At 63.3% G+C, this 115,343-nt stretch carries 103 protein-coding genes and 2 tRNA genes (1 of these 105 running past the window's edge); 68 read left to right on the top strand and 37 right to left on the bottom strand.

Going from position 1 to position 115,343, the window contains the following annotated elements; genetic code table 11:
• Positions 1-50 precede the first annotated feature (50 nt).
• Both pepN and ACFWAD_RS19255 read right to left on the bottom strand, forming a co-directional pair.
• Positions 51-2,630, bottom strand: coding sequence for an aminopeptidase N (gene pepN / locus ACFWAD_RS19250; protein ID WP_378537984.1), 2,580 nt, complete (start codon positions 2,628-2,630; stop codon positions 51-53).
• 65 nt (positions 2,631-2,695) lie between these two features.
• Positions 2,696-3,931 carry an NAD(P)/FAD-dependent oxidoreductase gene (locus ACFWAD_RS19255; protein ID WP_378537988.1) on the bottom strand — a complete coding sequence of 412 codons (1,236 nt, stop codon included), beginning with the start codon at positions 3,929-3,931 and terminating at the stop codon, positions 2,696-2,698.
• 166 nt (positions 3,932-4,097) lie between these two features.
• Here ACFWAD_RS19255 and ACFWAD_RS19260 point away from each other — a divergent pair, with 166 nt between their 5' ends.
• The gene (locus tag ACFWAD_RS19260; RefSeq protein WP_378537991.1) at positions 4,098-4,721 is read left to right on the top strand and encodes a DsbA family protein; all 624 of its coding nucleotides are present in this window, start codon (positions 4,098-4,100) and stop codon (positions 4,719-4,721) included.
• Here ACFWAD_RS19260 and ACFWAD_RS19265 read toward each other — a convergent pair.
• Positions 4,709-5,587: a M48 family metallopeptidase gene (locus tag ACFWAD_RS19265; RefSeq protein ID WP_283304110.1), complete on the bottom strand. Its 879-nt coding sequence runs from the start codon at positions 5,585-5,587 to the stop codon at positions 4,709-4,711. The genes ACFWAD_RS19260 and ACFWAD_RS19265 overlap by 13 nt on opposite strands.
• Before the next feature lie 100 nt (positions 5,588-5,687).
• Between ACFWAD_RS19265 and ACFWAD_RS19270 the strand changes: the two genes are divergently transcribed.
• Together ACFWAD_RS19270 and ACFWAD_RS19275 are read left to right on the top strand one after the other, a co-directional pair.
• Positions 5,688-6,161, top strand: a complete 474-nt coding sequence (locus tag ACFWAD_RS19270; RefSeq protein ID WP_003944571.1) for a ribose-5-phosphate isomerase — start codon at positions 5,688-5,690, stop codon at positions 6,159-6,161.
• Between the two features lie 15 nt (positions 6,162-6,176).
• Positions 6,177-6,974 (top strand): Fpg/Nei family DNA glycosylase, encoded by a 798-nt coding sequence (locus tag ACFWAD_RS19275; protein ID WP_378537996.1) that lies wholly within the window; start codon positions 6,177-6,179, stop codon positions 6,972-6,974.
• Here ACFWAD_RS19275 and ACFWAD_RS19280 read toward each other — a convergent pair.
• Together ACFWAD_RS19280 and ACFWAD_RS19285 are read right to left on the bottom strand one after the other, a co-directional pair.
• Positions 6,971-7,741, bottom strand: coding sequence for a DUF1542 domain-containing protein (locus tag ACFWAD_RS19280; protein WP_378448038.1), 771 nt, complete (start codon positions 7,739-7,741; stop codon positions 6,971-6,973). The genes ACFWAD_RS19275 and ACFWAD_RS19280 overlap by 4 nt on opposite strands.
• Before the next feature lie 195 nt (positions 7,742-7,936).
• Positions 7,937-8,010 (bottom strand) — tRNA-Gly (locus ACFWAD_RS19285).
• A 426-nt stretch (positions 8,011-8,436) separates the two neighbouring features.
• Here ACFWAD_RS19285 and ACFWAD_RS19290 point away from each other — a divergent pair.
• From ACFWAD_RS19290 to clpX, 5 genes are all read left to right on the top strand, one after another.
• Positions 8,437-8,510, top strand: a tRNA-Pro gene (locus ACFWAD_RS19290).
• Between the two features lie 132 nt (positions 8,511-8,642).
• Positions 8,643-10,016 carry a trigger factor gene (gene tig, locus ACFWAD_RS19295; protein ID WP_378546718.1) on the top strand — a complete coding sequence of 458 codons (1,374 nt, stop codon included), beginning with the start codon at positions 8,643-8,645 and terminating at the stop codon, positions 10,014-10,016.
• 216 nt (positions 10,017-10,232) lie between these two features.
• Complete coding sequence (locus ACFWAD_RS19300; RefSeq protein WP_007730960.1) at positions 10,233-10,820, top strand: ATP-dependent Clp protease proteolytic subunit; 588 nt, start codon at positions 10,233-10,235, stop codon at positions 10,818-10,820.
• 48 nt (positions 10,821-10,868) lie between these two features.
• Positions 10,869-11,531: an ATP-dependent Clp protease proteolytic subunit gene (locus tag ACFWAD_RS19305; protein ID WP_003944539.1), complete on the top strand. Its 663-nt coding sequence runs from the start codon at positions 10,869-10,871 to the stop codon at positions 11,529-11,531.
• A gap of 357 nt (positions 11,532-11,888) precedes the next feature.
• A complete protein-coding gene (clpX, locus tag ACFWAD_RS19310; protein WP_003944582.1) occupies positions 11,889-13,169 on the top strand; it encodes an ATP-dependent Clp protease ATP-binding subunit ClpX in 1,281 nt (426 codons plus the stop codon).
• Positions 13,170-13,253: 84 nt separating this feature from the next.
• Here clpX and ACFWAD_RS19315 read toward each other — a convergent pair whose 3' ends face one another.
• The 3 genes from ACFWAD_RS19315 to ACFWAD_RS19325 all read right to left on the bottom strand — a co-directional run bounded on the left by ACFWAD_RS19315 (position 13,254) and on the right by ACFWAD_RS19325 (position 17,762).
• A complete protein-coding gene (locus ACFWAD_RS19315) occupies positions 13,254-14,591 on the bottom strand; it encodes an MFS transporter (protein ID WP_230814005.1) in 1,338 nt (445 codons plus the stop codon).
• Positions 14,592-14,793: 202 nt separating this feature from the next.
• Positions 14,794-17,016 (bottom strand): glycoside hydrolase family 3 C-terminal domain-containing protein, encoded by a 2,223-nt coding sequence (locus tag ACFWAD_RS19320; protein WP_378538013.1) that lies wholly within the window; start codon positions 17,014-17,016, stop codon positions 14,794-14,796.
• A 71-nt stretch (positions 17,017-17,087) separates the two neighbouring features.
• The gene (locus tag ACFWAD_RS19325) at positions 17,088-17,762 is read right to left on the bottom strand and encodes a TetR/AcrR family transcriptional regulator (RefSeq protein ID WP_378447846.1); all 675 of its coding nucleotides are present in this window, start codon (positions 17,760-17,762) and stop codon (positions 17,088-17,090) included.
• 126 nt (positions 17,763-17,888) lie between these two features.
• On the opposite strand from ACFWAD_RS19325, the gene aroQ reads away from it, so the two are divergent.
• From aroQ to ACFWAD_RS19340, 3 genes are read left to right on the top strand one after another with little or no spacing between them, the layout of a single operon-like run.
• Positions 17,889-18,338: a type II 3-dehydroquinate dehydratase gene (gene aroQ, locus ACFWAD_RS19330; protein WP_378538019.1), complete on the top strand. Its 450-nt coding sequence runs from the start codon at positions 17,889-17,891 to the stop codon at positions 18,336-18,338.
• A complete protein-coding gene (locus tag ACFWAD_RS19335; protein ID WP_378538022.1) occupies positions 18,338-19,216 on the top strand; it encodes a shikimate dehydrogenase in 879 nt (292 codons plus the stop codon). Before aroQ ends, ACFWAD_RS19335 begins: the two co-directional genes overlap by 1 nt.
• Positions 19,213-21,126: a TIM barrel protein gene (locus tag ACFWAD_RS19340; protein ID WP_378538025.1), complete on the top strand. Its 1,914-nt coding sequence runs from the start codon at positions 19,213-19,215 to the stop codon at positions 21,124-21,126. The genes ACFWAD_RS19335 and ACFWAD_RS19340 overlap by 4 nt, the downstream gene beginning before the upstream one ends.
• On the opposite strand, the gene fdhD is transcribed toward ACFWAD_RS19340, so the two are convergent.
• On the bottom strand, positions 21,077-21,946 hold the full coding sequence (gene fdhD, locus ACFWAD_RS19345; protein WP_378538028.1) for a formate dehydrogenase accessory sulfurtransferase FdhD: 870 nt from the start codon (positions 21,944-21,946) through the stop codon (positions 21,077-21,079). The two genes, ACFWAD_RS19340 and fdhD, sit on opposite strands and share 50 nt — an antisense overlap.
• 1 nt (position 21,947) lies before the next feature.
• Positions 21,948-24,257, bottom strand: a complete 2,310-nt coding sequence (locus tag ACFWAD_RS19350) for an FdhF/YdeP family oxidoreductase (RefSeq protein WP_378546723.1) — start codon at positions 24,255-24,257, stop codon at positions 21,948-21,950.
• Positions 24,258-24,377: 120 nt separating this feature from the next.
• Between ACFWAD_RS19350 and ACFWAD_RS19355 the strand changes: the two genes are divergently transcribed.
• The 3 genes from ACFWAD_RS19355 (at position 24,378) to ACFWAD_RS19365 (ending at position 28,109) form a co-directional block, all read left to right on the top strand.
• Entirely contained in the window at positions 24,378-25,385 is a 1,008-nt protein-coding gene (locus ACFWAD_RS19355; RefSeq protein WP_378538036.1) for an iron-siderophore ABC transporter substrate-binding protein, read from the top strand.
• A 63-nt stretch (positions 25,386-25,448) separates the two neighbouring features.
• Positions 25,449-26,063, top strand: coding sequence for a GNAT family N-acetyltransferase (locus ACFWAD_RS19360; RefSeq protein WP_378447853.1), 615 nt, complete (start codon positions 25,449-25,451; stop codon positions 26,061-26,063).
• Between the two features lie 12 nt (positions 26,064-26,075).
• Entirely contained in the window at positions 26,076-28,109 is a 2,034-nt protein-coding gene (locus tag ACFWAD_RS19365) for a prolyl oligopeptidase family serine peptidase (RefSeq protein ID WP_378538041.1), read from the top strand.
• A 73-nt stretch (positions 28,110-28,182) separates the two neighbouring features.
• On the opposite strand, the gene ACFWAD_RS19370 is transcribed toward ACFWAD_RS19365, so the two are convergent.
• On the bottom strand, positions 28,183-28,884 hold the full coding sequence (locus ACFWAD_RS19370; protein ID WP_378538044.1) for a hypothetical protein: 702 nt from the start codon (positions 28,882-28,884) through the stop codon (positions 28,183-28,185).
• Positions 28,885-29,058: 174 nt separating this feature from the next.
• On the opposite strand from ACFWAD_RS19370, the gene ACFWAD_RS19375 reads away from it, so the two are divergent.
• The 9 genes from ACFWAD_RS19375 to proB all read left to right on the top strand — a co-directional run bounded on the left by ACFWAD_RS19375 (position 29,059) and on the right by proB (position 41,512).
• On the top strand, positions 29,059-31,740 hold the full coding sequence (locus ACFWAD_RS19375; RefSeq protein ID WP_378538051.1) for a valine--tRNA ligase: 2,682 nt from the start codon (positions 29,059-29,061) through the stop codon (positions 31,738-31,740).
• On the top strand, positions 31,737-33,176 hold the full coding sequence (locus ACFWAD_RS19380) for a bifunctional folylpolyglutamate synthase/dihydrofolate synthase (RefSeq protein WP_378538054.1): 1,440 nt from the start codon (positions 31,737-31,739) through the stop codon (positions 33,174-33,176). Before ACFWAD_RS19375 ends, ACFWAD_RS19380 begins: the two co-directional genes overlap by 4 nt.
• On the top strand, positions 33,173-33,598 hold the full coding sequence (locus tag ACFWAD_RS19385) for a DUF4233 domain-containing protein (protein WP_378538057.1): 426 nt from the start codon (positions 33,173-33,175) through the stop codon (positions 33,596-33,598). The genes ACFWAD_RS19380 and ACFWAD_RS19385 overlap by 4 nt, the downstream gene beginning before the upstream one ends.
• Before the next feature lie 18 nt (positions 33,599-33,616).
• Positions 33,617-34,036, top strand: a complete 420-nt coding sequence (gene ndk / locus ACFWAD_RS19390) for a nucleoside-diphosphate kinase (RefSeq protein WP_019749070.1) — start codon at positions 33,617-33,619, stop codon at positions 34,034-34,036.
• 428 nt (positions 34,037-34,464) lie between these two features.
• Positions 34,465-37,737 (top strand): translation initiation factor IF-2 N-terminal domain-containing protein, encoded by a 3,273-nt coding sequence (locus tag ACFWAD_RS19395; protein ID WP_378546726.1) that lies wholly within the window; start codon positions 34,465-34,467, stop codon positions 37,735-37,737.
• Positions 37,738-38,056: 319 nt separating this feature from the next.
• Positions 38,057-38,368, top strand: coding sequence for a 50S ribosomal protein L21 (gene rplU, locus ACFWAD_RS19400; RefSeq protein ID WP_003944533.1), 312 nt, complete (start codon positions 38,057-38,059; stop codon positions 38,366-38,368).
• Positions 38,369-38,410: 42 nt separating this feature from the next.
• Positions 38,411-38,680: a 50S ribosomal protein L27 gene (rpmA, locus tag ACFWAD_RS19405; RefSeq protein WP_003944532.1), complete on the top strand. Its 270-nt coding sequence runs from the start codon at positions 38,411-38,413 to the stop codon at positions 38,678-38,680.
• A 231-nt stretch (positions 38,681-38,911) separates the two neighbouring features.
• Positions 38,912-40,363 (top strand): GTPase ObgE, encoded by a 1,452-nt coding sequence (gene obgE, locus ACFWAD_RS19410; protein ID WP_003944579.1) that lies wholly within the window; start codon positions 38,912-38,914, stop codon positions 40,361-40,363.
• A 45-nt stretch (positions 40,364-40,408) separates the two neighbouring features.
• Positions 40,409-41,512 carry a glutamate 5-kinase gene (gene proB / locus ACFWAD_RS19415; RefSeq protein ID WP_378538064.1) on the top strand — a complete coding sequence of 368 codons (1,104 nt, stop codon included), beginning with the start codon at positions 40,409-40,411 and terminating at the stop codon, positions 41,510-41,512.
• On the opposite strand, the gene ACFWAD_RS19420 is transcribed toward proB, so the two are convergent.
• Entirely contained in the window at positions 41,485-42,342 is an 858-nt protein-coding gene (locus tag ACFWAD_RS19420; protein ID WP_378546729.1) for an NAD-dependent protein deacetylase, read from the bottom strand. The two genes, proB and ACFWAD_RS19420, sit on opposite strands and share 28 nt — an antisense overlap.
• A 50-nt stretch (positions 42,343-42,392) precedes the next feature.
• On the opposite strand from ACFWAD_RS19420, the gene ACFWAD_RS19425 reads away from it, so the two are divergent.
• Positions 42,393-42,914: a VOC family protein gene (locus tag ACFWAD_RS19425; RefSeq protein WP_378538070.1), complete on the top strand. Its 522-nt coding sequence runs from the start codon at positions 42,393-42,395 to the stop codon at positions 42,912-42,914.
• A gap of 44 nt (positions 42,915-42,958) precedes the next feature.
• Here ACFWAD_RS19425 and ACFWAD_RS19430 read toward each other — a convergent pair whose 3' ends face one another.
• From ACFWAD_RS19430 to ACFWAD_RS19470, 9 genes are all read right to left on the bottom strand, one after another.
• The gene (locus ACFWAD_RS19430) at positions 42,959-43,891 is read right to left on the bottom strand and encodes a D-isomer specific 2-hydroxyacid dehydrogenase family protein (RefSeq protein ID WP_214881327.1); all 933 of its coding nucleotides are present in this window, start codon (positions 43,889-43,891) and stop codon (positions 42,959-42,961) included.
• A 9-nt stretch (positions 43,892-43,900) separates the two neighbouring features.
• Entirely contained in the window at positions 43,901-44,299 is a 399-nt protein-coding gene (locus ACFWAD_RS19435; RefSeq protein WP_378538074.1) for an ectoine synthase, read from the bottom strand.
• A 15-nt stretch (positions 44,300-44,314) separates the two neighbouring features.
• On the bottom strand, positions 44,315-45,577 hold the full coding sequence (gene ectB / locus ACFWAD_RS19440; RefSeq protein WP_230813966.1) for a diaminobutyrate--2-oxoglutarate transaminase: 1,263 nt from the start codon (positions 45,575-45,577) through the stop codon (positions 44,315-44,317).
• A 48-nt stretch (positions 45,578-45,625) separates the two neighbouring features.
• On the bottom strand, positions 45,626-46,141 hold the full coding sequence (gene ectA / locus ACFWAD_RS19445; RefSeq protein ID WP_003944572.1) for a diaminobutyrate acetyltransferase: 516 nt from the start codon (positions 46,139-46,141) through the stop codon (positions 45,626-45,628).
• Between the two features lie 160 nt (positions 46,142-46,301).
• Complete coding sequence (locus tag ACFWAD_RS19450; protein WP_378546732.1) at positions 46,302-48,401, bottom strand: RecQ family ATP-dependent DNA helicase; 2,100 nt, start codon at positions 48,399-48,401, stop codon at positions 46,302-46,304.
• Between the two features lie 39 nt (positions 48,402-48,440).
• Positions 48,441-49,262, bottom strand: coding sequence for a MerR family transcriptional regulator (locus tag ACFWAD_RS19455; RefSeq protein ID WP_378546735.1), 822 nt, complete (start codon positions 49,260-49,262; stop codon positions 48,441-48,443).
• Positions 49,263-49,331: 69 nt separating this feature from the next.
• Positions 49,332-50,198 carry a ribokinase gene (locus tag ACFWAD_RS19460; RefSeq protein WP_378546738.1) on the bottom strand — a complete coding sequence of 289 codons (867 nt, stop codon included), beginning with the start codon at positions 50,196-50,198 and terminating at the stop codon, positions 49,332-49,334.
• Positions 50,195-51,637, bottom strand: coding sequence for an MFS transporter (locus ACFWAD_RS19465; RefSeq protein WP_378538087.1), 1,443 nt, complete (start codon positions 51,635-51,637; stop codon positions 50,195-50,197). The genes ACFWAD_RS19460 and ACFWAD_RS19465 overlap by 4 nt, the downstream gene beginning before the upstream one ends.
• A 243-nt stretch (positions 51,638-51,880) precedes the next feature.
• Positions 51,881-52,984: an NADH:flavin oxidoreductase/NADH oxidase gene (locus tag ACFWAD_RS19470; protein WP_378546741.1), complete on the bottom strand. Its 1,104-nt coding sequence runs from the start codon at positions 52,982-52,984 to the stop codon at positions 51,881-51,883.
• A 172-nt stretch (positions 52,985-53,156) separates the two neighbouring features.
• On the opposite strand from ACFWAD_RS19470, the gene ACFWAD_RS19475 reads away from it, so the two are divergent.
• From ACFWAD_RS19475 to holA, 12 genes are all read left to right on the top strand, one after another.
• Positions 53,157-54,443: a glutamate-5-semialdehyde dehydrogenase gene (locus ACFWAD_RS19475; RefSeq protein ID WP_378546744.1), complete on the top strand. Its 1,287-nt coding sequence runs from the start codon at positions 53,157-53,159 to the stop codon at positions 54,441-54,443.
• A 40-nt stretch (positions 54,444-54,483) separates the two neighbouring features.
• Positions 54,484-55,395: a MoxR family ATPase gene (locus ACFWAD_RS19480; protein ID WP_019749056.1), complete on the top strand. Its 912-nt coding sequence runs from the start codon at positions 54,484-54,486 to the stop codon at positions 55,393-55,395.
• An 8-nt stretch (positions 55,396-55,403) separates the two neighbouring features.
• Positions 55,404-56,867, top strand: a complete 1,464-nt coding sequence (locus ACFWAD_RS19485) for a VWA domain-containing protein (RefSeq protein WP_378447870.1) — start codon at positions 55,404-55,406, stop codon at positions 56,865-56,867.
• 18 nt (positions 56,868-56,885) lie between these two features.
• Positions 56,886-57,602 carry a nicotinate-nucleotide adenylyltransferase gene (gene nadD, locus ACFWAD_RS19490; protein ID WP_080657183.1) on the top strand — a complete coding sequence of 239 codons (717 nt, stop codon included), beginning with the start codon at positions 56,886-56,888 and terminating at the stop codon, positions 57,600-57,602.
• Between the two features lie 46 nt (positions 57,603-57,648).
• Complete coding sequence (rsfS, locus tag ACFWAD_RS19495) at positions 57,649-58,095, top strand: ribosome silencing factor (protein WP_003944502.1); 447 nt, start codon at positions 57,649-57,651, stop codon at positions 58,093-58,095.
• Positions 58,092-58,766 carry a histidine phosphatase family protein gene (locus ACFWAD_RS19500; protein WP_378504694.1) on the top strand — a complete coding sequence of 225 codons (675 nt, stop codon included), beginning with the start codon at positions 58,092-58,094 and terminating at the stop codon, positions 58,764-58,766. Before rsfS ends, ACFWAD_RS19500 begins: the two co-directional genes overlap by 4 nt.
• Positions 58,753-59,550, top strand: a complete 798-nt coding sequence (gene octT / locus ACFWAD_RS19505) for a diglucosylglycerate octanoyltransferase (RefSeq protein ID WP_378546749.1) — start codon at positions 58,753-58,755, stop codon at positions 59,548-59,550. Before ACFWAD_RS19500 ends, octT begins: the two co-directional genes overlap by 14 nt.
• Before the next feature lie 4 nt (positions 59,551-59,554).
• Positions 59,555-60,397, top strand: coding sequence for a DegV family protein (locus tag ACFWAD_RS19510; protein ID WP_378546752.1), 843 nt, complete (start codon positions 59,555-59,557; stop codon positions 60,395-60,397).
• Between the two features lie 199 nt (positions 60,398-60,596).
• Positions 60,597-61,220, top strand: a complete 624-nt coding sequence (locus tag ACFWAD_RS19515; RefSeq protein ID WP_378546755.1) for a LysE family translocator — start codon at positions 60,597-60,599, stop codon at positions 61,218-61,220.
• Between the two features lie 126 nt (positions 61,221-61,346).
• Complete coding sequence (locus ACFWAD_RS19520; protein WP_378546758.1) at positions 61,347-62,255, top strand: helix-hairpin-helix domain-containing protein; 909 nt, start codon at positions 61,347-61,349, stop codon at positions 62,253-62,255.
• Positions 62,252-64,612, top strand: a complete 2,361-nt coding sequence (locus tag ACFWAD_RS19525) for a ComEC/Rec2 family competence protein (RefSeq protein WP_378546761.1) — start codon at positions 62,252-62,254, stop codon at positions 64,610-64,612. The genes ACFWAD_RS19520 and ACFWAD_RS19525 overlap by 4 nt, the downstream gene beginning before the upstream one ends.
• On the top strand, positions 64,609-65,586 hold the full coding sequence (gene holA, locus ACFWAD_RS19530; RefSeq protein ID WP_378546764.1) for a DNA polymerase III subunit delta: 978 nt from the start codon (positions 64,609-64,611) through the stop codon (positions 65,584-65,586). Before ACFWAD_RS19525 ends, holA begins: the two co-directional genes overlap by 4 nt.
• Before the next feature lie 169 nt (positions 65,587-65,755).
• Here the strand turns inward: holA and rpsT are convergent, their stop codons facing one another.
• The gene (rpsT, locus tag ACFWAD_RS19535; protein ID WP_003944567.1) at positions 65,756-66,016 is read right to left on the bottom strand and encodes a 30S ribosomal protein S20; all 261 of its coding nucleotides are present in this window, start codon (positions 66,014-66,016) and stop codon (positions 65,756-65,758) included.
• A 197-nt stretch (positions 66,017-66,213) separates the two neighbouring features.
• On the opposite strand from rpsT, the gene ACFWAD_RS19540 reads away from it, so the two are divergent.
• Genes ACFWAD_RS19540 through ACFWAD_RS19555 form a run of 4 tightly spaced genes read left to right on the top strand, consistent with a single transcriptional unit; the run spans position 66,214 to position 70,542 of the window.
• Positions 66,214-67,842 (top strand): circularly permuted type 2 ATP-grasp protein, encoded by a 1,629-nt coding sequence (locus ACFWAD_RS19540; protein WP_378546767.1) that lies wholly within the window; start codon positions 66,214-66,216, stop codon positions 67,840-67,842.
• Between the two features lie 56 nt (positions 67,843-67,898).
• Positions 67,899-68,870 (top strand): alpha-E domain-containing protein, encoded by a 972-nt coding sequence (locus tag ACFWAD_RS19545; RefSeq protein ID WP_095969748.1) that lies wholly within the window; start codon positions 67,899-67,901, stop codon positions 68,868-68,870.
• Between the two features lie 8 nt (positions 68,871-68,878).
• Entirely contained in the window at positions 68,879-69,709 is an 831-nt protein-coding gene (locus tag ACFWAD_RS19550; protein WP_378538543.1) for a transglutaminase domain-containing protein, read from the top strand.
• 59 nt (positions 69,710-69,768) lie between these two features.
• A complete protein-coding gene (locus ACFWAD_RS19555) occupies positions 69,769-70,542 on the top strand; it encodes an aquaporin (RefSeq protein WP_378546770.1) in 774 nt (257 codons plus the stop codon).
• A 31-nt stretch (positions 70,543-70,573) separates the two neighbouring features.
• Here ACFWAD_RS19555 and ACFWAD_RS19560 read toward each other — a convergent pair whose 3' ends face one another.
• Positions 70,574-71,107, bottom strand: a complete 534-nt coding sequence (locus ACFWAD_RS19560; protein WP_378546773.1) for a type II toxin-antitoxin system PemK/MazF family toxin — start codon at positions 71,105-71,107, stop codon at positions 70,574-70,576.
• 72 nt (positions 71,108-71,179) lie between these two features.
• On the opposite strand from ACFWAD_RS19560, the gene lepA reads away from it, so the two are divergent.
• The 3 genes from lepA (at position 71,180) to ACFWAD_RS19575 (ending at position 75,068) form a co-directional block, all read left to right on the top strand.
• Positions 71,180-73,072 (top strand): translation elongation factor 4, encoded by a 1,893-nt coding sequence (gene lepA / locus ACFWAD_RS19565; protein WP_378546776.1) that lies wholly within the window; start codon positions 71,180-71,182, stop codon positions 73,070-73,072.
• Between the two features lie 6 nt (positions 73,073-73,078).
• On the top strand, positions 73,079-74,008 hold the full coding sequence (locus tag ACFWAD_RS19570) for an NAD(P)H-dependent flavin oxidoreductase (protein WP_378546779.1): 930 nt from the start codon (positions 73,079-73,081) through the stop codon (positions 74,006-74,008).
• 79 nt (positions 74,009-74,087) lie between these two features.
• Entirely contained in the window at positions 74,088-75,068 is a 981-nt protein-coding gene (locus tag ACFWAD_RS19575) for an ABC transporter substrate-binding protein (protein ID WP_378547268.1), read from the top strand.
• A gap of 57 nt (positions 75,069-75,125) precedes the next feature.
• On the opposite strand, the gene ACFWAD_RS19580 is transcribed toward ACFWAD_RS19575, so the two are convergent.
• Complete coding sequence (locus ACFWAD_RS19580) at positions 75,126-77,084, bottom strand: glycoside hydrolase family 15 protein (RefSeq protein ID WP_063316226.1); 1,959 nt, start codon at positions 77,082-77,084, stop codon at positions 75,126-75,128.
• Between the two features lie 82 nt (positions 77,085-77,166).
• Here ACFWAD_RS19580 and ACFWAD_RS19585 point away from each other — a divergent pair, with 82 nt between their 5' ends.
• The 6 genes from ACFWAD_RS19585 to ACFWAD_RS19610 all read left to right on the top strand — a co-directional run bounded on the left by ACFWAD_RS19585 (position 77,167) and on the right by ACFWAD_RS19610 (position 81,522).
• A complete protein-coding gene (locus tag ACFWAD_RS19585; RefSeq protein WP_019749040.1) occupies positions 77,167-77,373 on the top strand; it encodes a hypothetical protein in 207 nt (68 codons plus the stop codon).
• 123 nt (positions 77,374-77,496) lie between these two features.
• Positions 77,497-77,586, top strand: coding sequence for an Ms4533A family Cys-rich leader peptide (locus tag ACFWAD_RS19590; protein WP_309599318.1), 90 nt, complete (start codon positions 77,497-77,499; stop codon positions 77,584-77,586).
• Between the two features lie 199 nt (positions 77,587-77,785).
• Entirely contained in the window at positions 77,786-78,817 is a 1,032-nt protein-coding gene (locus ACFWAD_RS19595; RefSeq protein WP_214514250.1) for a sulfate ABC transporter substrate-binding protein, read from the top strand.
• Positions 78,818-78,824: 7 nt separating this feature from the next.
• Complete coding sequence (cysT, locus tag ACFWAD_RS19600; protein ID WP_378546783.1) at positions 78,825-79,673, top strand: sulfate ABC transporter permease subunit CysT; 849 nt, start codon at positions 78,825-78,827, stop codon at positions 79,671-79,673.
• Positions 79,670-80,476 carry a sulfate ABC transporter permease subunit CysW gene (gene cysW, locus ACFWAD_RS19605; RefSeq protein ID WP_378538134.1) on the top strand — a complete coding sequence of 269 codons (807 nt, stop codon included), beginning with the start codon at positions 79,670-79,672 and terminating at the stop codon, positions 80,474-80,476. Before cysT ends, cysW begins: the two co-directional genes overlap by 4 nt.
• Complete coding sequence (locus ACFWAD_RS19610) at positions 80,473-81,522, top strand: sulfate/molybdate ABC transporter ATP-binding protein (protein WP_378546786.1); 1,050 nt, start codon at positions 80,473-80,475, stop codon at positions 81,520-81,522. Before cysW ends, ACFWAD_RS19610 begins: the two co-directional genes overlap by 4 nt.
• A 119-nt stretch (positions 81,523-81,641) precedes the next feature.
• On the opposite strand, the gene ACFWAD_RS19615 is transcribed toward ACFWAD_RS19610, so the two are convergent.
• From ACFWAD_RS19615 to ACFWAD_RS19645, 7 genes are all read right to left on the bottom strand, one after another.
• Positions 81,642-82,538 carry a universal stress protein gene (locus ACFWAD_RS19615; RefSeq protein WP_378538139.1) on the bottom strand — a complete coding sequence of 299 codons (897 nt, stop codon included), beginning with the start codon at positions 82,536-82,538 and terminating at the stop codon, positions 81,642-81,644.
• A gap of 55 nt (positions 82,539-82,593) precedes the next feature.
• Complete coding sequence (locus ACFWAD_RS19620) at positions 82,594-83,370, bottom strand: DUF998 domain-containing protein (protein ID WP_378538141.1); 777 nt, start codon at positions 83,368-83,370, stop codon at positions 82,594-82,596.
• A 94-nt stretch (positions 83,371-83,464) separates the two neighbouring features.
• Positions 83,465-84,220 carry a sirohydrochlorin chelatase gene (locus tag ACFWAD_RS19625; RefSeq protein WP_378546789.1) on the bottom strand — a complete coding sequence of 252 codons (756 nt, stop codon included), beginning with the start codon at positions 84,218-84,220 and terminating at the stop codon, positions 83,465-83,467.
• Between the two features lie 4 nt (positions 84,221-84,224).
• Positions 84,225-85,511 (bottom strand): sulfate adenylyltransferase subunit 1, encoded by a 1,287-nt coding sequence (locus tag ACFWAD_RS19630; RefSeq protein WP_020969973.1) that lies wholly within the window; start codon positions 85,509-85,511, stop codon positions 84,225-84,227.
• On the bottom strand, positions 85,511-86,446 hold the full coding sequence (cysD, locus tag ACFWAD_RS19635) for a sulfate adenylyltransferase subunit CysD (protein ID WP_007731054.1): 936 nt from the start codon (positions 86,444-86,446) through the stop codon (positions 85,511-85,513). Before cysD ends, ACFWAD_RS19630 begins: the two co-directional genes overlap by 1 nt.
• Positions 86,443-87,156: a phosphoadenylyl-sulfate reductase gene (locus ACFWAD_RS19640; protein WP_378447884.1), complete on the bottom strand. Its 714-nt coding sequence runs from the start codon at positions 87,154-87,156 to the stop codon at positions 86,443-86,445. Before ACFWAD_RS19640 ends, cysD begins: the two co-directional genes overlap by 4 nt.
• Entirely contained in the window at positions 87,153-88,883 is a 1,731-nt protein-coding gene (locus ACFWAD_RS19645; protein ID WP_378546792.1) for a nitrite/sulfite reductase, read from the bottom strand. The genes ACFWAD_RS19640 and ACFWAD_RS19645 overlap by 4 nt, the downstream gene beginning before the upstream one ends.
• Positions 88,884-89,367: 484 nt before the next feature.
• Between ACFWAD_RS19645 and hemW the strand changes: the two genes are divergently transcribed.
• On the top strand, positions 89,368-90,594 hold the full coding sequence (hemW, locus tag ACFWAD_RS19650; RefSeq protein ID WP_378546796.1) for a radical SAM family heme chaperone HemW: 1,227 nt from the start codon (positions 89,368-89,370) through the stop codon (positions 90,592-90,594).
• A gap of 35 nt (positions 90,595-90,629) precedes the next feature.
• Entirely contained in the window at positions 90,630-91,250 is a 621-nt protein-coding gene (locus ACFWAD_RS19655; RefSeq protein WP_378546801.1) for a hypothetical protein, read from the top strand.
• Between the two features lie 3 nt (positions 91,251-91,253).
• On the opposite strand, the gene ACFWAD_RS19660 is transcribed toward ACFWAD_RS19655, so the two are convergent.
• Complete coding sequence (locus tag ACFWAD_RS19660) at positions 91,254-91,577, bottom strand: type II toxin-antitoxin system VapB family antitoxin (RefSeq protein ID WP_003944521.1); 324 nt, start codon at positions 91,575-91,577, stop codon at positions 91,254-91,256.
• 157 nt (positions 91,578-91,734) lie between these two features.
• On the opposite strand from ACFWAD_RS19660, the gene hrcA reads away from it, so the two are divergent.
• The 5 genes from hrcA (at position 91,735) to ACFWAD_RS19685 (ending at position 96,929) form a co-directional block, all read left to right on the top strand.
• Positions 91,735-92,778, top strand: a complete 1,044-nt coding sequence (gene hrcA / locus ACFWAD_RS19665; RefSeq protein WP_378546804.1) for a heat-inducible transcriptional repressor HrcA — start codon at positions 91,735-91,737, stop codon at positions 92,776-92,778.
• 80 nt (positions 92,779-92,858) lie between these two features.
• Positions 92,859-94,010 (top strand): molecular chaperone DnaJ, encoded by a 1,152-nt coding sequence (gene dnaJ / locus ACFWAD_RS19670; RefSeq protein WP_230813909.1) that lies wholly within the window; start codon positions 92,859-92,861, stop codon positions 94,008-94,010.
• 2 nt (positions 94,011-94,012) lie between these two features.
• On the top strand, positions 94,013-94,774 hold the full coding sequence (locus ACFWAD_RS19675) for a 16S rRNA (uracil(1498)-N(3))-methyltransferase (protein ID WP_378546807.1): 762 nt from the start codon (positions 94,013-94,015) through the stop codon (positions 94,772-94,774).
• A 123-nt stretch (positions 94,775-94,897) separates the two neighbouring features.
• Positions 94,898-96,136, top strand: a complete 1,239-nt coding sequence (locus tag ACFWAD_RS19680) for an Ig-like domain-containing protein (protein WP_378546810.1) — start codon at positions 94,898-94,900, stop codon at positions 96,134-96,136.
• Positions 96,137-96,152: 16 nt separating this feature from the next.
• Entirely contained in the window at positions 96,153-96,929 is a 777-nt protein-coding gene (locus ACFWAD_RS19685; protein WP_378546813.1) for an alpha/beta hydrolase family protein, read from the top strand.
• Here ACFWAD_RS19685 and ACFWAD_RS19690 read toward each other — a convergent pair.
• Positions 96,921-98,525: an MFS transporter gene (locus ACFWAD_RS19690; protein WP_378546816.1), complete on the bottom strand. Its 1,605-nt coding sequence runs from the start codon at positions 98,523-98,525 to the stop codon at positions 96,921-96,923. The two genes, ACFWAD_RS19685 and ACFWAD_RS19690, sit on opposite strands and share 9 nt — an antisense overlap.
• A 128-nt stretch (positions 98,526-98,653) precedes the next feature.
• On the opposite strand from ACFWAD_RS19690, the gene ACFWAD_RS19695 reads away from it, so the two are divergent.
• The 5 genes from ACFWAD_RS19695 to era all read left to right on the top strand — a co-directional run bounded on the left by ACFWAD_RS19695 (position 98,654) and on the right by era (position 103,409).
• A complete protein-coding gene (locus ACFWAD_RS19695; protein WP_378546819.1) occupies positions 98,654-99,349 on the top strand; it encodes a TetR/AcrR family transcriptional regulator in 696 nt (231 codons plus the stop codon).
• A 112-nt stretch (positions 99,350-99,461) separates the two neighbouring features.
• Entirely contained in the window at positions 99,462-100,550 is a 1,089-nt protein-coding gene (locus tag ACFWAD_RS19700) for a PhoH family protein (protein ID WP_003944580.1), read from the top strand.
• 48 nt (positions 100,551-100,598) lie between these two features.
• Positions 100,599-101,141, top strand: a complete 543-nt coding sequence (ybeY, locus tag ACFWAD_RS19705; protein ID WP_003944525.1) for an rRNA maturation RNase YbeY — start codon at positions 100,599-100,601, stop codon at positions 101,139-101,141.
• A gap of 21 nt (positions 101,142-101,162) precedes the next feature.
• Positions 101,163-102,467 (top strand): hemolysin family protein, encoded by a 1,305-nt coding sequence (locus tag ACFWAD_RS19710; RefSeq protein WP_378447894.1) that lies wholly within the window; start codon positions 101,163-101,165, stop codon positions 102,465-102,467.
• Between the two features lie 24 nt (positions 102,468-102,491).
• The gene (gene era, locus ACFWAD_RS19715) at positions 102,492-103,409 is read left to right on the top strand and encodes a GTPase Era (RefSeq protein WP_230813895.1); all 918 of its coding nucleotides are present in this window, start codon (positions 102,492-102,494) and stop codon (positions 103,407-103,409) included.
• A gap of 49 nt (positions 103,410-103,458) precedes the next feature.
• On the opposite strand, the gene ACFWAD_RS19720 is transcribed toward era, so the two are convergent.
• Both ACFWAD_RS19720 and ACFWAD_RS19725 read right to left on the bottom strand, forming a co-directional pair.
• Complete coding sequence (locus tag ACFWAD_RS19720; RefSeq protein ID WP_378546822.1) at positions 103,459-104,013, bottom strand: TetR/AcrR family transcriptional regulator; 555 nt, start codon at positions 104,011-104,013, stop codon at positions 103,459-103,461.
• A 4-nt stretch (positions 104,014-104,017) separates the two neighbouring features.
• Positions 104,018-105,436: an amidase gene (locus ACFWAD_RS19725; protein ID WP_378546825.1), complete on the bottom strand. Its 1,419-nt coding sequence runs from the start codon at positions 105,434-105,436 to the stop codon at positions 104,018-104,020.
• A gap of 330 nt (positions 105,437-105,766) precedes the next feature.
• On the opposite strand from ACFWAD_RS19725, the gene kdpF reads away from it, so the two are divergent.
• The 6 genes from kdpF to ACFWAD_RS19755 are packed head-to-tail and all read left to right on the top strand — an operon-like array spanning position 105,767 to position 113,534.
• A complete protein-coding gene (gene kdpF / locus ACFWAD_RS19730) occupies positions 105,767-105,865 on the top strand; it encodes a K(+)-transporting ATPase subunit F (RefSeq protein ID WP_007731078.1) in 99 nt (32 codons plus the stop codon).
• Positions 105,865-107,550, top strand: a complete 1,686-nt coding sequence (gene kdpA / locus ACFWAD_RS19735) for a potassium-transporting ATPase subunit KdpA (RefSeq protein ID WP_283304186.1) — start codon at positions 105,865-105,867, stop codon at positions 107,548-107,550. The genes kdpF and kdpA overlap by 1 nt, the downstream gene beginning before the upstream one ends.
• Positions 107,547-109,652: a potassium-transporting ATPase subunit KdpB gene (gene kdpB, locus ACFWAD_RS19740; RefSeq protein ID WP_378546828.1), complete on the top strand. Its 2,106-nt coding sequence runs from the start codon at positions 107,547-107,549 to the stop codon at positions 109,650-109,652. Before kdpA ends, kdpB begins: the two co-directional genes overlap by 4 nt.
• 6 nt (positions 109,653-109,658) lie before the next feature.
• Positions 109,659-110,309, top strand: coding sequence for a potassium-transporting ATPase subunit C (locus tag ACFWAD_RS19745; protein ID WP_378546831.1), 651 nt, complete (start codon positions 109,659-109,661; stop codon positions 110,307-110,309).
• Between the two features lie 7 nt (positions 110,310-110,316).
• The gene (locus ACFWAD_RS19750; RefSeq protein WP_378546834.1) at positions 110,317-112,857 is read left to right on the top strand and encodes a DUF4118 domain-containing protein; all 2,541 of its coding nucleotides are present in this window, start codon (positions 110,317-110,319) and stop codon (positions 112,855-112,857) included.
• On the top strand, positions 112,854-113,534 hold the full coding sequence (locus tag ACFWAD_RS19755) for a response regulator (RefSeq protein ID WP_003944545.1): 681 nt from the start codon (positions 112,854-112,856) through the stop codon (positions 113,532-113,534). Before ACFWAD_RS19750 ends, ACFWAD_RS19755 begins: the two co-directional genes overlap by 4 nt.
• Before the next feature lie 9 nt (positions 113,535-113,543).
• On the opposite strand, the gene ACFWAD_RS19760 is transcribed toward ACFWAD_RS19755, so the two are convergent.
• Both ACFWAD_RS19760 and ACFWAD_RS19765 read right to left on the bottom strand, forming a co-directional pair.
• Positions 113,544-114,524 (bottom strand): zinc-binding alcohol dehydrogenase family protein, encoded by a 981-nt coding sequence (locus ACFWAD_RS19760; RefSeq protein ID WP_378546837.1) that lies wholly within the window; start codon positions 114,522-114,524, stop codon positions 113,544-113,546.
• Entirely contained in the window at positions 114,521-114,982 is a 462-nt protein-coding gene (locus ACFWAD_RS19765) for a MarR family winged helix-turn-helix transcriptional regulator (RefSeq protein ID WP_378546840.1), read from the bottom strand. The genes ACFWAD_RS19760 and ACFWAD_RS19765 overlap by 4 nt, the downstream gene beginning before the upstream one ends.
• Before the next feature lie 121 nt (positions 114,983-115,103).
• Between ACFWAD_RS19765 and dinB the strand changes: the two genes are divergently transcribed.
• Positions 115,104-115,343 carry the 5' end (the start) of a DNA polymerase IV gene (gene dinB, locus ACFWAD_RS19770; RefSeq protein WP_378546843.1) on the top strand. 1,059 nt of this gene lie beyond the right edge of the window, so 240 of the gene's 1,299 nt are visible here — the first part of the coding sequence; its start codon is at positions 115,104-115,106; the stop codon falls past the right edge of the window.

Below are 115,343 nucleotides of genomic sequence, written 5' to 3' on the forward strand. Positions count from 1 at the left end.
GTGCCCGCGTCGATTCGGGTGAATCGAAGCGGGCACCGGCCTTTCGCATGTCAGCTCGCGTCGAACTTTCGTGCTGCGAGTGAACGAACCACACCGGCCTGGCCTTCGACGACCAGACGGCGCAATGCGGGAGGGATGTCGCCTTCGAGGAATCGGTCTGCTGCCGCGACGGATTCTTCGGAGATCGACCACGCCGGGTACAGCCCGATGACAACCGTTTGTGCGACCTCGCTCGAGCGTCGTTCCCACACCGCCGCGATGTCGGCGAAGTAGCGGGAGACGAAGGGTTCGAGCAGTTCGTCCTGGCCCTCGCGAGCGAACCCGCCGATGATCGATCGCGCGGTGATGTTCGGCACCGAGTCGTCGCCGACGACCTTCGCCCAGACCTCTTCCTTGACAGCAGCCTGCGGACGTCCGGCCGCGGCGGCCGCGGCTTGACGAGCGCCCGCAGCGGTCGGGTCACGCTGGGCTTCGGCGTCGATGAACGGCGTTGCGATTCCTTCGGCGTCGATCTCGCCGGCAGCTGCGAGCGCCCCGACGATGCGCCAGCGCAGGTCGGTGTCGACGATCAGGCCGTCGAGCCCGACGGTGGAGGGATCGGCATCGAGCAATTCGCGCAGTACCTCGGTGTGCCACGGCGAGAGCGCAGCACCGGTGAGTGCGTTGACGAATGCCAGCTGGTGGTCGGACCCGGCCTCTGCCTCACGTGCGAGTTCGAGCAACCGATTGGCGAAGCTAGTCCAGCCTTCGGCCTCGGCCCAGTCGGGATCGGCATAGGAACCGATGGCGGTTTGGGCTTGGAGCAAGAGGCGTTGCACCACACCGACTTCGGTCTCCGAACTGATTCCGCGTCCGACCAGTGCGACGAAGTCGCGGGCCTTCAGTTCGGCTTGGCGGGTCATTTCCCACGCCGCCGACCAGACCAGGGTGCGGGGGAGTGAGTCGGTGATGTCGCCGACCCGCTCGATCGCCGTCGCCAACGATTCGGGATCGAGTCGCACGGAGCCGTACGTCAGATCGTCGTCGTTGACCAACACGAGCGCACCGCGGGCAACGCCGACAAGTTCGGGAACAACCGTGCTTTCCGCAGCATCGAGGTCGAGTTCGACGCGATGGGTGCGCACCAACTTGCCGTCGACGTCGTCGTAGATTCCGATGGCGATCCGGTGGATTCGACGCTCACCGGCGCCGGGGGCAGCACCGTCCTGCAGGACGGCGAAGCGGGTGAACTTTCCGTCCGCGTCGACGTCGAAGTCGGGTCGCAGGATGTTCAGGCCGGTGGTCTTGAGCCACTGACGACCCCAGTCGGAAAGGTCACGGCCCGAGGACTTTTCGAGTGAACCCAGTAGATCGTCGAAGGTTGCGTTCCCGAAGGCGTGCTCACGGAAGTATTCACGCAGTCCGGCGAGGAACGGCTCGAGTCCGACGTAGGCGACCAACTGCTTGAGGACGCTGGCGCCCTTGGCGTAGGTGATGCCGTCGAAGTTGACCTCGACGGCGGCCAGGTCCGGAATGTCCGCGGCAATCGGGTGCGTCGACGGCAACTGGTCCTGGCGATAGGCCCACGACTTCTCGACGTTGGCGAACGTCGTCCACGCGTTCGTGTACTCCGTGGCCTCGGTCTGGCACAGGACCGAAGCGAAGGTCGCGAACGACTCGTTGAGCCACAGGTCGTCCCACCACGCCATCGTGACGAGATCGCCGAACCACATGTGCGCCATTTCGTGCAGCACGGTTTCGGCGCGACGCTCGTACGAGTAGCGGGTCACCTTGGAGCGGAAGACGTAGTCCTCGAGGAAGGTCACGGCGCCGGCATTCTCCATCGCGCCCGCATTGAATTCGGGGACGAAGAGCTGGTCGTACTTGCCGAAGGCATAGGGAACACCGAAGTTGCGGTGGTAGAAGTCGAATCCCTGCTTGGTCTCGGTGAAGAGCCGCTCTTCGTCCATGAACTCGGCCAGCGAAGCGCGGCAGAAGATTCCGAGTGGAATGTCGCCGTGATCGTCGGAGTAGTTGTCGGTCCAGTGGGCGTAGGGACCGGCGATGAGCGCCACCAGGTACGTGCTCATCTTTGGGGTGGTCCGGAAGACGTGCTTGCCGGGATCGGCGGCGAGGGTCTCGACGACCGAGCCATTGGAGATGACTTTCCACGACGTGGGAGCGGTGACGCGGACGTCGAACGTCGCCTTCAGATCAGGCTGATCGAAGCACGCGAACATGCGCTTGGCGTCAGCCGTCTCGAACTGTGAATAGAGGTAGACGGCGTCATCGGTCGGGTCGACGAATCGGTGCAGTCCCTCGCCGGTGTGGGAGTAGATGCAGTCGGCCTCGATGACCAACTCGTTGTCGGCGGCGAGGTCTGGCAGGCTGATGCCCGTCGACTCGTCGTAACCGGAGACGTCGAGTGCCGTTCCGTTGAGGACTGCGGAATGGACTCGGGCAGCGACGATGTCGATGAAGCTGCTTGCCCCGGCCGTAGCCGTGAACGTGACGGTGGTCTTCGAAGAGAACGTCACTTCGCCGGGTGCGTCGTTGCCGTCGGTGAGATCGAGTTCGATCAGGTAGTTCTCGACGGTCAGGATTGCTGACCGTTGCGCTGCGGTTTCGCGTGTCAGGTTCGGTGCGACCACAAAGATCTCCTCGTTGATGGTGCGGATCTATTACGTCCATCCCATCACGAAGAGAACGGCTTTACTCAAGCGGACACTTCTGCCAGCGGAATCTGCGGATCGGCCAACCGATCCGGATCGACGGGGCGCGAAGATGCGACCAGTTCCTTGATGGCGTCACCGGCATCCCAAATGTTCACGTTCATGCCGGCGAGTACCTTGTTCGCGGAATCGAGCCAGAACGCCAGGAACTCGCGCTTGTCGATGTCACCGCGAGTAACGACACGGGAATACGCGCCATGCGGTGCGTGACCCACGTATTCCATACCGAGGTCGTACTGATCGGTGAAGAAATACGGCATGCGCACGTACTCGGCGGGCCGCCCCAACATGGTGTCTGCGGCCGTCTCGGGTTGGTTGAGCGCGTTTGCCCAGTGCTCCACCCGAATTCGTGCATTCAGAATCGGATGTTGTGCGGCAGCGATGTCTCCCACCGCGACGACGTCGGCGTCGCTGCTCTGCAGACCGGCGTCGACGAGAACTCCGTTGTCGACGTCGATACCCGCCTCCGACGCCAACTCGGTGTTGGGCAATGCCCCGACAGCGATCAACACGGCGTCGGCGGGAATCACGGTTCCATCGTTCAAGGTGACACCCGAGGCTCGATGGCCGTCGACGGAGATTGCGCTGACGTCCGTGCCGGTGCGCAAGTCGACGCCGTTCTGGCGGTGCAACGCGGCGAAGACCTCACCCATTTCCGGGCCGAGCGTCGATTCGAGCGGGAGGCCGGCATGTTCGAGCACGGTGACGTCGACGTCGAAACCGCGAGCCGACGCGGCAATTTCGAGACCGATCCAGCCGGCACCGATCACGACGAGTTTCTTGTCGGCGGCCAGGGTGCGCAGCAGCGCAGCGGCTTGATCGACTGTTCGCACGTAGTGAACGCCCTCGGCGTCGGACCCCGGGATGTCGAGGCGCCGCGAACGTGAGCCGGTGGCCAAGGCGAGCTTGTCGTAGCTGATCGTGGAACCGTCCGGAAGTGAGACGGTGTGCGCAGCGGTGTCGATCGCCGTTGCCGTGGTTCCCGGTCGAAGATCGACGCGGTGGTCGCGGAACCACTCGCCGTCGTGGACGGTGAATTCGGGGAGTGTTTTCTTTCCCGCGAAGAACTCTTTCGACAGCGGCGGCCGCTCGTACGGAAGGTGGTCTTCTTCGCTCAAGACGGTGATTTCACCGTCGAAATCTCGCTCACGCAGGGCTTCTGCGATCTTTGCGCCCGCGAGCCCGCCGCCGACGATCACGAATCTCCGGTTGGTGCTCATTGCTGAACCACTCCTTCGCACTCGTTTCTTTTCGACACTACTGCGATCGGAAGGTGGTTCGGGGGAAAGCGCGGGAAGGATTGCGGGTTCATGATTGTTGGCAGGACGGGAGTATGTCCCCGAACTGATATGACCTGACCGACATGAACTGATAGGGAGTTTCTTCGTGAGCGCAACCTCGAGCAAGACCACGGACACTGCTGACTTCTGGTTCGACCCGCTCTGCCCGTGGTGCTGGATCACCTCACGCTGGATTCTCGAGGCCCAGCAGGTCCGCGACATCGAGGCCAAGTTCCACGTGATGAGCCTTGCGGTTCTCAACGAGGGCCGCGACCTGCCAGACGAGTACCGCGAGATGATGACCAAGGCCTGGGGACCGGTCCGCGTCGCTATCGCTGCAGCGCAGCTGAAGGGCGACGAGATCCTTCTGCCGCTGTACACGGCGATGGGGACGAAGATTCACAACGAGGGAAACAAGGACTTCGCCGACGTCATCAAGTCGTCCCTCGCCGAGGTCGGCCTGCCACCTGAACTGGCCGAGGCCGCCGACACCGACAAGTACGACGAGGCTCTGCGCGAGAGCCACCACAAGGGCATGGACGCCGTCGGACCCGACGTCGGAACCCCGACGATTCATGTCAACGGTGTGGCGTTCTTCGGCCCCGTGCTTTCGCGCATCCCGCGCGGCGAGGACGCGGGCAAGGTGTGGGACGGCGCAGTCGCGCTGGCCGGCTACCCTCACTTCTTCGAGCTCAAGCGGACCCGCACGGAGGATCCTCAGTTCGACTGAGCAGCAGTGAGCGCCGGATTTCGGTAGAGCTGACCGGGCCGGAAGAACAGATGACCTGAGTGCGTGCGGTTGCGAAGCGCGGCCGCACGCCAGGTCAGCACCGGGTGCGACGACAAGATGTTGACGAACCACGGAAAGAACCCGGATTCGAGTGTCGCGCGATCGGCGAGTTCGTCGAACCCGACCAGGCCGACCAGATACTTGCCCGCGCCGAGGACGCCCATCGCGCCCGGAGCGCCCTGTGGGCGCATGTGAAAACCGAAATTGTCCGCCGTGTACTCCATGGAACGCGACAGCGAAGACCCGATCACCGGAATGTAGTTCGACGCGAACTGCCCCCACTGACGCCAGTACGACGCATGTCCGGCAGCGATGTGACCGACCTCGTGGCCGATGATGAACGCGAGCGCGTCGGGCTGGCGTGCCTGCCCACCGACTTCGAACAGGTCGCTGTAGACGACGACAAACCGGCGAAATCCGTGCCCCGACGCAAATGCGTTGATCCGTCCGTTCCCCAGCACGACGTAGGCATCCGGCGGAGTTTTCATACCGAACCGTGCGGCAGCCTCCGCAACCAGCTGATACCCCTCCGGAAATTGCGAAGGCGTCATCTTGATTCCGTTGACCTGCTGCGACCCGTACAGCTGACCTCGCGCGAGGAACAGCAAGATCGGAGCCGCGAGCACCACGAGGATCCACGTCGACAGATCACCCGCAGCGATCAGAACGATCGCCACCACATAGGTGACGACCGTCGTCAGAACCGCGAGCACGAGTAGCGGGATTTCCCACGGGTGGCGAACCGCGTCACTGCCCGGTGACACGCGAACGGCGGGTGCAGCGGCCTGAGCGTTGGCGGGGTACATGGGCACCACGATAGGTGCGCTCGCACGGCGATGCGCGCTCCTGAAAGTGTGACGTCGACCCGGGTGCGCCCGGCTGGTCGGGCCTGAGAGAATTGTCGCCATGCGCGTATACCTGGGTGCCGACCATGCCGGATTCGAACGTAAGAACGAGATCATCGAACACCTGAAAGCGAACGGCCACGAGGCCATCGACTGTGGTGCTCACGAGTACGACGCCGTGGACGACTACCCGGCCTTCTGCATCGAAGCCGCAAAGCGCGTCGTCGCCGACGAGGGCAGCCTGGGAATCGTCCTGGGTGGCAGTGGCAACGGGGAGCAGATCGCAGCGAACAAGGTTCCCGGCGCACGGTGCGCCCTCGCCTGGAGCGTCGAAACGGCGAAGCTGGCCCGCGAGCACAACAACGCTCAGTTGATCGGCATCGGCGGACGTATGCATTCCCTCGAGGAGTCGCTTGCCATCGTCGACGCTTTCCTCGCCACCGCATGGTCGGGTGAAGAGCGCCACCAGCGTCGTATCGACATCCTGTCCGAGTACGAGAAGACCGGCGTCGCACCGGCTCTGCCGCAAGCCTGATCCGAAAGTTGTTCCGTGCCTGAAGGTCATACCCTGCACCGGCTGGCACGGTTGCATGCCCGCAAGTTCGTCGGTTCACCGGTCCGCGTCCTCAGTCCGCAAGGCAGGTTCGCCGATGACGCGCGCCTGGTGGACGGACACGTACTCACGTCATCGGATGCCTGGGGAAAGCACCTCTGGCACACGTACGACAACGGTTTGACAGTTCACGTACACCTCGGGTTGTACGGAAAGTTCACCGACGCCACCCTGCCTATGGAAGAACCGGTAGGCCAGGTCCGGATGCGAATGGTCGGTGCCGATTTCGGCACCGACCTTCGTGGTCCCACCGCCTGCGAAGTCCTGCTACCTCCTCAGGTCGCCGCGATAGAAGCCCGGCTCGGGCCGGACCCACTGCGCCGCGACGCGGATCCGCAGAAGGCCTGGATGCGAATCTCCAAGTCCAAGACGGCAATCGGCGCGCTGCTGATGGACCAGGCGGTCCTCGCAGGTGTCGGCAACGTTTATCGCGCCGAGCTTCTCTTTCGCCACGGAATCAACCCCGAACGAGAAGGAAATCTCGTCTCTCACGACGAGTGGACTGCCATGTGGGCAGACCTTGTCGAATTGATGAAAGTCGGTGTCAGACGCGGGAAGATGCACGTCGTTCGCGCCGAGCACGACAACGGAGATCCGGCGTACGCAAAAGATCGTCCGCGGACCTACGTCTACAGAAGAGCAGGATCGCCGTGCCGCGTGTGCGGCACACCGATCCTGCATTCCGTCATGAAGGCACGAAACCTGTTCTGGTGCCCGGTGTGTCAGTCGGCTTAGAAGTCGAAGCCGCCGAAGTCTCCACCACCACCGAAGTCCCCGAAGTCGCTGCCCCCACCGTCGTAGCCGCCGTCTGCGGTGTAATCCGTGTTGTCCATACTTCCTTGGTCCGCACCGGAATCACCGGCGTCCATGCCCTGATCGCCGGAGTCGCCGGCTCCCGTATCGGCGCCGGGATCGCCACCCTGGGCGAACGCTTCTGCGCCGTAAGGAACCCCGGCCATTCCGGAGAACATGGTCGAGAACAGCATCATCGAACCCAGACCCCAGGCGCCGGCGACGAGGGCAGGCTTCCACCAAGGCTCGGAGTACCAGCCGGCCGGGACCGGGCGACCTGCGACTCGTCCACCGGGGTAGTAGTTGGGTGTGTGCGAAGACGGATTGGGTGATGCGGCGACCTTGCGGCCCTCGAATTCGACCTCACGGTCTTCGGTGACAGAACCCGCAGCCTTCTGTCCGTCGATGGATGGGACTTCCGGCCCCGGATCCATGCCCATCGCCACCCGTGCCGCGCGGATGTAGTAAAGCCCTTCCAGGGCAGTCTGTTTCGCGAGACGAGCCTGAACCGGCGTTGCGGCCTGGTCGATCTGCGAGCCTGCGGCGTTGTACCGTTCGCCTGCGTCGGCGAGGGCTTGGCGCGAGGCGTCGTCACTGCCGGTCAGGTTGTAGACCTGACCGCCGAGGCGTTCGATCGCCTGCCGGGCATCGGCTTTCGCGTCGTCGAGTTGTGTTGCGCTGTGGCCGGAACCGCGTTGCTGGCTTTTCATGACCAGAAATACGACTACGGCCAGAACGACGAGTATGAGAAGAATCGTGGTCACGAGTGGCCTCCCGAGCAGAATCGATCCGGACAACTCCAGGATACGGACCCCGGGGGAGTGGTCTGGGTGCACAGAGTTCGAACGCAAAAAAAATCCGCACCGGCCAGGCCGATGCGGATATTTGTGGAGTTTCCCTCCTGATGGAGGGGATGACGGGAATCGAACCCGCGTGATCAGTTTGGAAGACTGAGGCTCTACCATTGAGCTACATCCCCGTGCATACGACAACTCGGGATCGCCGTGTTCGTCGTCTGCGATACGAAACTGTACCCAATGCTCCACCGGATTTCATAATCGGGGGGTCGGGGAAGTTCGATACCGTCGTTCACCTGGGGAATTGCCGAATTGCTCGGCAAGTCGGGGCTTCTTACAGGCGGCGCAGCTTCCAGTCCGGGTGTCGTGATCGGTCAGTCAAGGACTGTCAGGCAACGGCATCAGCGGGGCCGCGGGTCGGCTGCCATACTGACGGGGTCGGACAGGCGGGCCGTGTACAAATGACGGTCGGGTTCGTGAGAGAGTAGTGAGCGCGATAGGGTTGTGCGCGGTCACCGATGGTGGCTGCCTTTGTGGCCTGCTGTCTTTGTGGCCTCAGATGGCCGTATCGTGTGTTTCATGTGTTCGGTGTTTCATGTGATCGGAAACGGGATGTAGCGCAGCTTGGTAGCGCATCCGCTTTGGGAGCGGAGGGTCGCAGGTTCAAATCCTGTCATCCCGACAAGTACGTACATGGCACTTCACCTCCAGCTTCTACGGGAATGAAGTGCCGCGCCAGACAGCACTACCGAAAACCCAGCAGTACCGATTCAACACAAGTTGTGAGCAAGACCAGACGAAGGAGCGAAGTTTCGTGAAGAGCACCGTCGAGCAGCTCAGCCCGACGCGAGTCCGTATCAACGTTGAGGTGCCCTTCGCGGAACTCAAGTCTGATTTCGACAAGGCCTACAAGGCCCTCGCGCAGCAGATTCGTCTCCCCGGCTTCCGTCCCGGCAAGGCTCCGGCCCGCCTCCTCGAAGCACGTGTCGGTCGCGGCGCTGTGCTCGAGCAGGTCGTCAACGACGCTCTGCCGTCGCGTTACTCCGAGGCTGTCACCAGCGCCGGCGTGAAGGCCATCGGCCAGCCCGAGATCGAGGTCACCAAGATCGAAGACGGCGAGCTCCTCGAGTTCACCGCCGAGGTCGACGTGCGCCCCGAGATCGAGCTCCCTGACTTCAGCTCCATCAACGTCGAGGTCGATCCGATCGAGATCACCGACGAAGCCATCGAAGAGCAGTTGCTTTCGCTGCGTCAGCGTTTCGGCACCCTCACCGGCGTCGACCGCGCAGTCGAGGATGGCGACTTCGTCTCCATCGATCTGTCGGCCACCGTCGACGGAGAGAACGTTGCCGAGGCAACCGCGAGCGGACTGTCGCACGAGGTCGGATCGGGCCAGCTCATCGAGGGCCTCGACGAAGCCATCATCGGCCTCAAGGCCGGCGAGTCCAAGGACTTCACGTCGACGCTGGTCGCCGGCGAGTACGCAGGCAAGGAAGCTGTTGTCACCGTGACCGTGCAGACGGTCAAGGAGCGCGAGCTTCCGGCTGAGGACGACGAGTTCGCTCAGCTCGCCAGCGAGTTCGACACCCTGGAAGAACTGAAGGCAGACCTCCGTGAGCGCGTCGCACGCGTCCGCAAGGTCGAGCAGGCCGGTCAGATCCGCGACAAGGTTCTCGAGCAGCTGCTCGAGACCGTCGAGGTTCCGTTGCCGGAGGCCGTCGTCAAGGCCGAGGTCGACGCTGCACTGCACGACGCCGTTCACGGTCTCGATCACGACGAAGAGGCACTGAACAAGCTCCTCGAAGAGCAGGGCAGCAGCCGCGAAGAGTTCGACAAGGATGCCCAGGAAGCCGCTGAGCGCTCCGTCAAGACGCAGCTCCTGCTCGACTCGATCGCCGATGCGGGCAACGTCACCGTCGGTCAGGACGAGCTCACCGAGCGCATCCTGTTCCAGGCGCAGCGTTACGGCATGGCTCCGGAGCAGTTCATCCAGCAGATCCAGCAGGCCAACCAGCTCGGCGCCGTCTTCGCAGACGTCCGTCGCGGCAAGGCGCTCGCGTCCGTCGTCGAGTCGGCCGGTGTCAAGGACACCTCCGGTGCCGTTGTCGACACCGCAGAGCTTTTCGGCAGCAGCGAAGACGAAATCGAAGCGGATGCCTCTGATTCCGCCGAGAGCGAAGACAAGTAAAAACGCAGGCGGACGGGTGTTTTCACCACGATCGACTGCACTGAGTTTTCCGCTTTGAGCGAAGTAGGGCGGCACCGGGACTCCGGTGCCGCCCTACTTCGTTACTGTCTGTGTCAGTAGAAGTGTTTCGCATAGACGATCCACCGCACAAGTAGATCCACATAGAAGGCAGGTACCGTGACTTCCAATCACCTGGAGACTTTGCAGAGTCCCGCCATGACTTCAGCGACCGCTGGGTTGAACCTCAGCGACTCGGTGTACGAGCGCTTGCTGCGAGAGCGCATCATTTTCCTCGGTACCCAGGTCGACGACGACATCGCCAACAAGCTGTGCGCACAGATCCTGCTGCTCTCGGCCGAGGACCCGACGCGAGACATCTCGCTCTACATCAACTCGCCCGGTGGATCCGTGACCGCCGGTATGGCGATCTTCGACACCATGCAGTTCGCCGAGTGCGACATCGCCACCTTCGGCATGGGCCTTGCGGCGTCGATGGGTCAGTTCCTCCTCTCGGCCGGCACCAAGGGCAAGCGTTACGCACTGCCTCACGCCCGCATCATGATGCACCAGCCGTCCGCCGGTATCGGTGGTTCCGCCAGCGACATCGCGATCATGGCTGAGCAGTTCAAGCACACCAAGCGCGAAATGGCCGAGCTGATCGCTCAGCACACCGGTCAGACGGTCGAGCAGATCACCGCGGACTCCGACCGTGACCGTTGGTTCACGGCGAAGGAAGCTCTCGAGTACGGCTTCGTCGACCACGTCGTCTCCCGTGCGAATCAGGCCGGCGGCACCGGCAACTGAGCCGGTTCGTCCATCCTTTCGCTGCCCAATTCATACTTTGGAGAACTGATGACCAATCTTTTCGGAGCTAACTCGCTGGGCGGCCAGGCGCCGTCAGGCCCCCAATCGCGCTACATCCTGCCCCAGTTCACGGAGCAGACCAGCTACGGCGTCAAGACGTCCGACCCGTACAACAAGCTGTTCGAGGAGCGCATCATCTTCCTCGGCTCGCAGGTCGACGACGTCTCCGCCAATGACCTCATGGCGCAGTTGCTGGTTCTCGAATCGCAGGATCCGGACCGCGACATCACCATGTACATCAACTCGCCCGGTGGTTCGTTCACCGCGCTGATGGCGATCTACGACACGATGCAGTACGTCCGTGCCGACATTTCCACCGTCTGCCTCGGTCAGGCTGCTTCGGCAGCTGCCGTGCTTCTCGCCGGTGGTACGCCGGGCAAGCGCTTCGCGCTCCCCAACTCGCGCATTCTGATCCACCAGCCGGCCACGGGCGGCATCCAGGGTCAGGTTTCCGATCTGGAGATCCAGGCTGCGGAGATCGAGCGTATGCGTCGACTCATGGAGAGCACGCTGTCGCTGCACACGGGCAAGGATCCGGAGACCATCCGCGTCGACACCGATCGCGACAAGATCCTCACGGCCGAGCAGGCCAAGGAGTACGGCATCATCGACGACGTGCTCGCTTACCGGAAGCTCAGCGCACAGAAGTAGTCGATTTCCGCCTCGTGTCGAGATCCGTATCCCGATTCCCGACACGAGGCGGACACGTCGAGAAGTGCCAGGTGGAAGGCTTGCCAGGCCGAAATCTCGGCACTTTTCTTTTTTATCCGCAGGCGAAACGCCGAGAACAGGTCGACCCCGTTCGGGATCTGCGGGTACCGTCACTTCACGGGCTGGTTCTCGACCGGCGTTCTGCGATTGTTCGACCAGATTTGTTCGATCAGTTTGTTGATCAGTTTGTCTGATCTGACAACTCTGATCTGACAACTACCGACGTACTGCGGAGCATCTCGACCGATCGAGTGGCGGCGAGCGCACGTACATGAAGGAAAGTAGGGACCTCACGAGATGGCACGCATCGGCGACGGCGGGGATCTGCTCAAGTGCTCTTTCTGCGGTAAGAGTCAGAAGCAGGTCAAGAAGCTCATTGCAGGACCCGGGGTGTACATCTGCGACGAGTGCATCGACCTCTGCAACGAGATCATCGAAGAGGAATTGGCCGAGTCGAGCGAGGTCAAGCTCGACGAGCTTCCCAAGCCTGCGGAGATCCGAGAATTCCTCGAGAACTACGTCATCGGTCAGGACTCCGCCAAGCGGACACTGGCCGTGGCCGTCTACAACCACTACAAGCGCATCCAGGCCGGCGACAAGGGCCGTGATGCGCGGGGTGAGACGGTTGAGCTCGCAAAATCCAACATTTTGATGCTCGGCCCCACCGGCTGCGGCAAGACGTACCTCGCTCAGACTCTCGCAAAGATGCTCAACGTCCCGTTCGCCATCGCCGACGCGACGGCGTTGACCGAGGCCGGCTATGTCGGTGAGGACGTCGAGAACATTCTGCTCAAGCTGATTCAGGCCGCGGACTACGACGTCAAGCGCGCCGAGACCGGAATCATCTACATCGACGAGGTCGACAAGATCGCGCGCAAGAGTGAGAACCCGTCGATCACGCGTGACGTGTCCGGTGAAGGTGTTCAGCAGGCGCTGCTGAAGATCCTCGAAGGTACGCAGGCGAGTGTCCCGCCGCAGGGTGGCCGTAAGCACCCGCACCAGGAATTCATCCAGATCGACACCACGAACGTGCTGTTCATCGTCGCGGGAGCTTTCGCAGGCCTCGAGCGGATCGTCTCCGATCGTGTCGGCAAGCGCGGTATCGGTTTCGGCGCCGAGGTTCGGTCGAAGGCAGAACTGGATACGGTCGATCGTTTTGCCGAGGTCATGCCGGAGGATTTGATCAAGTTCGGTCTGATCCCCGAGTTCATCGGCCGACTGCCGATGATCGCGTCGGTGACCAACCTCGACAAGGAATCCCTCGTTCAGATCTTGTCGGAGCCGAAGAATGCTCTCGTCAAGCAGTACCGTCGACTCTTCGACATGGACGGCGTCGAACTCGAGTTCACCGAAGAGGCGCTCGACGCGATCGCCGATCAGGCGATCTTGCGTGGAACCGGTGCTCGTGGCCTGCGCGCCATCATGGAAGAAGTTCTTCTTCCGGTCATGTACGACATCCCCAGCCGTGACGACGTCGAAAAGGTGGTTGTCACCGCGGAGACCGTCAACGACAACGTACTTCCGACCATCGTTCCGCGTAAGCCGGAACGTGGCGAGCGTCGCGACAAGACGGCGTAGAAACTCTGAAACGACTGTGGCCCGGCATCTCTCGCGAGATGCCGGGCCACAGTCGTTCGTGCAGGATGTCTGTCGGGTATTCGGCTAGATCGGGTTGCCGAGTTCCTTGAGAGGAGTGCGGAACGTCTCCTTGGCGGTGAACGCCGAGATCGCGCAGATGACGCACGCCACCGAGGTCAGAATGGCGACGGGCATCCAGTGTGTCTTGTCGCCGCCCATGAGGGCGTTGCCGATGGCGGGGGCAAAGCCTGCGAGGGCGAAGCCGACCTGGGTTCCGATTGCGATGCCCGAGTAGCGGACCTTGGTGTTGAACATCTCGGAGTAGAACGACGGCCAGATGGCGTTCGGGGCCGCGTAGAAGACGGACATCAAACCGATTGCGGCGAGGAAGATCAGGGGAACGTTGCCGCTGGCGATTGCGCCGAAGTACACGTAGATGAACACGGCGCTACCGAGGGCGCCGCCGATGAACAGTGGCCTGCGACCGATTCGGTCGGAGAGCATCGCCCAGGCGGGCTGACTGAGCAATGCCACGGCATTGGCTGCGATGGCAACCCAGAGCATGGTCGACTTCGGAATCCCCACTTCTTCGGTGGTGGCGAAGGCGAGTCCGAAGACGGAGAAGATGGTCGAGACGACGGCGATGAAAGCGCAGCAGATCACGCGAATCAGATTTGCGCTGTGGGTGCGAAGAAGATCGGCGACAGGCAATTTGGCGACGGTCTTGGATTCCTGCTGCTCGGTGAACTCTTCGGGCTCTTCGAGCTTGAGACGCATTATGTATGCCGCCACCAGAACGATCAGGCTGCCCCAGAACGGGATTCGCCAGCCCCACGTGTAGAGAATGTCGTCGGGGAGTGCGGCGATGGGCAGGAATACGAGGCTGGCGAGGATGAAGCCGGCCTGGGTGCCGTTGAGGGTCCAACTGCAGAAGAACGCGCGTCGACCTTCGGGAGCATGCTCGAGGGTCAGCGAGCTGGCACCGCTCTGTTCGCCCGCGGCGGAGATTCCTTGAGCGATTCTCATCAGGACCAGAAGTATCGGTGCAAAAACTCCGATCGAATCGGCGCTGGGAATACATCCGATGAGGAAGGTGGCTGCACCCATCAGAATGAGCGTGAGCAGCATGATCTTCTTGCGGCCGACGCGGTCACCGAAATGACCGAGGACCACTGCGCCGAGGGGGCGCGCGACGTACGCGACACCGAATGTGGCGAGCGAAAGCAGTGCCGCATGTCCGCTGTCCGGGAAGAACACCGTGGGGAAGATGAGCGCGGCGGCGGAGGCGTAGATGTAGAAGTCGTAGTACTCGAGCATGCTGCCGAGAAACGACGACGTTGCGGCGCGCTTGACCTTGGTCGTGTCCGGCCTGGCCAAGGATCCCGCCTCGGGGCCGGACGGTGTAACCGTGCTAGCTGACATGCTCATCTCCTGGGTGGAAGCGTCGTGGAGGCTCTACATCCGCTGATTGTGTTCGTAACGGTGTTCGTATTGAGAACGTCTGTGCGGAGAGCGATACAAGGAATGTAACCGACGCCACAGCAACTACACAAGATTATTAACCAAATAGTTCATAAAAATCTACCGGCGGACACATCACACGTCGAAACTGCAGTTCAGGGGGTCAGGAGGCCGGCTGCGCTGCGGCCGCCACCAACTGCTCCACCTGTTCCTCGGTGATCCCGAGGCCGAAGGTGGCGAGCTTTCCGAGCGGCATCGAACCGGCGAGCGCCATCATTTCGGGGCTGACCGACTGCGCACCTTCGCCTGCCGCGGCAGACATGGCGGCGCCGAGAACGCCACTGCCGACGGGATGGGCGAGCCATTCACCGATCGTCGACATGGCGTCGAGCGTGCCGACGCCGACATTTCCGGCCAGAGTGATCGTGTCGGTGGTCGCGATGTCCCGAGACGAGAAGCCGACGCGGATCTCGTAGTCGCCGGGTTCGATCGCCCAGTCCTGCGCCGATATGGACCAGTAGGCAAACGCCCTGGTATCGAGCGTGATGGTCACAGACGCAGATTCGTCGGGGTCGAGGTGGATCTTGGCAAACCCCTTCAATTCCTGCGCGGGACGGTCGACACCTTCCGAGGCGTCGTGAACGTAGACCTGAACGACGGTGCTGCCCGCTCGATCGCCGCTGTTGCGCACGGTGACGGTCACGTCGGCAGAGTTCTCGCCGGCGTCGACAGCAGTATCGGTGATGTCGAAGGTGGTGTAGCTCAGCCCGAATCCGAACGGGTACGCCACCTCACGCAGAGCGGAGTCGTAGTAGCGGTACCCGACGTACAGTCCTTCGCCGTATCGCACGTGCTGCTGTGATCCGGGGAAATGCAGAAACGACGGATTGTCTTGGAGGCGAAGCGGAATGGTCTCCGTGAGTCGTCCGGACGGATTGGTGATGCCGAACAGCAGATCGGCGATCGCAGAGCCGCCGGCCTGGCCGAGTAGCCAACCCTCGAGGATTGCGGCGGCATGATCCTTCCAAGGCTCGATCGAAATCACGCCGCCGTTGGAGAGCACGACGACGGTGTTCGGGTTCGCACCGTGCACCGCTTCCAACAGGGCAATCTGGTCGGCGGGCAACTCGATGTCGGTTCGGTCGAACCCTTCGGATTCGGTGGCGGACGGTAGTCCGAGGAAGAGCACGGCGACGTCAGCGCGGCGCGCAGCGTCGACAGCTTCGGTGACCATGTCGCTGTCCGGAGTGCCGTCGAAGGTGAAGCCCGGTGCGAAGGTGACGCGGTCGGCGCCTTCGAGGTCGAGGATCGCGTCCAAGGCATTGTCGAGCCGGGTCGGAACCACCTGTGAACTGCCTGCACCTTGATATCGCGGGCTGCACGCGAATTCGCCGATCACCGCGACGGTTTGCCCGCCGGGCGTCAGCGGCAGTAATTCGCCGTCGTTAGCAAGGAGAACAGCGGACTCCGCCGCCGCGGTCCGAGCCAACTCGTGGTGACGTGCGACGTCGTACGTGTGGCCTTCGGTGCGCGCGGCGGCGGTGCGTTTCACCAGCGTCGACAGGCGTTCGGCTGCAGTGTTGAGTACGGATTCGTCCAGGTCTCCGCCGCGCACGGCGTCGACGATCTGAGTATCGGTTCCGGTCGGCGGCATTTCCAGATCGAGGCCGGCGGTGAGTGCCGCCACGCGATCGTTGACCGCTCCCCAGTCCGAAACGACGAGGCCGTCGAAGCCCCACTGCTCGCGGAGCACCTCGGTGAGCAGCCAATGGTTCTGGCTCGAGTACACACCGTTGATCTTGTTGTACGAGCACATGACCGTCGTCGGGGCCGCGGTTTTGACCGCGTACTCGAATCCGGCCAGATAGATCTCGCGCAGCGTCCGTTCGTCGACGTCGGCGCTGACTCTCATCCGGTCGTGCTCTTGGTTGTTGGCAGCGAAGTGCTTGAGCGAGGTTCCGACGCCGCGAGACTGGATGCCGGTGATCAGCGCTGCCGCGACGCGGCCGGAGAGGAATGGGTCCTCGGAGACGTACTCGAAATTCCGGCCGCACAACGGGGATCGTTTGATGTTGATACCGGGACCGAGGAGAACCGAGACCTGTTCGGCTTTGGCCTCGTCGCCCAGAGCCTCACCGACCTGGCGGATGAGGTCGAGGTTCCACGACGAGCCCAACCCGACTGCCGGTGGAAAACACGTCGCGGGAATGCTGTGGCCGAGTCCGAGTGCGTCGCCACCCTCGGGTTGTTTCCGGACTCCGTGCGGACCGTCGGTCAGCAATATCGACTCGATTCCGGCAACGGACTGGCTGTGCCAGAAATCCGAGCCGGACGTCAACGACGCCTTCTCCTCGAGTGAAAGCCCGTCTACGTAGTTCTCGGTCACGTCGTTCCTCCCGGTGGCAGCTGTGAGTTCCACTCACCACCGTAGGGGGATTTTTCGGACTTCGGGGTGGGTCAGGACGGCGTCGGTGAGGTCAGGAACGCAACAACCATGTCGCCGAGCATCGTTCGGAGATGTTCGCGATGAGTCGAGTCGGTCAGATCACGGTCGAAGAGCGCTTTGAACGTGTACCGGTTGGCGATGCGGAAGACGCAGTAACTGCTGATCAACATGTGAATATCGAGAGCATCGACGTCGGATCGGAATACCCCTGCGTGCTGCCCGTCGTGGAGGATCTGCGAGACCAGGTCGGCGGCGGGTGCGCCGAGGCCGCTGAGTAGTTCGGATTTCTCGATGTGCTCGCCGCGGAGCATGTTCTCGTTTGCCACCAGCCGAATGAAGTTCGGGTGCTGTTCGTGGTGGTCGAAGGTCAGTTCGGCCAAGGCGCGCACTGCTGCGGTGGGGTTCAATCCCTCGAGGTCGAGTTCACGCTCCTGCGCACGAATCACGCTGTACGCGTGTTCGAGGACTGATTTGTACAGTCCTTCCTTGTCGGTGAAGTAGTAGTAGATCATCCGCTTGGTGGTGTGCGTCTTGGTTGCGATCTCGTCCACCCGGGCGCCGGCGAAGCCCTTGTCGGCAAACTCCTCGGTGGCGACGGCGATGATGTTCACCCTGGTCAGATCACTGTTTCGGCGTCGCTTCTCCGGCTTCGACGCCACGGAGTTCACTGACTGCTCGGAAACCATGTGCTCACTCTATCTGTCAGGAGTTTGTCGACTTTGCTTGTCGAGTTCGCGTCGGGGGAGTAACGTCCAGTGAACTAACTCACTAGTTCGTACATTAGCTTCGAACGTCGACACCGAGGTGCCCTGATGACTCCATCTCTGCCGGTTCTGGTCCTCAACGGACCCAACTTGAATTTGTTGGGCCGGCGGCAACCGGAGTTCTACGGGACGGACACCCTGGACGACGTCGTTTCCCGCTGCGAAGTTGCGGCCCAGAAGTTCGGAGCGGTGGTCGAAGCAAAGCAGTCGAACCACGAGGGTCAACTGATCGATTGGATCCACGAGGCCAGAGGCAGAGTCGCGGGCATCGTCATCAATCCCGGTGGGTATTCGCATACCTCCGTTGCGTTGCGAGACGCACTGGTCACACTCGACGCCCCCGTGGTGGAGGTGCACATCAGCAACATCCACGGCCGCGAAGAATTCCGTCACCACTCCTACGTGTCCGGGATCGCCGACGCGGTCATCTGCGGGTTGGGGATCGACGGTTACAGCGCCGCAGTCGAATTCGTCTGCATTCGGGAAGGGAAGAACTGATGAGTGATTCGATCCTCTGCGGTCTGATCGGCACCGGCATCGGAGCCTCCTTGACTCCGATCATGCACGAGGAAGAAGGGCACAGACAGGGCCTGCCGTACGTGTACCGCATCCTCGATCTCGACGCGATGGGGATGGCGCCGTCGGACATCGGTGAACTTCTCACCTATGCACGACGTTTCGGGTTCCGCGGCCTCAACATCACTCACCCGTGCAAGCAGTTGGTGATCGAGCACCTCGACGAGCTCTCGCCGGACGCAGACAAACTCGGCGCAGTGAACACGGTCCTCTTCGACTCCGGCAAGGCGATCGGACACAACACCGATTGGTCGGGCTTCGGACGGAATTTCGACGAGGGGCTACCCGGTGCGCAGCTCGATCGCGTCGTGCAGCTCGGTGCGGGCGGAGCAGGTGCGGCGGTTGCCTATGCCGCGCTCACCCGCGGTGTCGGGACGCTGACGTTGGTCGATTCGAGCCTGGCTCGCGCGGAAGAACTCGCGGATGCCTTCTCGCGGCAGTTCCCGGCGCAGGTAGTCCAGGCGCGGCACACGAGCGACCTCGCCGAAGCGCTCGGCAACGCACACGGATTGATCCACGCGACACCGATGGGGATGGCGGCCCATCCCGGAATGGCCTTCTCCCCGGATCTGCTCCGCCCTGATCTGTGGGTGGCGGAAATCGTCTACCGCCCGCTCGAAACGGAACTGTTGCGTCAGGCCAGGTTGATCGGCGCGCCGACGCTCAGCGGAGGCGGGATGACTGTCTTCCAGGCCGTCGACGCATTCCGGATCTTCACGGGCATCGAGCCTGACAGCAAGCGGATGCTCGCTCACATGACCGAACTGGTGCACGGCGAACAGACTGCGGCAGCGCTGTGAGTGCCCCCGTTCGGACGTCGATCGCGACGGTATCGCTGAGCGGCACTCTCGAGGAGAAGCTCGACGCCATCGCGGCCGCCGGCTTCGACGGCTTCGAGGTGTTCGAGCCGGATTTTGTTGCTTCGCCGTGGTCCCCGAAGGAATTGCGAACGAGGGCAGCGGATCTGGGGCTCACCCTCGATCTGTATCAGCCGTTCCGTGACTTCGACACGGTGGACGAACGTCAATTTGCTCGGAATCTTGTTCGAGTGCAACGCAAATTCGAGCTGATGGATCAGCTGGGATGCGAGACGCTCCTGGTGTGCTCCTCGCCCCTACCGACCGCGAGTCACGACGACGGTCAGTTGACGGAGCAGTTCGGAGCTCTCGCCGAATTGGCGTCCGAGCACGGCAAGAAAGTTGCGTACGAGGCGCTCGCGTGGGGAGCCCACGTCAACACCTACGGCCACGCATGGAAGATCGTCGAAGGGATCGACCATCCTTCACTCGGAACCTGTCTGGACAGCTTCCACATCCTCTCGCGCGGTGACGATCCCGCCGGAATTCGCGAGATTCCGGGCGAGAAGATCTTCTTCCTCCAGTTGGCGGACGCACCGTTTTTGGCGATGGACATCCTGCAGTGGAGCCGGCACCACCGAAACTTCCCGGGGCAGGGCAGTTTCGATCTGAGTGCTTTCGCTCAGCACGTCTACGCCACGGGCTACGACGGACCGTGGTCCCTCGAGATCTTCAACGATGTATTCCGTCGCGCCGACACCCAGCGAACGGCAATCGACGCTCATCGGTCGCTGCTCCACCTCGAAGAACAGGTCGCTGCCGCGAACCCGGCCGCCGGTGGACCCACGCTGTTCACCGCACCGGAGCGCACGCCGCTCGAAGGAATCGTGTCTCTGCGAATCGCGGCGGGACCAGCTAAGCAGGACCAGGTGCACACGATGCTCTCCCGTCTAGGTTTTCACCTGCTCGGGCGGCACCACGACCACGATTTGCAGTTGTGGCGGCACGGATCGCTCACCGTTGCCGTGGACGCGACTGCGGGCACGGTGTGGACGGCGCCCGGGCTGCCTGCGGATCTACCGGTTCTGACTCAGATCGGCATCCGGGCAACCGAACCCGAAGTGTGGGGTGAGCGAGCGCTGGCTCTCGAAGTACCGGCGACGCGAGTGCAGTTGCCGGGATCGAGTGACGAGAACTCCGAGGTACCGGACGTCGTACGTCTGAAGGTCACCGACGCGACGTCGATCGACCTTCGTGGCCCTGGCAGTGCTGCAGCGTGGGAATCGGCATTCGAGATCTATCCGCTGCCCGCCGAGCGCAATCGTGAACAGGGCGCAGTGTTCACCGGGATCGACCATGTGGCGCTTGCAGTTCCGGCCGAGAGCTGGGACGGTATCATGCTGCTCCTGCGGTCCGTGTTCGAGATGCACCCGCACGAGGGGCAGGACGTCACCGATTCCGTCGGCCTCATGCGGAGCCAGGCGCTCACGCTCGTTCAAGACGGCGACGGACAGGCCCTGCGCATCTCGCTGAACATGGTGGAGGGCAGTCGAAGCGGGCTGCCGACCGTCCGCCGCGGCGGCGTCAGTCACGTCGCCTTCGCGTGTGAGAACATCTTCGGTGCTGCAGCGTCGATGCAGGACTGGGGCTTTGTGCCGCTACCCATTTCCCCGAACTACTACGACGATCTCGACGCGCGTTTCGGACTGAATGCCGAACTGCTCGACCGTATGCGTAGCGCCGGAATCCTTTACGACGCGGACGCTCACGGCGAGTTCTTCCACCTGTTCACCCCGACCGTCGGGGGAGACCTGTTCTTCGAGGTCGTGCAGCGAGTGGGTGGGTACGAGGGCTACGGGGAGGTCAACTCCGCTGTGCGACTGTCGGCTCAATTGCGTGCGAGTTCGACGTGACCTCGACTCGGTGCGGGTGCGAGTAGACGTTCATCGAATCGCCGCGGATGAAACCGGCGAGAGTCAGCCCGGACTCCTGCGCTAGTTCCACCGCTAGTGAGGACGGCGCGGAGACGGCTCCGAGGATCGGAATGCCGGCCATGACGGCCTTCTGGACGAGTTCGAACGACGCCCGACCGCTGACGATCAAGATCGTGTCGTAGAGGGGCACTCGGCCGCCGGTGATTGCCCACCCGATCACCTTGTCGACCGCGTTGTGACGGCCGACGTCCTCGCGCAGTGCCAGGAGTTCGCCGGTGGCGGTGAACAATCCGGCCGCGTGCAGGCCGCCGGTGCGTTCGAAGATCCGTTGGCTCTCCCGCAGCGTGACCGGCATGGCCGACAGGGTGGTGGAGGTGACGGAAGTGGTGTCACCGACCAACGGATGACGCGTCGTGGTCCGGACGGCGTCGAGTGAGGTCTTGCCGCACACTCCGCACGCGGAACTGACCACGGTGTTGCGGTCGGTGGTGTGATCGGGCAACGGCACTCCGGGAGCGAGAGCGATGTCGAGGACGTTGTACGTGTTCGCACCGGTGTCGTCGACGCCGTCGCAGTAGCGGACGACGCTCACGTCGTCGCGGGTGGCGATGACGCCTTCGCTGAGGAGGAATCCGTGTACGAGGTCGACGTCGTTGCCAGGTGTTCGCATCGTCACGGCCAGCACCTGGCCGCCGACCCTCATTTCGAGTGGTTCCTCGACGGCCAGCGTGTCGGGGCGCGTGACGACCCGATCGCCCGAGATTCGAACGACCGGTGTTCGTGTGGTGACTCGTCCCATCTCAGGCGCCTGATGCTTCGAGTCGAACGGTGACTGCCTTCGAAACCGGTGTGTTCGACTTGGCTGCAACGTGTTCGAGGGGAACGAGGGGATTCGTCTCGGGGTAGTACGCCGCCGCATTACCGCGGGGGGTGTCGTAGGAGACGATGCGGAACTCCGTGACCCGACGCTCTTCGAGAGTGCCGTCTGGGGTTGTCCACTCGGACACGATGTCGACCAGATCGCCGTCGCGGAATCCGAGTGCGGTGATGTCTTCGGCATTGACGAGGATGACTTTGCGTCCACCCTTGATGCCGCGGTATCTGTCGTCGAGACCGTAGATCGTGGTGTTGTACTGGTCGTGGCTTCGCATGGTCTGCAGAATCAGACGGCCACGAGGGGTGGGTATCCAGTGCAGGTCGTTCACGCCGAAGTTGGCTTTGCCGGTGTGCGTGCGGAATTCGCGCGAGTCACGTGGTGGGTGGGGGAGCTGGAATCCGTCGGGCTCACGGACGCGGGTGTTGTAGTTCTCGCAGCCTGGCACCACCCGCGAGATGGAATCGCGAATCAGGTCGTAGTTGCCCTCGAACGCCGACCAGCGGACGGAGTGATCGCTGCCGAGTAGTTCGCGGGCGAGTTGGCAGATGATGGCGACTTCACTGCGCAGGTAGGGGCTGACCGGTGTGAGGCGTCCGCGGGACAGGTGCACCATGGACATCGAATCCTCCACGGAGACAAGCTGCTTTCCGCCGGCTTGGACGTCGAGGTCGGTGCGTCCGAGGGTGGGGAGGATGATCGCGGTCTGCCCGTGGACCACGTGACTGCGATTCAGCTTGGTGGAAACCTGCACGGTGAGTTCGCACTGGCGCAATGCCGTTTCGGTGGCCGCAGTGTCCGGGCTGGCCTGGATGAAGTTGCCGCCCATCGCCATGAAGAAGCTTGCCTTGCCGGCGTTCATGGCGCGGATCGCGTCGACGGTGTCCCAACCGTGCTTGCGTGGGCTCGAGATCGAGAACTCGGTGTCGAGCGCGGCCAGGAACTCTTCCGGCATCTTCTCCCAGATGCCCATCGTGCGGTCACCCTGGACGTTGGAGTGTCCTCGCACGGGGCAGACGCCTGCACCTGGTTTGCCCATCATCCCGCGCATGAGCAACAGGTTGACCGCTTCCTCGATGGTGGCGACTCCGTGTGTGTGCTGAGTGATGCCCATGGCCCAGCAGGTGACTGTTCGTTCGGATCGGACCAGGGCGGCGGCTGTTTCCTCGAGTTGCGTCATCGACAGGCCCGTCGCTTCGATGACGGTGTCGAGATCGACTGCGCGGATGTGCTTCTCGTACTCGTCCCAACCGGCGCAGTACCGGTCGACGAATGCGCGATCGACGACGGTGCCGGGAGCGCGATCTTCCTGTTCGAGCAGCAGCTTCCCCAGGCCCTGGAACAGCGCCATGTCTCCGCCCAGCCGGATCTGCAGGAACTCGTCCGCGATCTCGACTCCGTGCCCGATCACGCCGGACACCTTCTGTGGATCCTTGAACCGTCGCAATCCCGCTTCGGGCAGGGGATTGATGGCAATGATCTTGGCGCCGTTGCCCTTTGCCTTCTCCAGCGTCGAGAGCATTCGAGGGTGGTTGGTGCCGGGATTCTGCCCGGCGATGAGGATGAGATCGGCGTTCTCGAGGTCGGGGACGGTCACCGAACCTTTGCCGATGCCGATGGATTCGGTCAGTGCGCTCCCGGACGATTCGTGACACATGTTGGAACAGTCGGGCATGTTGTTGGTGCCGCAGCTCCGAATCATCAACTGGTAGAGAAAAGCTGCTTCGTTGGAAGTGCGACCGGAGGTGTAGAACACCGCCTCGTCCGGCGACGCGAGGCCGTTCAGATGTTCGGCGATCAGTGCGTACGCGCCGTCCCAGTCGATCGGCTGATAGTGGGTTGCGCCCGGCGTCAGAACCATCGGGTGCGTCAGTCGGCCCTGCTGCCCGAGCCAGTAATCGGTCTTGCCTTCGAGGTCGGAGATCGAGTGCTCCGCGAAGAACTCGGGTGTGACGGTGCGAAGCGTTGCTTCCTCGGCAACAGCCTTCGCGCCGTTCTCGCAGAACTCGGCGGGCTTGCGATGTCCGGGAGTCTCCGGCCATGCGCACCCCGGGCAGTCGAAGCCGTGACGCTGGTTGAGCCTGGTGAGCGTTCGGGCGGTCCGTAAGGCCCCCATCTGCTCGATTCCGCGTTGCAGCGACACCAGGACGGCCGGTACTCCGGCGGCGTAGTCCTTGGGATGCGTGACTTCGAGATCCGATTCGTCGATGTCTTTCGAGGGGCCCTGGCGCGTCATGTCTCCATAGTGGCCCGAACGAGCCGGTACTGCCATCGAATGGCCCGGTCGAACTCGCCGGAATGCGACATTCATCGGCTAGCCTTACCTACCGAACCAGCGGACTTAAGGGGTAAGAACATGGATCGAACGGACGCAGGTCGGCTGACCCGGCGCGGATTTCTGATCGGCACGTCGGGAGCGTTGCTGGCATTCGCCGCAGCCTGCTCCAGTTCGAACGACGAGGACACACCCCCCAGCGGTGACTCTGCGGGATCGATCACTCACAAGTTCGGTACCACCGAACTGCCGAAGGATCCGCAGCGGATCGTCAGTGTCGGATACAACGATCAGGATGCGATTCTCGCGCTCGGCGGGACCTTGGTCGGAACCTTCGACTGGTACGGCGACTACCCCTCGGGTGTGTGGCCGTGGGCGCAACCTCTGCTGAACGGGTCGAGTCCGGAGATCATCGGAACCGCGGGCACCACCATTCAGATCGAGAAGGTCGCCTCCGTGACACCCGACCTCATTGTGGGCACCTACTCCGGGCTCACTCAGGCGCAGTACGACAAGCTCAGTGCCATCGCGCCGACAGTGGCACAGCCGAAGGAGTTCGCGGATTACGGAATCCCCTGGCAGGACCAGACGACCGTCATCGGCGAGGCATTGGGGCAGCAGGGAAAGGCCACCGAACTGATCGCCGGCGTCGAGGAGAAGTTCGCCGACGTGAAGACGGCCAATCCGGCGTTTGCGGGCAAGACTGTTCTGGTTGGCGCGTTGAAGGGGCCGGGGCAGTTCGGGGTCTACGGACCGGAAGACCCCAAGGTGCGGTTCTTCACCGAACTCGGATTCGTGAATCCGCCTGTCACCGATCAGATCACGGGTAACTTCGCCGAGATCAGCACCGAGCAACTCTCTCTTGCCGACGTCGACGTACTCGTCTGGTACGCCGGTGGTGGTTACGGCGACAAGCTTCGCGCGGAATTGGACAAGACCCCGATCTACCAGGAACTCGACGTCGTGAAGGACGGCCGCGCGATCATCCTGGAAGACGCTGCTGCCGAAGCCATGACGTGGAGCACCGTACTGAGCCTGCCGTACGCGCTCGAACAGATTCCGCCGCGGATTGCGGGCTTGCTCGTCTGATCGGTTCACGGACAGCTCGGTTCAAGCACCGGGGATCCGGACAGTCGGCGGTACTCTCGCCTCATGGGTGTACACGTGCGGCCGGCTGTCCGATCCGATGTTCCGGCACTGTCGGCGGTGTTGGCCGAGGCGTTCGAGGACGATCCCTTGATGGCGTGGATGTTGCCGAACGAAGCCACCAGGGCTGATCGTCTGACGAAACTGTTTGCCGCAGAAGCTCGTTACCACCACCTCGCCGGTGGCGGTGTCGAGGTGGCCACCGATGACAACGGCGTGATCGGCGGGGCAACTCTGTGGGATCCGCCGGGGCGATGGAAGCAGTCGTGGATCTCCGGGCTCATGAGCTTGCCCGCAATGGTGCGTGTCTTCGGCAGCGGATTGCGACATGCGGCCGAGGTCAGCTCCGTTCTCGAAGGAGCACATCCGAATTCGCCGCACTGGTATCTCGCGACTGTCGGGACCGGCAGTGCAGCTCGAGGTGGGGGATACGGCAAAGCGCTGCTGAACTCCCGGTTGGAGCGTTGCGACCGTGAACATGTCGACGCTTACCTCGAGAGCAGCAAGGAATCGAACATCCCGTACTACAACCGCTTCGGTTTCGAAGTGACCCGCGACATCGTCATGCCGGGCGGCGGGCCGACGATCTACGCAATGATGCGTCAACCGCGGGGCGCGTGATACCAACTAGTGGTGACCCAGATTCCCGAGCTCCACGCAGGCACACCGTTCGACGAACTCGACGACTACATCGCTCTGGCCAGGTTGTCCGGCCTGGTGTTGTCACCAGACGGCTCGCTGCTCATCTGCGCGCGCGCAGTTCTCGACGACAAGAGCGCCGAATACGTGTCCTCGTTGTGGGAGATCGACCCGGAAGGCCGACGTCCTGCGCGTCGGTTGACCTGGGGTTCGACCAGCGAGTCCGGTGCTGCCTTCGCGTTCGACGGCGACGTGCTCTTCACCGCCACGCGAGCGGTGCCGGGCGAGAGTGATCCGCAACCCGCACTGTGGCGCCTACCTGCGGCCGGCGGAGAAGCTCAGCTGCTGATCTCACGTCCCGGTGGCGTCTCGTCGGTATCAGCGGCCAAGGCGGCGCCGACGTTCGTGGCCCAGACGTCGGTCATGGCTTCGGCGATCAGTCTCGACCAGGACGATCAGGTGCGATCGGCGCGCAAGGACAAGAAGGTCACGGCGATGCTGCACACCGGTTATCCGGTGCGGCACTGGGACCACGACCTGGGCCCCGATCATCCGCATCTGGTTGTGGCTGAGACGGATTCGAAGGAATCCGTCGAATTGCGGGACATCACGCCAACTGCAGGCGCGGCGCTGCGAGAGACGTCGACCACGATCTCCGACGACGGTCTCTTCGTGGTGACGACGTGGACTGTCGGCGATCCGAGTGCCGCCCGCCGATCCACCTTGGTTCGGATCGACACGGTGACCGGCGACCGAACCACCCTCGTCGACGAGGCCGACGCGGACGTCTACAACCCGGTGCTCTCGCCGGACGGAACCAAGCTCGCGTTCATCCGGGAGACTCTCACCACGCCGGAGTCCGCGCCGCGAATGACTCTGCAGCTCTACGACTTCGGATCCGGTGCCGTGACCGGCGTTGCCGACGGCTGGGATCGCTGGCCCACCTCCCTGGCCTGGCTACCCGACGGATCCGGGCTGGTGGTCACCGCTGACGACGGCGGCCGCGGTCCGATCTTCACGATCGACCTGTGGGGCCAACCGGTTCGCCTGACAGCCGACGACGCGGCGTACACCGACGTTCGAGTGGCGCCGGACGGCGAGTCGATTTACGCGCTGCGGGCTTCGTACGAAGCGCCCCCGCACGTGGTACGCGTGGATCTTCGATCAGGTGAGATCACCGCACTTCGTGGACCCGACCCGTTGCCGGAGCTGCCGGGAACGCTGACCGAGATCACCGCGCGCGCCGAGGACGGTTCGACAGTGCGTAGCTGGTTGGCGCTGCCGACCGGCGCCGCGCCGCATGCACCGGTGCCATTGCTTCTCTGGGTCCACGGCGGGCCCCTCGGTTCGTGGAACACCTGGTCCTGGCGGTGGAATCCGTGGCTGCTCGTCGCCAAGGGCTATGCAGTACTGCTGCCCGATCCCGCGCTCTCGACCGGATACGGCCAGGATTTCGTTCAGCGCGGGTGGGGTCAGTGGGGCAAGGCGCCTTTCACCGATCTGATGGCGATCACCGATGCTGCCGTCGCGCAGCCCGAGATCGACCCCAAGCGGACAGGCGCGATGGGAGGTTCGTTCGGCGGTTACATGGCCAACTGGATCGCCGGCCATACCAACCGTTTCGACGCGATCGTCACCCACGCGAGTCTCTGGGCACTGGACCAATTCGGCCCTACCACGGACGCTGCCTGGTACTGGCAGCGCGAGATGTCGCCCGAGATGGCCGTCGAGAACTCGCCGCATCTGTACGTCGCAGACATCACGACGCCGATGCTGGTGATCCACGGCGACAAGGACTATCGCGTTCCGATCGGTGAGGGCTTGCGGCTCTGGTACGAACTGCTTGCAGAGTCAGGTCTGCCGGCCGACGACCACGGGAAAACGGACCACCGCTTCCTGTACTTCCCGGACGAGAATCACTGGGTGCTCAAGCCGCAGCACACCAAGATCTGGTACGAAGTGGTCACCGCGTTCCTCTCAGAGCACATTCTCGGGGAAGATGTCGCGCTTCCGGAAATTCTGGGCTGAACTGCGCGTGCCTCGTTCGGCCGCAACGGCCGAACGAGGCACGATCTTCTTCGCGCGCGGATCCGGACCGGAATCAGGCGCCGGGGCAGCGAACGGTGTACGACCAGATTGTCTGGTCGGGGCCCGTGACGCGGACCAGGACCGACGAGGCCCCGCCGGCGGGCACGTTGACGACCGTCGAGCCGGATCCCTCGTTGATGTTGTCGCCGACATAACCGGTGCTGTGTATCAACCGTCCTTCGTAGTACACCTCGATCAGGTCCGGGATGTTCTCGGTCTCGTAGCCGAGGACGAACGACGTCGGGCCGCCGCGGCCGAGCTCGTGCTTCGTGCTGGTGATTCCTGCGCCGCCGGAGACCGTCGAGGCGTCACACCGCTGCGTGGGTGCAAACGATCCACCACCGCCGCTGCCGCTGGCCAGCCCACTGAGAATGTCTCTGACATTGCCACTGGCCAGACCGTTGGCGATGTCCTTGGCGCTCGTAGATCCGGCGGCCAGACCGCCGAGAATGTCGTTCACGTTCCCGGTGGCGATTCCGCCGACGATGTCGCCCACGCTGCCGCTGGCGATGCCGTTCGCGATGTCGTTCCCCAGGTCGCCCACGCTTCCGTTGATCGTGGCGCTGCCACTGTCGACGCTTCCCTGCACGCTTCCTTCGATGCCGGGCGCAGCGGATGCAGTCGCCGGAAGCACCAGGGCAACCGCCGCTCCGATCGTCGCGGCAGCCGCCAAGGTTCGAACGCCGGGACGGCGAGAACTCCAGTTGTTCAACATATTTGCTCCACAGGTCGTTGGTCGGTCGTCCTTCAGAGCGATCCTGTCAGCGGAGCGGATCGGTGAATATCGTGTGTTCGGCTGACCCCCGGACTGCGGGGACCGTCGTTCGTGGCCACCGCGACGCCTGACGGGCGAATTCGTTCACGACGGGGGAGTCATTAGGATCAAGTGGTGACCAGTGCAGCTCCAGAGAACCCCCAGACCCCCGCCGACGCCCTACCCAAGAGCTGGGACCCCAGCGCGGTAGAGGCCGATCTGTATCGAGGCTGGGTAGACGCCGGGTACTTCCAGGCCGACGCGACCAGCGACAAGCCCGGCTACTCCATCGTGCTGCCGCCCCCGAACGTCACCGGCAGCCTGCACATGGGTCATGCCCTCGATCACACACTCATGGACGTGCTCAGCCGCCGCAAGCGGATGCAGGGCTACGAGGTTCTGTGGCTGCCGGGCATGGACCACGCCGGAATCGCCACGCAGTCCGTCGTCGAGAAGCAACTCGCTGCCGACGGCAAGACCAAGGAAGATTTCGGCCGCGAGCTGTTCATCGACAAGGTCTGGGACTGGAAGCGCGAATCCGGCGGAACCATCGGTGGCCAGATGCGGCGCATCGGTGACGGCGTCGACTGGAGCCGCGATCGTTTCACGATGGACGAGGGCCTCTCGCGCGCCGTCCAGACCGTCTTCAAGCGCATGTTCGACGAAGGTCTGATCTACCGCGCCGAGCGTCTCGTGAACTGGTCGCCGGTGTTGCAGACCGCGATCTCCGACATCGAGGTGAAGTTCGAGGACGTCGAGGGTGAACTGGTCTCCCTTCGCTACGGCTCGCTCGACGACAACGAGCCGCACGTCATCGTCGCGACCACCCGTGTCGAGACGATGCTCGGTGATACCGCAGTGGCTGTCCATCCCGAAGACGAGCGCTACAAGCATCTCATCGGCACAACTCTCGATCATCCGTTCACCGGGCGTCAGATCCCGATCATCGCGGACGACTACGTCGATCCCGAGTTCGGAACCGGCGCAGTGAAGATCACGCCGGCTCACGATCCCAACGACTTCGAGATGGGCCTGCGGCACAACCTGCCGATGCCCACCATCATGGACAAGACCGGCAAGATTGCCGACACGGGAACCGAATTCGACGGTATGGACCGCTTCGAGGCTCGCGTCAAGGTTCGCGAAGCCCTCGCCGAGCAGGGACGTGTCGTCGCCGAGAAGCGTCCGTACCTGCACAGCGTCGGACACTCCGAGCGCAGTGGTGAAGCTATCGAGCCGCGCCTGTCTCTGCAATGGTGGGTCAAGGTCGAAACCCTGGCCAAGGCCGCCGGCGACGCGGTTCGCAACGGCGACACCGTCATTCACCCGGCAAGCCAGGAACCACGCTGGTTCGACTGGGTCGACAACATGCACGACTGGTGCATTTCCCGCCAGCTCTGGTGGGGACACCGCATCCCGGTCTGGTACGGCCCCGAGGGCGAAGTTGCGTGCTTCGGTCCCGACGAAACGGCACCGGACGGCTGGGTCCAGGATCCCGACGTCCTCGACACCTGGTTCTCCTCCGGACTGTGGCCCTTCTCGACGATGGGTTGGCCCGACAAGACACCCGAACTCGAAAAGTTCTATCCCACCAGCGTTCTCGTCACCGGCTACGACATCCTGTTCTTCTGGGTCGCCCGCATGATGATGTTCGGCACGTATGTGTCCGAGGACGAGTCGATCACCGCCGGTCCGGGTAAGTCCGGCGCGCAGATGCCGTTCAAGGACGTGTTCCTGCACGGACTGGTTCGCGATCAGTTCGGCAAGAAGATGTCGAAGTCTCGCGGCAACGGTATCGACCCACTCGACTGGGTGGATCGTTTCGGCGCCGACGCCCTGCGATTCACACTCGCACGCGGGGCCAACCCGGGCAGTGACCTGTCCGTCGGTGAGGATTCGGCGCAGTCCTCACGCAACTTCGCGACCAAGTTGTTCAACGCGACCAAGTTCGCGCTGATGAACGGCGCCGCTCCGGCGCCGCTGCCCGCTCGAAGCGAACTGACCGACGCCGACCGCTGGATCCTCGACCGTCTCGACACGGTCCAGGCCGAGGCGGATGCCGCTTTCGATCGCTACGAGTTCAGCAAGGCATGCGAAGGCCTGTTCCACTTCGCGTGGGACGAGGTCTGTGACTGGTACCTCGAACTCGCCAAGGTGCAGTTCGCCGACGACGAGACCGTCGCCGCGAACACCCGCGCAGTGCTCGGCAACGTTCTCGATGCACTGCTCCGCCTCCTGCACCCGGTCATCCCGTTCGTGACCGAAACCCTCTGGAAGGTGCTCACCGGAGGCGAATCCGTCGTCGTCGCCGACTGGCCGACGCTGTCCGGCGTCGCAGTCGACGCTGCGGCCGCCACCCGGATCGAAGACACCCAGAAACTGATCACCGAGGTGCGACGTTTCCGAAACGATCAGGGGCTCAAGCCTTCCCAGAAGGTCCCGGCGCGTGCGTCCGGGCTTTCGGAGGCCGGCATGGACGGCCAGTTCGCCTACGTGGCAGCGCTGGCCAAGCTGACCGAACCCGAAGAGGGATTCACCGCATCGATCTCCGTCGAGGTGCGTCTGAGCCAGGGCACCGTCACGGTCGACATCGACACCTCGGGCACCATCGACCTCGGTGCCGAGAAGAAGCGGCTCGAAAAGGACCTCGCGGCAGCGCAGAAGGAACTCGTCACCGCCGACAACAAGCTTGCGAACGAGGCCTTCTTGGCGAAGGCGCCCGACGCCGTCGTCGACAAGATCAAGAACCGTCGCCAGATCGCCGTCGAAGAGATCGAGCGCATCACAGGACGTCTGAAGGAGTTGGCCGACAAGTGAGTTCGTACGAGCCGTCCCAGTTCGACGCTCAGAGTTCGGTTCCGACTCCGGTCGACATCGCCGAGCTGGCGCTGGTCGAGGCCGAACTCGACAAGCGTTGGCCCGAGACCAAGATCGAGCCGTCACTGACCCGTATCGAGGCGCTGATGGACGTGCTGGGCTCGCCGCAGCACAACTATCCATCGGTGCACGTGACGGGGACCAACGGCAAGACGTCGGTGACGCGCATGATCGACTCTTTGATGAGCGCTCTGCATCGTCGTACCGGCCGAACCACCAGCCCTCATCTGCAGATCGCGACCGAGCGGATCAGCATCGACGGTCATCCGATCTCACCGCGGCTCTACGTGGACACGTTCCGCGAGATCGAACCGTACGTGCAGATGATCGACGCACAGTCCAAGGAAGCCGGGGGACCGGCGATGAGCAAGTTCGAAGTGCTCACCGCGATGGCCTATGCGGCATTCGCTGAGGCACCGGTCGACGTCGCCGTGGTCGAGGTCGGCCTCGGCGGACGCTGGGACGCCACCAACGTGATCGACGGACAGGTCGCGGTGATCACCCCGATCAGTCTCGATCACGCCGAGTATCTGGGTACCGACCTGGCCGGGATCGCGGAGGAGAAGGCCGGAATCATCAAGAAGGGCCGCGAGGACCTGGTTCCGGTGGACACCGTCGCGATCATCGCCGAGCAGACTCCCGAAGTCATGGAGGTACTGCTGCGGCGAGCAGTCGAGGTCGAAGCTGCGGTCGCTCGCGAGGGCTCGGAGTTCAAGGTGCTTGCTCGCCAGATCGCGGTGGGCGGACAGCAGCTCGAACTCCAGGGTTTGAGCGGTGTGTACACCGACATCTTCCTCCCGCTGCACGGCGAGCATCAGGCACGCAATGCGGCTCTCGCGCTCGCGGCTGTCGAAGCGTTCTTCGGTGCCGGTCCGGATCGACAACTCGATCAGGATGCAATCCGCAACGGTTTCGCCTCGATCGTCAATCCTGGTCGCCTCGAACGTGTTCGGAGTGCGCCGACCGTATTTCTCGACGCCGCCCACAATCCCGACGGTGCCCGCGCCCTCGCGGCCGCACTGGCCGCGGAGTTCGACTTCCGCAAGCTCGTGGGAGTGGTCAGCGTCATGGCGGACAAGGACGTCGACGCAATCTTGACCGCATTCGAATCCGTCTTCGACGAGATCGTCGTCACCCACAACGGATCACCCCGGGCGATGGACGTCGAGGAACTGGCCAACATTGCCGTCGCAAAGTTCGGCGACGAGCGCGTCGTCGTCGCACCGGTGCTTGCCGACGCCTTGGAAGTCGCGATCGAAATCGCCGAGCAGGTCGCCGAACCCGGTGAAGCCGTATCGGGGGCAGGTGTCGTGGTGACGGGATCCGTCGTGACCGCAGGCGCCGCCCGCACGCTGTTCGGAAAGGACCCCGCGTGAGCACCCCGTCAGAATCCAATCCCGAGTCCGGCGAAACTGCCGGTGAGTTCGGGCCTCCGACCAAGGACCCGTGGAAGAGTTTCCGCGGAGTGATGGCCGGAACTCTGATCCTCGAGGCGATAGTCGTGCTGCTGGCATTGCCGGTCGTTGCGGTCGTCGGCGGTGGCCTCACCGCGCTCTCGGCCGGATTCATCATCGGCTTGGCGGTACTGATGATTCTGGGAGCCGGAGTCCAGGGAAAGCCGTGGGCGATGGGGTTCAACGTCGCACTGCAGGTGATTCTTCTGTTCGGTTTCTTCGTCCACCCGTCGATCGTGGGTGTGGCCATCACCTTCGGGATCGTCTGGGGATACCTCGTCTACCTGCAGAGAGACATCAAGCGCCGGATGGACAAGGGCCTGCTTCCCGGCCAGCGGGACTGACCATTTAGGCTGTCCGCTGTGACTGAGCGCACCCTCGTACTGATCAAGCCCGACGCCGTTGCCCGTGGATACGTAGGAGAAATCCTCAGCCGTATCGAGCGCAAAGGCCTGACAATTGCAGCACTCGAGCTCCGCGTAGCTTCCGAAGAGGTGGCTGGTAGCCACTACGCAGAGCACGCCGAGCGCCCGTTCTACCCGAGCTTGTTGGAGTTCATCACCTCCGGTCCGCTGGTGGCCGCAGTGCTCGAAGGCCCCCGCGCCATCGCTGCTTTCCGTCAGTTGGCCGGCGGAACCGACCCGGTCGACAAGGCTCTTCCGGGCACGATCCGCGGCGACTTCGGACTCGAAGCGCAGCAGAACCTCGTTCACGGCAGTGACTCCGTGGAGTCGGCAGAGCGTGAAATCGCTCTGTGGTTCCCCGCGCTGTCGTCCATCTGAATCTTCTATCCGGGCCTTCGGCCCACATCTCCACAGCGAATTCTCGGCACGTATCCCACATCGGTGCGCCCTTTGCAGTTGCAGGCGCGTTGGTGTGGGATACTGCTTTCAGTTGAACCGCAATTTGTTTTACGCACGTTCAACCGGATGACACCTAGGTTCGATGCCCTTTCATCGCTGCTCCAGGTCAACAGGAAATCCCTGGACCTCTGCACGCTGGATGATCAGGCGCTCGCGCACAGGACAACGGCCATCCAGCCAGGCACTTCATGTGCTCGCAGTGAATAACGGGCACTGCGGACCATGCGGAGCGAGACCTTACAATCTCGTACTCACTTCTGGGTGCGAGTACACACAGCACGCTCCCGCGTGGCCGCGTGACAACTCGACTTCTGGGTTGGACGCGCCCGGGGGCTGAGGAGACTTACGTGGCCGATCAATCCCCAACCGAATCAGATTCCAGCACCACCCCGGAATTCCCCGACAAGATGCGCGTACACGCGCTGGCGAAGCTGCTCGGTGTCACCAGCAAGCAGGTCCTTGCCGAAGCTGCAGCGCTCGGTACCGAATTGCGCAGTGCGCAGTCGAGTCTCCAACGTGACATCGCTCAGCGGATTCACGCTTCGTTGACCTCCGCGGCCGAGGCCATCGAGCCGGTCGTCGCCGAGCTCGACACCCTCATCGACCCGGTTGTCGAAGCGCCTGCTGCGGAAACTCCGGCCGAGCAGCCTGCTGCGGAGATTCCAGCCGAGAAGCCGGTGAGGGCTCGTCGAACCCGTAAAAAGGCAGTAGTTGTCGAAGAACCGGCAGCCGAAGAAGCGGTGGATCCGGCTGTCGCCGAGATCAGCGCTGGACTCGACGCCGCTGCTGCGCTGCAGAGCAAGGAAGCCGAGCAGTCCGATCTGTTCACCTCGTTCGAGGCGCCGCAGACCCATCAGCCCGAGGTGGCTCCCGCCGCGCCGCAGGTTCCGCTGTTCCTGCAGCCGGACCTCGAGGCAGCCGAGGTGGCCCCGCGTCGCCGTCGCGCCCGCCGTGAGCCTGCTGCACCAGCAGTCGTCGAAGAGAAGCAGGCAACTGCGGAAACCGAAACAGTCGCACCCGAGGTCTCGCCGGTTGTAGTTCCAGCCGTCGAAGAGCCGGCTGTGACCGCCCCGCAAACCGAGGGTGAGATCGCCGAGTCCGAGGACGAGGACGACGATCAGCCGCGTCGCCGTCGTCGTGGACGCCGTGGACGTGGCCGTGGCCGCGGAGAACAGGGTGGCGAACAGGGCGGCGAGCAGGGTAGCGATCAAGGCTCGGACGAAGAGTCGGAGACGACCACCGAAGTGGAGCAGGAAACTGCCCCCGAGTCGGTCGAAAAGCAAACCGAAGATGCTTCCGGCGGAGAATCCGGAAACAAGACCGAGTCCGACGCGGATGCGGAATCCGAGAACGCCGACGATTCCGACCTCGATGCTGACGGATCGAGCCGTCGCCGCCGTCGCCGTCGCCGTCGTAAGACTGGCACCGATGCCGCCACCGACGCGAATGCGACGTCCGAGGACGATCCGCCGAACACCGTCGTTCACGAGCGCGAACCGCGCAACAAGACCCGCGTCAAGGACGAGGTCCAGGGCATCAGTGGCTCGACGCGTCTGGAAGCGAAGCGTCAGCGTCGCCGCGACGGTCGTGACGCCGGCCGTCGTCGCCCGCCGATTCTGACCGAGTCGGAATTCCTTGCCCGTCGTGAAGCCGTCGACCGCGTCATGGTTGTGCGCGATCGAGCGGACAGCGGTCAGCCGCACGCGACTACACAGGTAGCAGTCCTCGAAGACGGCGTCCTGGTCGAGCACTTCGTCACCAACTCGGCTTCCGCGTCGATGGTCGGCAACGTCTACCTCGGACGCGTCCAGAACGTGCTCCCCAGCATGGAAGCTGCGTTCATCGACATCGGGCGTGGCCGCAACGGCGTGCTCTACGCCGGTGAGGTCAACTGGGAGGCAGCCGGTCTCGGTGGTAACTCGCGCAAGATCGAGCAAGCTCTCAAGCCTGGCGATCAGGTGCTCGTTCAGGTCAGCAAGGATCCGGTTGGGCACAAGGGTGCGCGACTGACCACACAGATTTCGCTTGCCGGTCGTTTCCTCGTCTACGTGCCCGGCGGCACGTCCACGGGTATCAGCCGCAAGCTCCCGGACACCGAGCGCAAGCGTCTCAAGGAAATCCTGCGCGACATCGTTCCTGCCGACGCCGGCGTGATCATTCGCACGGCGTCAGAGGGTGTCAGCGAAGAAGAGTTGGCGCGCGACGTGACTCGTCTGCAGGCGCAGTGGGCCGGCATCGAGGAGCAGGCCGCCGCTGCGGACGCCGGCAACTCGGGCAACCCGCAGGCGCTGTACGAAGAGCCGGACATGCTGGTCAAGGTCATTCGTGATCTATTCAACGAGGACTTCTCCAAGCTGGTCATCGAGGGCGAGAAGGCGCACACGACGGTCGAGAACTACATCAACTCCGTCGCTCCCGACCTGCTTCCTCGGCTCGAGAAGTACACGCCGAACAACGGAATCGACGTCTTCGCGGCTCGCCGTATCGACGAGCAGTTGGCAAAGGCACTCGATCGCAAGGTGTGGCTGCCGTCCGGCGGCACCCTGGTGATCGACCGCACCGAGGCCATGACCGTCGTCGACGTCAACACCGGCAAGTTCACCGGAGCCGGCGGAAACCTCGAAGAGACCGTCACCCGCAACAACCTCGAAGCTGCCGAGGAGATCGTTCGCCAGATGCGCCTGCGGGACATCGGCGGAATGATCGTCGTCGACTTCATCGACATGGTCCTCGAATCGAACCGGGACCTGGTCCTGCGTCGACTCACCGAATGCCTGGGTCGCGATCGCACGCGCCATCAGGTGTCGGAGGTCACGTCACTCGGACTCGTGCAGATGACGCGCAAGAAGTTGGGCACCGGATTGGTCGAGGCCTTCTCGACTACCTGTGAGCACTGCCACGGCCGCGGCATCATCGTGCACTCAGAGCCCGTCGAGGTGAAGTCCTCGGACGACGGCGGATCGCGTTCGGGCTCGCAGCGCAGTGATTCCGGTACCTCGCGCAAGAACAAGCGTGGCCGCGGAGACAAGTCGGCTTCGGCCGAGTCCAACGGACAGGAAGCACCGGCGCCGGAGGTTCCGGCCGTCGACGCAACGGTCAAGCGGGCTCATCCGGTGGCATTGGCGATGGCCTCGCATCACCACGACGACGACGAGACCGTCGCGGCCGACTCGACCGAGTCTGATTCCGCCGGTGTGTCTTCGGGGGGCGATGCATCCAAAAGTGCCGATCGGCAACAGGATCGGCCGATCGATACTCCTGCTGCTGCTGAGCACCATGACGTTCCTGTTGTGGACTCTGCTGCGGAAGAAGTATCCGCAGTGGGTAACGAGCGGGAAGCAGCACCCGCAGTGGGTAACGAGCAGGAAGCAGCTCCGCGAGGTCGTCGGCGTAGTCGCCGGGCGTCGCGGGCAGCGTCGGCACCGGTTGCCGAAGCAGCTCCCGAGGTGGGCACGGTCTTCGTGATTCCGACTCCGGAACCCGTGGCGGAAGAGGTCGTGGAAAACGTTCCGGCTCCGGCTACCGAAGTTCCGGCTGAGGAAGAAGTTGTCGTCGTCAAGAGACCCCGTCGCAGGCGTGCAGCAGCACGTCCCGCAGGGCCTCCGGTAGACGGGGAGTAAGAACTACTGGCTTTCGGTCGGTTGGATGTCCTTGCCATGAGCGAGGCCATCCGACCGTTATCCGAAGTTTCAGCTGGTAGAAGCAGTACAGAGTAGTGAGCACCACCCCTCGGCGGGGCGGTTTGACCCTGACGGTTGCTTTCCCGTAACCTTGGAGGGTCGCCACCCGGCGGTAGAGATTCCGTGTGCCTAGAGTGCGCGTGAATGTCCCGGTACGTCAGTACCGAGCCGAGGTGACATAAACCAGACCAGTCGCGATGCATTTGAAGCCTCAGGCAGCAGCGCGAGCAAGTTCGAAGAAGCAAGGGGTAGCCCTCCGATGGCAACGTACGCGATCGTCAAGACCGGCGGAAAGCAGTACAAGGTCGCTGTTGGTGACCTCGTCAAGGTCGAGAAGATCGAGGGTGAGCCCGGCACTGCTGTCTCGCTTGCTCCCGTTCTCGTGGTCGACGGATCCGACCTGACCACCGACGCGGCCAAGCTGGCCAAGGTCGCAGTCACCAGTGAGATCGTCGAGCACACCAAGGGCCCGAAGATCCGCATCCACAAGTTCAAGAACAAGACCGGTTACCACAAGCGTCAGGGCCACAGGCAGCCGATCACGGTGCTCAAGGTCACGGGCATCAAGTAACCAGTTCTTTCTAGCTAATTTCACCCGAGGAGGGTCAATAGCATGGCACATAAGAAGGGTGCATCCAGCTCCCGTAACGGTCGCGATTCAAACGCCCAGCGCCTCGGCGTGAAGCGCTTCGGCGGCCAGTCGGTCAGCGCAGGCGAAATCCTGGTTCGCCAGCGCGGCACGCACTTCCACCCCGGCGTCAACGTCGGCCGTGGCGGCGACGACACCCTGTTCGCTCTCGCTGCCGGTGCAGTCGAGTTCGGCCAGAAGCGTGGACGCAAGACCGTGAACATCGTTCCGGCCGTCGTTGCGGCTGAGGTCTAGTCTTTCTCGCTAGTTGTGCGTCATCGGTTCTACTTCGGTAAGCCGGTTCTGCTTTCGGTAAGAGAGTGACGCGTTCCAAGCTCCCGATAGGGGCGGACCAGGGTTGAAATAACCCGGTCCGCCCCTATCGTTTGTTTAAGCAGTACCCGTTTTGCCCCGAGCAACCCTGCTCACCAGAAGTTCAGCTCATCGCGTGAGACCCGCAATTGACTGAGGAAGGATCCGGCAGTCATGTCCCGATTCATTGACCGTGTTGTGCTGCACGTCAGCGCTGGAAAAGGCGGCAATGGTTGCGCCTCCGTACACCGCGAGAAGTTCAAACCGCTCGGCGGTCCGGACGGTGCCAACGGAGGTCGCGGTGGCGACGTCATCCTCGTGGTCGACGAGAACATCCACACCCTCCTCGACTTTCACTTCCATCCCAACGCGAAGGCGACCAACGGCAAGCAGGGCGCCGGCAGTAACCGCGAGGGTGCAAACGGTGAAGACCTCATCCTCAAGGTTCCGGATGGAACTGTGGTTCTCGATACCGACGGCAACGTGCTTGCCGACCTCGTGGGAGTCGGTTCACGCTTCGACGCGGCTCAGGGCGGCCGCGGCGGACTCGGCAACGCAGCGTTGGCGTCGAAGGCCCGCAAAGCTCCCGGTTTCGCACTCCTCGGTGAGGACGGTGTCGAGCGTGACCTGGTTCTCGAACTCAAGTCGGTAGCCGACGTCGGTCTGCTCGGATTCCCCTCCGCCGGTAAGTCTTCGCTTGTGTCCGTTCTCTCTGCGGCCAAGCCGAAGATCGCCGACTACCCCTTCACCACTCTGGTCCCCAACCTCGGCGTCGTCTCGAGCGGTGACACCACCTTCACCGTCGCCGACGTGCCCGGGCTGATCCCCGGTGCCAGCGAAGGCCGCGGATTGGGCCTGGACTTCCTGCGCCACATCGAACGCTGCGCCGTGTTGGCGCACGTGATCGACTGCGCCACCCTCGATCCGGGACGTGACCCGATCTCCGACATCGACGCCTTGGAAGCAGAGCTGGCTGCATACACGCCTGCGCTCTCCGGCGACTCGGGACTCGGTGACCTCGACAAGCGTCCGCGGGTCGTCATCCTCAACAAGACCGACGTGCCCGAGGCAGCCGAGTTGGCCGAAATGGTCACACCTGAGATCGAAGCCCGCGGATGGCCGGTCTTCACCATCTCGGCAGTGAGCCGAGAAGGCCTGCGACCGTTGACATTCGCGCTGGCGAAGATGGTCCGTGACTACCGCGAAGCTCATCCGAAGCCCGAGCCGAAGCGCCAGGTCATTCGCCCGGTCAAGGTCAAGGATTCCAGCTTCACCATCGAGAAGGATCCCGATATTCCCGGTGGGTTCGTCGTCCGCGGCACCCGCCCGGAGCGGTGGATTCGTCAGACCGCCTTCGACAACGACGAAGCGGTGGGCTACCTCGCCGACCGTCTTGCTCGATTGGGTGTCGAGGACGCATTGGTCAAGAAGGGCGCTCAGCCAGGAGCTTCCGTCACCATCGGTGACGTGAGCTTCGAGTGGGAGCCGATGACGCCGGCCGGTATCGATCTGACCCGCACGGGCCGTGGAACCGATCCGCGTCTCGATCAGGTGGAGCGCATCGGCGCCGACGAGCGCAAGCACGCGCGTCGTGTCCGCCGCGGCTTGCTCGACGAAGACGCCTGACCCCACGCGATTTCAGGACGAAAACCGAAGAGAGGGAACGGGACTGTGCTCGGGTCCACCAGGGAGTCGATAGCGTCGGCTCACAGTATCGTCGTGAAGATCGGGTCGTCTGCGCTCACCAGTTTGGTGGCGGGACTCGATACTCACCGACTCGATCTGTTGGCCGATGCCATCGAGGCTCGCATGCGTGCGGGTTCCGATGTCGTCGTCGTCTCGTCCGGTGCCGTCGGCGCTGGATTGGCGCCGCTGGGACTGACCAAGCGGCCTCGGGATCTCGCGACCAAGCAGGCTGCGGCCAGCGTCGGTCAGTTGGCTCTGGCTCACGCCTGGGGTACGTCGTTCGCCCGTTACGGGCGTACCGTCGGGCAGGTTCTACTCACGGCGGACGACATCGCTCGACGGACGCAGCACCGCAACGCCCAACGGACACTCGATCGTCTACGGGCATTGCACGCGGTGGCGATCGTGAACGAGAACGACACTGTCGCCACCACCGAACTTCGATTCGGTGACAACGATCGGCTGGCTGCACTGGTTGCGCATCTGGTCGGTGCCGACGCGTTGATCCTGTTGTCGGATGTGGACGGACTGTACGACGGCGATCCCCGAAAGGGCGATGCCACACTGATTCCCGAGGTCAACAGTCCCGAGGATCTCGACGGTGTGGTTGCCGGTTCGGGTGGCGCTCTCGGTACCGGAGGCATGGCGTCGAAGCTCTCAGCAGCACGCCTGGCCGCTGATTCCGGAGTGCCGGTTCTGCTGGCCGCAGCCTCGGACGCCGCTCGAGCACTCAGTGGTGCCGATGTCGGAACCGCTTTTGCTCCGCGGCCGACGCGATTGTCGGCTCGCCGATTCTGGGTCCGTCACGCCGCCGACACACAGGGTGACCTTCACCTCGACGAAGGCGCCGTTCGCGCGGTCGTGTCCAAGCGTCGAAGCCTGCTGTCCGCGGGCATTGTCGGTGTATCCGGTGACTTCCACGCCGGCGACGTCGTGTCCCTGATGGGGCCGGGGGAGAAGCCCGTCGCCCGGGGTGTCGTCGCATTCGACGCTACGGAGATCGAGGAGATCCTGGGGCGCTCCACCACTGATCTACCGGCCGACATGCAGCGTCCCGTGGTTCACGCGGACGACTTGGTGGCGCTGTAACTGTCGTGCTCGACCAGAGCGGAAAGTGCTTCAGCGCAACCGGCTTCGAGCTTGAGGTCGGCGAATTCGTCGCCGCGAGTCGTGCCACGATTGACGATGGCGATCGGCTTCCCGGTCTTGGCGGCATGCCGGACGAAACGTAGGCCGGACATCACGGTCAACGACGACCCGGCTACCAACAGTGCGTCGGATTGGTCGACAAGGCTGTACGCCCGGGCCACGCGTTCCTTGGGGACGGATTCGCCGAAGTAGACGATGTCTGGTTTGAGCAGCCCACCGCACACGGCGCAATCCACGACGCGAAAGTGTGCGGTGGATTCGATCACGGCATCTGCGTCGGGTGCGATCTCGACTCCTGTTGCAGCAGCGACCGTTTCGGCGAATCCGGGGTTGGCTTCTTCCAGTCTCTCCGCGAGAGTGGTGCGGGAGATCAGCCGCTGGCAGCTCAGGCATCGAACCTGCGCGTAGGTGCCGTGGAGGTCGATGACGTTTCGCGCGCCGGCCTTGGTGTGCAGGAGGTCGACGTTCTGGGTGATCACGCCGACTGCTCGCCCAGTTCGCTCGAGTGCTGCGACGGCCCGGTGGCCCTGGTTGGGGCGGGAGCTGTCCATGTATCGCCACCCGATGTGGTTGCGCGCCCAGTAGTGTCGCCGAAACGCCGGATCGCCGATGAACTGCTGGAACGTCATCGGGTTGCGCGGGGGTGAATCGGGTCCGCGGTAATCCGGGATTCCGGAGTCGGTGGAGATGCCGGCGCCCGTGAGAACTGCCAGGCGACGGCCGGCCAGGAGCTCGGGAAGGGCGTCGAGGCGGCTGTTGTCGGTAGGCACCGTTCCAGGATAGGCGCGTGTGCGAGACGAAGGCGCGGAGGAAGTCCGAAATGTTCAATAGAACACGTGTGCGATCGCCAATACTCGTACACATGAACACAGTGAACCCAATCCCCGCCGGTTACCGCACGATCACTCCCTACCTTGCGGTGCCGGACGGCCATGCCGCACTCGACTACTACAAGCGAGGACTTGGAGCTGAGATAGTCGATGCGATGAACGCACCTGACGGCTCACTCATGCATGCGGAGATCCGGATCGGCGATTCGATGCTGCAGCTTTCGCAGGAGATGCCGGACTTCGGTCTCAAATCACCGCAGGACGGCTGGGTGCATTCGTCGATCGTCGTCTACACCGAGGACACGGACGAGTTTGTCGCTCGGGCCGTCGCCGAGGGAGGCACGCTGGTCACGGCTGTGGCCGATACGTTTTCGGGCGACCGGCATGGGGTGTTTCTCGATCCGTTCGGCCACAGGTGGGCAGTATGCACGAAGGTCGAGGACGTACCTGCCGAGGAAGTCGCTCGCCGGGCGCGGGCACTTTTCTTCCCGGATAGGGAGTCGACCCAGTAACTTCCGACAGCTTTCGCCGGATCATTCGGGCTTCGGCGGCGTGCTCAGTATCCGGCAACCGGGTCCACGAGGGCAGCCAGCGCCTCGCCCTTCGCGAAGCGGGTCACGTTCTTGGAGACGTGATCCGCGAACGCGGCGGGGCGAACGCCTGGCGGATTGGAATCGTGGGGTGTGATGATCGCATTCGTCAGATCCCACAGTGGGTGACCGTCCGGGAGAGGTTCAGGATCGGTGACGTCGAGACCGGCGCCGCCGATCTGTTCGGACTCGATCGCCTCGACCAACGCATCGGTGTCGACCAGTGATCCGCGCGCGACATTGATCACCCAGGAATGGGGTTGCATCGCCGCCAACTGCGCACGGCCCACGAGGTGACGGGTGGCCGGGGTGGCGGGCGCAGCAATCACGAAGTGATCTGCGCGAGAATAGATTTCATCCATTCTGGATGCGGGGTACGTCGAGATCGCCCCGGGGACCGGGCTACCGGAACGATTGACTGCGAGGCTGTCCGCCCCCTGCGCGGCCAGCATCGGAATCAGCGCGCGGCCGATACCGCCTGCGCCGATGATCGCAACCGTCGAACCACGAAGGGTGCCGATCTTGGGAAAGAACTCGAACTGACGCCACGTTCGAGCTTCGATGTGTGCAGGCAAGTGACGAACTCCGGCCAAGAGAAGCATGAGCGCATGCTCGGCCACCGACGCCGAAAACGCACCGGCCGCCGAGGTCCACGTAATATCTGTGTCCTTCGGAATCACACCGGAGTCGAACCAATCCTCGATTCCCGCCGACGGAAGCTGCACCCACCTGACCGACGCCGGTAACTCCGACGGAAATGTTTCGGGTGAGCCCGCCCAGATCAGGGCGTCGGCAGTGTCGATCGGACTGATCAGACCACCGCCCCGAAGCACCGCGCTGTCGAGCAGTGCATCGGGGACGGGGCCGATCGCTACGCGTGGAGAGGTGTCAGTCGCCATGACTAGACGCTACGCGGGGACCTCCACCAGTGGGTAGACACCGTTCTCGTCGTGTACCTCACGCCCGGTGACCGGCGGATTGAACACGCACAGCATGCGCATCTGCGTGTCGGGCTCGACGCGATGACGCTCGTGGCCGTTGAGCAGGTACATCGACCCCGGTGCGAGATCGTATTCCTTGTCGTTGTCGAGGTCGATCAGCTTGCCTGTGCCCTCGACGAGCCAGACAGCCTCGACGTGGTTGGCGTAATGGAACTCGTTGACCGAACCCGCCTTGATGGTGGTCTCGTGGAACGAGAACCCGACGCGGTCGCCGCCGAGGACGATGCGCTTGCTGCGCCAGTTGCCGTCCTCGCTCGTGATGTCGCGGTCGGTGTCGGTGATCTCGGTGGTGGTGCGAACGATCATGGGGGAGTCCTTCCTCTAGCTGCAGACCTTGAGTGTCGCCTCGGCCAGGATGGAGAGGCCGTGCTCGAGCTCTTCGTCGGTAATCGTCAGTGCCGGAAGCAGTTTCACAACCTGGTCGGAGGGTCCGGAGGTCTCGGCGAGCAGTCCCTCGTCGAAAGCCAGCTGGCAGACCTTTCCGGCGCGCTCAGGCTGGTCGAAGACCAGGCCCTGGACCAGGCCGCGTCCGCGGTGAGAGACCTCGCCGGGGAACTGATCGGAGAGATTGGCGAAGCATTCGCTGATGCGTGCGCCCTTCTTCAGTGTTGTCTTGGTCAGTGCGTCGTCGGACCAGTAGTGGTCGAGTGCCACCTTTGAGGTGACGAACGCCGGGTTGTTGCCACGGAATGTGCCGTTGTGCTCGCCCGGTCCCCAGACGTCGAGTTCACGCTTGAACAGCGTGAGCGCCATGGGCATACCGTAGCCGCTGATCGACTTGGACAGTGTGACGATGTCAGGAACGATTCCGGCCTCTTCGAAGGAGAAGAACGGGCCGGTACGGCCGCAACCCATCTGCACGTCGTCGACGATCAGCAGGATTCCGCGATCCGAGCACAGTGTTGCCAGCGCCCGAAGCCATTCGGGGCGAGCGACATTGACGCCACCTTCACCCTGCACGGTTTCGACGATCACTGCGGCGGGGCGGTTGATTCCACTGCCGGAATCATCGAGAACGCGGGAGAACCACTGGAAGTCCTCGGTGACGCCGTCGAAGTAGTTGTCGAAGGGCATCGGCGTCGTGTGCACGAGGGGGACACCGGCGCCCGCACGCTTCATCGAGTTACCGGTCACGGAGAGTGCACCGAGTGTCATTCCGTGAAATGCGTTGGTGAAGTTGATGACTGCCGAACGTCCGGTGACCTTGCGAGCCAGCTTCAATGCAGCCTCGACGGTGTTCGAGCCGGTCGGGCCGGGGAACTGGACCTTGTAGTCCAGTCCGCGTGGCTCGAGGATGTTGCGCTGAAAGGTCTCGAGGAATTCGCGTTTGGCGACAGTGGACATGTCGAGGCCGTGCGTGATGCCGTCGTTCATGATGTAGTCGACCAGTGCGGATTTGAGCACCGGGTTGTTGTGACCGTAGTTGAGTGCGCCGGCGCCGGCGAAGAAATCGAGGTAGTCGCGTCCGTTCTCGTCACGAATCCAGGATCCGGATGCGCTGGTGAACACTGCGGGCCAGTCACGGCAGTAGCTGCGAACCTCGGACTCGAGGGTTTCGAAAATGCTTGCTTCGTTGATATTCATATCTTCTTTGTTCCTCCGGGGCATGCTGTATGCCGAGCGCGAAGTGCGCTAGGCGCCGATCGTGTAAAGATCTTCGGCTTCGTGTCCATCGGGAAAATCGTTGGGCGAGAACAAGGTCTGCCTGGTTATCGGTACTTCGCGTCGACGTGCGAGCGCGGTGAAGAGTGCGATCGAAGCCTCGTTGTCGGGGCTGATCGTCGTCTCCAGATGTGTAACACCCAGCGGGGCAGTGCGATCCATCAAGTCGGACAGCATGCGGGCAGCAATTGCCTTGCCGCGCTGGTCTTCGTCGACCGCCACTTGCCACACGAACAGGGTTTCCTGCGCGCTGGGACGGGTATAACCGGAAACGAATCCGACTACGCGGCCGTCTACCTCTGCGACGATGGACGTCGCGCTGAAATCCCTGCACCACAACAGGTATGCATAACTCGAATTGAGGTCGAGCACCTTCGAATCACGTGCGATCTCCCAGAGCCGGACTCCGTCATCGATCTGTGGGCTTCTGAACAACACCGCGTCCGGCGCGGTGGTCGGGATAGCTCTCGTATCAACAGGCTTCATCGGTCATCTGAACGTAACAATCATTGCTGTCGAAGTCATGCAGATGTCCGTTTCGGGCCGTGTGGAACCCGTTGCGCCCCAGGTGAGGACATGAATGTGATGGTGCTCACATTATGTAACTTTTGCCGTTGTCGGAGCGACTATTTCGGGCGAAAACTCGCTATTTCGGGCTCGCGAGCGCCAACGGAAGTACAGAGTGAGCACCAGCCTGTCGAAGTGCGCGTGCGGCCATCGTGAAAGTCCAACCGGTATCGGCGATTGCGTCGACGAGAAGTATTGGTCCCTGGTGGATACTCATGTCCGGGACTTCCCAAACATCGACCAGTCCGGACACGCGATAGGCGGAGTTCGCTGCCGACACCGGAGGGTGGTCGGGGCGCAAGCGAAGGGTGCCCAGGTCGGTCAATCGCCCGACCTCGGCCAGCTTGGCAGCCAGGCTCGACACCAACAGCGGATGCGTCGTGGATTCGAGGGCCATGACACCGGTGGGGCGCTCGGCCCAATTCCAGGCCGCCAGAACGCTGATACACGCGCCGACCACCGCATCGGGTACCTCTGCGTCGGGACCGTCGAAAAGCGCCCGGAGACGTTGGCCCCAGCCCAGGTCCGACATCCGTCCGAGAATGCGCCCGGTTTCCGGGCCCTCGGTGATCTTCCCGGACAGCTTGACGCCCAGCTTGCTCAGGCCGGTCGGCCACATCTTGCGCGGCTCCAGGTCGAATCCGGGGCGCTGCAAGCGCGCCCGAGTCTCGTCGAGGGCGGCGGTGTCGACAGTGGTGTCGTAGCGATCGCCCGTGCAGTTGTCACAGCGACCGCACTGTGAGTTCTCCGAGGTCAGGCCCGGATCGTCGAGTTGTTCACGCAGGAAGGTCATTCGACACGTCGTGATGCTCTGGTACTCGACCATTGCGGCCTGCTCGGCCTGGCGAGCATCGTCGAGTCGGCCGTAGCGCTCGGCGTCGTACACCCAAGGTTCGCCGGTGCTGATCCAGCCGCCCTTGACGCGTTTGACGGCGCCGTCGACGTCGAGGACTTTGAGGACCATCTCGAGACGCGTTCGATTGAGCTCCACCAGAGGTTCGAGTGCCGGTGTCGACGTGGCCTTTTCGGTGTCGAGGTGCTCGATGACGCTGCGGACGAGATGCTCGCGGGGGAAGGCGACCGAGGCGAAGTAGCTCCAGATCTGCTTGTCCTCGGCGCCCGGCAGCAGGATCACGTCGGCCCTGTCGGTGGAACGACCGGCGCGGCCCACCTGCTGGTAGTACGAGATCGGCGACGACGGTGCGCCGAGGTGGACGACGAACCCGAGATCGGGCTTGTCGAAGCCCATCCCGAGGGCCGAGGTGGCCACCAGGGCCTTGACGCGATTGCCCAACAAGTCCTGCTCGAGGGATTCACGTTCGGTGGGGTCGGTCTGGCCCGTGTAGGCGGCGACGGTATGCCCGCGTTCGGAGAGCAGGCTTGCGAGGTCGCGTGCGGCCGAGACCGTCAGCGTGTAGATGATGCCCGATCCCGGCAGCGTCTCGAGCATGTCGGCGAGCCAGGCAGCGCGCGCCGTCGCCTCGGGAATGTGAACCACGGAAAGGTGAAGTGACTCGCGTTCGAGCCCGCCACGAAGTACGAGCGTTTCCTCGCCGCCGACGCCGAGTTGGGCGGACACGTCCTCGACGACGCGGTTGTTGGCCGTAGCCGTGGTCGCGAGGACGGGAATGCCTTCGCCGAGTTCGGCGATCAACGTCCTGATGCGCCGATAGTCGGGACGGAAGTCGTGTCCCCAGTCGGAAACACAGTGAGCCTCGTCGACCACTACCAAGCCGGCGTCAGCTGCCAGGGACGGAAGAACCTGATCGCGGAAGTCGGGGTTGTTGAGGCGCTCGGGGCTGACCAGCAGTACGTCGAGATCGTTGGCTGCGACGCGGGCGTGGATGTCGTCCCACTCGGTGACATTGCCCGAGTTGATGGTTGCGGCTCGCACCCCGGCACGCTCGGCAGAACTGACCTGGTTTCGCATCAGGGCCAACAAGGGAGAGACGATGACCGTGGGGCCGTGGCCTGTTGCCCGGAGCAGCTTCGCCGAGATGAAGTAGACCGCCGACTTGCCCCAACCGGTCCGCTGCACGACAAGCGCGCGCTTGCGCTGCACCACCAGCGCCTCGATAGCCGTCCACTGGTCCTCGCGTAGGCGGGCATCCGGCCCCGCGAGTTCGCGGAGCAGTCGCTCGGCTTCGTCGCGCATGGCTGGGGCAGTGGCGGTGGTCATGGACCCCATGGTGCACGACCCTGCCGACACGTGCGGGCTTCAGGCCTTGGCAACAGGTTCCTGCAGCTCGGTGACCCAGCCGTCGACATCCTCCGGGCACGCCAGCGTCACCTCACGGCTGGGCCCGGCATTGCGGTATCCCGCTGCGTCGATCCATTGGGCCAACGCCTGATAAGCGGGCAGGCAGTTGTCCATCGAACCCTTGTGCAGCAGCGAGGCCACGTGCTCTTCGGCCCGCAGGTCCACCACAGCGAACTCGTAGTCGCCCTCGGGATCCGCGTCGACCGGTAGCGCCGCATGGACGACGACGTTCTCGTCGTCACCGGAATCCTCGTAGTAGGCGACAGCGGGTCCGATCGCGGCGATACCGGCACGATCCAAACCGGTACAAAGGCGCTCGTACAACCCGCGAACCACCGGGCCGATCGACGACGGATCCATCGTCTTGGCGGTACCGGTCAACTCCGCGACCCGCAGCGCCGGAACGGACTTGATCACAACCTCGTATGCGGACATCTGTCCCTCACTTTCGATGATGCGTAGGCGCGCCTGTACGTGCGCCAGTCGCGCGGTGTCTTCCTGGATTCGGGTTTCGAGTTCTGCACGGCGAAGCGTGAGCATCCCGCGGATCTCGTCGACGGTGACCGCCGACTCCACCACTTGCTGGACCTGGGCCAGGGTCAGGCCCAACTCCTTGAGAGCGACGATGCGGTTGAGCAGCGCCAACTGGCCCGCGGTGTACGAGCGATACCCGCTGGATGCGTCGACCCTCGCGGGTGTGAGCAGGCCGATGGCGTCGTAGTGGCGGAGCATGCGCACCGACACACGACCTGCTCTCGCGAAGTCTCCGATGCTCAACATGGTTGCTCGCCCCGTTTCTCTCTCACAAACCCGACACCTACAGGTTTACGACCTCACACGGTGTCAGAGTCAAGCCTGACGCTTCAGCACTTTCTCGATCGCAGCGCGAGCGGGTGACGACACCGAGGCACCGCGAACCGTCGTCGCCAGGCTTCCCGCCGTGGCAGCGAACTGCAGGGCGCGTTCCTGGTCCTGCATCCACTCCACGGCGAAGGCGCCGGTGAAGGCATCGCCTGCGCCGGTTGTATCCACGGGTGTCACGGCCGGGGAGTCGGCGTGGATTGTCTTCTCGCCCGACCTGAGATCCGCGCCGCCGGCCCCGAGCGTCGTGACGAGGTATCGGACGCGACCGGTGACCGCGGCCAACTGCTCCGACTCGGTCTGGTTGACGATCAAGATGTCGACTGCATCGATCAGTGGATCCGGAAGTTCTTGCACAGGAGACGGATTGAGGATGACCGTCGTCCCGTTAGCATGTGCGTGCTCGGCTGCTGCTGTAACTGTCTCGACCGGGATTTCGAGTTGGCACAGTAGAACGTCGGCGTGTGCGATCGCGTCGAGGTCTGCTTCTGACAACGAGGTGACCGAGGAATTGGCGCCCGGGACGACGATGATGTTGTTCTCCGCGTCCTCGCTCACGGTGATGGCGGCAACGCCACTCGGGCCGTCGACACTACGAAGCAATGCGGTGTCGACGCCGGCGTCTTCAAGCGTGTCTCGCAACTGCGTACCGAAACCGTCGTCGCCGACCGCTCCGACGAACGACACATCGCCTCCTGCCTTCGCGGCGGCGATGGCCTGATTACTGCCTTTGCCTCCCGCGGTTGTGGCAAAGGCAGTGCCGAGCAGTGTTTCTCCCGGAGCGGGAAATCTGGACACTGAGGTGGCCAGGTCCATGTTGATACTGCCGACGACGACGATTCGAGGCGTGCTCATACCTCGAGGTTATCGGCCTTCATTCTCTTTCGACGAACCTTGCGGATGATCCGACGTGCTTCCTCGTCGGTGGCGACGGAGGGCGGCGAACCGTCGAGTGGCTTGCGTGCCGTCTCGGGGATGAGCAGTACCGCGATACCGCCGATCACTGCGGCGATCATCATGTACATCGGCGCGACCAGGTTGCTGCCCGTTGCACTTTCGAGGGCGGTGAGCACCAGGGGAGTGGTTCCGCCGAAGATGGAGACCGCGAGGTTGTATCCGATTGCCAAGCCGCCGTACCTGATTCCGGTCGGGAACAGTGCGGGCAGCACGGACGGGAAGACTCCGACGAACAGCAGGAGCAATCCGCCGAGAATTGCGAGTCCCAGGAAGACCGTCACGTAATTGCCGACGCCGATCAACAGGTATGCGGGCAGGGAAAGGAGGAAGAATCCAATGAAACCGCTGAGCAACAATGGTTTACGCCCGACTCGGTCCGAGAACTTTCCGACGTAACTGATTCCCATCATCATCACGATCATGACGATGATCATCAGGACGAGTCCGTGGGATTCGTCGTAACCCAACGTGTTGGTCAGGTACGTCGGCATGTAGCTGAGCAGGCCGTAGTGAGCGATGTTGTACGTGGCCACGAGAACGATGCACAGGACGAGCGGTCGCCAGTTGTCGACGAGAGTTTCGCGCAGTTTCTTGCCGGTGGATTCGTCTGCGAGGGAGCGCTCTTCGGCCTGCTCCATCATCTGGAATGCGGGAGTTTCCTCCAAACGCAGACGGAGGTACAGACCGATGAGACCCAGCGGTCCGGCAATGAGGAAGGGGATGCGCCAGCCCCACTGGAGGAGGTCCTCGGCGCTGACGACGGTCTGGATGATCGTGACGATGCCCGCTGCCGCCACATATCCTGCCAGGGTGCCGAATTCGAGGAAGCTGGCGAAGAAGCCGCGCCGCTTGTCCGGTGCGTATTCGGCGACAAACGTACTGGCCCCGCCGTATTCGCCGCCGGTGGAAAAGCCCTGCAGTAGGCGTAGGAGTACCAGCAGGATCGGGGCGGCGATACCGATGGATTCGTAGCTCGGGATGAGGCCGATGGCGAAGGTGCTGCCCGCCATCAGAATGATGGTGGTGGCCAGGACTTTCTTGCGTCCGATGCGGTCACCGAGTGGACCGAAGAACAATCCGCCGAGTGGGCGGACGATGAAGGCTGCCGCAAAAATTGCAAAGGTAGAGAGGAGTTGAGCGCTGCCGCTCGCGTCCGGGAAGAACACTTTTCCGATAGTGGTAGCTAGATATGCGTAAACGCCGAAATCGAACCACTCCATGGCATTTCCGAGCATCGTTGCCTTGACAGCGCGCTTGACGGACGCATTGTCGGTGACGCAGACATCGGGTGATTCGGCCACTTCGAGAGCGCTGATCGAGTTCTCTGGTGTAGTCATGACATGCGCTCCCCAGCGCAATCATCGAACCGAGCGGGGCACGTACCTGATGCACGCATCTTTTCGTTGCCCACTCGCCGATGAGCCGGTCGGGAAATCGAGCGTCCGCGTGCCCTGTGGCTCGTTGCGACCCCCGTCGCACGGCTCTGGCCCGCGGCAGTGTCCGGAGCCCACAGGGCTCCGGACTACCGGCAAGTAAGACGCTTACGCTATCAAAGTTGTGCGCGGGAGCCGATTTTCGGGCTAGAAGGCGCGCGCGTACTGCGACGGGATATGCGGTCCTACCTCGGCGTTCAGTTCACGGGCCGCCCGGCGCGCCCAGTAGGGATCACGCAACAGTTCGCGGCCGAGGAGCACCGCCACTGCGCTTCCGTCCTCGACGATCTTCTCGGCTTGCTCGGGTTCGGTGATGAGGCCGACGGCGGCGGCCGGTAGCAGGCTCTCGTTCTGGAGGCGACGGGCGAACGGAACCTGATATCCCGGTTCCACCGGAATCTGCGCCGCCGGTGAATTACCGCCGGTGGAGACGTCGACGAGATCGACTCCGTAGTCGGAGAGGATGTTGGCGAGGGCAACGGTCTGATCGGCGGTCCAGCTGTCGACCTCCAGTCCGCGCTCTTCCGTCAGCCAATCCGTCGCCGAGACCCGGACGAAGAGCGGCAACTCGGCCGGCCACACCTCGCGGACTGCGCTCAGGATTTCCAGGAGCAACCGAATGCGGTTCTCGAAGCTGCCGCCGTAGCGGTCCGTTCGCTTGTTGCTCTCGGGGGAGAGGAACTGATGGATCAGGTATCCGTGAGCCGCGTGAATTTCCACGACCTTGAATTCGGCCTTCAATGCACGGGTTGCCGCCGCTGCGAAGTCCGCGACGACCTGTTCGATGCCCTCGGTGGTGAGCTCGACCGGCTCGGCGAGATGACCGAACGGAACCGCGCTGGGAGCCACTGTCTGCCAGGAGAGACGGTCGTCGGCCGGCAGGCTCTTGCCTCCGCGCCACGGAACCTGCGTCGACGCTTTGCGTCCGGCGTGCGCCAGCTGAATTCCGGGCACTGCGCCGAAGTACGCGAGTTGCGCGTTGATCTCGGCGAAGGCTTGCGCCTGCGTGTCGTTCCAGATCCCCAGATCAGCTGCCGATATGCGGCCCTCGGCATTGACGGCCGTCGCCTCGGTGAGAATCAGGCCGGTGCCGCCGATCGCACGGCTCACCAAGTGCGTGCGATGCCACTCGTTGGGCACTCCGACCTGGTCGCCGATGACGTCAGCCGAGTACTGGCACATCGGTGCCATCCAGACGCGGTTCGGGATGGTGACGCCGCGCAGGGTCAAAGGCTCGAACAACACACTCACGGATGGCTCCTGACTCGAAGAAGAAGGTCGGTGGGTGCAACAGTGTCGCGCGCCGGAATTGTTCCCCGGCGGTCCGCCGAAATGTTCCCCGGCGGTCCGCCGGAATGGTCCCGGGTGGTCACAGCCTTGTTCCGCCGAGCAGGCCGCCGCGGTGGGTGGTTAATGTGTATTCATGACCGCTGTGACATCCAACGCAGAAACCGTCGACTCGAATGCGTCCGACACCAAGGCCGTCGTGCACGACGCCGCACGCCGAGCCCGTAAGGCTTCGCGCGTCCTGGCTCTGCTGACCACCGCGCAGAAGGACGCTGCGCTCCACGGCGCAGCCGACGCGGTACTCGCGGCCAGTGATCGGATTCTCGCGGCCAACGCTCTCGATATCGACACTGCGAAGGCCGGTGGCACCGAGGAATCATTGCTCGACCGCCTTCGGCTGACTGCTGACCGGATCGAGGGCATCGCTTCGGGTTTGCGTCAGGTTGCCGGGCTACCCGATCCGATCGGCGAGGTGCTTCGTGGTTCCACTCTGCCGAACGGCTTGGAGCTACGCCAGCAGCGCGTTCCGCTCGGTGTCGTCGGCATGGTCTACGAGGCTCGCCCCAACGTTACCGTCGACGCATTCGGACTGACTCTCAAATCGGGAAATGCTGCGCTGCTTCGTGGTTCGTCCTCGGCGGTCAAGTCCAACGAAGCGTTGGTGGAGGCGCTTCGCGCGTCGTTGGTTGCTCAGGGGCTCCCCGAGGACTCCGTTCAACTTCTGCCGAGTGCAGATCGGTCGACGGTCACGCACCTCATCCAGGCCCGCGGCCTCGTCGATGTTGTCATCCCACGCGGCGGTGCCGGGTTGATCAACGCAGTCGTGCGTGATGCCACCGTGCCCACCATCGAGACCGGTGTCGGTAATTGCCACGTCTACGTTCACTCGGCCGCCGATCTCCTGATGGCCGAGAAGATTCTTCTCAACTCCAAGACCCGTCGGCCCAGCGTCTGCAATACAGCCGAAACCGTGCTGGTCGACGCTGCGATCGCCGAGACCGCCGTGCCGAAGCTGCTGCAAGCGCTCCAGATGCACGACGTTGTAGTGCACGGTGATCTGCCGGGACTGGTCCCCGCCACCGAGGACGACTGGTCGAAGGAATACCTCACCCTCGACGTCGCTCTCAAAATCGTCAAGGACTTGGACGCTGCCGTCGAGCACATCGACCAGTACGGAACGGGCCACACCGAAGCCATCGTGACGTCCGATCTCTCGGCTGCCCGCGAGTTCACCGCTCGCATCGACGCCGCCGCAGTGATGGTCAACGCGTCGACTGCATTCACCGACGGTGAGCAGTTCGGGTTCGGCGCCGAGATCGGCATCTCCACCCAGAAACTACACGCGCGTGGCCCCATGGGGCTGCCGGAACTGACGTCCACCAAGTGGATCGTCTGGGGCGACGGGCACACCCGACCCGCCTGAAAAGTTCACCAGACTTGCCCCCCCTTTTTAGGAGTTAACCGTGGACCGAGCTCTCCCCGATACAACACCGTTCTTCTCGAGCGTCGACGACGTGATCGAGCGTTTGGCCGAGACGGGTTACCTGTCCGACAAGGGCACTGCAACGGCAGTGTTCCTTGCCGACCGACTGGGCAAGCCCCTGCTCATCGAGGGACCGGCCGGTGTCGGTAAGACCGAGTTGGCGCGCGCGGTAGCCCAGACGACAGGCGCCGAGCTGGTACGTCTGCAGTGCTACGAAGGCGTCGACGAGGCTCGTGCGCTCTACGAGTGGAACCACGCGAAGCAGATCTTGCGGATCCAGTCGGGCGGGGCGAGCGGAGCGAGGGGTGATGTCGCGGTCGACCACAGCTGGGACTCGACGAAGGCGGATGTGTTCTCGGAGGAGTTCCTGCTCGCTCGTCCACTGCTCAAGGCAATTCGCCGCGAGGACCCGACGGTGCTGTTGATCGACGAGACGGACAAGGCCGACGTCGAGATCGAAGGCCTGCTCCTTGAAGTCCTCAGCGATTTCGCGGTCACGATCCCCGAACTCGGAACCATTACCGCCACCCGCAAGCCGTTCACTGTGTTGACCTCGAATGCCACTCGTGAACTCTCGGAGGCTCTGAAGCGTCGTTGCCTCTTCCTGCATCTCGACTTCCCGGATGCGGACCTCGAGCGCCGCATCCTCGCCAGTCGGGTGCCGGAACTGCCCGAAGCGATTGCCGAGCAGCTGGTCAACACCATTCGTGTTCTTCGCGGAATGCAGCTCAAGAAGGTCCCTTCGGTGTCGGAGACCATCGACTGGGGCCGCACACTCCTGGCTCTGGGCATGGACACTCTCGACGACGATGCCGTTCGCGCCACGCTCGGCGTGATCCTCAAGCACCAGTCGGACCAGGTGCGTGCCGCCGCTGAACTTCGGCTGAACTGAGGTCTGACATGGCTCCCGCAGGATCGACGTCGCCGCTCTCACCTGGCGGCCTGGCAGCGCCGCACGGGATTCCCGGTCACCTCGTCGATTTTGTCGAGGCGCTGCGACGACGCGGAATCATGGTCGGCCCGTCCGAGACCGTCGACGCCGGTCAGGTCATGTCGGTTCTCGATCTGCTCGATCGTGAGGCTCTTCGTGAAGGGCTGGCGTGCTCGCTCCTGCGCAGGCCGACCCACCGGGCCACGTTCGACGCCGTCTTCGACCTGTGGTTCCCCAAAGCGATCGGTGACCGGGCGGTCGGAGACGTCGACGTGTCACTGCCACGTAAGCCCGACGGTTCGATCGATCTGCAGGCCTTGCGTGAGCTGATCGCCGAATTGCTGACTGACGGCAGCGACGAGGCGATGGAGTTGACCGAACTTCTCACCGCCGCAATGGTCGAGGAACTCGGGCAATACCAGTCGAGCAACGGCCCGTCGTTCTCCGCCTACCAGGCACTGCGCGACGTCGCCCCGGAGACTTTGCTCAACAAGATCCTGCAGGGTCTACTCGGCAACCAGGAAGGTTCCGGGTCGGAAGGCAAGGACAACTCCGACTATCAATCCGAGGTCGCCAAGCGCACGGCAGCACAGCGCATCGCGGACTTCCGCAAGATGGTCGAGAAGGAAACGCGTCGACGCACCGCTGAGAATCTGGGCAAGGAACGGGTCGCCACGTACGGCGTTCCGAAACTCGCCGAGGAAGTCGACTTCCTGCGGGCCTCCGACGCCGAACTCACCACGCTGAAGAAGAACGTCGCACCCCTGGCTCGTCTGCTGGCCAGCCGTCTCGCCGTGCGTCGTAGCCGCTCCCGCGCGGGTTCGATCGACCTGCGTCGCACCTTGCGCAAGTCCATGTCGACGGGTGGAGTGCCGATCGATCTGGTGCAGCGCAAGCCGAAGCGAGCACGACCGGAACTTGTGGTGATGTGTGACGTGTCGGGTTCGGTGGCGGGGTTCAGCCATTTCACCCTGCTGCTCGTGAACGCCTTGCGCGAGCAGTTCTCGCGCGTGCGGGTGTTCGCGTTCATCGACACGACCGACGAGGTCACGCGGTTCTTCGACTCGAACGCAGACCTCGGGTCCGCGATGTCACGGATGGTGCGTGAAGCCGAGCTGATCACCTACGACGGCCACTCCGACTACGGGCACGCCTTCGGGGTCTTCCAGGAGAAGTTCGCGCAGTCGATCACCAGTCGCACGTCGCTGCTGGTACTCGGCGACGGTCGCAACAACTACCGCGATCCCAACCTCCAGTCGCTGTCGCAGATGGTTGCGGTTGCCAAGCACGCACACTGGCTCAACCCTGAGCCGAAGGGGCAATGGGGAACGGGTGACTCCGCGGCGAAGGTGTACAACGAGGTCATCAGCATGCACGAGTGCCGCTCCGCCCAGCAGCTTGCCGACGTCGTGTCCCGTCTGCTGCCGGTCTGACCCGTAAGCTCGACACTCGTGCAGAAGGGACTATCGGTGGAACGTGCTCGACGCCTCGGAGTGATGGGTGGCACCTTCGACCCCATTCACCATGGCCACCTCGTTGCGGCCAGTGAGGTCGCCGACCGGTTCGGACTCGACGAAGTGATCTTCGTCCCCACCGGGCGGCCCTGGCAGAAGCAGGGGAGGGGCGTCAGTCCTGCCGAGGATCGGTACCTCATGACGGTCATCGCCACCGCCTCCAACCCGCGGTTTTCCGTCTCTCGGGTCGACGTCGACCGTGAAAAAGTGACGTACACCGTGGACACATTGCGAGACCTCCGGGCCTACCATCCCGACGCCGAACTCTTCTTCATCACCGGTGCCGATGCGCTGGCCAGCATCCTTTCCTGGCAAGATTGGGAAGAGTTGTTCGCATTGGCGAAGTTCGTCGGGGTATCGCGACCGGGCTTCGATCTCAATGCAGAGCACCTGGCCGGTCACCTCGACACCATGCCCGCCGACGCGGTCACGTTGATAGAGATTCCGGCACTTGCCATTTCGTCGACCGAATGTCGGCGTCGGGCAAGTGAAGACCGCCCTGTCTGGTACCTGGTGCCGGATGGAGTGGTGCAGTACATCTCGAAGCGGAACCTGTATCGACCTGTCGACGCGGAGCGCCGCGACGGAGCTACAACGATGTCGGAGCCCGCACCGGGGAAGTCGGAAGCCGTCCCGGGCGCCGAATCGAGCTAGCCGAGAACAACAAGTACTTTCTGAAGACGAAACTGGAGAACATCGAGTGAGTGCAAACACCGAAGCCATCGACATGGCACGCATCGCGGCCTTGGCAGCCGACGAGAAGCTGGCCACCGAAGTGGTGGTGCTCGATGTGTCCGAACAGCTGGTCATCACGGACTGCTTCGTGATCGCGTCCGCGACCAACGAGCGTCAGGTCAACTCGATCGTCGAGAACATCGAGGATCGCCTCCGCGAAGCCGGACACAAGCCTGTCCGTCGTGAAGGCACCCGCGAGGGCCGCTGGGCACTGCTCGACTACGCCGACATCGTCGTCCACGTCCAGCACGACGAGGAGCGCAACTTCTACGCTCTCGATCGCCTGTGGAAGGACTGCCCGACGGTCGAGGTCGAAGGTCTCGGACAGAACCGTCCCGGCCCCGCCGACGCCAACACGGTGTTCGAGACCGACACGGTTTCCGAGCCGGACGCGCAGGATCCCTCGCTGTGACTTCATCGGCGCCCAGTGCGGCGTCGAACCCTGTCCGCCGGCTCATCCTGCTGCGTCACGGACAGACCGAATACAACGCCGACTCTCGGATGCAGGGGCAACTCGACACCGACCTGTCGGAGTTGGGACGCACGCAGGCCAAGAGTGCAGGTCCGGTGATCGCCGATCGCAGACCGTTGACGATCGTGTCCTCGGATCTGCGTCGGGCGTACTTCACGGCCGTCGCTGTCGGTGATGCCGCCGGACTTCCGGTCCTCACCGACACGCGTCTGCGTGAGACACACCTGGGCGAGTGGCAAGGCCTGACGCATCACGACGTCGACGAGCGCACTCCCGGTGTGCGATCTGCCTGGCGGGCAGATGCCACGTTGGCGCCGCCCGGCGGTGAAAGCCGAATCGACGTCGCGAATCGCAGCCTTCCCGTAGTTCACGAACTACTCGAGACGCACCCGGACTGGGCCGAGCGGCCCGTGGTTCTGGTGGCGCACGGAGGCTTGATCGCGGCACTGACAGCGGCCTTGCTCGACCTGCCCATCGACCGCTGGGCTGTCCTCGGCGGATTGGGAAACACCAGTTGGGTGCAACTCAGCGGACACGGTGACGTCAAGTCGATCGAGTGGCGACTCGACGTATGGAATGCTTCTGCGAGTGTCGCAAATGACGTCCTCTGAAAGTGCCGACGGGCAGCGCCCCGTCCTCCTCGTGCTCGCGGATTCGCTGTCGTATTTCGGCCCCAAAGGCGGCCTCGCGGCAGATCATCCACGCATCTGGCCCAACATCGTGGCCGACGAACTCGGCTGGGATGTCGAGCTGGTCGCCCGTATCGGCTGGACGTGCCGCGACGCGTGGTGGGCACTGACTCAGGATCCTCGTGTGTGGGCGGCGGTGCCGCGGGCCGGCGCCGTCGTGTTTGCGGTCGGCGGTATGGACTCGCTGCCGTCCCCCTTGCCTACCGCGCTCCGCGAGACCATCCGCTACGTTCGTCCTCCGGCGCTTCGACGCGTGGTGCGCGAGGGTTATCAGTGGCTGCAGCCGCGGCTTGCACCTCTGGGCCGCCCGGTCGCGCTTCCGCCCAAGCTGAGCGTCGAGTATCTGGAAAGCTCGCGAAATGCGTTGGAGTACATGCGGCCGGAACTGCCGATGATCGCGACCCTGCCGTCCGTGCACCGCAGCGAGGCCTACGCAAGCGTGCATGCCGGCCGGCCGGCCGCCGTATCCGCGATCACCGAGTGGGCTACGAAGAAAGACGTTCCCGTGGTCGACCTTGCGGATGCAGTGCGCGACAACGTCTTTTCCGAGAACGGCAATCCTGATGGCATTCACTGGGGTTGGGACGGTCACGTCGGCGTAGCCCGCGCGATGATCGCTGCGATTCGCGGGGTCGAGGCGCAGACAGTGGTTTCGCCGGAACTTGTCTCACCGCAACTCGTCTCACCACCGAGCGAAGTCGGGTAGCACAGTGCCGGTCGTCGTCGTCACGGATTCCTCCGCCTGCATTCCGCAGGAGTCGGCCGACGCATGTGGCATTCAGGTGGTTCCCCTCCATGTGCTCCGCGACGGCTGCGACTTGCGTGAGGGCGTCGACGCAATGCCGAACGATCTGTCGGGAGTGACAACGGCCGGAGCGTCGCCCGCCGAGTTGTCCGAAGCGTATGCACGCGCCCTGGACATGAGCGACGGTGACGGCGTTCTCGCCGTTCACATTTCACGTCAACTCTCGGGAACGTGGGAAGCCGGACGAGTCGCGGCCCAGGAGTTCGGTGGCGCCGTCCGGATCGTCGATTCACAGTCCGCCGGAATGGGTTTGGGATATCCCGCTCTCGAAGCTGCGCGCTTGGCCGAGAAGGGCGCTTCACTCGAAGAGGCATATGGCCGGGCGGTCGACGTTGCAAGTCGTGGGCGCTGCTACATCGTCGTCGACAAACTTGATCAATTGCGCCGGGGCGGACGAATCGGAACCGCGGCTGCGTTGCTGGGTACTGCATTGGCGATGAAGCCGATCCTGCATCTGGTGGACGGCAAGCTGGTGCTCGGCGAGAAAACACGTACCACCACCAAAGCGCTTGCACGCTTGGTGGATTCGGCAGTCGAGCGCGCTGGTCTCGGTCGTGTGGCGATAGCCGTGCATCACATGCGAGCGCGAGAGCGTGCGGACGGGATCGCGGAACAGTTGGCCGAGCGCATCCCCGATGTAGCGGAATCTGTGGTTACCGACTTCAGTGCGGTCATCGGAGCGCACGTCGGTGTCGGCGCGATCGGTGTGGTGGTGTGCCCGCTGCCGGACGTCGACACGAGTGCCTGAGCGGTCTTGAACTTTGCATTGTGGCTCGATCACTGTGCTGATGTCGATGCATCAAAACAAATCGATCGCGGAGAAGTTCGTTCGCTCGTATCATTCTCGATCGTGACCCGATAGCTCGAACTTCATCGTTACCGCTGTCGGAATGGGTCGGGGGACGACTCTGCGCAGAGCATTCGGGGCGCAGGGGGAGAGAAGTCGCATGCAGATTGGCAACCTGGCGAGTTTCGCAGTTCTTTGCCTGGCGTTGTCGATATCGCCGGGTCCCGATTCACTACTGGTGATCAAACTTGCGCTTGAACGTCGATTGTTCGGGTTCATGGTGGCTGCGGGATCCGCAATCGGATCGATTGCATGGGCAGCACTTGTTGCGGTGGGAGCGGCAAGTTTCCTGGCGCACACTCCAATGGCGGCAGCAGCACTCCATGTCGCGGGTGGTCTGTATTTGATGTACCTGGGTGTCCGGGAGTTTCTCTATCGGGACACTTCCGACATCGAATTGGATTCAATTGCTCTGCAGGCACAATCAACTGGATGGCGTGCATTCGCTCAGGGCTTCGTTTCGTGCATCCTCAATCCGAAGGTCGGATTGTTCTTTCTACTCGTGGCGCCGCAGTATGCGCAGCCATTGACGGTGTACTCCGTTCTCAGTCTCGGAATTGTCGATGCCGCGGTGGCATTCGGATGGCTTGGAACTCTTGCATTGGGCGCAGCCTTCATGTCGAAGAAACTGAGCGACGCACGAATTCGACAGCGTGTCTTCAGATCGATGGGCGTGGTGATCACAGCCGTCGGCGTCTATGTAGTACTGAGCGCTTTCGCCTAGGCATTCTCCAGCCGGATCACTCGGTGACCACAACCAACCGCGAGACGAATTCTCCACAACCCTCGAGTTCTCCACAGATTGAAATTGTTCGTCGTTGGCGGCGAGGTCTCTCGTTAGCGTCCAGTCATGAGGATCAGCGAGGAGCGCGAGCGGGCGCGTGATCGCCTCGCGGCGATGGACGGCAACTACAGGCGGCGACGCGAGGACGTCGAAGAATTCGAGGATTCAGCGTCTTTCGAGAGGTCCCCGCAGCCATTCGAGAGATCCCCCGAGTGGCTTCAGGACTTCGACGAGGAAGAGTACGAAGCTCAACCCGACTCGTCACGGTTCGATCGACTGCCCGAGCGTTGGCGCGGAACACGTTGGCGCCCGAGTCGATCGGCGACCTGGGTGTTGGCGATCGTCGCTGCACTGGCCACGGCTGTCGGCTTGTTCACCGTGTGGTGGGATTCTCCGAGTATGCAGGCGGTCCCACCGCTGCCCTCGCCCCAGAATGTCACGGCGCAGAATGTCACTGCCGACGATGGTGAATCAGCCAGTCCCGTACCTACCGGTGTCGTAGCAGAGCAGCGGCCTGAGGCTCTGGTGGTCAGTGTCGTCGGACTCGTGCGCACGCCTGGGCTTGTCAACCTACATTCGGGCTCGCGCATCGCTGACGCGCTCGCTGCGGCAGGTGGAGTGCTCGAGGGCGCCGAGACAGTGGGCCTGAATCTGGCGCAGAAGCTCGCCGACGGTGATCAGATCGTGGTGGGTGCGGCCGATCAGTCCGGCGGTGTATCGCCGAGTTCGAGCACCACCGCGGGAGATACCGGCGCTGCCGCTACAGGTGAAACGGGCGGGGCCGGCACGGTGAACCTCAACACCGCTACCGAGGCCGAATTGGACGAGCTTCCCGGGGTGGGGCCGGTAACGGCTGCGGCGATTGTTTCCTGGCGCACCTCCAACGGAAAGTTCACGGACATCGAGCAATTGGGGGAAGTCGACGGGATCGGCCCCGCGAGGTTGGCGAAGCTGCGAGTGCTGGTGTCGGTATGAACGAATCGGAGGTCCGGCCCGTTCTCGACGCTCGACTGCTTCTGTCGGCCGTCGCAGTGTGGGGGAGCAGTGCGGTGGGGATACTGTTCGGCGCGGTCGCCGCGTGGGTACTGGCGGTGGCGTGCGCTGCTCCAGCGGCAATCCTGACTGTCGTGGTCGTGCGCCGGACATCTACGGTGTGGGCACGAATCATGTTGGTTGCATTGCTGTTCGGCGCCGGGTGTAGTGCGGTCAGCGGGTGGCGAGCGACCGAGGTCGAGAGGCACCCACTGACCCGGGCTGCCCTCGAGGGATCGTGGGTGAGTGTCGAAGTGGAACCCACTGAGGATCCGCACGTGGTCTCCGGCGCGGTGGGTCAAGGTCAGGTCTTCTTCCGGGCAACCGTCAATTCGGTGACTGCACACAACCACAGGTACTCCGGAGGCGGCTTGGTCACCATCCGGGCGCCCAGTTCGTCATGGCTCGAAGTTGTTCCAGGGCAGAGCCTCACGGTTCGCGGCCGGGCGAGTCAGCCATGGCGTAGAGACTCCACGCTCGCCGTGATCACATCCGAAGGGCCGCCCACCGCGGTGGGAGACGTGCCCTGGTACCAGCGATGGGCGAGTGTGGTGCGCACTCGTTTCGCGGCTGCGTGCTCGGCTTCACTCCCGCCCGATCAGGCAGGTCTGCTGCCCGGCCTCGTCGTCGGAGACACATCGGCTCTGTCGCCGGTGGTGAAGGACAACTTCACCGTTGCCGGGCTTTCCCATCTCACCGCGGTGTCCGGCGCCAACATCAGCATTCTGCTCGGGGCCGTTCTGCTGTTGGTCAGAGCAGCGGCGCTGAGTCCGCGAGTCGGCGCTGTCTTGGCACTGATGGCCCTCGTCGCTTTTGTTGTCGTCGCGAGGCCGTCGCCGAGTGTTCTGCGTGCCTCGGTGATGGGCCTGATCGGCCTGCTCAGTTTGGTCACCGGTCGTCGCAAACAGGCACTGCCTGCTCTTGCCGCCGCCGTCATCGTTCTGGTAGTCGTGATGCCCGAGCTTGCCGTCGACTGGGGATTCGCGCTGTCGACCACGGCCACGGGTGCGCTGGTGATCATTGCCCCGGTGTGGGTGGATGTCCTCCGTCGAAAAGGTTGGCCCCGTTGGCTCGCGGAGATGACAGCCGTCTCCAGTGCTGCGTTTGTCGTCACTGCACCGTTGGTGGGCGCCATGGCGGGAACATTCAGTGTCGTCACGATTGCCGCGAACATGGCGGTGACTCCCGTGATCGGAATTGTCACGGTGTTCGGTGCGGTAATTGCCTTGTGTGCGCTGATCAGTCCGTCGATTGCCGTGTTCATTGCTCCGCTCGTCCGGCCTCCGATGGGGTGGCTGCTATACGTGTCCGAGCGGGCGGCGGCGCTTCCCGGAGCGTCGGTGGTGGTGCCGTCAGGACTCATCGGCGCTCTCGTCGTCGTGGGCGTCTTACTGGTCGTAGCGCTGACGCTGTGGAATCGGATCTCGAGATGGGTGGTTGGCGTCCTCGTTCTGGGAGTTGTTCTAGCGCTTATCTTTCAACACGTGTTCGGGGGTGGCCGTGTTGCTCCGGGGTGGGTACTGGTGATGTGCGACGTCGGTCAGGGGGACGGTCTGGTGCTCTCGACCGGCGACGGCAGGGTGATCGTCGTCGATGTCGGTCCTGATCCCACGTCGATGGATCGTTGCCTGAACATGTTGGACGTCAACGACATCGCGTTGCTGATGATCAGTCATTTTCATGCCGATCACATCGGTGGATTTGAAGCAGTTCTGGGTGGGCGTTCGGTCGCTGCTGTCGGAGTCGGGTCGATGTTGTTGCCGGAGTCAGGTTTTCGGGCAGTGAAGGAAGCCGCCGACTCGCAGGCCGTTCCGGTTGTCTCGTTGCGCGCAGGTATGGAGTTGACGTTGGGGTCGGTGAACGTGGAGGTTCTCGGTCCGTTGGTTCCGGCTCCCCGCGATGCGGGGGACGGCGCGGACGCCGCCAACGATCAGTCGCTGATGGTGATGGCGCACACGGGCGCGGGTCGAATTCTGTTGACGGGCGACGCCGAAGTTGCGGGGGAGGAGGCTATCCTCCGATCGGGAGCGGACGTGAAGGCCGATGTGTTGAAGCTGCCCCATCACGGTTCTCGGACCACGTCGTCGGCATTTCTGGAAGCGGTGCGTCCGAGGTTGACGATGATCAGCGTCGGCGTCGGCAACAGTTTCGGGCACCCGAATGCGGAGGTTCTCGATGAACTGGATTCATTGGGCGGGGCGGTGGTTCGGACCGACGTCGACGGCACCGTCGCTGTGTACGGCGGGGGCGGCGGGTCTGTGTCGATCGTGTCGGTTCCTCGTGGGACCATCTTCGGGTGAGTAATCCGTCTGGAGTCGATCCGCTGCATCTTGTTCTGGGGGACGACGAGTTCCTGATCGACCGCACGGTATCGCAGCTCATCAGAGCCGTCCGCGGTGACCGCGGCCAGGGTATTTCGGATCTCCCGGTAACCAAGATGCGTGCGGGCGACACCAATGCTCCCGAGTTGGCTGAACTGCTCAGCCCCTCTCTTTTTGCCGAAGACCGTGTGATCGTCTTGGAATCGGCGGCAGAAGCAGGCAAAGATGCCGTAGCTCTTGTCCTGGAGGCGGCGCGTGAGCCGGCAGAAGGCGTCGTTCTGATCGTCGTGCACTCGGGCGGCGGTCGCGCGAAAGCGTTGGCACCGGCCCTCGAGAAGTTCGGTGCCACGGTGCACAGCTGCGGAAAACTGAACAAGAGTCAGCTGGTCGACTTCGTCCGCGGTGAGTTCCGGACCGCCGACGTCAGGGTTGCGCCCGACGCGATCGCAGCGATGATCGAAAGTGTCGGCTCCAACCTCCGCGAACTGGCATCGGCCTGCTCACAATTGGCGGCAGATACCGGCGGCAAGATCGACGTCGATGCGGTCCACAAGTATTACTCGGGCAAGGCCGAGGTTTCCGGATTCGACGTGGCCGACAAAGTCATCGTCGGCGATACCCGGGGTGCGCTCGAGGCGCTCCGATGGGCAGATCAGATCGGAACTGCCCATGTCCTGCTCGCTGATGCCCTCGCCGACGCAGTCCACACCATCGCGAAGGTCGGCCCGTTTGCACGGGGCGGTGACCCGTTCCGGTTGGCGTCGGATCTCGGAATGCCGCCGTGGAAGGTCAAGAAGGCGATCAAGGAAGTCGGCGGCTGGGATCCCACGTCGATCGGCGCTGCCATGCAGATCGTCGCTGCCCTCAACGCCGATGTGAAGGGCGCCGCAGTCGACTCGTCCTTCGCCCTGGAGATGGCAGTGCGGAAAGTGTGTGCGTTGCGGAAGAACTGAGGACACGATGTCTCAGCGCGAGGTTGGCCGGCAGTAGTCTCGCGACCGTGGAGACACCCGTCCAGTAACCCAGCAAGCCTGATCGAGAACGCAAAATAGCCGCCTGGTCTTTCGACCTGGCGGCTATCGAGACGAACCAGTATGACGGCGAACCGTCACAGTGGAAACGTCAGAGCTTGTTGGCAGCCTGCGAGAGTGCAGATTTCTTGTTGGCAGCCTGGTTGGCGTGAATAACGCCCTTGCTGGCTGCCTTGTCGAGCTTGCGGCTGGTGGAGACGAGGAGCTCGTTGGCCTTGTCCTTGTCACCGGCTGCCGCAGCCTCGCGGAATGAACGGATCGCGGTACGCAGCGAGGACTTCACCGACTGGTTACGGAGTCGGGCCGCCTCGTTGGTACGGATTCGCTTCACCTGGGACTTGATGTTGGCCACGCGTAAAATCCTTGTCGTCTTTAGCTGGTTACGGTCGAGAAAGCTGTGGGCGCACTGATGCACCGACTGGCAAGATTACCAGCCGAGGGCCCAAGAACCCAAACCGTCGCACGTTGCGTCTGTCGAGAAGAGTACACCGAGCGTCCGAACTCTCGCCGCGCTGCCGAATAGCCGCACTTGTAGCAGCATGTTGCCCTATGACGCCGCCGCCTTCGAAAAGTTCGAGTAAAACAGGTTCGACCACCACCCGAGCGCGTCCCGCTGCAGTGTTCGACGGATATTCAGACATCGGTCGCTACGAGTTGGCTTTCGACGAGATGTTCGAGCCCGACGGCTCGGTGCGTGCTCCGTACAAGGGCGTGTTCAAAGCCCTGGCGCCGACGAGCAGCGCCGACCTCGCCGCGCGTGCCGACGCGCTCGGACGCGCATTCATCGACCAGGGCGTGACATTCTCGCTGTCCGGGCAGGAACGACCGTTTCCATTGGATCTGGTGCCGCGCGTCATTGCCGCGCAGGAGTGGTCGCGGCTGGAAAAGGGCATCAAGCAGCGTGTGAAGGCGCTCGAGCTGTTCCTCGCGGACATTTACGGCGAGCAGCGAATCCTGCGCGATCACGTGCTGCCGCGCCGTCTGGTCACCTCGTGTGAGCACTTCCACCGTGAAGCGGCCGGCATCGTGCCGCCCAATGGTGTGCGAATCCACGTCGCCGGTATCGACTTGGTCCGCGACGAGGCCGGGGAGTTCCGAGTTCTCGAGGACAACCTGCGATCTCCGTCCGGCGTCTCCTATGTGATGGAAAACCGTCGCACGATGACTCGGGTGTTCCCCGACCTGTTCATGTCCCACAAGGTGCGGGCCGTCGGGGATTACGCAACACACTTACTGAGGGCGCTGCGCGCGGGTGCTGCACTCAACGAAGCGGACCCCACAGTGGTTGTTCTCACACCAGGTATTGCCAACTCGGCCTATTTCGAGCATTCGTTGCTCGCTCGTCAGATGGGCGTGGAACTCGTCGAAGGTCGCGACCTGTTCTGCCGCGACAACATGGTCTACATGCGTACGACGGAAGGTGAGCGCCAGGTCGACGTCATCTATCGCCGCATTGACGACGAGTACCTCGACCCGATGCACTTCCGCCCGGATTCGATTCTCGGCGTCGCAGGTCTATTGAATGCGGCGCGGGCAGGCAACGTGGTGATCTCGAGTGCCGTCGGCAACGGAGTCGGTGACGACAAGCTGGTCTACACCTACGTTCCGCAGATCATCGACTACTACCTCGGTGAGAAGCCGCTCTTGCAGAACGTCGACACGTTCCGCTGTTGGTTGGACGAGGAGTGCGAGCAAGTCCTCGACCGGGTCGCGGAACTCGTCATCAAGCCTGTGGAAGGGTCCGGCGGCTACGGAATCGTCTTCGGGCCCGACGCGAGCCCCAAGGAACTGGCCGCGATCACCCGCAAGATCAAGGCGGACCCGCGCGGATGGATCGCGCAGCCTCTCGTGCAGTTGTCCACGGTGCCGACCAAGATCGACGACGTTCTCTCGCCGCGCCATGTGGACTTGCGGCCCTTTGCCGTCAACGACGGTGACGACGTGTGGGTGTTGCCCGGCGGTCTGACCCGGGTGGCGCTTCCGGAAGGTTCGCTGGTGGTCAACTCCAGCCAGGGCGGCGGAAGCAAGGACACGTGGGTGCTCGCGAGCCGCACCTCTCACGAGGACCCGGAGCTGTCCGGCGAGGAGTTGGTGTCCGAGCCCCCGGAATCCGCGGAACCGGTGCAGGGACCGGAGCTGAGCACCTCACAACAACAACAACAGCAGCAGCAACAGTGAACTCCACTGAACTGCCCAGCTACCAAGAACTATCAGCGAACGGAGCGTGGTGACTGATGCTTGCTCGCAACGCAGAGTCTCTCTACTGGATCGGCCGCTACGTCGAGCGGGCGGACGACACCGCTCGGATCCTCGATGTCGCCGTCCACCAACTTCTCGACGACGCCACCGTCGATCCTGACCGCACGTCGCGCTTGCTCTTGCGTGTTCTCGGCATCGAGGCGCCGGAGGAGAAGCTCGACGTGCGTTCCCTCACCGATCTGGTTGCGTTCAGTCGCAATCAGGTTGGTTCGATCGTGGACTCGCTGGCGAGTGCCCGAGAGAATGCTCGCGGAGCACGTGAGGTCACGTCGAGTGAGATGTGGGAGTGCTTGAACACCACGTACAACGGATTGGCTGAGCGTGAACGCGCGTCACGCAGGCTGGGGCCGCACGAGTTCTTCCGCTACGTGGAGGAACGCGCAGCGATGTTCGCGGGCCTGGCGGATTCCACGCTCAGTCGCGACGACGGCTATCGGTTCCTTCTGCTGGGGCGCTCGATCGAACGTGTCGACATGATCGTGCGAATGCTGCTGGCGCGCGCCGGTGACCGACCGTCTTCGCCGGCGTGGGTCAGTGTTCTTCGCTCGGCGGGTGCGCATGACACGTATCTGCGTACGTATCGCGGAGCACTCGACGCCAATCGCGTCGTCGAGTTCATCTTGTTGGACAGGCTCTTTCCGCGCTCGGTGTTCCACTCGATCAGGCAGGCCGAGAAGTGCCTGCAGGAACTCGACCCGCAGCCGGGCAGTCGCGTCGGAATCCGGGCGGAGGCGCCGCGGCTTCTGGGCCGCGCACGCAGTGAGCTCGAGTTTTTGCCACAGGGCGTGTTGCTCGAGGATCTGCAGGGACGGTTGCTCGGTTGGCAGGAGACGTGCCGCGAACTGGGTGAGGCAATTGCATTGCAGTACTTCCACGCCGCGCCGTGGGTCGCATGGACGGATGCCGGGGCCGCGTACGCGGATTCGACGGTGGAGGGAGAGCTGTGAGCTGGCGAATGAGGGTCGTGCACACCACGGGATATGCGTATGACGCCCCGGTGACGTCGTCGTACAACGAGGCGCGATTGACACCCCGCGGCGACACCAGGCAGACGGTGATCCTCACGCGCGTCGAAACCCAGCCGGCAACGCGTTCCTACCGGTACACCGATTACTGGGGCACCGCGGTGACTGCGTTCGACTTGCACGCGCCGCACACCGAACTCGAAGTGACCGGACTGTCGGTGGTGGAGACGGAACCGTTCGTTCAGCCCGAGGAAACCGTCGACTGGGATGAATTATCGGGTGACGCGATTAAAGATCGATTCAACGAGCAACTGAGTTTCACGAGATATGTTCCGCGTGATCGTAAGCTGGCGACAATTGCCAAGGAATTGCGCAAAGATAAATCACCTGAAGATGCAGTAGTGGCTGCGTCGCAATGGGTTTACGGTGAAATGTCTTATGTTCCGGGTACGACCGGAGTGCATACGTCGGCGGTCGAGGCCTGGTCGGCCAGGAAAGGCGTCTGCCAGGATTATGCGCATCTGACCTTGGTATTGCTACGAACGATGGGCATTCCGTGTCGATACGTTTCCGGCTATCTCCACCCCAAACGTGATGCGGCAGTCGGGGACACGGTGGTCGGGGAATCGCACGCGTGGATCGAAGCGTGGACCGGCGCGTGGTGGGGATATGACCCGACCAATGCGATAGCTGTGAATGAACAGCATGTCTCCGTCGGAATAGGAAGGGACTATTCGGATGTGCCGCCTTTGAAGGGAATCTTTTCCGGTGGACGCTCCACAGATCTTGAAGTTGTTGTGGAGATCACCAGGCTTGCGTAAAGTCCGGCAAATCTAGGCGCGTGAGCATTACTACCGTTCGATGAGAAGAAGGTGGGAATATGTCTCCAACTGCACAGGAATTGACTGAGGTCGAACCGATCTCGGATGTGAAGAAGTATGCGGCCGAAGCGGTGGGGACTTTTGTGCTCGTGTTCTCCGCGGTCGGAACTGCCGTCTTCGCAGGTGCGAAAGTCGGCAATCTCGGAGTTGCCTTCGCATTCGGCTTGACCCTGCTGTTCCTCGTCTATGCGATCGGGCCGATTTCCGGTTGCCACGTCAACCCGGCGGTGACCCTCGGCCAATTCGTGATCGGGCGAATCTCAGCCGTCAATGCGGCGATTTACGTTGTCGCGCAAGTGATCGGCGGGTTGGTCGCGGGCGTCGTGATCTACACGGTGGCCAACAGTCTCCCGGCGTACAACCGTGCTGCTGACGGACTGGGCGCAAACGGTTGGGGTGCACACAGTCCGTCGGCCGAGAAGAATCTTCTCGGCAACGTGGTCTCGGACGGTTACGGCATCGGTGCCGCCATGATCATCGAGATCCTGCTGACAGCGCTGCTGGTGTTCGTCGTTCTCGCGTCGACCGATCAGATCTCGGACGTACCGCTTGCCGGAGTGTCCATCGGCTTCACCCTGGCCGTCATTCACCTGATCTCGATCCCGATCGACAACACCTCCGTCAACCCCGCTCGAAGCCTCGCAGTCGCGCCCTTCCAGGACGGCGCACTAGGTCAAGTGTGGTTGTTCATCGTGTTCCCGCTGATCGGCGGTGCACTCGGTGCACTCATCTATCGAGCACTCTTCGGACGGTTCAACCGTATGGACAGCTGATCGATACTGCTTCTATCCCTTCGGGTCGGCTTCAGCTCCAGCTGAAGTCGGCCCGAAGTTTTGCCGCGACCGCGTCGAACTTCTTGTGATCCATGACAGCGCCCTCGCGCCGGATCCCGCTCTCGGGAACGTCGAGCACCCGGTCGAGCCGGACCCAGCTGGGCCTTCCCTCGCCGTCCCACGGGCCCGAACCGATTGCGAGCCAATCGCGCTCACCTTCGCGCTTGCTCTGCGAAGACAACATCAGGCCGAGCAGCGTGTCGCCGTCGCGGCCGACCACCAGCACCGGACGGTCTTTGCCCTGGGTCGGATCTTCCTCGTAGGCAACCCAGGTCCAGACGATCTCGCCTGGATCGGCTTTGCCGTCGAGGTCGGGGGAGTACTCCACCCTCCTGGCGCGATGTGCGGTCGGAGATGTCCGAGCGGCGATCGGTCGGCCGGACGGACCAGGCTTCGAGGTAGACGACTGAGACGTTGACGACTGCAACTGGCGCAGCAACGCAGGGCCCTTCTCCACCGCGAGGGCTCCGAGGGTTCTGCCGATCTGCTTCCACATGCTTGCCATAGCGTTCGAGCATAATCACCCGCCCGCGGGAACCCCTGGTACGGCGGCGCCGAGACTTGGATATCCTGAGGGTTGACAGCGGCCCGGATCCGGGCCGGTGCCGGTCCGACTAAGGGGTCTCCCATCAGCAGCTTCGCCGACAAGACGTTCACGGATCCTGCGCAGATCCGGAACTTCTGCATCATCGCGCACATCGATCACGGTAAGTCGACGCTGGCAGATCGCATGCTGCAGCTCACCGGTGTGGTCGAAGAGCGGGCGATGCGTGCGCAGTACCTGGACCGTATGGACATCGAGCGTGAACGCGGCATCACCATCAAGGCCCAGAACGTTCGTCTGCCCTGGACCGTCGACGGCGAAGAGTTTGTTCTCCACCTCATCGACACTCCCGGTCACGTCGACTTCACATATGAGGTCTCCCGTGCGCTCGAAGCGTGTGAGGGCGCAATTCTGCTGGTCGACGCAGCTCAGGGCATCGAAGCTCAGACGCTGGCCAACCTCTACCTGGCGATGGAGAAGGATCTCAAGATCATTCCCGTCCTCAACAAGATCGACCTCCCGGCCGCGGACCCCGACCGCTATGCGGAAGAGATCGCGCACATCACCGGCTGCGAGCCCGGCGATGTCCTGCGCGTGTCGGGCAAGACCGGCGTAGGCGTCAAGGAACTGCTCGACGAAGTAATCGTGCAGATCCCCGCACCCGTGGGTGATGCTGACGGTCCGGCTCGCGCCATGATCTTCGACTCGGTTTACGACGCATACCGCGGCGTGGTCACCTACGTGCGTGTGGTCGACGGTCGGATCCGTCCCCGCGAGAAGATCACGATGATGTCGACGGGCACCACACACGAACTGCTCGAGGTCGGCATCATTTCTCCCGAGCCGAAGGCCAGTATCGGTCTGGGCGTCGGCGAGGTGGGCTACCTCATCACCGGTGTGAAGGACGTCCGCCAGTCGCGCGTCGGTGACACCGTCACCACAACCCGCAATGGCGCGACCGAACCGCTGGTCGGCTACCGCGATCCCAAGCCGATGGTCTATTCAGGTCTCTACCCGATGGACGGCTCGGACTACCCGGTGCTGCGCGACGCTCTCGACAAGCTCCGCCTCAACGACGCGGCATTGGCCTACGAGCCGGAGACGTCGGTTGCCCTCGGATTCGGCTTCCGCTGCGGCTTTCTCGGCCTGCTGCACATGGAGATCACCCGCGACCGCCTCGAGCGTGAGTTCGGCCTGGAACTGATTTCCACCGCGCCCAACGTCGTCTACCGCGTCGTGATGGAGGATGGGGCCGAGGTCATCGTCACCAACCCGTCGTACTGGCCGGAAGGCAAGGTTCGCGAGGTCTACGAGCCGGTCGCCAAGTGCACCGTCATCGCCCCGAGCGAGTACGTCGGCGCCATCATGGAGCTGTGCCAGTCCCGTCGCGGTGAACTCGGCGGCATGGACTACCTCTCCGAGACTCGCGTCGAATTGCGTTACGAACTGCCCATGGGCGAGATCATGTTCGACTTCTTCGACGCCCTCAAGTCCCGCACCAAGGGTTATGCCAGCCTCGATTACGAGGAGGCCGGTGAGCAGCAGGCCGACCTGGTGAAGGTCGACATCCTCCTGCAGGGCGAGGCCGTCGACGCGTTCTCCTCGATCGTGCACCGTTCCAACGCCGGCGCTTACGGCGGACGCATGACGTCGAAGCTTCGTGAGCTGATCCCGCGCCAGCAGTTCGAGGTTCCGATCCAGGCTGCGATCGGCGCCAAGATCATCTCGCGCGAGAACATTCGTGCAATCCGCAAGGACGTCCTTGCCAAGTGCTACGGCGGCGACATCAGCCGTAAGCGCAAGCTGCTCGAGAAGCAGAAGGAAGGCAAGAAGCGCATGAAGACCATCGGTCGCGTCGAGGTGCCTCAGGAAGCATTCGTCGCGGCTCTGACGTCGGAATCGGTTGGCGAGAAGCCCAAGAAGTAGGAGCGCATGGTCACCACCTGGTTGTCCCGAGAGTTCGGAATCGAAATCCCCGTTCTCGGGGCACCCATGGGTGGCCGCGCCGGCGGTGCGCTCGCCGGAGCCGTCTCGGCTGCCGGTGGTTTGGGTCTACTGGGCGCAGCCCGGTACAACACACCGGAGTGGATCGAGGCGGAAGCCGAGGTTGCCCGGTCGATCGGCGGAAAATTCGGCGTCGGCCTGATGACGTGGTCGCTGCCCGAGAACGAGCTGATGCTCGACGCCGCGATTGCCGTCGCACCGACCATGATCACCTTGTCGTTCGGGGATCCCGCAGCGTACGTCGGAGGCATCCACGACGCCGGTATTCCTGTTGTGTCACAGATCAATACGCTCGAAGACCTTCGCATTGTCGAGGCCGCAGGTGTCGACGGCGTGATCGCACAAGGCGGTGAGGCAGGCGGGCACACCGGCCGAATCGGAACTCTGCCGCTGCTGCAGGAGATCCTGGAAGCGACGACGCTTCCAGTTCTGGCAGCAGGTGGAATCGGAACCGGGCGCGGCTTGGCTGCAGTCCTGGCAGCCGGCGGCGAAGGCGTGATGATCGGCACGGCGCTGCTTGCCAGCCCGGAGACAGTCGGACCGGACTACGCCCGCGACCGCGTCGTCGAAGCCGGAAGCACCGACACGATCTACACCTCAGTTTTCGACCGTGCCCGAAGTCAGCCGTGGCCGCAGCGGTGGGGTGGCCGCGCGGTGGCCAACGAGTTCACCGCCGCCTGGCACGGAGTCGACGCCGACGAAGAAACATTGGCAAAGGCGTACGACCCGTCGGATCCGCACAGCGGTGTCGTCTACGCCGGAGAAGCGGTGGGACTCGTGCACGGAACCCATCCGGCCGTCGACGTGGTTCGACGCATCGGCGCCGAAGCGGAGCGTCTGCTCGCTCGTTTCGCCTGAAAGCAAGGTCGGACACAGACGCGTCCCATATGAGAAGGTAAGCCTCTACTAACTAGTGGAGGAGTATTTCGTGCGTGCGATGAAGTTCTCGGCGGTGGCTCTTTTGGGAGCACTGGTCGTCGGTATCAGTGGTTGTTCGTCTTCGGACGCCGACGAGATCGCGGACGGTCGGGTCACCACGGTCGACCACAAGTTCGGCGCCACCACGATCACCGGCACGCCGACGCGCATCGTCGCGGCCGACACCCAGTGGCTCGACGCCCTGCTCGAACTCGGAATCCAACCGGTGGGGTACCTGGCTGCCGGCCCGATGGGTGACGAGCGTGGCCTGTTCCCGTGGGAGAGCGGCGTCGACGCGTCGGCGAAGGAACTCGATCGCTCCGCGATCCAGCAGTTCGGTGTCCCGCTCAAAGTCGAAGAAATTGCGGCCTTGGATCCCGATCTGATTCTCGGTGGGTTCTCCGTCGCCGATCAGGACGATTTTGACCAGTTGAGCAAGATCGCACCGACCATTGCCGGTCTGTCCGACGTCCAGGTCGATCCGTGGCAGGACCAAGTCGAGATTCTCGGTCGAGTCCTCGACAAGGAGTCTCGGGCCGACGAGATCGTCGAGTCCACGAACGGACAGATCGATGCGCTCGCACAGCGACTGCCGGGGCTGAAGGGAAAGACGGCACTTCTGTCGCAGTACGTCTTCCCGACGTCTCAGTTGGTGATCGTCGCCGATCCCGAGGACGGTGCTTCGGGACTGTTCACGCGTCTGGGAATGTCGTTGCCGCCCAAGCTGGTCGAAGAGGCCGGTGTGACCGGTGGTCGGCTGATACTCAGCCCGGAACGGGTCGACGCTCTCAGTGCCGACGTCGTGGTGCTGCTGCCCAACGGCGGGTCGCTGGACGACATGATGAAGCTGCCGGGATTTGCCGACCTGCCTGCAGTGAAGGGTGGCGGATTGGCCATCGTCGACTATCCGACTGTCGCCGGCCTGAACACTCCGTCGTCGCTGTCGCTGAAGTACTCGCTCGAATCGATCACGCCGCAGCTAGAAGCGGTCGCCGGCTAGATCTGCTGTACGCCTTTATTAACCGCGGGCGGTTAACAAAGGCGCACAGCAGGGGGTCTAGGTTGCGTTGTGCGCGGGCTGGAATGCTCCGGCTTCGGCAGCTTCCTCGGCTCGGATCACGTGGACCACGGCGTTGATCAGCGCCAGGTGCGTGAATGCCTGCGGGAAGTTACCCAGATGGCGACCGGTGTGCGCGTCGATCTCTTCCGCGTACAGCTTGAGCGGGCTCGCGAACCCGAGCAGGCGCTCGCAGAGATGCTTTGCGCGATCCAGTTCGCCGATCTCGACGAGGGCGGACACCAGCCAGAAGGAACAGATGGTGAACGTGCCTTCCTCGCCGCTCAATCCGTCGTCGGTGGTGTCGACGCGATAGCGCAGGACCAGACCTTCTTCGGTGAGCTCGTCGGCGATCGCCAGCACTGTCGCGCGGATACGCGGATCGTCGGCAGGCAGGAAGCGCAGCAGCGGAGCCAGCAGCAGAGACGCGTCGAGTGAATCGTGCCCGTAGCGCTGTGTCAGAACTCCCCGCGAGTCGACACCGTGCGCGAGGATGTCGGCCTTGATGTCGTCGGCGATGGCCGTCCATTGCTGCGCAAAGCTCTTCTCGCCCTGCATCTCTGCAAGCTTGGCGCCGCGGTCGAGAGCGACCCAACACATGATCTTCGACGACGTGAAGTGCTGCGGTTCACCGCGCACCTCCCAGATCCCGCGGTCGGGTTGGCGCCAATGCTTGATCGCTTCCTCGACCTGCTTCTTGAGCAGCGGCCACAACGCTTCGGGCACACGCTCGCGGGTACGGATGTGGAGGTACACCGAGTCGAGCATGGTGCCCCAGATGTCGTGCTGCTGTTGATCGAACGCGCCGTTGCCGATACGCACCGGACGGGCGCCATCGTATCCGGAGAGGTGGTTCAGTTCGGATTCCTCGAGCGTCCGCTCGCCGCCGATGCCGTACATCACCTGCAAGGGGTGCGGCTGACCGTTGTCCGAACTCGACACGTCGTAGATGAAGTTGAAGAAGTCGTTGGCTTCACGGTCCAACCCGAGCGTGTAGAGGCCCCACAATGCAAAAGTGGAATCGCGAACCCACGCGTAGCGGTAGTCCCAGTTACGTTCTCCGCCTGGTGTTTCCGGTAGCGAGGTCGTGGAAGCCGCGAGCAGGGCTCCGGTCGGTGCGTAGGTGAGGCCCTTGAGTGTGAGCGCGCTGCGCTGCAGGTATCCGCGCCACGGGTGATCGGGGAACTTTCCGATGGTCACCCACTCGCGCCACGACTTGGACGTCTGCCACATCTTGTCGGCGGCCTCGTCGAACGTCTGCGGCGCGGGAAGATCCGACCACGAGAGCGCGACGTAGACGTTGTCGCCTTCGACCAGTCGCGTCCGGGCCCGGGCCTCGCGACCTTCCAGACCCAATCGGAGATCGGTGGTCAAGCGGAGAGTGGGGTGGTCTCCGGGCTTGGCGGAGCGACACGTTGCCGTCGCTTCCTCGTAGACCTTGCCGGTGTACTCCCAATTGGCGGTGCCGCGGTGATAGTCGAACGCGGGCTCGCAGCTCATCTCGAGTTCGACGGTGCCGCTGACGCATTTGACCGTACGGAGAAGCGTGTGTTCGGCGTCCCAATCGGTCGGTGTGCGCTTGTGCGTGTTCGATCGTTTGTCGACGTTGTGCCACGGGCCGAGAACCAGTGCGTCGCGAACGACGAGCCAGCCGGTCTCCGTCTGCCATGTTGTCTCGAGGATGAGTCCGCCGGGCAGATAGCGTCTGGCTGCGGGTACGTTCTGGCCGTAAGGGCCGATACGGAAATGGCCTGCGCTGCGGTCGAGGATGGCACCGAACACGCTGGGGGAGTCGGGGCGGGGAACGCACATCCACTCGACAGATCCGTTACGGGCAATCAGGCACGAGGTTTCGCAATCGGAAAGAAACGCGTAGTCGTCGATCGGGGGAAAGTTGCTTCGATGGTGACCCGTGGAGGCGGGAGGAATCGTCTGCACCACTTCGTCGTCAGCACTCATTCGGACATCATCCGGCCAGAATCGACACACGTCCAATCCACACGCTGTCGGGACCGTTTCGGTCGAAGGATAGGGTGTTGACGTGGATCGGATTGCGGATTGGTGGGACAGCTTCGAGCTGTGGATGGCGGGGCTCCCGTTCATCCCGCAGGTCGCGTTGGTCCTGATCGTCGTCGTTCCGCTGTGCCGCCTGGTGGCCGTCGGTCTGGATCGCGCGTTGGCCGCCGTTCTCGCTCTGCCGCTCTTCGGCTGGTTGCGTAGGAATTCTCGAGAAGTAGAGGAAAGCTGATGCCCCGCTCACGGGTCACTCTCGCCCTGATAGCCCTGATTCTCCTCGTGATCGTCGCGTGGCTTCTCACCCGTTAGTTCTCCCGATTAGAGCGGGCGCCGGTGCTCTGCTAAAGTCCACCGCGTGTCCGAAGCAACAGCTCCCGTAATCCGCCACCAGTTGGCGTTGATTGCTGTCGGCATGCTCGACGTCGCTGACGTCGCCTGTTGTTGATTTTCTGAGTTCGACCTCTCCGGTGGTGCTGCGCACCCCGTTCGAACTTCACTGCGCGTCACTCGCGCCCCCGATTCAGGGCTCTTGGCCCGTCGGCTCTCCATGTCTGAACGTCCCGATGGATTCAGCCCCAGAGGTCTCGGACTTTTGTGATTTAGTCAACCACTCTCTTGTCAGTCCTTTCAGGAAGGTATCTGCAATGAAACGCCGTTCCCGCACACTTCTCACCGCTATCGCGACCATGGGGGCCGTGGTACTCACAGCGTGCAGTGGTGGCTCGAGCGACACCGTGGGTGGTGACAGCGCTGCCAGCGACGGTAGCGCCGGCACGATCAACCTGTTCGCCTACGCCGTGCCGAAGCCCGGCTTCGACAAGCTCACCGCAGCCTTCCAGGCGACCGACGAGGGCAAGAACGTCAACTTCAATCCTTCGTACGGCGCCTCGGGCGACCAGTCGCGCAAGGTGAAGGACGGTGCCGAAGCCGACTTCGTCAACTTCTCCGTCGAGCCTGACATCACCCGCCTGGTCGATGCCGGTCTGGTCGATCAGAACTGGAACCAGGACGCCTACAACGGAATTCCGTTCGGATCGGTGGTCACCATCGTGACCCGTCCGGGCAATCCGAAGGGCATCAAGGACTGGGACGACCTGCTGCAGCCCGGCCTCGAGGTCGTCACGCCGAACCCGTTCAGTTCAGGCTCGGCTAAGTGGAACCTCTTGGCGCCCTACGCCGCAAAGAGCGACGGTGGCAAGAACCCGCAAGCGGGCCTCGACTACGTCACCGCCTTGGTCAATGATCACGTCAAGATCCAGCCCAAGTCGGGACGTGAGGCTTCGGAAGCCTTCCTTCAGGGCAGCGGCGACGTTCTGATCAGCTACGAGAACGAGGCGCTGTTCATCGAGGGCAACGGCGACCCGGTCGAGCACGTCACCCCGCCCACGACCTTCAAGATCGAGAACCCGGTTGCCGTGATCTCGAACAGCAAGGTCCTCGACAAGGCGACCGCGTTCAAGGACTACCTCTACACGACCGAGGGCCAGACGCTCTGGGCCGAAGCAGGATTCCGTCCCGTCGATCCCGCCGTCGCTGCCAAGTTCACCGACAAGTTCCCGGAGCCGGCCAAGCTGTGGACCATCGCAGACCTCGGTGGCTGGAAGGCCGTGGACAGTGCACTGTTCACCAAGGACACCGGTTCGATCGCAGTGATCTACGACAACGCGACCAAGTAAGACTGACGTGACTGACACTATTGACCCCACCCCCGTGGCTCGTCGGCGAAAACTCGCGCGGGTCACGGGGAGTGTGGGGCCGCTCGGAATCGGAGTAGCCACTCTGTGGCTCTCCGTGATCGTTCTGCTTCCGCTCGCCGCGTTGACCGCCACCGCGTTCGACGAGGGGATCTCCGGATTCTGGGACGCTGTCACTGCACCAGTTGCCTTGGCGTCACTGCGCGTGACATTGCTCGTCTCGGTGATCGTGGCACTGATCAACGTCGTGATGGGCACGATCATCGCGTGGGTGCTGGTCCGCGACGACTTCCCGGGCAAGCGCATCGTCAACTCGATGATCGACCTGCCGTTCGCGTTGCCGACAATCGTGGCGTCGATCGTGCTGTTGTCCCTCTACGGCCCGCAGTCGCCGATCGACATCCACCTCAACGCAACTCAGCCTGGTCTGATCGTGGCGCTGGCTTTCGTGACCTTGCCGTTCGTCGTTCGCTCTGTGCAGCCGGTGCTGATGGAGGTCGACCGTGAGGTCGAGGAAGCCGCTGCATCGTTGGGCGCGTCCAATTGGACGATCTTTCGCTCCGTCGTTCTTCCGACGCTGGCGCCCGCCGTCATCTCGGGCGCGGGACTGGCGTTCGCCCGAGCGATCGGCGAGTACGGTTCGGTCGTCCTGATCGGCGGCAACATCCCACGAGTGACACAGATGACGTCGCAGTACATTCAGCAGCAGATCGAGATCGATCGTCCGACCAACGCCGCTGCCGTCTCGGTCGTGCTGCTGGTCATCGCATTTGTGACGCTGTTCGTCTTGCGAATCTTCGCTTCGCGCGGACAGCGACGTGAGGAGAGTTCCCGATGAACGTGTCCAGAGGATCGAAGATCGGTCTTCGGACCGTCGCGCTCGTCTACCTGTTCGTGTTGTTGGTCGTGCCGATCGGCGTGATCCTGACACGAACGTTCGAGAACGGAATCGGTCCGTTCTTCGAATCGATCACGACGCCTGCAGCCGTCTCCGCGCTGAATTTGTCGCTGATCATCGTGGCGATCGTGGTCCCGATCAATGTTGTGTTCGGTGTCGTCACCGCACTCGCCTTAGTCCGTGGGCGGTTCCCGGGCCGTGGAGTTCTGCAGTCGGTAGTCGACCTGCCGTTCGCGGTTTCGCCCGTCGTCGTCGGTGTGTCCTTGATCCTTCTCTGGGGCGCCAACGGCTGGTTCGGCGGGATCGAATCGTTGGGGTTCAAGGTCATCTTCGGCTTGCCCGGCATGGTGATCGCGACCATTTTCGTGACGCTTCCCTTTGTCGTCCGGGAGGTCGAACCCGTCCTGCACGAGATCGGCGACGAGCAGGAACAAGCTGCCGCGACGCTCGGTGCTTCGGGTTGGCAGACGTTCTGGCGGATCACACTGCCTGCGATCCGTTGGGGCCTGACGTACGGAATCGTGTTGACGGTGGCGCGTTCGCTCGGTGAATTCGGCGCAGTCATCATGGTCTCTTCCGGTTTCCCGGGGGTATCCCAGACGCTGACGTTGCTGGTGCATTCGCGATACATCGACGACCACAACACCTTTGGTGCGTATTCGGCGGCAACGCTGCTGATGGGCATCGCCATCATTGTCCTGTTGCTGATGACGCTGCTGGACCGTAAGAGGAGCACCACATGATCACAGTGACCGGGGCCCGCAAGAACTACGGTGATTTCGCGGCACTCGACGACGTGACGGTCAACATTCCTTCGGGTTCGTTGACGGCATTGCTGGGGCCAAGTGGCTCGGGAAAGTCGACTTTGCTGCGTTCGATCGCCGGGCTCGAAGAACTCGATTCGGGAACCATCACCATCGCCGGCAAGGACGTCACCGGCATCTCACCGCAGAAGCGTGACATCGGCTTCGTATTCCAGCACTACGCCGCGTTTAAGCACATGACGGTGCGGGACAACGTGGCGTTCGGGCTCAGGATCCGCAAGCGCCCGAAGCCGGAGATCGAGAAGAAGGTCAACGAATTACTGGGGATCGTCGGCCTCGACGGCTTTCAACATCGGTACCCGGCGCAGCTGTCCGGTGGTCAGCGTCAGCGCATGGCGTTGGCGCGCGCTCTGGCTGTCGACCCGCAGGTTCTCCTGCTCGACGAGCCCTTCGGTGCGCTCGACGCGAAGGTCCGTGCCGACCTGCGCACGTGGTTGCGTCGCCTGCACGACGAAGTGCACGTCACCACCGTTCTGGTCACCCACGACCAGGAAGAGGCGCTCGACGTCGCCGACCGGATCGCAGTGCTGAACAAGGGGCGAATCGAGCAGATCGGTGAGCCTGCCGACCTGTACGACCGCCCGTCCAACGACTTCGTGATGTCCTTCCTCGGGTCCGTCGCGAAGCTCAACGGGCAGCTGGTTCGTCCGCATGACATCCGCCTCGGCCGCGATCCGAGCATGGCTCTCGCTCAGGAGTCCGGAACGGCCGAGTCCCTCGGCGTCACACGCGCAACCGTCGAGCGCGTCGTGTACCTCGGCTTCGAGGTTCGGGTCGACCTGCGCAACGAGGCAACCGGTGAGCTGTTCTCGGCTCAGGTCACCCGCGGTGACAGTGCAGCGCTGCACCTCGAGGCAGGGGAGACGGTGTACGCCCGGGCAACTCGGGCTCCGGATCTGCCGGAGACCCCGGTGTCGACGCCGGTGCAGGAGCCGGTCACGGTGAGCGTCGTCGGCCAGGTTTGACCTGCTTGCCCTGCTTCACCCCCACTCCTGGTTGAGCGAACGGCACTTTCGGTCTGCTGAAGGCGCCGAAAGTGCCGTTCGCTCAGAAAAAAATGGGGTGGGGCAAAAGCGAGACAGGTTCAGCCCTCGCGGCAGACGAGGACCGGGCACTGGGCGTGGTGGATCAGGCTCTGACTGGTCGAACCGACTATCGACGCCATGAACGGACTGCGTCCGTGGCTACCGACGACTACAAGCTGCGCCTCCGCTGAATGCTCGAGCAGCGCCTTCATCGGTCCGCTTCGTTGGACGCTTCGGGTGACTTCGACGTCGGGGTACTTCTCGGTCCAACCGGCAAGGCACTCGGACAACAGTGCATGCTCATGCTGTTCGTACGGACCCCAGTCGACGAAGCGCCTGGCTTCGGAATAGCCGCCCAGCGAGGCGTGCTCGTTCCACGTGTGGACCGCCACCAAAGGTGCGCCGAGGAACGCGGCAAACTCGAAAGCATGCGCGACGGCGAGTTCGCTGAGCTTGCTTCCGTCGACGCCGACGACGATGGGCCTGGTGTCGGCCATCGCGTGATCACCCGTTCCTCGGAATACGGCCACGGGACAGTGCGCACGGTTGACCACCCGAATGGTGTCGGATCCGAGAAACACGGACTGCATCTCGCTGGTGCCGGCCTGACCCAGTGCAACGATGCGCGCCGACTTCGAGAGTTCGACGAGTGTGGTTGCGGGAGTACCAGTCACGAGGCCGCGTTCGATGGTGACGTCGGTGTGATCATCACGGATGGCGTCCTCGGCCTCGTCGAGTAATTTTGCACCCTCGACGCGAAGGTGGTGGTCGAACATCTCTTCGTCGGTGACGTTGGTACCTCCACCGGACTCGGGTTGTCCTGGCAGCACGTGGGTCAGGCGAAGTGGTTCGTCGAATCTCTTTGCAGCCGATGCTGCCCACCTCGCGGCGTTGACCGCGCTTGCCGAGCCGTCGATACCGGCCACGATTCCGTGTCGAACAGGTGCACTGGTCATGGAAGTCTCCTCGCGTCGCCTCCTTACCAGTGTGTCCCTGCTCACCCCCGGTTCGCTACAAACTGGTCAGCTCCCGTGGTGCGAGAACGTCGGTGGGCACTGCTGCGCGAGATCGGCGCGGGCGCAACGACAACAGAGCGGTGATGAATCCGTTACCGGGCAGTGTCAGTTCCACGTTCTTCAACACGGTTCGGCGCATCAATGCGAGCAGGGCTGCGACGCCGGTGACCGCCATCCACATGGGCAGCGGGTACAGCGTCAGGCGTTCACCCAGGCCGAAGGTGAGGGTTCGTCCGAGAAGCAGTACGGCGCCGACGATTCCGGTGGCCGCGCACAGTCCCGACCACACTGCGATCCACCTACGATGCTGCCAGAAAGATATGGCCATGAGTACGAGAACTGCGTGCCGGGCGACGAAGCCGGGGAGCACGGCAGTCCAGTGAACGAAGGTCCCGTCGTTGGCCGGGAAGAGGCCGGTGGCCGCGGTGCTCAGTGCAACGACGACGGCAAGTCCGAGAATCCACTTCTTCGCACGACCGTCCGGAATGTACTTGTGCAGCAAGGCCGCACCGAGGATGGTGAGCGCACCGAGGATCATGAAAGCTGCGTTCATGACATCGTGCATCGGCGAACACGAATCCACACTGCATGTCGTCACACCGAGCGAACTGATGGAGTCGCGCGCGAAGCTGTACGGCGTCTTCCAGGCGCCGGCCGTGAAGATTTCGACAAGCAGGTAGAGCACCGACAGGACCCATGCGATGCCAGCTGTGCCGAGGCGAAGATTGTGAGTGATGGTGTTCCCTCTCGCGGCGCTCTGAGGGGATTGCACCCAAAGATCTGTTTCGCAGGCGAAGGAGGAACCTTCGCGAGCTGGACAGATCCAACACTACGGTAACAATCTGATAACGGCCTGTGAAACCGGATCAGGCGGAGCGGACCAGACGGTCGGGTAGTGCATCAGCGACTTGTCGGTAACGGTCGATCATCGTTTCGATCAGTAGAGAATGCCCACCGATCGTGTCGGCGAAACGCGCGCGCGGACATGCCGTCGCGGCGGCAGCGCTCAGTCGATCGGTCAGTAGGCCGGGAGCCAAGAACCACGGTGCGATGACAACACGTTCGGCGCCGTCCTGCTCGAGTGCGGAGATCGCCTGGGCAACTGTCGGTTCCGCGGATGTCGCGAAACAGATTCGAACGCCCGACCAGTTGGTTCCGCCGAGGAGAGTGGACGCCAATTCTGCGGTCGCGGCATTGGCGCGCGCGTCGGACGAGCCGACCGCCGCAAGTGCGACACCGACCGACGGATCGTCCCGCCGGGCACCCGCTTCGAGAATTCGCTCGCGCACTGCTTCGATCAGCCGAGCATCACGACCCAGTACGTCTGCTTGGAACACGGTCAGCTGGGGGTGGCGTGTCGCGGCAGCGGCCAAGAGCCCGGGCAGATCTACCCGAGCATGGAAGGCCTTGCCCAGCAGCATCGGAACAACAACGGCGTGAGTGTGGCCGTCGTGTGCAACTCCGTCCAGGGCCTGATCGACGGACGGTGCATTGAGGTCGAGAAACGCCAGCCGGACATCGAGGTCTGGCCGGGCTTCACGAAGAGCTGCCACAGCAGCCGCGATCACCCGAGCAGAACGGGGGTCGCGGCTGCCGTGCGCAACAGCAATGAGCGGAACCATCGACTTAGACGCGCTCGCCCAATTCGACGGCGGAGATGACGTCGCCGACCAGGCCGGCTGCGAGAGTGTTTCCACCCGCGGGATCGATCAGCAGGAAGCTGCCCGTGTGGCGGTTGACGGCGTAGTCGTCAGCCACGATCGGCTCGGCTACCCGGATCGAGATCTTCCCGATCTCGTTGAGCTCGAGAGTGTCCGGGCCCTGATCCGTGGTCAGGTCCTGCTCGTTGAAGCGCTCCACCAAGCTGCCCACGATGGCCTGCGTCGTACGCGTGCCGTGCTTGAGCAGCAGACGTGCACCGGGCCGCAGCGACTTCTCGGCCAGCCAGCAGACCGTGGCGTCGAATTCGCCGATCGGCTCGGGTGCATCCGACGGTGAGGCGATGGTGTCGCCGCGTGAGACGTCGACGTCGTCGGCCAAGATCAACGTGACGCTGCGTCCCGCGTGGGCGACGTCCAGTTCGCCGTCGGCCGTGTCGATACGAGTGACGGTGGTGCGCGTACCCGAGGGCAGGATCACCACTTCGTCGCCGGGCACGACGGAACCGGCGGCAACCTGACCGGCGTAGCCGCGGTAGTCGAGGAACTCGGCGGTGCGGGGACGGATCACGTACTGCACCGGGAAACGCAGGCCGACGCGATGCGGCTCGGCGTCGACCGGAATCGACTCGAGGTGCTCGATAAGCGTGGGACCGGTGTAGTACGGGGTCTTGTCCGAGCGGATCGCGACGTTGTCTCCGTGCAGGGCAGACACCGGGATCTCCACGACATCTTCGCTTGCCCAGCCCAGCGAGCTGGTGAGTTCGTTGAACTCGGCGGAGATCGAGGTGAAAACCTCTTCGGGGTTCTCGACGAGGTCGATCTTGTTCACGGCGAGAACCAGCTTCGGAACACCGAGGAGCGCGAGAACCGCTGCGTGCCTACGTGTCTGCGCGATGACACCCTTGCGGGCATCGACCAGCAAGATCACGAGCTGCGCCGTCGAGGCACCGGAGACGGTGTTGCGGGTGTACTGCACGTGGCCCGGTGTATCGGCCAACACGAACGTGCGCTTGGGGGTCGCGAAGTAGCGGTACGCCACGTCGATGGTGATGCCCTGCTCGCGCTCGGCGCGAAGACCGTCCACCAGCAGCGAGAGGTCGGGGGTGTCGAGACCGCGGTCCACCGACGCGCGGGTGACGGCGTCGATCTGGTCGGCGAGAACGGATTTGGTGTCGTACAACAGACGGCCCACGAGGGTGGACTTTCCGTCGTCGACGCTGCCGGCAGTTGCCAGTCTGAGCAGATCGCTCATCAGAAGTAGCCCTCTCGCTTGCGGTCTTCCATGGCCGCTTCGGAAACTCGGTCGTCGCCACGGGTCGCGCCGCGCTCGGTCAAACGTGATGCCGCAACCTCGGCCAGGATGGCCTCGTTGTCAGCCGCATCGGAGAGGACTGCGCCGGTGGTCGAACCGTCACCGACGGTGCGGTAACGCACCGAAAGGGTCTGCAGCTCTTCGCCGTCAGCCGGTCCACCCCAGACGCCGGGCGTCATCCACATGCCGTCGCGCTGGTACACCGGACGCTGGTGGGCGTAGTAGATGCTGGCGAGTTCGACGTTGTCGCGGGCGATGTAACGCCAGATGTCCAGCTCGGTGAAGTTGCTGAGCGGGAAGACTCGCACCTGCTCGCCGGGGGAGTGGCGACCGTTGTACAGGTTCCACAGTTCCGGGCGCTGCTTCTTGGGGTCCCACTGACCGAAAGCGTTGCGCAGCGAGAAGATCCGCTCCTTGGCGCGGGCCCGCTCCTCGTCGCGGCGAGCGCCACCGAATACGGCGTCGAAGCGGTTCTCGGAGATCGCGTCCAGCAACGGCACGGTCTGCAGCGGGTTGCGGATACCGTCGGGGCGCTCGGTGAGGCGGCCGTCCGCGATGTACTCCTCGACGCTCGCCACGTGCAGGCGCAGGTTGTACTTCGCCACCACGTGGTCGCGGAAGTCGAGGACTTCCTGCAGGTTGTGGCCGGTGTCGACGTGCAGCAGGGTGAACGGCAACGGCGCAGGCCAGAAGGCCTTGATCGCCAGGTGCAGCAGCACCGTGGAGTCCTTACCGCCCGAGAAGAGGATGACCGGGCGTTCGAATTCGCCGGCCACCTCTCGGAAGATGTGGATCGCTTCGGACTCGAGGGCGTCGAGAGTGTCGAACTGTGTGCCGTCGAGCTGAGGACGTGAAGGTGTCAAGTCAACTGTCATGATGCGTGCAACCCGCATTCTGTCTTGGAGGCACCGGCCCAACGACCGCTACGCGGATCGCTGCCGGGGGCTGGCTTGCTGGTGCAGGGTGCGCAGCCGATGGACGGATATCCCTCGTCGACAAGAGGATTGACGAGGATGGAATGGGTGTCGATGTAGTTCTGCATCTCCTCGTCCGACCACGGAGCGATCGGGTTGATCTTCACGAGGCCGAAGGCATCGTCGAAGGAGATCAGGGGAGCATTGGCGCGGGTGGGGGCCTCGACCCGGCGGATGCCGGTCACCCATGCGCTGTACCCGGACAATGTCTGCTTCAGCGGTGCGACCTTGCGCAAAGCGCAGCAGCGGTTGGGATCACGGGCGAACAGGTCCTTACCCTCGGCGACATCCTGCTCGGCGACGCTTGCCAGCGCACGAGCGTTGATGACGTTGACGCCGTACACCTGCTCGACCGCGTCACGCGTGCCGATGGTTTCGGGGAAGTGGTAGCCGGTGTCGAGGAAGAGTACGTCGACGCCTGGATGAACCTGCGCAGCAAGGTGAACCAGCACCCCGTCCTGCATGTTCGACGCAACAATGTAGGAGTCGCCGAACGTGTCCTCGGTCCACTGCAACAGTTCCTGTGCGTTGGCCCCGTCGAGTTCTACGGCACCGCGCTCGGCGATGGACCGAAGCTCGTCGGCAGTTGCTCGCGAAATGTCCACTGTCATCGCAAATCTCCTTCGTCTGCGCGCACTGCCCATTCGGCGAACCGCTCACCTTCGTTGCGGTTCTTCACGAACTGACGTACGACGCGGTCGATGTAGTCACCCATCTCGACGCTGGTGACCTTGTGCTGGCGCAGCTTGCGTCCGAAGGCGCTGTCGAATCCGAGGCTGCCTCCCAGGTGAACCTGGAAACCCTCGACTTGATTCCCCTCACCGTCGTCGACGAGCTGGCCCTTGAAGCCGATGTCGGCGATCTGCGAGCGAGCGCAGGAGTTGGGGCAACCGTTGATGTTGATGGTGATCGGCACGTCGAGCTGGCTGTTGATATCGGCGAGACGCTGTTCTAGTTCGGGCACGAGCACCTGCGAACGCTTGCGTGTCTCGGCGAACGAGAGCTTGCAGAACTCGATGCCGGAGCAGGCCATCAGGTTCTTGCGCCAGTGCGACGGACGGGCGGGAAGGCCCAGTGCGTCGAGATCGGCGATGAGCGGCTCGAGGGTCTCGTCGGCGACGTCGAGGATGATCAGCTTCTGGTACGGCGTGAAGCGGATCCGGTCGCTGCCGGCCTTCTCGGCAGCGTCGGCGACCTGAGCCAGGATGTCTCCCGAGACGCGGCCGGCGATCGGAGCGAAACCGACTGCGTTGTGGCCGTTGCGAGTCTTCTGGATGCCGACGTGATCGATCGGGCGCTTGGGCTTCTCCGGCGCCGGGCCGTCGATGAGCGGACGCTTCAGGTACTCGGTCTCGAGAACCTCGCGGAACTTTTCGATGCCCCAGTCCTTGACGAGGAACTTGAGCCTGGCCTTCGCGCGCAGACGGCGGTAGCCGTAGTCACGGAAGATCGAGACGACGCCCTCCCAGACGTCGGGAACCTCGTCGAGCGGGATCCAGGCGCCGACGCGCTGCGCCAGCATCGGGTTGGTGGACAGGCCGCCGCCGACCCAGAGGTCGAGGCCGGGGCCGTGCTCGGGGTGGTTCACGCCGATGAAAGCGATGTCGTTGATCTCGTGAACAACATCCTGCTGACCGGAGATGGCGGTCTTGAACTTGCGCGGCAGGTTGGAGTACTTGGGATCACCGATGTAGCGGCGCACGATCTCGTCGATCGCCGGAGTGGGATCGAGGACCTCGTCGAGCGATTCGCCGGCCAGGGGAGAACCGAGGACGACGCGCGGGCAGTCACCACATGCCTCGGTGGTCTTGAGTCCGACGGCTTCGAGGCGCTTCCAGATCTCCGGGACGTTCTCGACTTCGATCCAGTGGAACTGAACGTTCTCGCGGTCCGACAGGTCGGCGGTGTTCCGGCCGAATTCCTTCGAGATACCGGCGATGGTGCGCAGCTGCTCGACGTTCAGCGCGCCGGCGTCGCAACGCACACGCATCATGAAGTACTTGGCCTCGAGCAGATCGATGTTCTCGTCGCCGGTGAACGTGCCGTCGTAGCCTTCCTCGCGCTGGGTGTAGAGACCCCACCAGCGGAAGCGGCCGCGCAGATCACCCTTGTCGATGCTGTCGAAACCCTGCTTGGAGTAGATGTTCTCGATGCGGGCCCGAACGTTGAGCGGGTTGTCGTCCTTCTTGGCCTGCTCGTTGGCGTTGAGCGGTTCGCGGTAGCCGAGGGCCCACTGACCTTCGGCCCGACGCTTGGCAGGACGTGCGGCGCGGGCGGGCCGGGCTTCGGTGGGTGCTGCCGAATCGGCGGGTGTGGCGGCGTCGGTGGTCGACGTCATCGATGAACTCCTGGATCTGGGCGGTTGATCGGCACGCGGCACGCACTATCGATGAACTGTGGCGGTGTCTGATCGGGACGCACCGGTCCGTGTCGGAAATCGAGGGGGCTGTCCTCGGTCTCGGAAAGCTCGCGGCCGGCAGGTGTGCTCACGAAAACGAACAGCTGGAGAAGCCGTCTCTGGAAGAGCTGTTTCGGTGAAGCAGATGGAGATGAGCGGGAAAGGCTGGAGGATCAGTGAAGGATCAACAGCTACACAGGTGCAGACACGACGAGCTGCACACACGCTTGAAGTCGACATGGCGACGCGCCACAAGTCGCACTCCGAGTCCGGTCATGCGGACCATTGTGCCACGTCAACTCGATAATTCCGACTCGGGGACATATTTCCACGAAAAATGGGGGAAATATCGAGTTCAAGCCACGTGCCGACCTGCATTGCAGGCTGAATAGGTGTGCATTCCGGATGCTGGGACACTGGAGTCGTGAATGCCACCAGCACGACTCCCACTCGACAGAGCGAGGCGACACCCTTCGCCTTGCCCGCGCGATCGCTCGAGGGTGTCGGGAAACGGCCGTTCGGGATCTACATCCACGTCCCGTTTTGTGCCACCAGGTGTGGGTACTGCGATTTCAACACCTACACGGCCGGTGAACTCGGAACCTCGGCGTCGCCGCAGTCGTGGTTGGAAGGTCTGCGGCGCGAACTCGATCTCGCAGCCGAGATGACGGGCGCCCCGGCGGCGGAGACGGTGTTCGTTGGTGGCGGAACGCCGTCGCTGCTCGGCGGCGACGGACTGTCCGACGTGCTGTCGGCGGTGCGCAGCAGTTTCGGCTTGGCATCGGGCGCGGAGGTGACCACGGAATCGAACCCCGAATCGACCTCGCCGGAATTCTTCGGTGCTCTCCGTAGTGCCGGATTCACTCGGATTTCCCTCGGCATGCAGTCCGCGGCTCAGCACGTTCTGAAGATCCTCGACCGCACGCACACTCCTGGCCGCGCCGTCGCTGCCGCGAAAGAAGCTCGCGCAGCTGGTTTTTCGCATGTGAACTTGGATTTGATCTACGGAACGCCGGGGGAGCGCGACCAGGATCTCGACGCCTCACTCGATGCGGTTCTCTCCGCCGACGTCGACCACGTCTCGGCCTACGCGCTGATCGTCGAGGACGGCACCGCGATGGCTCGCAAGGTCAGGCGCGGCGAGTTGCCGGCCCCGGACGACGACGTGCTGGCCTCACGATACGAACGAATCGATTCACGCCTGGCCGAAGCGGGTTTGCACTGGTATGAGGTCTCCAATTGGGCAAAAGCGGAAACCGCGGACTCCGGTGACACCCGTTGCCGACACAACCTCGGGTACTGGGACGGCGGTGACTGGTGGGGTGCCGGACCGGGCGCGCACAGTCACGTCGGTGGAGTGCGGTGGTGGAACGTCAAGCACCCGGCGCGCTATGCGGAACAGTTGGCGCTCGGTGAACTTCCCGTCGGCGGCAGTGAAGAACTGACGGCCGAGGACGAACACATGGAGCGCGTCATGTTGACCGCACGCTTGCGTACCGGGCTTCCGCTCTCGGAACTGTCTGCATCCGAACGGGTTTCGGCCGAACAGGTGGTCGTCGACGGGTTGGCCGTGATCGAGAAAGATCACGTGGTTCTGACCGACCGTGGTCGCCTGCTCGCCGATGCGGTGATTCGCACGATCCTGACCTGACGCGCCACCATCCTTCGCCGCGTAATGTGGCCGTGGTGGCCATCATTCATCGTGCGCAGTTGAATCCGTCCAAGAACGACTTGCTCCGAGCGTGGGTACCCACGCAGCCGTGGCTCGGCTCCGTCGACTGTTCGACGCTCGAACGCGTCGACGCCTATCGTTTCGACGACCCGGACGGTGAGGTCGGAATCGAGACGCACCTGCTCCGCTCGGCAGACGGTCGAATTCTTCAGGTCCCGCTCACCTACCGTGGTGCTCCGCTGGCCGGGGCGGACGCCGCACTGATCGCAACCATGGATCATTCGGTGCTGGGCGAGAGGTGGGTGTACGACGCGTGCTGTGATCCGGTTTACGTGACCGCGTTGGCGACCGCGATTCTCACCGGCGGTACCGGGGTCGAATTGGTCTTCGCGGATTCGGGCGATCACATTCCGGTGACCGCTCACGTCACGGGCAGTGGTAAGGCCGGGGCGTCGATACCGGTCGTCGAATCGGTGACCTGCTCGACAGTCGGCACCGACACGATCATCAGCGCGGGAGGCCTGGAACTGACTGTTGCGAGGGTGATCGACGCAGATCGAGTCTCGGACTCGGAAACGCTCACTGGAACCTGGCCGGGGCAAACGACTCCTGCGTTGCTCGTGACTATCGCCTGAGCGTCAGCGGACGCCCTCGATGACACCGGGCATTGCGTCGAAGTCGAAGACACGCGCGTGCAGTACGACGCGGTTTCGCAGGGCGGAGCGAACCGCTCGGTGCAGGCCGTCCTCGAGGTAGAGCGTGCCGCGCCACTGCACTGCGTGAGGGAACAGATCGCCGTAGAAGGTCGAGTCCTCGGACAGCAGGCGATCGAGTTCGAGGACCTTCGTGGTGGTCACGATCTCGTCGAGTCGAACCTGACGTGGAGGGAACTTCGACCAGTCGCGTAGAGACAGTCCGTGATCGGGATACGGTTTGCCGTCCATCACGCCTTTGAAGATCATGTGCCGCCTTGTCCGTGGTTGTGCGATCGGCCGTTCACCGATCTCACTCCACAGTAAGGGCAACAGCCGTCTCTGGCGCTCGGGCGATTAGACTGCCAGTGGGAACCGATGTGTAAATGTCGGTGTTCGTTCTGTTCAGGAAACGGAGGTGGCAACGATGTCGAGTACCGACGACAGGCGTTTCGAGGTCTTACGTGCAATCGTGGCCGATTACGTCTCCACCCAGGACCCGGTGGGGTCCAAGGCACTGGTCGAGCGTCACAACCTCGGAGTGTCGAGCGCCACTGTGCGCAACGACATGGCATTCCTCGAGGCCGAGGGCTACATCGCCCAACCTCACACCAGTTCCGGGCGCGTCCCCACCGACAAGGGATACCGCGAGTTCGTCGATCGCATCGCCGACGTGAAGCCCATGTCCGGGCCGGAGCGTCGAGCGATCCTGGAGTTCTTGGAATCAGGCGTCGACCTCGACGACGTCCTGCGTCGAGGTGTGCGACTGCTCGCGCAACTGACCCGTCAGGTCGCGGTTGTCCAGTACCCGTCGCTGTCCGCTTCGTCGGTTCGCCACCTCGAGGTGGTCGCGCTGACGCCCGCGCGTCTGCTCCTCGTTCTCATCACCGATTCCGGTCGCGTCGATCAACGAATCGTCGAACTCGGGGACGTTCTCGAAGACGAGGATTTGTCCCGGTTGCGCACGCTTCTCGGCGGAGCACTGGAAGGCAAGCGCCTGGCCGCCGCGTCGATTGCCGTGGCGGAACTGGCCGACGAATCTCCGGCCGACCTGCGCGACGCCGTGATCCGGTCGGCAACCGTTCTGGTCGAGACCCTGGTCGAGCATCCGGAAGATCGCCTTGTCTTGGGCGGAACCTCCAACCTCACGCGCAACGCCGCCGATTTCTCCGGTCTGGCCGGCTTTCCCGGATCGCTGCGCGCAGTGCTCGAGGCACTGGAAGAGCAGGTAGTGGTCCTGAAACTGCTCGCTGCGACGCAGAATTCCGGCACGGTCACCGTTCAGATCGGTGAAGAGACGCAGGTCGAGCAGATGCGCGGAGCCTCCGTGATTTCGACTGGCTACGGCGCGGCCGGTACCGTTTTCGGTGGTGTCGGTGTGCTCGGACCCACTCGGATGGACTATCCGGGAACAATTGCATCGGTTGCCGCCGTTGCCAGATACATCGGCGAAGTTCTCTCCGAGCGATGACGGGCGTCGACATTCGTCGACACACCTCCTCGCGAGGACTGAGGAAAACCTAGAAGTAAGAGAAGGACGAGAGACTCAACGTGGCACGGGATTACTACGGATTGCTCGGCGTCGACAAGAACGCGACAGACCAGGAGCTCAAGCGCGCTTACCGCAAGCTGGCACGCGAACTGCACCCGGACGTCAACCCTGACGAGGCGGCGCAGGCCAAGTTCAAGGAGATCTCGACGGCCTACGAGGTCCTGACCGACCCGGAGAAGCGTCGCATCGTCGATCTCGGCGGAGACCCCCTCGAGTCCGGTGGCGGCGGAGGTGGCGGTTTCGGCGGCGGATTCGGTGGCGGTGGCCTCGGCGACGTCTTCGAAGCATTCTTCGGCGGCGGTGGCGGCGCAGGACGTGGCCCGCGCGGTCGCGTTCAGCCCGGAGCCGACTCGTTGCTTCGCACCAAGCTCACCCTCGCAGAATGTGCGACGGGAGTCAGCAAGCACGTGACCGTCGAGACGGCGATCCTGTGCGACAGCTGCACCGGTGCCGGAACCAACGGCGACTCCAAGCCGGTGCGCTGCGAGACCTGCAACGGTGCCGGTGAAGTTCAGTCCATCCAGCGTTCGTTCCTCGGCCAGGTCATGACCTCGCGTCCCTGCCCGACGTGCCGCGGTGCCGGTGAGACCATCCCGGATCCCTGCCACAAGTGTGGCGGCGACGGCCGAGTTCGGGCCAAGCGTGACATCACCGTGAAGGTTCCCGCGGGCGTCGCCGGTGGCATGCGCATCCGTTTGACCGCGCAGGGTGAAGTGGGCCCAGGCGGCGGACACCCCGGCGACCTCTACGTCGAGATCGTCGAGCAGCAGCACGACGTCTTCGTTCGAGACGGTGAAGACCTGCACTGCACGATCCGCGTTCCGATGGTCGACGCAGCGCTCGGTACGACTGTCACCGTCGACACCATCATCGACGGCCCCAAGGAAATCACCATCGAGCCAGGCACCCAGCCCGGACACGTTGCTGTTCTTCGCGGTCACGGCATGCCGAAACTGCGGTCGGGAGTGCGCGGCGACGTGCACGCCCACCTCGAGGTGGTCATCCCGAGCCGTCTCGATCACAAGCAGTCCAAGCTGCTCAAGGAATTCAAGCTGCTCCGCGATCGTGACGAGGCCGAAGTTGTCTCGACCAACTCGCAGAACAGCGGTGGATTGTTCTCGCGTCTTCGCGAAGCATTCAGCGGCCGCTGACGGTGGCCGCAACGGTCTTCTTTCTCGACCCGGTTCCCGGAGTCGGTGAAATCGCGGTTCTGGACGGGCAGGAGGGTCGCCACGCGGCCACCGTCCGACGGATCGGCGTCGGCGAGCGTTTGGTTCTGGCCGACGGTCGTGGCCGGGTAGCCGATGCCGAGGTGACGAGCGTCGGCAAGGATCGCCTGGAACTGTTGGTCAGTGACGTCCAGGTTCTGCAGCAGCCGAAGCCGCTGGTGACACTTGTTCAGGCACTTCCCAAGGCCGAGCGTTCCGAGTTGGCCGTCGAGCTGGCGACCGAGGCGGGGATCGACGCGGTGATTCCGTGGCAGTCCCTGCGGTGTGTGGCCAAGTGGGAGGGACCGAAGCTCGCCAAGGGCGTCGCACGCTGGAGAAGTGCCGCCGTGTCTGCGGCGAAGCAATCTCGGCGCGCATTCGTCCCGGAGATTTCGGAGCTGCACAAGACGGCGGCGGTGATCACGTTGGTTCGCGACGCCGTTGCCCGCGGCGCTGTGGTTGCGGTGCTTCACGAATCGGCGACGACGCCATTGGCCGGCTTGCCGCTGGCGAGCGCGGACGAGGTCTTTCTGGTTGTCGGTCCAGAAGGTGGACTGGACGATTCGGAGATCAGTGCGTTGTCGGAGGCCGGGGCCACTCCGGTGCTTCTCGGCCCGACGGTCCTGCGCACGTCGACCGCCGGAGCCGTTGCTCTGGGAGCAATCGGAGTGCTGACCGATCGCTGGGGACCGCGACCACTGCACTGATCTTGCTGTGATCCCGAGCTGAATCGGATCCGGCGCTCAGCGAAGTGTCAGATTTGCGCACTATCGTAGGGACGTCGGGGGTCGCCTTCGGCGTGAGTTGGTTCGGGGATTTCAGGAGGCCAGATGTTGTCACGTGCGCATATGCGAATCGTTGGAGCGGTGTGTGCCGCGGCGGCGATGATGCTGGTCGCGGGGTGCACAGTCTCCACCGGAGACAACACGGGTTCCTCCAGCAGTGCCGTCACCACCACACCGACCAGCGAGGCGCTCGTCACCGTCACACCGGCGGACGGCGGAACCCCGGTGAGTCCGCTCGATCCCATCGAGGTCCAGGTCGCGAAGGGAACGCTGACGACCGTCGCGCTGACCAATCCCGAAGGTAAGGAAGTCGCCGGCATCACGACCCCGGACAAGACGTCCTGGAAGCCGAGCGAACCGCTCGGGTACGGCAAGACCTACAAGTTGATCGTCGACGCCGTCGACGCGAATGGTGTTGCCACGACCAAGAACACGACGCTGACGACGGTCGCTCCGAGCAATCAGACTCGCGCGTACATCAACACCACCGGCGGCGCCTCGATTTCGGACGGTGGCACGTACGGCGTCGGCACGGTCGTCGCCGTCCATTTCGACGAGTTGATCGGTGACAAGGCCGCGGCCGAGAAGTCTCTGGTGGTCACCACCAATCCGCCGGTGCAGGGATCGTGGTACTGGGTCGACGGTCAGAACGTTCACTGGCGTCCGCAGAATTACTACGCACCAGGCACGACGGTGTCGGTGAACGCGAACATCTACGGCAAGCAGTTGGGCAACGGTCTGTACGGCCAGCAGGACGACACCGTGTCCTTCAAGATCGGTGACTCCCACGTCTCGGTCGCCGACGACAACACCAAGATGGTGACGGTCTACGAAAACGGTCAGGTGATCAAGGAAATGCCGACCTCGATGGGAATGGGCGGCACCGAGACGATCGGCGGCACGACGCTCTCGTTCTGGACCCAGCCGGGCACGTACACGGTCATGGACAAGGCCAATCCCGTGATCATGGATTCGTCGACCTACGGCCTGCCGATCAACTCGCGCCTCGGGTACAAGGAATCCATCAACTGGGCCACCCGCATCAGCACCGACGGCATCTATCTTCACGAGTTGGAGAGCACCGTCTGGGCGCAGGGAAACACCGATACCTCGCACGGTTGCCTCAATCTCAGTGCGGCCAATGCCAAATGGTTCTTCGATTTCTCGCAGCCAGGAGACGTCGTCGAGATCAAGAACACCGGCGGCGCTCCGCTGGAGGTCTGGCAGAACGGCGACTGGACGCTCTCGTGGGCCGACTGGGCCGCAGGCAGCGCCCTCGCCTGAGAAAAGATTTCCTCCGGTGCCTCGATTCAAGATTCCTTACGGTCCACACGAGCAGCAGTTCGGGCATCTCTACGTTCCCGACGGAGCCGCTGACGGCCCGATCCCGATCGTCATGCAGATCCACGGCGGCTTCTGGAGCGGGCAGTACGGATTGACTCTGGGCACCGCGTTTGCCGTCGAACTCGCGCGGCACGGCGTCGCGGTGTGGAACATCGAATACCGCCGTCTCGGGGCGGGCGGTCGTTGGCCGGAGATGTCCGCCGACGTGAAAGCCGCGTACGACGAGATCCCCGGACTGGTTGCCGCGAAGTCTTCGGCCGAATTCGATCTGAATCAGGTACGCCTGCTCGGGCATTCGGCCGGCGGACATCTCGCCGTGTGGCTGGCGGGGGAGAAAGACACGTTCACCCGACCCGAACGGGTCGTTGCCCAGGCTGCCGCACTCGATCTGGCGTCGGCAGGCGAGCGTGGACGACGGATCAGTTTCATCGAGGATCTGTTCGGCGTTCCGTTCGACGCCGACCCGGATCTGTATCGCAGTGCGTCGCCGCAGCATCGACTGCCGATCGGCGTTCCCGTTGTGTGCGTCACGGGTGCGCAGGATCTGCAGGTGCCGGCCAAGGTGAGCTCCCGGTATGCACAAGCTGCCGAAGCGGCTGGTGATCCCGTGGCGCTGCGTGTGATCGAGGGCGAAGGACATGATGCCTTTCTTTCACCCTCGACCGAGTCCTGGCGGGTCTCCCGCGAGTTGGTTCTCGCCGAAGACCCGCTGGCTCCGATCACGTCAGACTGACGCGGGGCCTTCTTGCACAGTGGCTTTCTTGCCCGGCAGGATGAACGCGACGACAACTGCGCCCACGAACAGGGCAAGCCCGCCCGCCCAACTGGCCGCCGAAATCGCGTCGGCATAGGCACTGCCGGCCGCCTCGAGCAACGGCTGTGCCTGAGCTGCAGCCAACGGGTTGCCTGCCATCTCTTCGGCGACCAACGAAGCGCCGCCGACGGATTCGCCCGACACCTCCATCGCGTACGCGGCCTGTTGCGCAAGTTCGCCCGTCAACTGCGGAACCTGCATGCCATTGATGAATCCGGCAATCGAATCCTTGTAGCTCGCAGCGAGGATCGAGCCGAGGATCGCGATTCCCAGCGAGCCGCCGAGTTCGATGGCGGTGTCGTTAAGGCCACCCGCAGCGCCGAGATCGTCCTCGGAGAAGTTGTCCATGATGGCGTCGGTGGCCGGCGGTTCACTGAGGCCGATGCCCAGGCCGAGCAGGATCAGTGGGACTGCGAACATCCAGTAGCCCGAATCGCCGTCGACCTGCGTGAGAATCAGAACGCCGATCGCGGCGACGACCATGCCGCCGACGATGGACGCTCGGACGCCGATCAGTGGGGTGACTCGGCCACTGACCACTGCGCCGATCGAGACGGCAATTGCCAAGGGCAGCAGACGAACACCGGTTTCGAGTGCCCCGTATCCGAGGATGAACTGGAATTGCTGCGAGATGAAGTAGATGGCACCGAAGGCGGCCAGGAACAACAGAAGTACAGCGAGCGTCGCGCCGCCGACCATGCGCTGGCCGAGCTTACGGACGTCGAGCAATGGCTGCGGGTGGCGCAGTTCCCAGACCACGAACGAGGCGAGGCCGATCGCGGCGAGTGCAGCGGCACCGATGGGTCCGCCGCTCCACCCGAAGTGGAATCCGTTGATGATCGAGTACACGAGCGAGCCGATGGTGACCACCGAGAGTGCGCCGCCGATCCAGTCGATGCGGCCCAGGTGCTCCGCCTTGCTCGGCGGCACCAGGAAGATCGCGGCGACGGCAGCGACTGCGGCGATCGGGACGTTGATCAGGAAAGTGATGCTCCAGGAATGGCTGTCGAGGATCCATCCAGCCAGCAGCGGGCCGAGCGCGATCGCGAGACCCGACGTCGCTGCCCACGCCGCGATGGCGCGTGATCGCTCCGCTTTGGGAAAGGTTGCGACCAGAAGTGAGAGCGTCGCGGGCATGATGATCGCGGCGCCGACGCCCATGATCATTCGTGCCGCGATGACGGCGTTGGTGGTGTCCGCGATGCTGCCGAAGACGGCGCCGCCGGCGAACACGGCGAGTCCGGCGAGAAGTGCGCCGCGGCGACTGTACTTGTCACCGATCACGCCGAACAGCAGCATCAATGCGGCGTAGGGGACGGTGTAACCGTCGATGACCCATTGGAGTTGAGTGCCGGTGAGGCCGAGGTCTCTGGTCATGTCCGGAGCAGCGACGATCAGCGCGGTATTCGCCATCACGACGATCAGCAGACTCAGGCACAACACCCCGAGCGCGGCCCACCGCCGTGAGTACGGGTGGTCCATCTCCGAGACAGGTTTGCTCATGAGTGTCGTCATGGCGCGACTCCGTTCCTGATGATCGAAGACACTCCTCGATCCATTTGCACACTGGTGTGTAAGTTAATAACTTGCACACCGATGTGCAACTATGATTGACCTAGATCACAGTTGGGCAGTCGAAAGAGGTGGAACGCGCGTTGACGCATTCGGGCACAGTCGTTTCGGGAACTGCCGAATCGGGCGGACGGCAGCGTCGTAGTCAGGCCGCGGCCAATCGCAATCGCATCATCGAGGCGGCGATCACGGCGTTCGCTGCTGATCCGGATGCGAGCATGGACGACGTCGCAAAGGCCGCCGGTGTGGTCAGGCGAACCGTCTACGCGCATTTCGACAGCCGTGAGGCCCTGATCAACGGCATCGTGGACGAGGCGTCGACCGATCTCGTTGCCGCGCTGAGCAAAGCCGGTGAGCCGCCCGAGCGACCGGATCTGGCGACTGCCGTACTGGCATTGCTGTCATGGCCGGTCGGCGATCGATTCCGGATGCTGCTCAGCTTTGCTCGCAAAGAGTTGGGGGAGCAGCGGATTCTCGATCTGATGGAACCCGCGCGCGCAGTGAGTATCAGCGTCGTCGAGCGCGGTCAGCGTGACGGGACGTTCTCGACCTACCTGCCGGCCGAGACTTTGGTGGCGATGACCGAGGCGATCACGATCACTTTGTTCGATCAGGCCAACAGTGGGCTCATCACGGACTCCGGTGAATCCTTTGCCGCGGTGTGCCTGGTCATCGCTGGTATCAGTCCGGAGCGAAGTGCCGAGATTGTCGCCGAAGCGTCGGAATGGATCCGAGAATCGCTGCCGTCCGGTCGCCCCGAGGATTGAGCCGCGACGATTAACAAGTGGGCCGTGTCCGACTCTGGCGCTAGACTTCGAAGTATCGAGGCTCACGAGTCGAGTGGGCTGATCGGACCAGAAAGCAGGCCATATTCACCACGTGAGTGAACACAGTGAACTCGACGGGAACCGTGTAACCACCATAACCGAGCGCGCTCTGCCTGCAGAGCGCACTGTCCGTTCGAGTATGGATCTGGCGCCGGAGACCGTGCGTCAAATCCTGGGGGCGACGGACGAGAATCTCACCGCGATCGAACGTGAGCTTCGTGCCGACATTCACGTACGGGGCGGAACCATCTCCTTGTCGGGGACGGCTGCAGACGTGGCGCTGGCAGAACGTGTGTTCAGTGAGTTGGCGTCGCTGGCCGGTCGGGGGCAGCCCATCGCACCGGATGCTGTCCGGCGAACCATCGGCATGCTCACCAACGAGGTCGGCGAGTCTCCGGCCGAGGTCCTCTCCCTCGACATTCTTTCGCGTCGGGGCAAGACAATTCGGCCGAAGACTCTGAACCAGAAACGCTACGTCGACGCCATCGACGAGAACACCATCGTGTTCGGAGTCGGCCCGGCCGGTACTGGCAAGACCTACCTCGCCATGGCCAAGGCCGTTCAGGCGTTGCAGGCCAAGCAGGTCTCTCGGATCATCTTGACCAGGCCGGCAGTCGAGGCCGGCGAGCGACTGGGCTTTCTGCCCGGCACGTTGCACGAGAAGATCGATCCGTACCTGCGCCCGCTGCACGACGCATTGCACGACATGATGGATCCCGAGGCGATTCCGAAGTTGATGCAGGCCGGAGTCATCGAGGTCGCTCCGCTCGCCTACATGCGTGGCCGGACGCTCAACGACGCCTTCATCATCTTGGACGAAGCGCAGAACACCACGGCCGAGCAGATGAAGATGTTCCTGACCCGTCTCGGGTTCGGTTCCAAGATCGTGGTCACCGGAGACGTGACCCAGGTCGATCTGCCGGGCGGAGCCCGCTCGGGTCTGCGTGCGGCATCCGAAATCCTCACCGGGATCGACGATATTCATTTCGCCACTCTCGACAGCAGCGACGTCGTACGTCATCGGCTGGTCTCCCACATCGTCGACGCTTACGAGCGTCACGAATCGGATCGGTCCGGCGAGTTGGCGGTCGGAAACCGTGCGCAGCGCCGCGCTGCACATGCTCATTCACCGCGACGGTAGGCTGAGCGACGCATCAACCCCTACTTTTCCCAGGAAAGAGCGTCGCACATGAGCATCGAGGTCTCGAACGAATCGGGCATGGACATCTCCGAACCGGAGTTGATCAGCGTTGCCCGTTTCGTGATCGCTCGGATGGATGTCCATCCGGCGGCCGAGCTGTCGATGGTTCTCGTCGACTCCGCGACGATGGCGGATCTGCACGTTCGCTGGATGGACCTGCCGGGTCCGACCGACGTCATGTCGTTCCCGATGGACGAACTCGAGCCCGGTGGCCGACCCGATTCCCCCGAGCCGGGGCCGTCGATGCTCGGCGACATCGTGTTGTGTCCGTCTTTTGCTGCGGATCAGGCCGACAAGGCCGGGCATTCACTGGCTCACGAACTGGCACTCCTCACCGTTCACGGTGTGTTGCACCTCCTCGGCTACGACCACGCGGAGCCGGAAGAGGAGAAGGAGATGTTCGGCTTGCAGAACAGCCTCCTCGAAGAGTGGTACGAAGACCTTCGCCGTATCGACCGCGAAGCAGCACTGGCCGAACGTGATCAGAAGCTGCTAGGTAAGACGGGTTTCGTCGACGGAGTGGACCGATAACAGTTATCCGGGGGTTCTGTAGTGAGTAGCGCCATAGCGCTCTTTGTTCTGGCGATTGCTCTTGTCCCGGTCGGTGGTGTCTTCGCGGCCGTCGACTCGGCGCTCAACACCATTTCGTCGGCGCGCATCGACGAGATGGCAAAGGAAGAGCGAGCCGGTGCCGCGCGAGTGCAACGCATCCTGACCGATCGTCCGCGATACGTGAATCTGATGGTCCTGCTTCGCATTTTGTGCGAGATCACGGCCACCGTCGTACTCGTGGGCGGCCTGATCGACGTCCTCTCGTTGGGCTGGGCGCTGACCGTCACCGCGGTGATCATGGTTCTCGTCTCGTACGTGGTCATCGGCGTCGGACCGAGAACGCTTGGGCGCCAACATGCGTACTCGATCGCGATGGCAGCGTCTCTGCCACTGCTCTGGATCGGGGTTCTGCTCGGGCCGATCAGTCGCGTCCTGATCCTCGTCGGTAACGCCTTGACCCCGGGTAAAGGCTTCCGCAACGGTCCGTTCGCTTCGGAAATCGAGCTGCGCGAACTCGTGGACATGGCGCAGGAACGCGGCGTCGTGGCCGACGAAGAACGCCGAATGATCCAGTCCGTCTTCGAGCTCGGAGACACGTCGGCGCGCGAGGTGATGGTGCCCCGCACCGACATGGTGTGGATCGAGAACGACAAGAATGCCGGGCAGGCAACGTCGTTGGCGGTTCGGAGTGGTCACTCGCGCTTGCCGGTCATCGGGGAGAACGTCGACGACGTGCTCGGAGTCGTCTATCTCAAGGACCTGGTCAAGCAGACCTACCACCTGCCTGACGGCGGACGAAACGTCAACGTCTGCGACGTCATGCGGCCCGCAGTGTTCGTTCCCGACTCGAAGCCGCTCGACAGCTTGCTGGCCGAGATGCAGCGCGACCGTAACCACATGGCGATCCTCGTCGACGAGTACGGCGGAATCGCCGGGCTGGTCACGATCGAGGACGTCATCGAGGAAATCGTCGGTGAGATCGCCGACGAATACGACGAGGACGAGACGCCGCCGATCGAGGATCTCGGTGACGGAATGTTCCGCGTATCCGCAAGGCTCCCGATCGAAGACCTCGGCGAATTGTTCGATCTCGAACTCGAACTCGACGAGGTCGAAACCGTCGGCGGGCTGATCGGATACGTACTCGGCCGTGTTCCACTTCCCGGTTCCGAAGTGGAGTACGACGGTTTGATCCTGCGCGGCGAGGGAACCAATACGGGCCGGGGACGGGTACGCATCAGCACGGTGTTCGTGCAGCGCATCCCGCGGTCCGAAGACGAAGAGACAGAAGACACCGATGACTGAGCGAGTGTTCAGCGAGGAGCAGTTATGAGCAACAACGAATTCCGGTCAGGCTTCGTGTGTTTCGTGGGTCGACCCAATACGGGTAAGTCCACGCTGACCAACGCGTTGGTCGGCAGCAAGATCGCAATCACGTCCTCGCGCCCGCAGACGACGCGCCACACGATTCGCGGCATCGTTCACCGCGAGCATGCGCAGCTGATCCTGGTGGACACCCCGGGACTGCACAAGCCCCGCACCTTGCTCGGGCAGCGTCTCAACGACCTGGTTCGTGACACCTACTCCGAGGTCGACGTCATCTGCCTGTGCATCCCGGCTGACGAGGCCATCGGGCCCGGCGACCGCTGGATCGTGCAGCAGGTCCGTCAGATGGCGCCCAAGACCAAGCTGGTCGGCATCGTGACCAAGATCGACAAGGTCAGCCGCGACGCCGTCGGCAAGCAGTTGCTCGCGCTGTCCACCCTGCTCGGCCCCGAATCCGAGGTTGTCCCGGTGTCCGCGCAGTCGGGCGAGCAGGTCGAGATCCTGGTCGACGTCCTTGCCGGTCTGATGGACGAGGGCCCGGCCTTCTACCCGGACGGGGAACTGACGGACGAGCCCGAAGAGGTGCTCATGGCCGAACTCATTCGTGAGGCTGCGCTCGAGGGCCTCGGTGAAGAATTGCCGCACTCCTTGGCCGTGGTGATCGAGGAGGTCATCCCGCGTGAGGGTCGCACCGAGAAGCAGGGCGAGATGCTCGACGTCCATGCGTTGCTCTACGTCGAGCGGCCCAGTCAGAAGGGCATCGTCATCGGTAAGGGCGGCGCGCGGCTGCGGGAAGTCGGTACCAGTGCGCGCCTGCAGATCGAGAAGCTGCTCGGTGTGCGGATCTTCCTGGAGTTGCACGTCAAGGTAGCCAAGGATTGGCAGCGCGACCCGAAACAGCTCGGCCGACTGGGCTTCTAGGGCCTCCGGCCCCGTGAGCGGTTAAGGAGTCTAGGGACTGCTTAACCGCTCACAGGGGCCGAAGGACCCTGAGGATCGCCGCGCCGATGTCCTGCTCGTCGACGCCGGTGGCCAGGCGTCGGAGCTGCAGACCGGTGATGACGGCGACGAGAGTGGATGCAATCGACTCCGGATCCGGTATGCCGAGTGCCGTCAAGATCGTGACGGTCAGATCGTCGTATGCGGCAAAGCATTCGACCGCCACCTGATGTAGCTCGTGGTCTCGGCCGGCGGCGATGTACATCTCGAACGGCGCGATCCGCTCGGCGGAGAACGACAGGTCTCGCGTCACCTTCTCGGCAATCGCCGCGGCGTCCTCGACGCTCAGACCTTTGTCGCGGTACTCCTCGGCCAAGGCTCGCAGGCGCGTCGTCTCGTCTGTCACGAAACGAGACAGCGCAGCCCGAAGCATGTCCGACTGGCTCGCGAAGTGATACGTGATCGATCCGAGTGAGACGCCCGCCTGCGCTGCGATGCGCCGGTTGCTCACGCCGGGGATGCCGTCGGTACCGACGACGTGCAGAACGGCATCGAGTATTCGCTCGCGAACGTCGCGGTTACTCATCGATTCACCACCACGGCTCGGGGCGGACCTGATCCCAACGCAGGACCGATTCCAATTGTGAGGCAAGCGAGACCAACAGCGGTTCGGTGTTCTCGTTGCCCATCAACTGCGCACCGATGGGAAGGCCGGCCTTGCTGAATCCGGCCGGCACGTTGACCGAGGGCCAGCCGAGGACGTTCCACGGCCACGCGTACGGGCAGGCGCCGGTCATGACCTTGTCGGTGTCCCAACCACCGATGCCGTCGATGGCGGTCGCCATGATCGGTGGAGTTGCCGTCGTGGGTGCCAGGACGACGTCGTAGGTGTCGAAGATCGCTCCGATCCGCTTTCGCATCCGCGGCTCGGCTGCGCGGGCTGCGCGCAGAGGTGCGCCGCGAAGTAGCTTGCCGTTCTGGGCATTTCCGCGTGTTCGGGCATCGACCAGTGTCGGGTCGGGAACGCGTCCGAGCCAGTCGTGAACTCCGACGAGTGAGCGGGGCAGAAAGTTCAGGCCGAAGATCAGGCCGTACGCGGGATCGTCGACGACGACGTGATGTCCGAGTTCCCGCAGAGTGTCGGCGATCGAATGCACGGCCAGGCGCACTTCCGGATCCAGCTTCACGGGAGTGGCGGTGAACGGATTACGCAGGGAAAGAGCGATTTTCAGCTTTCCGGGGTCGCGTCCCACCGCGTCGCTGACCGTCACCGGTGTCGGCTTGTGGAGATCGCCATCGTGGTTGCCCGCAGCGACGTCGAGCAACAGTGCGGCGTCAGCGACGGTGCGGGCGAGCGGGCCGTTGACCGTGAGGCCGTAGAAAGCTTCGGCGTCGGGCCAGGTGGAGATGCGCCCGCGCTGCGGCTTGATTCCGACGAGGTTGGTCCAGGCCGCGGGTATCCGGATGGAACCGGCGCCGTCGGAACCTATTCCGGCGCTGACCAATCCGGCCGCGACAGCCGCGGCGGTGCCGCCCGACGATCCTCCGGGGGTGTGGTGACGCGACCACGGATTGCGTGTGTAACCGAAGGCGGAGCCGCTCGTGAGCGGCCACTGGCCCAGTTCAGGGCTGTTGGTCTTGCCTACGATCACTGCGCCGGCGTCTCGGAGGCGTCGAATCATCTCCGAGTCTTCGGTCTTGGCCGGGAAATCGCCAGGGCAACCGAAGGCGGTGGGTTCGCCGGTGATGTCGACATCGTCCTTCACTGCGATCGGCACACCGAGTAGCGGTAGGCGCTCACCGAGCGCGAGACGTCTGTCGGCCTCGGCGGCTTCCTCGAGTGCCTTCTCTCGCCGGACGATCTTGAACGCATTGAGATGAGGCTGAGTTGCGTCGATCCGGTCCAGCGTTGCCTCGGTCGCCGCGACGGACGAGGTGACGCCCGAAGCCAGACTCGCAACCTGGTCGACGAGACCGGGGGCGAGATCGTGGTCGGTTCGAGAAGTCATCGGTTTCCCTTCGCAAAAAACTGTTCGTTCGAACGAACAGTAACTTGTTTCAGTATTAGGCACGTTCGGTTCCGCGTCAAGATCGCGTCAAGACGCCAGGTCGGTGCGTAAGTGGATCGTCAGAGAGGCGGTATTCGCCCGAATCGAGGTCGAAGCTGAGAGAGCGCACCCGGTCGAGGCGACCGAGCGTCATGGCTGCGATGCACAGCAGCACGGCAAAAGATTTCGAAGAGGGAAGCTCATGGCCGATCTGGCCTACGTTGCTCTGATTCTCGGCGGTTTTCTCGTGTGCGCGCTCGTGCTGCGCGCCCTACAGGCGAGCGCTCCCAAATGACGGTTGCCGGCGTGGTCAGCGTGGTTCTGATCGCCGTCGCCGCGGCATTGGTCATTTATCTGCTTGTTGCACTCGTAGATCCTGAGAGGTTCTGATGTCGCCCGCTCTTGCAGCCGGCCTGCAGATCGCTTTTGTCCTCGTCGTTCTGGCCATCGCCTACGTTCCGGTGGGTGACTACATGGCGCGTGTCTACTCGTCGACGCGAGACCTGCGCGTCGAGAGTGTGATCTACCGCGTCGGCCGGATCGACTCTCGCGCCGAGCAGACGTGGTACGGCTACGCCGCAAGCGTTCTCGGATTCTCGCTGGCGAGCGCCTTGTTCTTGTACTTCCTCCAACGGATCCAGGGTGTGCTGCCGCTGAACGACGGACTGTCAGGTGTCAGCCCCGCCGTTGCCTTCAACACCGCGATTTCCTTTGTGGCGAACACGAACTGGCAGTCGTACACGCCGGAAACCACGATGAGCAACTTCGTTCAGCCCGTCGGTCTGGCGGTGCAGAACTTCGTCTCGGCTGCAGTGGGCATGGCAGTGGCAATCGCGTTGGTGCGTGGCTTCATCCGTGTGGCCAGAGGCGGTGAGATCGGCAACTTCTGGGTCGATCTGACGCGTGGTTCTCTGCGCATCCTCCTGCCCTTCTCCTTCGTGATCGCGCTGATCCTGTTGAGCCAGGGAGTGATCCAGTCCTTCCACAGCGGTTTCGCCTCCACCGGCCTCGACGGCAATGCGGTGACCAATGCACTTGCTCCCGTCGCGTCCCAGGAAGCGATCAAGGAACTCGGCACCAACGGTGGCGGGATCTTGGCTGCCAACTCGGCGCACCCGTTCGAGAATCCCACCCCGGTGAGCAATATCGTCGAGATCCTGGCGATACTGCTGATCCCGGTTTGCCTCACCCGGACATTCGGAACCCTGGTCGGTGACCGTCGGCAAGGCCTCACCCTGCTGGCAGTGATGGGAATCCTGTGGAGCGGACTGCTCGCGGTGACGCTGGCGGCCGAATCCGGTGCCCGCGGTGTCGCTGCCACTGCGGCCGGTTCGATGATGGAAGGCAAGGAAGTTCGCTTCGGAATCCCCGGATCGGCATTGTTCGCGGTGGCGACAACGGGAACGTCGACGGGTGCGGTGAACTCGGCCCACGACAGCATGTCGCCCCTCGGCGGCGGAGCGGTCCTGCTCAACATGTTGCTCGGCGAAATCGCTCCGGGCGGAGTGGGAACCGGCCTCTACGGGATTCTTGTGCTGGCACTGATCGCAGTGTTCGTCGGCGGATTGTTGGTCGGTCGCACCCCCGAATACCTCGGCAAGAAGTTGGGCCGCCGTGAGATCACTCTGGCGGCGCTGTCGATCCTGGTCATGCCCGCGCTGGTCTTGATCGGTACCGCCATCACAGTCATCCTCGGTTCGACCACCGGTTATCAAGGCAATGGGGGAGATCCGGGCACGCCGGGATCGATCCACGGGTTCAGCGAGGTGCTCTACGCCTTCGCTTCCGCCTCGAACAACAACGGCAGCGCGTTCGGCGGTCTGACGGTCACCAGCGACTGGTTCCAGTCGTCTCTCGGAATCTGCATGCTCCTGGGCCGATTCCTGCCGATCATCTTCGTTCTCGCTTTGGCCGGTGCGCTGGCCTCGCAGAAGAAGGTGGCGCCGACGGCCGGCACCCTCCCGACATCCGGACCGATGTTCACCGGTTTGTTGACCGGCACCGTCGTTCTTGTTGCTGCACTTACATTCTTCCCGGCCCTCGCGCTGGGCCCGCTAGCGGAGGCTCTTCAATGACCGTGCGTATCAGTGAGAAACCCGTGGTGGCGCAAGACGCTGCCGACAAGGTTGATCCAGGGCAGTCCCGTCAAGTAAACGCAGGCGTTTTCAACCCGCGGCAGATGATCACCGCGTTGCCGGGGGCCGTGCGCAAACTCGACCCACGCCACCTCGCCCGCAACCCGGTCATGTTCGTGGTGTTCGTCGGTTCCGTCATCACCACCGTCATGGCGATCGCCGATCCCTCGGTGTTCTCCTGGGTGATCACCCTGTGGCTCTGGTTCACGGTGATCTTCGCGAACCTCGCCGAATCCGTGGCCGAAGGGCGAGGCAAGGCGCAGGCGGCGAGCCTGCGAAAGGTGAAGCAGGACACCACAGCACATCGGATCACGATGAGCGGTGCGATCGAATCGGTGTCGGGCACCGAACTGGTGGTCGGCGATCGGGTGATAGTGGTTGCCGGTGAGGTCATCCCCGGCGACGGCGACGTGGTCGAAGGTATTGCGTCCGTAGACGAATCGGCGATCACCGGTGAATCCGCGCCGGTAGTCCGTGAATCCGGTGGCGACCGCTGCGCTGTCACCGGTGGTACGACGGTTCTCTCCGATCGCATCGTCGTGGAAATCACCGCGGCACCGGGTAGTTCGTTCGTGGACCGGATGATCGCGCTCGTCGAGGGTGCCTCGCGACAGAAGACACCCAACGAGATTGCGCTCAACATCCTGCTTGCGTCGTTGACTGTCATCTTCCTCCTCGCCGTCGTAGCCATCGGCCCGATGGGCTTGTACGCAGGGCACGAACAGGATCCGATCAAGCTGATCGCACTTCTCGTCTGCCTGATCCCGACGACCATCGGCGCGCTGCTCTCGGCGATCGGTATCGCAGGGATGGACCGCCTCGTCCAGCGCAACGTTCTCGCGATGTCGGGGCGCGCGGTGGAAGCTGCGGGCGACATCGACACCCTGTTGATGGACAAGACCGGAACCATCACCTTCGGTAACCGCCGGGCCACCGCGCTCCATCCGGCGCCAGGTGTATCCGCCGACGATCTGGCTGCGGCGGCACGCTTGTCGAGCCTGGCCGACGGAACTCCCGAGGGACGGAGCATCGTCGAGTTGTGCGCTGCGGAGTTCGGTCTCGCTGCCGAGCCCACGCTGGACGAGGAACGCGCAGAGTTCGTTCCGTTCACGGCACAAACACGGATGAGCGGACTCGACCACTCCGGACGCCAAATCCGAAAGGGCGCAGCAGATGCGGTGATGAACTGGGTCGTCAGCGGCGGTGGACACGCAGAGACCGCGGTGACCGACACCGTGAACGACATCGCCCAAGCCGGCGGTACACCGCTGGTTGTAGCCGTCAAGCACAGCGAAAGCACCTCGATACTCGGCGTCATCGCATTGTCGGATGTCGTCAAGCCGGGAATGGCCGACAGGTTCGCCGAACTCCGGGCGATGGGTATTCGCACGATCATGATCACCGGCGACAATCCGTTGACCGCAAAGGCGATTGCCGACCAGGCCGGCGTCGACGACTTCATGGCGGAGGCCACGCCGGAGGACAAGCTGGCCCTGATTCGGAAGGAACAGGAAGGCGGGCGCCTCGTCGCGATGACCGGTGACGGGACCAATGACGCTCCCGCCCTTGCCCAGGCGGACGTCGGCGTCGCGATGAACACGGGAACCTCGGCAGCCAAAGAGGCCGGAAACATGGTCGATCTCGATTCCGACCCCACCAAGCTGATCGAGGTAGTCGAGATCGGCAAGCAACTGCTGATCACCCGCGGCGCGTTGACCACCTTCTCGTTGGCGAACGATCTCGCGAAGTATTTCGCAATCCTGCCTGCATTGTTCAGCGGCATCTACCCGCAACTGGACGCGTTGAACATCATGCGGCTCGCCACCCCCGAATCGGCGATCGTCTCGGCCGTGATTTTCAACGCCCTGGTAATCATCGGGTTGATTCCGTTGGCACTCAAAGGTGTTCGATACCGACCGTCGACGGCGTCGCAGTTGCTCGGACGCAACCTGCTCGTCTACGGGCTCGGCGGCGTGATCACACCGTTCGTCGGTATCTGGCTGATCGATCTCGTCGTACGTTTGATTCCTGGAATTGGGTGACCTGACATGCGTTTCACTATCGGTTTTGCCAAACAGGTGTGGGCGGGCCTGCTCGTATTGCTCGCGCTCACCGTCGTTCTCGGTGTGATCTACCCCGCTGCGGTCTGGGGTGTCAGTCGGATCAGCTCCGGATCTGCCGAAGGCTCACCGGTCACCGATGCCGCCGGTTGCGTGGTCGGCAGTACCTGGGTGGGTGTAGATCCACAGGTTGCCGAAGGGCAGCAGGACCCGTTCTTCCACAACCGTGTAGTCGGATCGGTATCGGACGAGGATCCTTTTGCCACCGGTGATCCCGCTGCGGCATTGCCGTCCAACCAGGGGCCGAGCAGCGAAGTTCTGGCCGGATTCGTCATCGAACGTCGGGCCGCCATCGCGGCCCGTGAGGGCGTCGACCCGGCATCGGTTCCCGTCGACGCGGTCACCGGTTCGGGATCGGGTATCGATCCCCACATCAGTCCGGCGTACGCCGAATTGCAGGTCGCGAGGGTGGCGGCGAACAACGGCATCTCGGAAGAGAAGGTGCGGGATCTGGTGGCCGAGCACACCGACGGCAGACAACTCGGATTTCTCGGGGTCGAGCGAGTCAACGTCCTCGAATTGAATCTGGCACTCGGATTGACGGCACCTACGTGTGCTACGCCGACGACTGGTGGATGATTGTCACGTGAGTTCTTCGGAGAAGGTCGGTCAATCTTTCGGTAGGGCACGCAAACGTGGTGAATTGCGTATCTACCTCGGCGCTGCTCCCGGCGTCGGAAAGACCTTCGCGATGCTCGGTGAAGCTCATCGGCGTCGAGATCGGGGCTGTGACGTGGTCGCGGCCGTCGTGGAGACACACGGCCGCGCCCGCACTGCGGCGCAGATCGGGGACCTCGAGATCGTGCCGCCCAAGCTGGTGGACTATCGCGGAACTCGGATGCCGGAACTGGACGTCGAGGCCGTGTTGGCTCGGCGTCCAGCCCTGGTCCTGGTGGACGAGTTGGCGCACACCAACACCCCGGGAAGCAAGAATCACAAGCGCTGGCAGGACGTACAGGAACTGCTCGAAGCCGGGATCGACGTCCTGTCCACGGTCAACGTCCAGCACCTCGAAAGCCTCAACGACGTTGTCGCACACATCACCGGCGTTGTGCAGCAGGAGACGGTTCCGGATGCGATAGTACGGAGTGCGGCGCAGGTCGAGTTGGTGGACATCACCCCGGAAGCGCTGCGTCGCAGACTTTCTCACGGAAATGTGTATTCACCGGAACGTGTCGATGCGGCCCTGGGCAATTACTTCAGACGCGGAAACCTCACGGCGCTACGCGAACTGGCTCTGCTGTGGGTGGCCGATCAGGTGGACGCCGCACTGGCGAAATACCGGGCCGAGAACAAGATCACCGATACCTGGGAAGCGCGCGAGCGTGTCGTCGTTGCCGTGACCGGGGGACCGGAGTCGGAAACCCTGGTACGACGCGCATCTCGAATCGCGTCGAAGTCGAGCGCCGAGCTGATGGTGGTCCACGTCGTGCGCGGTGACGGACTCACCGGGGTCTCGGCCCCGGAGATGGGCAAGGTGCGTGCATTGGCCGTCGGGGTCGGCGCCACACTCCACACCGTCGTCGGCGACGACGTACCGTCGACGCTCCTCGAGTTCGCGCGTGAGGAGAACGCCACACAGTTGGTGCTGGGAACGTCGCGGCGTTCCCGCCTGGCTCGCATTCTCGACGAGGGGATCGGTGCTGCGGTGGTTCAGCAGTCCGGTGGTATCGACGTTCACATGGTCACGCATGAGGAAGCGACGGCGCGACGACGCATTTCGGTGTTGGGGCGCTCGGAGCGTCGTGTCCTGTCGTGGATTGCGGCGATCGTCGTGCCTTCGCTCGCGGCCGCGATCATGGGGCTCGTCGACCGAATCTCCGGGGTCAACGGCGAGAACGCATTGTTCTTCGTCGTAGTCGTGCTGGTTGCGCTCCTCGGCGGCGTCGGCCCGGCGATATTGTCGGCACTGATTTCGGGTCTGCTGCTCAATTACTTCTTCACCGATCCTCGGTACAGCTTCACTATTGCCGAGCCGGACAACTTCATCACCACCGTCGTGCTGCTGATTGTGGCTGTGGCAGTTGCCGTTCTGGTCGATGCAGCGGCAAAGCGCGCACGAGAGGCGAAGCGCGCCTCCGAGGAAGCCGAACTGCTCACACTGTTCGCGGGATCAGTTCTCCGCGGAGCCGACCTCTCGACACTTCTGGCGAAGGCACTCGAAATCTATCGCCAGCAAGGGGTTTCCGTCATTCATCACGACGACGGAGTCATCGCTGCCGTGGGTACGCAGCCGCCAACCACGGACGACGAAGCCGATACGGTCTGTGAGGTCAACGACGGGGAATATGCGCTGTTGCTGACTGGGCCGGATCTGAGTGCGCGGGATCGACGGGTGCTGACGGTGGTGGCTCACCAAGCAGTCGGGATGATCCGCCAGGAGAAACTGACAGTCGAGGCGAGCAAGGCTGCCGCGCTCACCGAGGCCGATCAACTGCGTCGAGCCCTGCTGTCAGCGGTAAGCCATGACCTGCGAACGCCTCTCGCCGGAGTGAAGGCGGCGGTGTCGAGTCTGCGCAGCGACGACATCGAGTTCTCGCCCGAGGACACCGCCGAACTACTCGCGACCATCGAGGAGTCGGCGGATCAGTTGACGGCACTGGTCGGGAACTTGCTCGACTCGTCCCGCCTTGCTGCCGGCGTGGTGAAACCCACGCTGAGGCCGGTGTATCTGGACGAGGTGGTTCACCGTGCATTGCTGGGTCTGGGCATCGGTGGACGCTCCGATTCGCGGGCTCGAAGCGTAGTCGTCGACGTGGGTACCGTTGCAGTGCAAGCAGATCAAGGTCTGCTCGAACGGGTGATTGCGAACATCGTCGACAACGCTCTGCGCTACGGGGGAGAAACCCCGGTGCGAGTCGGGGCGGCGCAACTCGGTGATCGTGTGGTGATCAGTGTTGCCGATACGGGCCCGGGTGTTCCGCGAGGTGAGGCCGAAACGATGTTCCAGCCGTTCCAACGGATGGGAGATCGCGACAACACCGGCGGAGTGGGCCTCGGGCTTTCCGTGGTGCGCGGATTCGTCGACGCAATGGGCGGAACGGTCAGCGCCACAGACACACCCGGTGGGGGATTGACGATGATCGTGGAGTTGGCTGCGGCCGGTACGAATGGGAATGGATCATGAGTCGAATCCTGGTGGTGGACGACGAACCGCAGATTCTGCGAGCTCTGCGTATCAATCTTTCGGTGCGCGGGTATGAGGTGGTGACCGCGTCGACCGGCGCCGGCGCACTGCGGGCTGCTGCCGAGCGTCCACCGGACGTCGTGGTACTCGATCTCGGACTGCCGGACATGGACGGCACCGAAGTGCTTGCCGGCCTGCGTGGCTGGTGCACGGCGCCGGTCATCGTGCTCTCGGCGCGCACCGACTCCGCGGACAAGGTGGAGGCGCTCGACGCCGGTGCTGACGACTACGTCACCAAGCCCTTCGGGATGGACGAGTTTCTGGCCCGCGTGCGCGCTGCGGCGAGGCGGGGAACCTCCGCGGCGGACACTTCGGAACCGTCGGTCGAGACTGCGTCCTTCACTGTGGACTTGGCTGCCAAAACAGTGAGTCGGCGCGGTGAACAGGTGCACCTGACGCCGACCGAGTGGGGCATGCTCGAGATGCTTGTGCGCAACCGCGGAAAGCTGGTCGGGCAGAAGGAATTGCTTCGGGAGGTGTGGGGACCGGCGTATGACACCGAAACCCACTATCTGCGTGTCTACCTTGCTCAGCTTCGTCGCAAACTCGAAGACGACCCGGCCAACCCCAAACATCTGATCACCGAGGCGGGGATGGGTTATCGATTCGTGGTGTGAGAAGCCAGGTCAGAGCACAACTACTAATTTGCCACGTGCCGTACCGGCTTCCATCTTGGCATGTGCTCGCGCGATGTCCTCGAACGCGAACACCTCGTCGATCGGTACCACCGCCTCGCCTGACGCCACAGCGGAGAGGAAGTCTTGCAGGACGTCTGCAGTCAGGTCGGACGCGTCCCCACCGTACGAGGTCAATCGCACTCCGCGTGGAATGTAGTCGATCGGATAAAAGTCTTTGACTGTCCACTCGTTGGACAGCATGCCCGTGAAACACACGGTGCCGTGAACGCGGGTCGCGCGCAACGTGTCGGGAAGTGTTGGTGTTCCGACCAATTCGAGGGCCAGATCAACACCGCCCGGAAGGATGTCTCGAACCTGGCCGGCTACAGCACCGTGGTCGACGATAACGTTGTCAAACCCGATCGCGGTCAACGACGATGCTTTGCTCGCATCTCGGGTCGTCGCAAGGACAGTGAGTCCCCACTGCTTCGCCAGGACTGCGGTTGCCATGCCGACTGAGGAGGTTCCTCCCCGGATCAACAGGGATTGACCGGATTTCGCGTCCAGTCCTACCGTTAGCGAGCCGTAGGACGTCTGCAGCATCTCTGGAACAGCTCCCACTGTCGACCAGTCCAGTTCGCTCGAGAAGGGAACGACCTGACTGAGGGGAACGCACGTGTACTCGGCGTATCCGCCGTCGAACGTCCTCCCCATCCCGCCCATCATGGCGGCGACCTGCTGTCCTTCGGCCAACTCCCCGCCGGGGCAGTTCACCACTTCACCGACGGCCTCGATGCCAGGCACCCGCGGGAATGTCACGCCGTCGGCGAGGCCGAGTCGGGTGTGGAGTTCGGATCGATTGAGACCGAAGGCCTTCACCCGGATCAGCACCCACCCGGTGACCGGCACCGGTATCGGAATCTCCTTGATCGTCAACGCTTCTGGCGGACCGGGGGCGTCGAGCACGATTGCCCGCATTGTGGCAGTCATGATTTCTCCTTCGTGGCGGGTGTCAGTCGACGGTTGACCTCGCGGAGCGTGGCCAGTGCGGCGCCGAACCGATCGAGAGCCTCGGGTGTCAGGGCGGAACCGAGACGGCGTTCCAGTTCGTCGTCGAACGTGGCCTTCGCCCGCCCCAACAGTGCATTGCCCTCGGGGGTCAACTCGATGAGTGAGGATCGTTTGTCGGCGGGATTGGATTGTCGACGGCAGTGGCCCGAGGACTCGATCCGATCCACCAACTTGCTGGTGCCGCCGACGGTGATCGCGAGTGCTTCGGCGATGTCGAAGACCCGGCAGGAACCGAGTCTGCCGATGATCTGCATCGGCTCGAATCGGCTCAGCGGCAGGTCGTGCTCGGTTCGGAGTTTCTGGTCGATGGCCGTCCACAATTCGGTTTCGAAGCGGACGAGGTTGTCGAAGTGGCTGCTCAGGTCCGACCTCGTCATAACCAGACCCCGATTCGATATGAATTCCGTGGAATCATTTTTTCACCGTACGCCTGATTCACTATAAATTCCATGGAATCTATTTGCGGGCTTCCGCTTTGTCGGCAGGGCATGGGAACATATGTTCGTGTCGCACGAACCGTTCGAGCAAGAAACGCCAGGTGATCACCCTGGCGCTACTCGTTCTGGCGCTACTCGTTCTGACGGCAGTCGGCCTCCGGGTGACGCAACGATCCTGCACGCGGACCTCGATTCGTTCTACGCATCAGTCGAGCAGCGCGACGACCCGACTCTGGCGGGTAGGCCTGTCATCGTGGGCGGTGGCGTGGTCCTGGTGGCAAGCTACGAGGCCAAGGCCTTC

It is taken from the genome of Rhodococcus sp. NPDC059969 (assembly GCF_042738325.1).
Taxonomy (GTDB): Bacteria; Actinomycetota; Actinomycetes; order Mycobacteriales; family Mycobacteriaceae; genus Rhodococcus_F.

Coding starts and splice junctions, on each gene's coding strand:
- ACFWAD_RS19255 (WP_378537988.1), bottom strand. CDS start 3,931: ATGAGCACCAACCGGAGATTCGTGATCGTCGGCGGCGGGCTCGCGGGC.
- ACFWAD_RS19265 (WP_283304110.1), bottom strand. CDS start 5,587: ATGTACCCCGCCAACGCTCAGGCCGCTGCACCCGCCGTTCGCGTGTCA.
- ACFWAD_RS19270 (WP_003944571.1), top strand. CDS start 5,688: ATGCGCGTATACCTGGGTGCCGACCATGCCGGATTCGAACGTAAGAAC.
- ACFWAD_RS19280 (WP_378448038.1), bottom strand. CDS start 7,741: ATGAAAAGCCAGCAACGCGGTTCCGGCCACAGCGCAACACAACTCGAC.
- ACFWAD_RS19300 (WP_007730960.1), top strand. CDS start 10,233: ATGACTTCAGCGACCGCTGGGTTGAACCTCAGCGACTCGGTGTACGAG.
- ACFWAD_RS19305 (WP_003944539.1), top strand. CDS start 10,869: ATGACCAATCTTTTCGGAGCTAACTCGCTGGGCGGCCAGGCGCCGTCA.
- clpX (WP_003944582.1), top strand. CDS start 11,889: ATGGCACGCATCGGCGACGGCGGGGATCTGCTCAAGTGCTCTTTCTGC.
- ACFWAD_RS19315 (WP_230814005.1), bottom strand. CDS start 14,591: ATGTCAGCTAGCACGGTTACACCGTCCGGCCCCGAGGCGGGATCCTTG.
- ACFWAD_RS19325 (WP_378447846.1), bottom strand. CDS start 17,762: ATGGTTTCCGAGCAGTCAGTGAACTCCGTGGCGTCGAAGCCGGAGAAG.
- aroQ (WP_378538019.1), top strand. CDS start 17,889: ATGACTCCATCTCTGCCGGTTCTGGTCCTCAACGGACCCAACTTGAAT.
- ACFWAD_RS19335 (WP_378538022.1), top strand. CDS start 18,338: ATGAGTGATTCGATCCTCTGCGGTCTGATCGGCACCGGCATCGGAGCC.
- fdhD (WP_378538028.1), bottom strand. CDS start 21,946: ATGGGACGAGTCACCACACGAACACCGGTCGTTCGAATCTCGGGCGAT.
- ACFWAD_RS19350 (WP_378546723.1), bottom strand. CDS start 24,257: ATGACGCGCCAGGGCCCCTCGAAAGACATCGACGAATCGGATCTCGAA.
- ACFWAD_RS19355 (WP_378538036.1), top strand. CDS start 24,378: ATGGATCGAACGGACGCAGGTCGGCTGACCCGGCGCGGATTTCTGATC.
- ACFWAD_RS19360 (WP_378447853.1), top strand. CDS start 25,449: ATGGGTGTACACGTGCGGCCGGCTGTCCGATCCGATGTTCCGGCACTG.
- ACFWAD_RS19370 (WP_378538044.1), bottom strand. CDS start 28,884: ATGTTGAACAACTGGAGTTCTCGCCGTCCCGGCGTTCGAACCTTGGCG.
- rplU (WP_003944533.1), top strand. CDS start 38,057: ATGGCAACGTACGCGATCGTCAAGACCGGCGGAAAGCAGTACAAGGTC.
- rpmA (WP_003944532.1), top strand. CDS start 38,411: ATGGCACATAAGAAGGGTGCATCCAGCTCCCGTAACGGTCGCGATTCA.
- obgE (WP_003944579.1), top strand. CDS start 38,912: ATGTCCCGATTCATTGACCGTGTTGTGCTGCACGTCAGCGCTGGAAAA.
- ACFWAD_RS19425 (WP_378538070.1), top strand. CDS start 42,393: ATGTTCAATAGAACACGTGTGCGATCGCCAATACTCGTACACATGAAC.
- ACFWAD_RS19430 (WP_214881327.1), bottom strand. CDS start 43,891: ATGGCGACTGACACCTCTCCACGCGTAGCGATCGGCCCCGTCCCCGAT.
- ACFWAD_RS19435 (WP_378538074.1), bottom strand. CDS start 44,299: ATGATCGTTCGCACCACCACCGAGATCACCGACACCGACCGCGACATC.
- ectB (WP_230813966.1), bottom strand. CDS start 45,577: ATGAATATCAACGAAGCAAGCATTTTCGAAACCCTCGAGTCCGAGGTT.
- ectA (WP_003944572.1), bottom strand. CDS start 46,141: ATGAAGCCTGTTGATACGAGAGCTATCCCGACCACCGCGCCGGACGCG.
- ACFWAD_RS19450 (WP_378546732.1), bottom strand. CDS start 48,401: ATGACCACCGCCACTGCCCCAGCCATGCGCGACGAAGCCGAGCGACTG.
- ACFWAD_RS19455 (WP_378546735.1), bottom strand. CDS start 49,262: ATGTTGAGCATCGGAGACTTCGCGAGAGCAGGTCGTGTGTCGGTGCGC.
- ACFWAD_RS19460 (WP_378546738.1), bottom strand. CDS start 50,198: ATGAGCACGCCTCGAATCGTCGTCGTCGGCAGTATCAACATGGACCTG.
- ACFWAD_RS19465 (WP_378538087.1), bottom strand. CDS start 51,637: ATGACTACACCAGAGAACTCGATCAGCGCTCTCGAAGTGGCCGAATCA.
- ACFWAD_RS19475 (WP_378546744.1), top strand. CDS start 53,157: ATGACCGCTGTGACATCCAACGCAGAAACCGTCGACTCGAATGCGTCC.
- ACFWAD_RS19485 (WP_378447870.1), top strand. CDS start 55,404: ATGGCTCCCGCAGGATCGACGTCGCCGCTCTCACCTGGCGGCCTGGCA.
- octT (WP_378546749.1), top strand. CDS start 58,753: ATGACGTCCTCTGAAAGTGCCGACGGGCAGCGCCCCGTCCTCCTCGTG.
- ACFWAD_RS19515 (WP_378546755.1), top strand. CDS start 60,597: ATGCAGATTGGCAACCTGGCGAGTTTCGCAGTTCTTTGCCTGGCGTTG.
- ACFWAD_RS19520 (WP_378546758.1), top strand. CDS start 61,347: ATGAGGATCAGCGAGGAGCGCGAGCGGGCGCGTGATCGCCTCGCGGCG.
- ACFWAD_RS19525 (WP_378546761.1), top strand. CDS start 62,252: ATGAACGAATCGGAGGTCCGGCCCGTTCTCGACGCTCGACTGCTTCTG.
- ACFWAD_RS19540 (WP_378546767.1), top strand. CDS start 66,214: ATGACGCCGCCGCCTTCGAAAAGTTCGAGTAAAACAGGTTCGACCACC.
- ACFWAD_RS19545 (WP_095969748.1), top strand. CDS start 67,899: ATGCTTGCTCGCAACGCAGAGTCTCTCTACTGGATCGGCCGCTACGTC.
- ACFWAD_RS19550 (WP_378538543.1), top strand. CDS start 68,879: ATGAGGGTCGTGCACACCACGGGATATGCGTATGACGCCCCGGTGACG.
- ACFWAD_RS19555 (WP_378546770.1), top strand. CDS start 69,769: ATGTCTCCAACTGCACAGGAATTGACTGAGGTCGAACCGATCTCGGAT.
- ACFWAD_RS19560 (WP_378546773.1), bottom strand. CDS start 71,107: ATGGCAAGCATGTGGAAGCAGATCGGCAGAACCCTCGGAGCCCTCGCG.
- ACFWAD_RS19570 (WP_378546779.1), top strand. CDS start 73,079: ATGGTCACCACCTGGTTGTCCCGAGAGTTCGGAATCGAAATCCCCGTT.
- ACFWAD_RS19575 (WP_378547268.1), top strand. CDS start 74,088: ATGAAGTTCTCGGCGGTGGCTCTTTTGGGAGCACTGGTCGTCGGTATC.
- ACFWAD_RS19580 (WP_063316226.1), bottom strand. CDS start 77,084: ATGAGTGCTGACGACGAAGTGGTGCAGACGATTCCTCCCGCCTCCACG.
- ACFWAD_RS19595 (WP_214514250.1), top strand. CDS start 77,786: ATGAAACGCCGTTCCCGCACACTTCTCACCGCTATCGCGACCATGGGG.
- cysW (WP_378538134.1), top strand. CDS start 79,670: ATGAACGTGTCCAGAGGATCGAAGATCGGTCTTCGGACCGTCGCGCTC.
- ACFWAD_RS19610 (WP_378546786.1), top strand. CDS start 80,473: ATGATCACAGTGACCGGGGCCCGCAAGAACTACGGTGATTTCGCGGCA.
- ACFWAD_RS19615 (WP_378538139.1), bottom strand. CDS start 82,538: ATGACCAGTGCACCTGTTCGACACGGAATCGTGGCCGGTATCGACGGC.
- ACFWAD_RS19625 (WP_378546789.1), bottom strand. CDS start 84,220: ATGGTTCCGCTCATTGCTGTTGCGCACGGCAGCCGCGACCCCCGTTCT.
- ACFWAD_RS19630 (WP_020969973.1), bottom strand. CDS start 85,511: ATGAGCGATCTGCTCAGACTGGCAACTGCCGGCAGCGTCGACGACGGA.
- cysD (WP_007731054.1), bottom strand. CDS start 86,446: ATGACAGTTGACTTGACACCTTCACGTCCTCAGCTCGACGGCACACAG.
- ACFWAD_RS19640 (WP_378447884.1), bottom strand. CDS start 87,156: ATGACAGTGGACATTTCGCGAGCAACTGCCGACGAGCTTCGGTCCATC.
- ACFWAD_RS19645 (WP_378546792.1), bottom strand. CDS start 88,883: ATGACGTCGACCACCGACGCCGCCACACCCGCCGATTCGGCAGCACCC.
- ACFWAD_RS19660 (WP_003944521.1), bottom strand. CDS start 91,577: ATGATCTTCAAAGGCGTGATGGACGGCAAACCGTATCCCGATCACGGA.
- hrcA (WP_378546804.1), top strand. CDS start 91,735: ATGTCGAGTACCGACGACAGGCGTTTCGAGGTCTTACGTGCAATCGTG.
- ACFWAD_RS19680 (WP_378546810.1), top strand. CDS start 94,898: ATGTTGTCACGTGCGCATATGCGAATCGTTGGAGCGGTGTGTGCCGCG.
- ACFWAD_RS19690 (WP_378546816.1), bottom strand. CDS start 98,525: ATGACGACACTCATGAGCAAACCTGTCTCGGAGATGGACCACCCGTAC.
- ybeY (WP_003944525.1), top strand. CDS start 100,599: ATGAGCATCGAGGTCTCGAACGAATCGGGCATGGACATCTCCGAACCG.
- era (WP_230813895.1), top strand. CDS start 102,492: ATGAGCAACAACGAATTCCGGTCAGGCTTCGTGTGTTTCGTGGGTCGA.
- ACFWAD_RS19720 (WP_378546822.1), bottom strand. CDS start 104,013: ATGAGTAACCGCGACGTTCGCGAGCGAATACTCGATGCCGTTCTGCAC.
- ACFWAD_RS19725 (WP_378546825.1), bottom strand. CDS start 105,436: ATGACTTCTCGAACCGACCACGATCTCGCCCCCGGTCTCGTCGACCAG.
- kdpF (WP_007731078.1), top strand. CDS start 105,767: ATGACGGTTGCCGGCGTGGTCAGCGTGGTTCTGATCGCCGTCGCCGCG.
- kdpA (WP_283304186.1), top strand. CDS start 105,865: ATGTCGCCCGCTCTTGCAGCCGGCCTGCAGATCGCTTTTGTCCTCGTC.
- kdpB (WP_378546828.1), top strand. CDS start 107,547: ATGACCGTGCGTATCAGTGAGAAACCCGTGGTGGCGCAAGACGCTGCC.
- ACFWAD_RS19745 (WP_378546831.1), top strand. CDS start 109,659: ATGCGTTTCACTATCGGTTTTGCCAAACAGGTGTGGGCGGGCCTGCTC.
- ACFWAD_RS19755 (WP_003944545.1), top strand. CDS start 112,854: ATGAGTCGAATCCTGGTGGTGGACGACGAACCGCAGATTCTGCGAGCT.
- ACFWAD_RS19760 (WP_378546837.1), bottom strand. CDS start 114,524: ATGACTGCCACAATGCGGGCAATCGTGCTCGACGCCCCCGGTCCGCCA.
- ACFWAD_RS19765 (WP_378546840.1), bottom strand. CDS start 114,982: ATGACGAGGTCGGACCTGAGCAGCCACTTCGACAACCTCGTCCGCTTC.